Annotated in this window: 87 protein-coding genes, 1 tRNA gene and 5 pseudogenes (2 of these 93 cut by a window edge); 50 read left to right on the top strand and 43 right to left on the bottom strand. The window is 68.2% G+C overall.

Going from position 1 to position 115,343, the window contains the following annotated elements:
* Together ABGA98_RS24390 and ABGA98_RS24385 are read right to left on the bottom strand one after the other, a co-directional pair.
* Positions 1 to 660, bottom strand: the 5' portion of a protein-coding gene (locus ABGA98_RS24390; RefSeq protein WP_347620706.1) for an iron chelate uptake ABC transporter family permease subunit. Its footprint begins 348 nt before the window's first position; 660 of the gene's 1,008 nt are visible here — the first part of the coding sequence; its start codon is at positions 658 to 660; its stop codon lies off the left edge, out of view.
* Positions 657 to 1,730: an iron chelate uptake ABC transporter family permease subunit gene (locus tag ABGA98_RS24385; RefSeq protein ID WP_347620705.1), complete on the bottom strand. Its 1,074-nt coding sequence runs from the start codon at positions 1,728 to 1,730 to the stop codon at positions 657 to 659. Before ABGA98_RS24385 ends, ABGA98_RS24390 begins: the two co-directional genes overlap by 4 nt.
* An 87-nt stretch (positions 1,731 to 1,817) precedes the next feature.
* On the opposite strand from ABGA98_RS24385, the gene ABGA98_RS24380 reads away from it, so the two are divergent.
* Positions 1,818 to 2,822, top strand: coding sequence for an ABC transporter substrate-binding protein (locus tag ABGA98_RS24380; protein WP_347620704.1), 1,005 nt, complete (start codon positions 1,818 to 1,820; stop codon positions 2,820 to 2,822).
* A gap of 12 nt (positions 2,823 to 2,834) precedes the next feature.
* Here ABGA98_RS24380 and ABGA98_RS24375 read toward each other — a convergent pair whose 3' ends face one another.
* Both ABGA98_RS24375 and ABGA98_RS24370 read right to left on the bottom strand, forming a co-directional pair.
* Positions 2,835 to 4,088: an ArgE/DapE family deacylase gene (locus tag ABGA98_RS24375; protein ID WP_347620703.1), complete on the bottom strand. Its 1,254-nt coding sequence runs from the start codon at positions 4,086 to 4,088 to the stop codon at positions 2,835 to 2,837.
* A 60-nt stretch (positions 4,089 to 4,148) separates the two neighbouring features.
* Positions 4,149 to 4,712 carry a DUF1349 domain-containing protein gene (locus ABGA98_RS24370; RefSeq protein WP_347620702.1) on the bottom strand — a complete coding sequence of 188 codons (564 nt, stop codon included), beginning with the start codon at positions 4,710 to 4,712 and terminating at the stop codon, positions 4,149 to 4,151.
* A gap of 88 nt (positions 4,713 to 4,800) precedes the next feature.
* On the opposite strand from ABGA98_RS24370, the gene ABGA98_RS24365 reads away from it, so the two are divergent.
* Positions 4,801 to 5,121: a co-chaperone GroES gene (locus ABGA98_RS24365; protein WP_347620701.1), complete on the top strand. Its 321-nt coding sequence runs from the start codon at positions 4,801 to 4,803 to the stop codon at positions 5,119 to 5,121.
* Here ABGA98_RS24365 and ABGA98_RS24360 read toward each other — a convergent pair.
* The gene (locus ABGA98_RS24360) at positions 5,116 to 6,090 is read right to left on the bottom strand and encodes a hypothetical protein (RefSeq protein ID WP_347620700.1); all 975 of its coding nucleotides are present in this window, start codon (positions 6,088 to 6,090) and stop codon (positions 5,116 to 5,118) included. The two genes, ABGA98_RS24365 and ABGA98_RS24360, sit on opposite strands and share 6 nt — an antisense overlap.
* Positions 6,091 to 6,137: 47 nt before the next feature.
* Positions 6,138 to 6,599, bottom strand: a complete 462-nt coding sequence (locus tag ABGA98_RS24355) for a TIGR02611 family protein (protein WP_347620699.1) — start codon at positions 6,597 to 6,599, stop codon at positions 6,138 to 6,140.
* A gap of 148 nt (positions 6,600 to 6,747) precedes the next feature.
* Between ABGA98_RS24355 and ABGA98_RS24350 the strand changes: the two genes are divergently transcribed.
* The 3 genes from ABGA98_RS24350 to ABGA98_RS24340 are packed head-to-tail and all read left to right on the top strand — an operon-like array spanning position 6,748 to position 8,758.
* On the top strand, positions 6,748 to 7,668 hold the full coding sequence (locus ABGA98_RS24350) for an aryldialkylphosphatase (protein WP_347620698.1): 921 nt from the start codon (positions 6,748 to 6,750) through the stop codon (positions 7,666 to 7,668).
* Between the two features lie 34 nt (positions 7,669 to 7,702).
* Entirely contained in the window at positions 7,703 to 8,098 is a 396-nt protein-coding gene (locus tag ABGA98_RS24345) for a PPOX class F420-dependent oxidoreductase (RefSeq protein WP_347620697.1), read from the top strand.
* A gap of 9 nt (positions 8,099 to 8,107) precedes the next feature.
* The gene (locus ABGA98_RS24340; protein ID WP_347620696.1) at positions 8,108 to 8,758 is read left to right on the top strand and encodes an AAA family ATPase; all 651 of its coding nucleotides are present in this window, start codon (positions 8,108 to 8,110) and stop codon (positions 8,756 to 8,758) included.
* Here the strand turns inward: ABGA98_RS24340 and ABGA98_RS24335 are convergent.
* The 3 genes from ABGA98_RS24335 to ABGA98_RS24325 all read right to left on the bottom strand — a co-directional run bounded on the left by ABGA98_RS24335 (position 8,718) and on the right by ABGA98_RS24325 (position 10,116).
* The gene (locus ABGA98_RS24335) at positions 8,718 to 9,500 is read right to left on the bottom strand and encodes a putative hydro-lyase (protein WP_347620695.1); all 783 of its coding nucleotides are present in this window, start codon (positions 9,498 to 9,500) and stop codon (positions 8,718 to 8,720) included. The two genes, ABGA98_RS24340 and ABGA98_RS24335, sit on opposite strands and share 41 nt — an antisense overlap.
* A 155-nt stretch (positions 9,501 to 9,655) precedes the next feature.
* Complete coding sequence (locus ABGA98_RS24330) at positions 9,656 to 9,892, bottom strand: hypothetical protein (protein WP_347620694.1); 237 nt, start codon at positions 9,890 to 9,892, stop codon at positions 9,656 to 9,658.
* Positions 9,889 to 10,116 carry a DUF6158 family protein gene (locus tag ABGA98_RS24325; RefSeq protein WP_347620693.1) on the bottom strand — a complete coding sequence of 76 codons (228 nt, stop codon included), beginning with the start codon at positions 10,114 to 10,116 and terminating at the stop codon, positions 9,889 to 9,891. The genes ABGA98_RS24330 and ABGA98_RS24325 overlap by 4 nt, the downstream gene beginning before the upstream one ends.
* Positions 10,117 to 10,212: 96 nt before the next feature.
* Here ABGA98_RS24325 and ABGA98_RS24320 point away from each other — a divergent pair, with 96 nt between their 5' ends.
* A complete protein-coding gene (locus tag ABGA98_RS24320) occupies positions 10,213 to 11,145 on the top strand; it encodes a LysR family transcriptional regulator (RefSeq protein WP_347620692.1) in 933 nt (310 codons plus the stop codon).
* Positions 11,146 to 11,230: 85 nt separating this feature from the next.
* Positions 11,231 to 12,670: a S1 family peptidase gene (locus ABGA98_RS24315; protein ID WP_347620691.1), complete on the top strand. Its 1,440-nt coding sequence runs from the start codon at positions 11,231 to 11,233 to the stop codon at positions 12,668 to 12,670.
* 132 nt (positions 12,671 to 12,802) lie between these two features.
* Here the strand turns inward: ABGA98_RS24315 and ABGA98_RS24310 are convergent, their stop codons facing one another.
* On the bottom strand, positions 12,803 to 13,327 hold the full coding sequence (locus ABGA98_RS24310; RefSeq protein ID WP_347620690.1) for a histidine phosphatase family protein: 525 nt from the start codon (positions 13,325 to 13,327) through the stop codon (positions 12,803 to 12,805).
* 260 nt (positions 13,328 to 13,587) lie between these two features.
* On the opposite strand from ABGA98_RS24310, the gene ABGA98_RS24305 reads away from it, so the two are divergent.
* Positions 13,588 to 13,661, top strand: a tRNA-Ile gene (locus ABGA98_RS24305).
* Positions 13,662 to 14,089: 428 nt separating this feature from the next.
* Here ABGA98_RS24305 and ABGA98_RS24300 read toward each other — a convergent pair.
* Positions 14,090 to 14,269, bottom strand: coding sequence for a hypothetical protein (locus ABGA98_RS24300; protein WP_347620689.1), 180 nt, complete (start codon positions 14,267 to 14,269; stop codon positions 14,090 to 14,092).
* Positions 14,270 to 14,796: 527 nt separating this feature from the next.
* Here ABGA98_RS24300 and ABGA98_RS24295 point away from each other — a divergent pair.
* The 10 genes and pseudogenes from ABGA98_RS24295 to ABGA98_RS24250 all read left to right on the top strand — a co-directional run.
* Positions 14,797 to 15,024, top strand: a complete 228-nt coding sequence (locus ABGA98_RS24295; protein WP_347620688.1) for a hypothetical protein — start codon at positions 14,797 to 14,799, stop codon at positions 15,022 to 15,024.
* A gap of 329 nt (positions 15,025 to 15,353) precedes the next feature.
* Complete coding sequence (locus ABGA98_RS24290; protein WP_347620687.1) at positions 15,354 to 18,602, top strand: BTAD domain-containing putative transcriptional regulator; 3,249 nt, start codon at positions 15,354 to 15,356, stop codon at positions 18,600 to 18,602.
* A gap of 70 nt (positions 18,603 to 18,672) precedes the next feature.
* Entirely contained in the window at positions 18,673 to 19,920 is a 1,248-nt protein-coding gene (locus ABGA98_RS24285) for a hypothetical protein (RefSeq protein ID WP_347620686.1), read from the top strand.
* Positions 19,917 to 22,865: a type I polyketide synthase gene (locus ABGA98_RS24280; protein ID WP_347620685.1), complete on the top strand. Its 2,949-nt coding sequence runs from the start codon at positions 19,917 to 19,919 to the stop codon at positions 22,863 to 22,865. The genes ABGA98_RS24285 and ABGA98_RS24280 overlap by 4 nt, the downstream gene beginning before the upstream one ends.
* Positions 22,866 to 23,072: 207 nt before the next feature.
* A complete protein-coding gene (locus tag ABGA98_RS24275; protein WP_347620684.1) occupies positions 23,073 to 28,748 on the top strand; it encodes an amino acid adenylation domain-containing protein in 5,676 nt (1,891 codons plus the stop codon).
* Entirely contained in the window at positions 28,742 to 31,963 is a 3,222-nt protein-coding gene (locus tag ABGA98_RS24270; protein WP_347620683.1) for an amino acid adenylation domain-containing protein, read from the top strand. Before ABGA98_RS24275 ends, ABGA98_RS24270 begins: the two co-directional genes overlap by 7 nt.
* Positions 31,960 to 33,276, top strand: coding sequence for an MFS transporter (locus ABGA98_RS24265; RefSeq protein WP_347620682.1), 1,317 nt, complete (start codon positions 31,960 to 31,962; stop codon positions 33,274 to 33,276). Before ABGA98_RS24270 ends, ABGA98_RS24265 begins: the two co-directional genes overlap by 4 nt.
* The gene (locus tag ABGA98_RS24260) at positions 33,263 to 34,015 is read left to right on the top strand and encodes an alpha/beta fold hydrolase (RefSeq protein ID WP_347620681.1); all 753 of its coding nucleotides are present in this window, start codon (positions 33,263 to 33,265) and stop codon (positions 34,013 to 34,015) included. Before ABGA98_RS24265 ends, ABGA98_RS24260 begins: the two co-directional genes overlap by 14 nt.
* 19 nt (positions 34,016 to 34,034) lie before the next feature.
* Positions 34,035 to 38,972, top strand: coding sequence for an amino acid adenylation domain-containing protein (locus ABGA98_RS24255; protein ID WP_347620680.1), 4,938 nt, complete (start codon positions 34,035 to 34,037; stop codon positions 38,970 to 38,972).
* 530 nt (positions 38,973 to 39,502) lie between these two features.
* Positions 39,503 to 39,633: pseudogene (locus tag ABGA98_RS24250) on the top strand (IS256 family transposase); the annotation flags it as partial.
* A 456-nt stretch (positions 39,634 to 40,089) separates the two neighbouring features.
* On the opposite strand, the gene ABGA98_RS24245 reads toward ABGA98_RS24250, so the two are convergent.
* The 4 genes from ABGA98_RS24245 to ABGA98_RS24230 form a co-directional block, all read right to left on the bottom strand.
* Positions 40,090 to 41,187: an integrase core domain-containing protein gene (locus ABGA98_RS24245; protein WP_347620679.1), complete on the bottom strand. Its 1,098-nt coding sequence runs from the start codon at positions 41,185 to 41,187 to the stop codon at positions 40,090 to 40,092.
* 241 nt (positions 41,188 to 41,428) lie between these two features.
* Complete coding sequence (locus ABGA98_RS24240; protein ID WP_347620885.1) at positions 41,429 to 42,685, bottom strand: valine--pyruvate transaminase; 1,257 nt, start codon at positions 42,683 to 42,685, stop codon at positions 41,429 to 41,431.
* A gap of 521 nt (positions 42,686 to 43,206) precedes the next feature.
* The gene (locus tag ABGA98_RS24235) at positions 43,207 to 44,526 is read right to left on the bottom strand and encodes a transaminase (protein ID WP_347620884.1); all 1,320 of its coding nucleotides are present in this window, start codon (positions 44,524 to 44,526) and stop codon (positions 43,207 to 43,209) included.
* Positions 44,527 to 45,162: 636 nt separating this feature from the next.
* Complete coding sequence (locus tag ABGA98_RS24230) at positions 45,163 to 47,232, bottom strand: ABC transporter ATP-binding protein (protein ID WP_347620678.1); 2,070 nt, start codon at positions 47,230 to 47,232, stop codon at positions 45,163 to 45,165.
* An 839-nt stretch (positions 47,233 to 48,071) separates the two neighbouring features.
* On the opposite strand from ABGA98_RS24230, the pseudogene ABGA98_RS24225 reads away from it, so the two are divergent.
* Together ABGA98_RS24225 and ABGA98_RS24220 are read left to right on the top strand one after the other, a co-directional pair.
* A pseudogene (locus ABGA98_RS24225) lies at positions 48,072 to 48,221 on the top strand (IS5/IS1182 family transposase); the annotation flags it as partial.
* Between the two features lie 520 nt (positions 48,222 to 48,741).
* Positions 48,742 to 49,686 (top strand): 2OG-Fe(II) oxygenase family protein, encoded by a 945-nt coding sequence (locus tag ABGA98_RS24220; protein WP_347620677.1) that lies wholly within the window; start codon positions 48,742 to 48,744, stop codon positions 49,684 to 49,686.
* A gap of 124 nt (positions 49,687 to 49,810) precedes the next feature.
* Here ABGA98_RS24220 and ABGA98_RS24215 read toward each other — a convergent pair whose 3' ends face one another.
* The gene (locus ABGA98_RS24215; RefSeq protein WP_347620676.1) at positions 49,811 to 51,220 is read right to left on the bottom strand and encodes a pyridoxal phosphate-dependent aminotransferase; all 1,410 of its coding nucleotides are present in this window, start codon (positions 51,218 to 51,220) and stop codon (positions 49,811 to 49,813) included.
* Between the two features lie 311 nt (positions 51,221 to 51,531).
* Between ABGA98_RS24215 and ABGA98_RS24210 the strand changes: the two genes are divergently transcribed.
* The 3 genes from ABGA98_RS24210 (at position 51,532) to ABGA98_RS24200 (ending at position 55,894) form a co-directional block, all read left to right on the top strand.
* Complete coding sequence (locus tag ABGA98_RS24210; RefSeq protein ID WP_347620675.1) at positions 51,532 to 52,476, top strand: LLM class F420-dependent oxidoreductase; 945 nt, start codon at positions 51,532 to 51,534, stop codon at positions 52,474 to 52,476.
* 334 nt (positions 52,477 to 52,810) lie between these two features.
* Positions 52,811 to 54,502, top strand: a complete 1,692-nt coding sequence (locus tag ABGA98_RS24205; RefSeq protein ID WP_347620674.1) for a non-ribosomal peptide synthetase — start codon at positions 52,811 to 52,813, stop codon at positions 54,500 to 54,502.
* 132 nt (positions 54,503 to 54,634) lie between these two features.
* Positions 54,635 to 55,894 carry a condensation domain-containing protein gene (locus ABGA98_RS24200; RefSeq protein ID WP_347620673.1) on the top strand — a complete coding sequence of 420 codons (1,260 nt, stop codon included), beginning with the start codon at positions 54,635 to 54,637 and terminating at the stop codon, positions 55,892 to 55,894.
* Between the two features lie 32 nt (positions 55,895 to 55,926).
* On the opposite strand, the gene ABGA98_RS24195 is transcribed toward ABGA98_RS24200, so the two are convergent.
* Both ABGA98_RS24195 and ABGA98_RS24190 read right to left on the bottom strand, forming a co-directional pair.
* Complete coding sequence (locus ABGA98_RS24195; RefSeq protein WP_347620672.1) at positions 55,927 to 57,213, bottom strand: MFS transporter; 1,287 nt, start codon at positions 57,211 to 57,213, stop codon at positions 55,927 to 55,929.
* A 147-nt stretch (positions 57,214 to 57,360) separates the two neighbouring features.
* The gene (locus tag ABGA98_RS24190) at positions 57,361 to 58,572 is read right to left on the bottom strand and encodes a hypothetical protein (RefSeq protein ID WP_347620671.1); all 1,212 of its coding nucleotides are present in this window, start codon (positions 58,570 to 58,572) and stop codon (positions 57,361 to 57,363) included.
* Between the two features lie 110 nt (positions 58,573 to 58,682).
* Between ABGA98_RS24190 and ABGA98_RS24185 the strand changes: the two genes are divergently transcribed.
* The 4 genes from ABGA98_RS24185 to ABGA98_RS24170 all read left to right on the top strand — a co-directional run bounded on the left by ABGA98_RS24185 (position 58,683) and on the right by ABGA98_RS24170 (position 63,270).
* Positions 58,683 to 59,906 carry an ATP-grasp domain-containing protein gene (locus ABGA98_RS24185; RefSeq protein ID WP_347620883.1) on the top strand — a complete coding sequence of 408 codons (1,224 nt, stop codon included), beginning with the start codon at positions 58,683 to 58,685 and terminating at the stop codon, positions 59,904 to 59,906.
* Between the two features lie 243 nt (positions 59,907 to 60,149).
* On the top strand, positions 60,150 to 61,100 hold the full coding sequence (locus ABGA98_RS24180) for a 2-oxoglutarate and iron-dependent oxygenase domain-containing protein (RefSeq protein WP_347620670.1): 951 nt from the start codon (positions 60,150 to 60,152) through the stop codon (positions 61,098 to 61,100).
* Positions 61,101 to 61,182: 82 nt separating this feature from the next.
* Positions 61,183 to 62,154: a TauD/TfdA family dioxygenase gene (locus tag ABGA98_RS24175; protein ID WP_347620669.1), complete on the top strand. Its 972-nt coding sequence runs from the start codon at positions 61,183 to 61,185 to the stop codon at positions 62,152 to 62,154.
* 21 nt (positions 62,155 to 62,175) lie between these two features.
* On the top strand, positions 62,176 to 63,270 hold the full coding sequence (locus ABGA98_RS24170; RefSeq protein WP_347620668.1) for a hypothetical protein: 1,095 nt from the start codon (positions 62,176 to 62,178) through the stop codon (positions 63,268 to 63,270).
* Here ABGA98_RS24170 and ABGA98_RS24165 read toward each other — a convergent pair.
* The 4 genes from ABGA98_RS24165 to ABGA98_RS24150 form a co-directional block, all read right to left on the bottom strand.
* Positions 63,258 to 64,517 (bottom strand): condensation domain-containing protein, encoded by a 1,260-nt coding sequence (locus ABGA98_RS24165; protein ID WP_347620667.1) that lies wholly within the window; start codon positions 64,515 to 64,517, stop codon positions 63,258 to 63,260. The genes ABGA98_RS24170 and ABGA98_RS24165 overlap by 13 nt on opposite strands.
* A 74-nt stretch (positions 64,518 to 64,591) precedes the next feature.
* Entirely contained in the window at positions 64,592 to 65,506 is a 915-nt protein-coding gene (locus tag ABGA98_RS24160; protein ID WP_347620666.1) for an ABC transporter permease, read from the bottom strand.
* A gap of 25 nt (positions 65,507 to 65,531) precedes the next feature.
* Entirely contained in the window at positions 65,532 to 66,467 is a 936-nt protein-coding gene (locus tag ABGA98_RS24155) for an ABC transporter permease (protein WP_347620665.1), read from the bottom strand.
* A 76-nt stretch (positions 66,468 to 66,543) separates the two neighbouring features.
* Positions 66,544 to 68,505: an ABC transporter substrate-binding protein gene (locus tag ABGA98_RS24150; RefSeq protein WP_347620664.1), complete on the bottom strand. Its 1,962-nt coding sequence runs from the start codon at positions 68,503 to 68,505 to the stop codon at positions 66,544 to 66,546.
* 666 nt (positions 68,506 to 69,171) lie between these two features.
* On the opposite strand from ABGA98_RS24150, the gene ABGA98_RS24145 reads away from it, so the two are divergent.
* From ABGA98_RS24145 to ABGA98_RS24090, 12 genes and pseudogenes are all read left to right on the top strand, one after another.
* Positions 69,172 to 70,146 (top strand): TauD/TfdA family dioxygenase, encoded by a 975-nt coding sequence (locus tag ABGA98_RS24145; RefSeq protein ID WP_347620663.1) that lies wholly within the window; start codon positions 69,172 to 69,174, stop codon positions 70,144 to 70,146.
* Positions 70,147 to 70,443: 297 nt separating this feature from the next.
* A complete protein-coding gene (locus ABGA98_RS24140) occupies positions 70,444 to 71,445 on the top strand; it encodes an aldo/keto reductase family protein (RefSeq protein ID WP_347620662.1) in 1,002 nt (333 codons plus the stop codon).
* A gap of 981 nt (positions 71,446 to 72,426) precedes the next feature.
* A complete protein-coding gene (locus ABGA98_RS24135; protein WP_347620661.1) occupies positions 72,427 to 72,798 on the top strand; it encodes a TetR-like C-terminal domain-containing protein in 372 nt (123 codons plus the stop codon).
* 278 nt (positions 72,799 to 73,076) lie between these two features.
* Complete coding sequence (locus ABGA98_RS24130) at positions 73,077 to 73,691, top strand: TetR family transcriptional regulator (RefSeq protein WP_347620660.1); 615 nt, start codon at positions 73,077 to 73,079, stop codon at positions 73,689 to 73,691.
* Between the two features lie 37 nt (positions 73,692 to 73,728).
* Positions 73,729 to 75,330 (top strand): carboxylesterase family protein, encoded by a 1,602-nt coding sequence (locus ABGA98_RS24125; protein WP_347620659.1) that lies wholly within the window; start codon positions 73,729 to 73,731, stop codon positions 75,328 to 75,330.
* 131 nt (positions 75,331 to 75,461) lie between these two features.
* Positions 75,462 to 77,309: a serine hydrolase domain-containing protein gene (locus tag ABGA98_RS24120; RefSeq protein WP_347620658.1), complete on the top strand. Its 1,848-nt coding sequence runs from the start codon at positions 75,462 to 75,464 to the stop codon at positions 77,307 to 77,309.
* A 109-nt stretch (positions 77,310 to 77,418) separates the two neighbouring features.
* Positions 77,419 to 77,613: a hypothetical protein gene (locus tag ABGA98_RS24115; RefSeq protein WP_347620657.1), complete on the top strand. Its 195-nt coding sequence runs from the start codon at positions 77,419 to 77,421 to the stop codon at positions 77,611 to 77,613.
* A 15-nt stretch (positions 77,614 to 77,628) separates the two neighbouring features.
* Positions 77,629 to 77,838, top strand: coding sequence for a serine hydrolase (locus ABGA98_RS24110; RefSeq protein ID WP_347620656.1), 210 nt, complete (start codon positions 77,629 to 77,631; stop codon positions 77,836 to 77,838).
* A gap of 88 nt (positions 77,839 to 77,926) precedes the next feature.
* Positions 77,927 to 78,100 (top strand): annotated as a pseudogene (locus ABGA98_RS24105) (serine hydrolase domain-containing protein); the annotation flags it as partial.
* 89 nt (positions 78,101 to 78,189) lie between these two features.
* Complete coding sequence (locus ABGA98_RS24100; RefSeq protein WP_347620655.1) at positions 78,190 to 78,318, top strand: hypothetical protein; 129 nt, start codon at positions 78,190 to 78,192, stop codon at positions 78,316 to 78,318.
* Positions 78,319 to 78,441: 123 nt separating this feature from the next.
* A complete protein-coding gene (locus ABGA98_RS24095; RefSeq protein WP_347620654.1) occupies positions 78,442 to 79,932 on the top strand; it encodes an MFS transporter in 1,491 nt (496 codons plus the stop codon).
* Positions 79,932 to 82,193 (top strand): DPP IV N-terminal domain-containing protein, encoded by a 2,262-nt coding sequence (locus tag ABGA98_RS24090; RefSeq protein ID WP_347620653.1) that lies wholly within the window; start codon positions 79,932 to 79,934, stop codon positions 82,191 to 82,193. Before ABGA98_RS24095 ends, ABGA98_RS24090 begins: the two co-directional genes overlap by 1 nt.
* A gap of 3 nt (positions 82,194 to 82,196) precedes the next feature.
* On the opposite strand, the gene ABGA98_RS24085 is transcribed toward ABGA98_RS24090, so the two are convergent.
* Complete coding sequence (locus ABGA98_RS24085; protein WP_347620652.1) at positions 82,197 to 85,241, bottom strand: BTAD domain-containing putative transcriptional regulator; 3,045 nt, start codon at positions 85,239 to 85,241, stop codon at positions 82,197 to 82,199.
* A 403-nt stretch (positions 85,242 to 85,644) separates the two neighbouring features.
* On the opposite strand from ABGA98_RS24085, the pseudogene ABGA98_RS24080 reads away from it, so the two are divergent.
* Positions 85,645 to 86,047: pseudogene (locus tag ABGA98_RS24080) on the top strand (IS3 family transposase); the annotation flags it as partial.
* Positions 86,048 to 86,181: 134 nt separating this feature from the next.
* On the opposite strand, the gene ABGA98_RS24075 reads toward ABGA98_RS24080, so the two are convergent.
* Positions 86,182 to 86,448, bottom strand: coding sequence for a hypothetical protein (locus ABGA98_RS24075; protein WP_347620651.1), 267 nt, complete (start codon positions 86,446 to 86,448; stop codon positions 86,182 to 86,184).
* Between the two features lie 92 nt (positions 86,449 to 86,540).
* Here ABGA98_RS24075 and ABGA98_RS24070 point away from each other — a divergent pair.
* Together ABGA98_RS24070 and ABGA98_RS24065 are read left to right on the top strand one after the other, a co-directional pair.
* A pseudogene (locus tag ABGA98_RS24070) lies at positions 86,541 to 86,804 on the top strand (nitronate monooxygenase); the annotation flags it as partial.
* A 22-nt stretch (positions 86,805 to 86,826) separates the two neighbouring features.
* Positions 86,827 to 87,078: a hypothetical protein gene (locus ABGA98_RS24065; protein WP_347620650.1), complete on the top strand. Its 252-nt coding sequence runs from the start codon at positions 86,827 to 86,829 to the stop codon at positions 87,076 to 87,078.
* Between the two features lie 1,624 nt (positions 87,079 to 88,702).
* Here ABGA98_RS24065 and ABGA98_RS24060 read toward each other — a convergent pair.
* From ABGA98_RS24060 to ABGA98_RS24000, 13 genes are all read right to left on the bottom strand, one after another.
* Positions 88,703 to 89,539 carry a cytochrome c biogenesis protein CcdA gene (locus ABGA98_RS24060; protein WP_347620649.1) on the bottom strand — a complete coding sequence of 279 codons (837 nt, stop codon included), beginning with the start codon at positions 89,537 to 89,539 and terminating at the stop codon, positions 88,703 to 88,705.
* A 64-nt stretch (positions 89,540 to 89,603) separates the two neighbouring features.
* Positions 89,604 to 90,203, bottom strand: coding sequence for a redoxin domain-containing protein (locus ABGA98_RS24055; protein ID WP_347620648.1), 600 nt, complete (start codon positions 90,201 to 90,203; stop codon positions 89,604 to 89,606).
* A gap of 36 nt (positions 90,204 to 90,239) precedes the next feature.
* On the bottom strand, positions 90,240 to 90,374 hold the full coding sequence (locus ABGA98_RS24050; protein WP_347620647.1) for a hypothetical protein: 135 nt from the start codon (positions 90,372 to 90,374) through the stop codon (positions 90,240 to 90,242).
* A 126-nt stretch (positions 90,375 to 90,500) separates the two neighbouring features.
* Entirely contained in the window at positions 90,501 to 91,127 is a 627-nt protein-coding gene (locus ABGA98_RS24045) for a nuclear transport factor 2 family protein (RefSeq protein WP_347620646.1), read from the bottom strand.
* A 13-nt stretch (positions 91,128 to 91,140) separates the two neighbouring features.
* On the bottom strand, positions 91,141 to 92,568 hold the full coding sequence (locus tag ABGA98_RS24040; protein WP_347620645.1) for an aldehyde dehydrogenase family protein: 1,428 nt from the start codon (positions 92,566 to 92,568) through the stop codon (positions 91,141 to 91,143).
* A 29-nt stretch (positions 92,569 to 92,597) separates the two neighbouring features.
* A complete protein-coding gene (locus ABGA98_RS24035; RefSeq protein ID WP_347620644.1) occupies positions 92,598 to 93,281 on the bottom strand; it encodes a 3-oxoacid CoA-transferase subunit B in 684 nt (227 codons plus the stop codon).
* Positions 93,278 to 93,940 carry a 3-oxoacid CoA-transferase subunit A gene (locus ABGA98_RS24030; protein WP_347620643.1) on the bottom strand — a complete coding sequence of 221 codons (663 nt, stop codon included), beginning with the start codon at positions 93,938 to 93,940 and terminating at the stop codon, positions 93,278 to 93,280. Before ABGA98_RS24030 ends, ABGA98_RS24035 begins: the two co-directional genes overlap by 4 nt.
* Positions 93,937 to 95,130, bottom strand: a complete 1,194-nt coding sequence (locus ABGA98_RS24025; protein ID WP_347620642.1) for a thiolase family protein — start codon at positions 95,128 to 95,130, stop codon at positions 93,937 to 93,939. The genes ABGA98_RS24030 and ABGA98_RS24025 overlap by 4 nt, the downstream gene beginning before the upstream one ends.
* Before the next feature lie 27 nt (positions 95,131 to 95,157).
* Positions 95,158 to 96,240 carry an ABC transporter substrate-binding protein gene (locus ABGA98_RS24020; protein ID WP_347620641.1) on the bottom strand — a complete coding sequence of 361 codons (1,083 nt, stop codon included), beginning with the start codon at positions 96,238 to 96,240 and terminating at the stop codon, positions 95,158 to 95,160.
* 6 nt (positions 96,241 to 96,246) lie between these two features.
* Complete coding sequence (locus tag ABGA98_RS24015; RefSeq protein ID WP_347620640.1) at positions 96,247 to 97,224, bottom strand: LLM class flavin-dependent oxidoreductase; 978 nt, start codon at positions 97,222 to 97,224, stop codon at positions 96,247 to 96,249.
* On the bottom strand, positions 97,225 to 98,298 hold the full coding sequence (locus ABGA98_RS24010; RefSeq protein ID WP_347620639.1) for an ABC transporter substrate-binding protein: 1,074 nt from the start codon (positions 98,296 to 98,298) through the stop codon (positions 97,225 to 97,227).
* A 33-nt stretch (positions 98,299 to 98,331) separates the two neighbouring features.
* Complete coding sequence (locus ABGA98_RS24005; RefSeq protein ID WP_347620638.1) at positions 98,332 to 99,198, bottom strand: hypothetical protein; 867 nt, start codon at positions 99,196 to 99,198, stop codon at positions 98,332 to 98,334.
* 87 nt (positions 99,199 to 99,285) lie between these two features.
* On the bottom strand, positions 99,286 to 100,176 hold the full coding sequence (locus ABGA98_RS24000; protein ID WP_347620637.1) for a DUF6282 family protein: 891 nt from the start codon (positions 100,174 to 100,176) through the stop codon (positions 99,286 to 99,288).
* Positions 100,177 to 100,371: 195 nt separating this feature from the next.
* On the opposite strand from ABGA98_RS24000, the gene ABGA98_RS23995 reads away from it, so the two are divergent.
* From ABGA98_RS23995 to ABGA98_RS23970, 6 genes are all read left to right on the top strand, one after another.
* On the top strand, positions 100,372 to 101,151 hold the full coding sequence (locus tag ABGA98_RS23995; RefSeq protein ID WP_347620636.1) for a helix-turn-helix domain-containing protein: 780 nt from the start codon (positions 100,372 to 100,374) through the stop codon (positions 101,149 to 101,151).
* A 63-nt stretch (positions 101,152 to 101,214) separates the two neighbouring features.
* Positions 101,215 to 102,003 (top strand): ABC transporter ATP-binding protein, encoded by a 789-nt coding sequence (locus ABGA98_RS23990; RefSeq protein WP_347620635.1) that lies wholly within the window; start codon positions 101,215 to 101,217, stop codon positions 102,001 to 102,003.
* Positions 102,004 to 102,017: 14 nt separating this feature from the next.
* A complete protein-coding gene (locus ABGA98_RS23985) occupies positions 102,018 to 102,911 on the top strand; it encodes an ABC transporter permease (protein WP_347620634.1) in 894 nt (297 codons plus the stop codon).
* Positions 102,912 to 102,914: 3 nt separating this feature from the next.
* Positions 102,915 to 103,685 (top strand): aldolase/citrate lyase family protein, encoded by a 771-nt coding sequence (locus ABGA98_RS23980; RefSeq protein WP_347620633.1) that lies wholly within the window; start codon positions 102,915 to 102,917, stop codon positions 103,683 to 103,685.
* A complete protein-coding gene (locus ABGA98_RS23975) occupies positions 103,682 to 104,440 on the top strand; it encodes an SDR family oxidoreductase (protein WP_347620632.1) in 759 nt (252 codons plus the stop codon). Before ABGA98_RS23980 ends, ABGA98_RS23975 begins: the two co-directional genes overlap by 4 nt.
* Before the next feature lie 100 nt (positions 104,441 to 104,540).
* Entirely contained in the window at positions 104,541 to 105,575 is a 1,035-nt protein-coding gene (locus tag ABGA98_RS23970) for a hypothetical protein (RefSeq protein ID WP_347620631.1), read from the top strand.
* Positions 105,576 to 105,801: 226 nt separating this feature from the next.
* Here the strand turns inward: ABGA98_RS23970 and ABGA98_RS23965 are convergent, their stop codons facing one another.
* The 3 genes from ABGA98_RS23965 to ABGA98_RS23955 form a co-directional block, all read right to left on the bottom strand.
* Positions 105,802 to 107,058 (bottom strand): erythromycin esterase family protein, encoded by a 1,257-nt coding sequence (locus tag ABGA98_RS23965; protein ID WP_347620630.1) that lies wholly within the window; start codon positions 107,056 to 107,058, stop codon positions 105,802 to 105,804.
* Positions 107,059 to 107,109: 51 nt separating this feature from the next.
* Entirely contained in the window at positions 107,110 to 108,504 is a 1,395-nt protein-coding gene (locus ABGA98_RS23960; protein ID WP_347620629.1) for an FAD-binding protein, read from the bottom strand.
* A gap of 615 nt (positions 108,505 to 109,119) precedes the next feature.
* Positions 109,120 to 109,752, bottom strand: coding sequence for a helix-turn-helix domain-containing protein (locus ABGA98_RS23955; RefSeq protein ID WP_347620628.1), 633 nt, complete (start codon positions 109,750 to 109,752; stop codon positions 109,120 to 109,122).
* 707 nt (positions 109,753 to 110,459) lie between these two features.
* Between ABGA98_RS23955 and ABGA98_RS23950 the strand changes: the two genes are divergently transcribed.
* Positions 110,460 to 112,259: an alkyl sulfatase dimerization domain-containing protein gene (locus tag ABGA98_RS23950; RefSeq protein ID WP_347620627.1), complete on the top strand. Its 1,800-nt coding sequence runs from the start codon at positions 110,460 to 110,462 to the stop codon at positions 112,257 to 112,259.
* A gap of 222 nt (positions 112,260 to 112,481) precedes the next feature.
* Here the strand turns inward: ABGA98_RS23950 and ABGA98_RS23945 are convergent, their stop codons facing one another.
* Complete coding sequence (locus ABGA98_RS23945; RefSeq protein WP_347620626.1) at positions 112,482 to 113,234, bottom strand: TetR/AcrR family transcriptional regulator; 753 nt, start codon at positions 113,232 to 113,234, stop codon at positions 112,482 to 112,484.
* A gap of 130 nt (positions 113,235 to 113,364) precedes the next feature.
* Here ABGA98_RS23945 and ABGA98_RS23940 point away from each other — a divergent pair, with 130 nt between their 5' ends.
* On the top strand, positions 113,365 to 114,747 hold the full coding sequence (locus tag ABGA98_RS23940) for a serine hydrolase domain-containing protein (RefSeq protein WP_347620625.1): 1,383 nt from the start codon (positions 113,365 to 113,367) through the stop codon (positions 114,745 to 114,747).
* A 32-nt stretch (positions 114,748 to 114,779) separates the two neighbouring features.
* Here the strand turns inward: ABGA98_RS23940 and ABGA98_RS23935 are convergent, their stop codons facing one another.
* Entirely contained in the window at positions 114,780 to 115,253 is a 474-nt protein-coding gene (locus ABGA98_RS23935; protein ID WP_347620624.1) for an MFS transporter, read from the bottom strand.
* 26 nt (positions 115,254 to 115,279) lie between these two features.
* Positions 115,280 to 115,343 carry the final stretch of a winged helix-turn-helix transcriptional regulator gene (locus tag ABGA98_RS23930; RefSeq protein WP_347620623.1) on the bottom strand. 620 nt of this gene lie beyond the right edge of the window, so the window shows 64 of its 684 coding nt (coding positions 621–684); its start codon lies off the right edge, out of view; its stop codon occupies positions 115,280 to 115,282.

Below are 115,343 nucleotides of genomic sequence, written 5' to 3'. Positions count from 1 at the left end.
GGGCCGCGACACGTACGCGCTCACGGGCAGCAGCACGGCCAGCGCCAGCGCCACGGGCCCCGCGTGGTCCCAGCCGCGCCCGCTCAGGCTTCCCGTCAGCCAGGCGCCCGCGGTGGCGGCGTCGTTGATGTTCGCCCGGGTCAGCAGGTAGGAGTTGACCGCGAGCAGCAACGCGTTCGCCCCGATGCCGACCAGCACCAGCCGGTAGCCCCGCACGCCGCCCCGGTAGGCCAGCGCGTAGACCAGCACGGCGGTGACCACGCACCCCGCCAGGGCGCCGCCGGCGATCGTCATGGCCGAGCCGCCGGCGACCACCGCGATGATGCCGCCGGTCGACGCCCCGGCCGTGAAGCCGATGAAGTCGGGGCTGCCCAGCGGGTTCCTGGTGAGGCTCTGGAAGATCGCGCCGCTCAGCCCGAACGCCGCCCCCACCAGCAGCCCCGTCACGACCCGCGGGGCGCGGAGCCTGCCGACGATCAGCTCGGCGACCGGGGTGCCCTGGCCTAAGACCGCGGTGACGATGTCCGGCACGGGCACCGTGTACTCGCCCGTCGCCAGGGCCGCCACGCTCACCGCGCAGGCGAGCACGACCAGCGCGGCGCCGACGAGCAGGGCGCGAGGCGCGAGCCGTACGGACCAGGATCCGACGCGGATGGTCACAGCGCCGCCACCCGCCTCCGCCTGGCCAGCATGATGAAGATCGGCGCGCCGATCACGGCCCACACGATGCCCACCTGCACCTCTCCTGGCCGCGCGATGAGCCGGCCCGCCACGTCGGCCGCCAGCAGCAGCACCGGCGCGGCCAGCGCCGAGTACGGCAGCACCCACCGCTGGTCGGGCCCCACCACCGCGCGCACGGCGTGCGGCACGATCAGCCCGACGAACCACAGCGGCCCCGCGGCGGCGGTGGCCGCGCCGCACAGCAGCGTGACGGCGACCCCGGTGAGGATCCTGGTGCGGTTGACGGCGACGCCGAGCGCCCTGCCCGCGTCGTCGCCGAGGGCGAGCGTGTTGAGCGGGCGGGCCAGCATCAGGCCGAGCACCAGGCCGGCGGCCATGAACGGCGCCAGCCGCGCCAGCGTGTCGGCCGTCTGCCCGGCCAGCGAGCCGGTCAGCCAGAACCGCATGCGGTCGAAGGTCTGGGAGTCCATGCGCAGGATGGCCGAGGCGATCGCCGTGCACACCATGCCGAACGCGACGCCCGCGAGCGTCAGGCGTACCGGGCTGGAGCCGGAGCGGCCGGAGGAGGCGAGGGCGTAGACGGCGGCGGAGGCCAGCGCCGCCCCGCCGAACGCGAACCACACGTAGACGGCGGGGTCGGAGAGCCCGAACAGGCCGAGCGCCAGCGTGACACCGAGCGCGGCGCCTTCGTTGATGCCCAGCAGCCCGGGGTCGGCGAGCGGGTTGCGGGTCAGGCTCTGCATGAGCGCGCCCGCCAGCCCCAGGGTGGCGCCCACGCCGATGCCGAGCAGCGTGCGCGGGACGCGCAGCTCGCGGATGACCGTGTGGTCGTTGGAGCCGTCGGGGGCCAGGAAGGCGTCGATCACCGTGCCGAACGACACGCCGCGCGCGCCCAGCGCCACGCTGGCCATCGCCGTCAGCGCGAGCACCCCCACCGCGACGGCCAGCCCGGTGGCCAGGATCGCGGGGCGGCCCTTGCGGTCGCGGGCGGTGCTCGCGTCCCTGCCGGTCCCGGCGACCGGTACGGCCGTGTCCTCAGCCGGACGCACCCGGCCCCCTCTCGTAGCGGTCAAACTTAGGCAAGGCTAATCTAATGGCCTGTAAAGAAGGCAAGCCTAACCATTGAGGAGATGCAGATGTCGGGACCCGTACTGCCGCGCAGGGGTTTCCTGTCGGCCACGGCAGGCCTCGCGGCGGCCCTGACACTCGCGGCGTGCGGAGGCACGGAGACGGCGCCCACCGCGGCGGGCTCCTCCGCGCCGGCCGGCCAGGGCTGGTCGTTCACCGACGACCGCGGCAAGAAGCTGGAGCTGGCCCGGCCGCCCGCCAGGATCGTCGCCCAGGTGGGCTCGGCCGCGGCCCTGTGGGACTTCGGGGTGCGCCCCATCGCCGTCTTCGGCCCGCACAAGCTCAAGGACGGCGCCAAGGACCCGCAGGTCGGCAACGTCGACATCACCGAGGTCGAGGGCCTGGGCAACGTGTGGGACGAGTTCAACGTCGAGAAGTACATCTCCCTCCAGCCCGAACTCCTGGTCAGCAGCATGTACGTCAAGGGCACCCTCTGGTACGTGCCCGAGAAGTCCAAGGACACCATCGAGCAGGTCGCCCCGACCGCGGGCATCATGCTCACCGGCAGGAGCGCCACCGAGGTGATCGGCACATACGAGGAGCTGGCCACGTCGCTGGGCGCCGACATGTCGGGCGTGCCCGAGGCCAAGACCCGCATGGAGGCCGCCACCGAGGAGCTCGCGCGGTTCAAGGACCTCAAGATCCTCATGATGTCCGGCGGCCCCGACCAGATGTGGGTGGTCAACCCGCCCGAATATCCGGACATCGTGCACCTCACCGCGGCCGGGCTCGACGTCGTCACGCCGTCGAAGGTGGACGAGGGCGGCTTCTTCCAGACCTTGAGCTGGGAGAACGCCGACACCTACGACGCCGACGTGATCCTCTACGACACGCGCACCCAGTCGCTCAAGCCGGAGGAGATGCTGAAGAAGCCCACCTTCGCCAAGCTGCCCGCGGTCGAGGCCGGCCAGTTCTACCCGTGGCGCGCGGAGGTGCCCTTCAGCTACCAGGGCTATGCGGCGTTCCTCGAGGAGCTGGTGGCCAACCTGAAGAAGGCCCGGCCGCTCGGCTAGCCCAGCCTGGGGTCAGCGCGCTCCGCAGCGGCGCACCGCGAGCAGGGCCAGCGCGCGTGTGACGTCCAGCAGTTCGCCCAGCGCGACCTGCTCCCTGGGGGCGTGCGCGAACCGCACGTCTCCGGGGCCGTAGTGCAGCGTCGGGATGCCGCCCGCCGCGTAGAGACGCAGGTCGCTGCCGTACGGCGCCGCCGACTCCACCGGCACGGCGCCGGTCGTGTCGGCGACCGCCCGGCTCACCTCGCCGAGCAGTTCGTGCCCCGCGGGCAGCCGGCCGCTGGCGAACTGCCCGCCCGGCCACGTCACCACCGGCGGGTTGGCCCGCAGCCAGGGGTGTGCGACCTGCGCGACCGCCTCCTCGAACGCCGCCCGCGCCGCGGCCGGGTCCTCGTCCAGCCGCACCCCGAGCCGCCCCTCCGCGACCAGCAGGTCGGGCACGGTGCTGGCCCAGTCTCCTGCGCGCACGGTGCCGATCTCGATCGGGTACGGCAGTGCGGTGCCGCGGAACAGCTCGGGCACGTCGTTGTTGCGCGCCGCCTCCAGCCGCCTGATCGCCTCGAACACCGGCCAGAACACCTCGACCGCGTTGACGCCCTCCCGGCGGGTGGCGCCGTGGGCGGCCAGCCCGGCGATCTCCAGCCGGAACGTCAGCGCGCCCGCGTTGGCGGTGATGACCGCGCCGCTGGTGGGCTCGCTGATGACCGCGGCCTCGGCCGTGTGGCCCCTGGCCAGGGTGGCGAACGCGCCCAGCCCGCCGTCCTCCTCGCTGATCACGCAGTGCACGGCCAGCGGCCTGACCAGCCGGATCCCGGCCCGGTGGATCGCCCTGGCCACGGCCAGGTTGGCGACGAGCCCGGCCTTCATGTCGCACGCGCCCCTGCCGTGCAGCACGTCGCCGCTGATCCTGGCGGAGAACGGGTCGCTGCCCTCCCACTTGGCCAGGTCGCCGGTGGGGACCACGTCGACGTGACCTTGGAGCGCCAGCGCGGGGGCGCCCTCCCCCTCGGTCACGGCCACGACGCCGTACCCCTCGGTTCGCGGGGCCTCGGTGCCGGGGAAACCGGGGCGGTCGCCGAGCTCGGCGAGGTCCAGCTTCCACACGTCCACGTCCATGCCCAGGCCGGCGAGCAGGCGGGCGTAGTGGTGCTGCAGGTCGGACTCGGCGTCGGTGCCGGTGACGCTGGGAACCCTGACGGCTTCCGCCAGCAGGTCGACCGTCTCCGCCGTGTCGATGGCGTCGAGTACGCGGGCTTCTACGTCGTGCACGCTGCATTGTCGCATGCCGCCCGCATTGTCTCGTTCGGGGTGTTCTTCCGTGGGCGGCGTTCAGCAGGCCTCGGCCCGCACGTCGCTGAAGCGCACGGCGAAGCCCTGGCCGGCGGGGGCGGCGGCCATGGCGCCGGCCATCGCGGGCCGGCCGGGCGGGAAGTGGGCCAGGCGGAGCATGGTCTCCGGCGGGTCGCCGTCGAGGCCGTAGCGCACGGTGACCGCGTCGCCGGCGCGCTCGAGCGTGAACGTCACCCACTGCGCCGCGCGTCCGAGCGGGAGCACCGACCAGTCGGAGAACTCCCTGGTCACGACCGTGCTGAGGTGGAAGCCGCCGTCGACGTATTCCACGCCGGCCTTGATCCAGTGCTGCTCGTCGATCCGCAGCACGGCGCCCGCCTGGTCGTACTGCTCGGCGTAGTCACCCGTGAACGTGACGGAGAGCAGCAGGTCGCCGGGCAGGGTGCGGCCGAACATGTGGGCGCTGTCGTAGGTGTAGCCGTAGTGGGTACGGCGCCACATGTCGGTGGCGGGATCGCAGAAGAGGCTCAAGCCGTCGTCGGCGGTCCATTCGCGGGGAGCGTTGAGCCATTGCCAGCCGGTCTCACCGAAGGCCATGATCATGACGTAATCCTGCCACGATCCGGGCGTCCAGGTAAGCGCGGCGGCCGGCCTGGAATTCGGTCGCCCGGCGGCTCGTAAACTTGGGCCTGTGGAAGAGCCCAAGTTCGAGATTCAGATGCTGCACGACCGGGTCATGATCAGCATGGAGCAGGAGCCCGGGGAGCGGCGCAGCGGCTCCGGGATCGTCATCCCCGCGACGGTCAAGATGGCCAACCGCCTGGCCTGGGGCGAGGTCTGCGGCGTCGGCACGAACGTGCGCTCGGTCAAGGTCGGCGACAAGGTGCTGTTCAACCCGGAGGACCAGTCCGAGGTCGAGGTGCACGCGCGGGTTTATCTGGTGATGCGCGAGCGCGACCTGCACGCGGTGGCCACCCAGGAGACCGACCACGGCACCGGCCTCTATCTATGACGCCGGCGACGTCCTGACGAAGGAGAGCCAGAGGTCGGCGTCCCACGTCCTGGCGGGCACGTCGGCCAGCACGCGGGTGACCTTGCCCTTGAGGTCGAGCACCGCCAGGCGATAGGCGTCCGCGTGCGCGAGGACGGCGATGACATGCTCGTCGTCCCACCAGCCCCACACCGCGCGCGGCGCCGCGCCGACCCGTGCGGCGGTCTTTCCTCTGGCGGCGTCGATCAGGCAGAGCTGCTCCCGGAAACGTTCGGGGCACCACGTGGCCAGCCGCTCGCCGGACGGGGAGAAGGCGTCCTCGGGGCCGGTCGGCGGGCCCGCGTCCGCGTACGTGCGCATGACCGCCCCGTCGGACGCCCGATAGACGCGCAGGCCGGTGCCGTGCCTGGACACGAGCCGGCCGTCGGGGCTCCACCAGAAGCCGGCGTTCGCGCTCAGGCCCGCGATCCTGACCGTGCGGGCGGTCTTGGCGGCCACGTCCACGACCGCGAAGCCGAGCACCCGCCACGTGCCGCTCACCTTCTGCTCGACCGTGAGCGCGACCTTCTTGCCGTCGCGCGACCAGGAGGCGTAGGAGGCGGTCATGGGCCTCTTGACCGTGCGGATCGTGGTGGTCTCGCCGGTGGCGCGGTCGGTGACGAGGAGCGCGTCGTGGCCCGATAGGTACGCCCTGGGCACGCCCGCCGCCAGCCGTCCGCCGGGCGAGACCGACACCTCGGAGAGGGCCTTCTGCCGGGCGAAGGCGTCGCCGGTGGCGGATCGCAGATAGGTGTCCCGGGTGCCGAGGCCGTAGGCGGTGAGCCGTACGGGATCGCCTGCTTTTTCGCGATATTTCATGCCGCCGGTGCCGGGGAGCTCCAGATCTGCCCGTACGGCTGCCCGTGCGGGCAGGGACGCGGCCGGCGTGGGCGACGCCGCGATGGGGGTGGGAAACGTCAGGGACAACGCGATGGCGATGGTGGCGATCACGCCCGCAGAATAGGCACGAATCCGCGGGTTTTCCGGCGTGATGCCGACTAGGTATGTACGTAGCTCAGCGCGAACCCGATGACGTCGAAGCCGACCGTGCGCAGGCCGAGATAGACGATCAGCCCGGCTGCGGCCAGAGTCACGACGAGCACCACGATGCGCACCGTCCAGCCCTGCCGTTTGTACCACTCCGTCCAGGCGTGCAACACGCGCTTGCCGAACTCCAGCAGCTTGTGCGCCCAGTGGAACTCCGTGGCCAGCACCGCCAGCCCGGCGAACACGACCAGCCACCCCGGACCCGGGAACGGCACCATGATCAGCCCGCCGACCACCATGACCGTCCCGATCACGCCGATCACGATCTTCAGCGTCAGCGCGCCCGTACGGGTCGAGCGGATGCCGTCCAGCCAGCCGTGGATCCCCCTGCGCCGACCGGGCATGCTGGACCGATCGGCGGCCCGCCGCTTGATCACGTCGGCGTCGCCGGTGTCGGAGTTCTGAATCGTCACATTTCCCCCCGGCAGTCGGTGTGCCCCCCAGGATACGGTGCTGCCCTCAGCCACACTTGCAGACAGCTAGCAAAACACCAAACCCGCAAATGGGTAAAATCTCCTGCTAGAGCAGGCTCTTACCGGCAAATATCGGTTAATGTCTGCTATGCCCGACGTATTGCTCCGCACTGTCACCGGCCCTGTACGCGCGGCCTCCATCGAGGGCGCCGTGCTCCCCCACGAACACCTGCGCACCGACATGCGCTGGGCGGTCGGCATCGACTCCGACCCGCACCGGTGGCTGGACGAGGAGGCCACCGTCACCGCGGAGTTGCGCGAGCTGCGGCAGTCCGGCGGGCTCTCCCTGGCGGTCGATCTGACGTGCCTGGGCATGGGCCGCGACGCCGGCACCCTGGCCCGGGTCGCGGCGGGCAGCCGGGTGGCCGTGATCGCCTCGACCGGCCTGTTCGCCGAGCCGTACACGACCGTCGGCGACGCCGACGTGGACGCGCTCACCGGCCTGCTCATGGAGGAGATCTCCAACGGAGTGGACGGCACCGGCGTCTTCCCCGGCGTGATCGGCGAGGTCGGCTCCTGGGGCGCCGAACCCACCTCCCGAGAGGAACGGTTCCTGGTCGCCGCGGCCCGCGCCTCGCTCCGCTCACGCCTGCCGGTCGCCACGCACGGCAGGAACGCCCTGTCCCTGCTGGAGATCCTGCTCAGCCAGAACCTGCCCGGTTCCCGGGTCGCCGTCGGGTACGCGGGCGCCGAGCCGGCCACCGCCAGGAAGATCGCCGAAGCGGGCGCGTACGTAAGCCTCGGCACTCTCGGGCTCGCCCGGCGGCACGGCCCCGACCAGGCGGCCAGGATCGCGCTCGGCCTGATCGAGGACGGACTCGCGGACCGCCTCCTCCTCAGCACCGGGCTGAGCCGGGTGGCGCAGACGCGCAAGTACGGCGGGCCCGGCTACGCCCACCTCTTCCACGACCTGCTGCCGCGCCTGCGCGACGCGGGCACCGGCGAGGACACCCTCCGCCTGATCAACCACGACAACCCGCTGCGCTGGCTGACCTCCGGGCTGACTTGACCTCAACCGATGTCAAGGTTGCAGACTGCTGTGCATGGTCTTCACGCAAGCAGAACTCGACTACCTGTCCACCCAGCACATCGGCCGCCTGGCCACGGTCGCGCCCGGCGGGCAGGTGCAGAACAACCCGACCGGGTTCTTCGTCGACGCCACCACCGGCACGATCACCATCGGCGGGCACGCCCTCGGCACGTCGAAGAAGTTCAGGAACATCCAGGCGGGCAGCACGGTCGCGTTCGTCGTGGACGACCTGGCCACGGTGGACCCCTGGGTGCCCCGGGGCATCGAGATCCGCGGCACCGCCGAGGCCCTGACGGACCACGAGCCCCCCGTGGCGTTCTTCTCGAGGGAGATCATCCGGATCACCCCCACCAAGATCATCTCGTGGGGTGTGGACGGGGCACGGAAGAGCCGCACGGTGCGCCCCTAGGCTGATCGTATGGTTTCTGTGTGGGTGGTCAGCGGGCCGCCGGGCGCGGGCAAGTCCTCGGTGGCCGCCGCGCTGCTCGCCCGGCTCGACCCGGTGCCCGCCCTGCTCGACAAGGACACCGTCTACGGCGACTTCGTGGCGGGGGTCCTGCGCGGCCACGGCAGGCCCGACGGCGAGCGCGAGGGCCCCTGGTACGACAAGAACGTCAAGCGCTTCGAGTACGCCGGCCTCACCAGGACCGCGAGGCAGATCCGCGGTCACGGCTGCCCGGTGCTGCTCGACGGCCCGTTCACCACGCAGGTGCACGACGCGGCGCGGTGGGCGGAGTGGGTGACGGATCTGGGCGGGCCGCCGGTGCGGCTGCTGTGGGTCCGGTCCGACGGAGCGACGCTGCGCGGGCGCCTCACGGCCCGGGGGTTCGCGCGAGACGCGGGCAAGCTGGCGGCGTTCGACGCCTACCTGCGCGACATCCGGGTGGACGAGCCGCCCGTCGTGCCCCACCTGGAGATCGACAACCGCCGGGGCGCGCCGCCGATCGCCGAGCAGCTCGCGGCGGCGGGGATACCGGCGAGGGCGCGCCCCGGAGATCACGAGGTCACCCGCCAGCGGACGGAGGGGGTCACGAGGAGACCCGATAGTCGTCGTCCCGCGCGTCCATGATCGCCATGTGCCCCGGCAGGTGGCCGATCGCGTACTCGACGCCGCTGGCCATCACTGCCGCCTGGGGCGTCACGCCGCACGCCCAGAACACCGGCGTCTCCCCCGCCCGCACCTCCACGGGGTCGCCGAAGTCGGGCCTGGCCAGGTCGCCGATCCCGATCGCCGCGGGGTCGCCCACGTGCACGGGCGCGCCGTGCACCATCGGATAGCGGCCGCTCACCTCGACGGCGGTCCTCACCCGCTCCTCCGGCACCGGACGCATCGAGACGACCAGCGGCCCCGACAGGCTGCCGACGGCCTCGCAGGCGACGCCGGTGACGTACATCGGCACGTTCGTCCCCAGCTCCAGGTGCCGCACCGGCACCCCGGCGGCCAGCAACGCCCGTTCGAAGGTGAAGCTGCAGCCGATGAGGAACGGCACCAGGTCGTCGCGCCACTCGGCCACCACGTCGTCCAGGTCGGCGACCGCCACGCCGTCGCGGAAGAGCCGGTAGCCGGGCAGGTCGGTACGCAGGTCGCCGGGGAACAGGCGGGTGGACCAGGCCCCCGGCTCGCCCACGTCGAGGACCGGGCACGCCTGCGGGTTGAGGTGGGCGAACAGCAGCAGGTCGTAACCCAGCCGCTCAGGCACGGCGATGAGGTTGGCCTGCGTCCAGCCCCGGCACCAGCCCGCGGTGGGCACCCGCTCGCCGGCGCGGAAGCGCTCTCGCGCCTGCTCGGGACTCAGGTCGGCGACGTCCACCTCTTGACGTTATGACCCCCGCGCACCCCGGTCCATCACCGCGCCCGCCACGTGATGTTGTGCTTTTCCGAGGTGGCGGGTGGCGGTGCGGCCAGGTGTGAACCTCCTGGGGAACACCACGCGGTTCCCGGCCCGCCCGGTGCGGGCAGGACCCGTCAGTATTCGACCTCGAAGGTGTGCGGGCCCAGTGTGTACCCGTCGCCCCTGGGCACCACGTAGCCGTGCTCGATGAGCCTGGTCAGGCTCTCCCGCACGTCGCCCTCGTCCAGGCCCGCCGCCCGTACCAGCCTGGCGAGCCCCGCGCCGCCGTGCTCCACCGCCTCGGCGGCCACGGCCTCGTACACGTGGATGTCCACGTCAGACAGGGACTGGACATCGTGGCCTTCTGTCATGATCGCTGCCTCGCTCCCTCCCTCAGCCGCATCGGATCGATCTCGCGCTCGGGATAACGCCGGAGGTATTCGGTCTCCAGCTCGTCGGTACGCGACGTGTGCGTCGAGAGAGCATCGTCCGACCCGTGGAAGAACGTCTCACTCCGGGTGGCGTGCAGTCGCCGCAGCTCACGTACCAGATCGTGGTCGCTGAGTTCGCCCGCGTCTATTCCCATTATCGTCATGGGCTCCCACTACCCCAGAAGACAAGCAACAATATCTGTCACATTTCCTGACATTTAGCCATTGTTTGTAAGACATCGCCGCCTTACCTTCCCGTTATGGACCTCGAGCTCAGGCACCTCAGGATCGTCCGCGCGGTCGCGGACGCGGGAAGTGTGAGCAAGGCCGCGTCCCTGCTCGGGCTGGCACAACCGGCCCTCACCGCCCAGCTCAAGCGCATCGAGAGGGTGCTCGGCGGCGCCCTGTTCGAGCGCGACCGCCGTGGCGCCCGGCCCACCCGGCTCGGCGAGCTGGTGCTCGCCAGGGCGCGCGTGCTGCTACCCGCAGCCAAGGAACTCCAGGACGAAGCGCTGCGTTTCGCCCAGGCTCCCTCCCCCGGCTTCCGCATCGGCTCCACCAACGGCCCCATCCTCGGCGGCCTGGTCGACCGCCTCGCCGCGGAGCGCACGATCAGCACGTTCACCTCCTGGTCGGCGCACGAGCTGAACAGCATGGCCGAGCTCGGCCGCCTCGACTACGTGCTGACCGGCGCCTGCGGCGACTCCGGCACCCCCACCGGCTCGCTGCTGTGGGAGACGATCAGCGTCGACCCCGTCTTCTGCCTGGTGGCCGAGAACCATCCCGCCGCCAAGGAGAAGGAGATCGAGCTGGCCGACCTCGCCGAGGAGCAGTGGGCGGTCACGCCGGGAGACGGGTGCTTCGCCGACTGCTTCGCGATGGCCTGCGCCAGGGCCGGTTTCACGCCCGGCACGATCTACGAGACGGACGTGCCGACGTGCACGCACCTCGCGCAGGTCGGCCGCGCCGCGGTGTTGTGCCAGGCCACCCACCAGCCCGCCCAGGGCCTGGTCATGGTGCCGCTGGCCGGCGCGCCGCTGCGCTGGCGGCAACTCCTCGGCCGCCACCCCACCGCCCCCGACGCCGCCTGGGTCGTGGCGCAGGCGAAACAGGCCCACATGGACGCCGTACGCAAGAGCCCGGTCTACAACGACTGGCTGGTACGTAACCCCGGATATGGGACAGCTCCATAACGCTGCGATAGGGGCAAACTAGTACTCCTCCGCTTCTGCGTTCGCCGTTACCTTTACGGCACCCCCAGCAGCAAGGAGACCCCCCATGCTCCGAGCCCCCGCGCTGATCGCCGTCGCGATCGGCGCCTTGGTCGTGACCGCGACCCCAGCGGCAGCGGCGAAACCCCCCTCCGGCGTGGTCGACGCCATCCAGCGTGACCTCGGCATCACCAAGGAACAGGCGATCAACCGCCTCGCCAACGAGTCCCGCGGCAACGCCGCAGCGCCCACCCTGCGCAAGAGGCTCGGCGACGACTACGCCGGCGTCTGGTACGAAGGGGCCGAAAGCACCCTCGTCGTCGCCAGCGTCGACCCCTCCGACACCGCCGAAATAACCCGCGCGGGCGCGCGAGCACGCATCGTGACCCGTACGTTCGCCCAGCTCACCCAGACCAAGGAGAGCCTCGACAAGGCCGCACCACCCGCCACCGTGCACAGCTGGGCCGTCTCGCCCCAGGACAACGCGGTCGTCGTCCAGACCAGCGACGAAGCGACGGCGCGATCGTGGATCGCCTCCAGCGGCGTGGACGCGGAAGCCGTGAAGTTCGAACGGTCCGCCGAACGCCCGCGCCCGTTCTACGACATCCGCGGCGGCGACGCGTACTACACCTCGGAAGGCTACCGGTGCTCGATCGGCTTCGCGGCCAGCCGCGGCAGCCAGCTCGGCTTCACCACGGCCGGCCACTGCGGCGGCACCGGCGTCACCACCACCGGGTACAACCGGGTCGCGCAGGGAACCTTCCAGATCTCGTCGTTCCCGGGCAACGACTACGCCTGGGTGGCGACGAACTCCGACTGGACCGCGCCCGGCGTGGTCAACGGCTACAGTGCCGGCACCCTCCCCGTACGCGGCTCGACCGTCACCCAGCCCCAAGGCTCCGTGTGCCGCTCCGGCTCCACCACCCAGTGGCACTGCGGCACCGTCACCGCGCTCAACGCCACCGTCAACTACCCGGAGGGCACCGTGTCCGGCCTGACCAGGACGAACGTGTGCGCCGAAGGCGGCGACTCGGGCGGCTCGTTCATCTCCGGCGACCAGGCCCAGGGCATGACCTCCGGCGGCTCCGGCAACTGCAGCGTCGGCGGCACCACATACTTCCAGCCCCTCGGCGAACTCCTCTCCGTGGGCGGCCTCACCCTGATCACGTCCGGCGGCGACCCGGACCCGCCGGAGGGCTGCCAGAGCTACGAGGACACCTACACGGGATCGCTGAGCGGGAACCAGAGCGCGTACCAGCCGAACGGCTCCTACTACCAGGCCACGACCTCCGGCACCCACGCCGCCTGCCTGGACGCGCCCGACGGCACGGACTTCGACGTGTACCTGCAGAAGTGGAACGGCTTCTCCTGGACCGTGGTGGCCAGAGGCGACAGCCCGAACGCCGACGAGACCATCACCTACAACGGCACCGCGGGCTACTACCGGTACCGCGTGCACGCCTACAGCGGGTCCGGCGCGTACACGCTGGGCCTGAACCGGCCATGAGCACCACCCCCTGAGGCCCATGGGCCGGCGAGTGCCGAGCAGCAACACCTGAGACCCGAGGGCCGGCGAGTGCCGAGCAGCACCCGACATTCGCCGGCCCTCCCCCTCCCCCGGCGCCTGGGCGCGAACGTTCTAGACCAGCTCGAACTCCCACCCCGGCCGCCACTCGAACGCACCGACCAGGTCCTCCAGCGACGTGCCGTGCAGCAGGTTCCGCAACGCCCAAAGATTCGCGGTGTGCGCCACCACCAGCACCGTCCGCCCCTGCCACTCCCCCATCACGTCCCGCAGGAACGCCGCCGTCTCGGCGACCACCTGCCGGTAACTCTGCCCGCCCGGCCACGGGGTGTCGACGTGCCTGCTCCGCAACGCCGCGACCTCGCTCACCGGCCGCCCGTTGTAGATCCCGTAATCGCACTCCCGGAGCCGCCGGTCGAGCCTGATCTCCTTACCGTCCCCGAAGGCGATCTCCGCCGTCTGCACGGACCGCCGCAGGTCAGACGAGTAGACGACGTCGACCTTCCGCCGCCGCACCCCCAACTCCACCGCCTGAGCACGCCCCAGCGCCGACAGCTCACCCGGCAACCATCCGGTGGCGATGCCCGTCTCGTTGTCCACGGTGGTGGAGTGGGTCTCGTAGACCAGTCTGACAACCACGCCCAGACGGTACCGGGCTTACCTGCGTACCCGCTGGGAATGTCCGCCCGGCCCCTCGGTCGCGGTGCTGGAGGGCCCGGCCGAGACCCGATTATGATCGCCACAGGCTCCACCAACACGTCCGGGCGTGGAATGATGTGTACGGGGATGTCTTCCGTCCGGCCGGGCGCCACAAGCGGTTACCATGCTCTAGCCTTAGCTTGCGCGAGGCGGCGGCATGATCCTCTCGACGCCCACCGCACGTCACACAACTGAATCCAGGGGCGGTAGCTCAGCCGGTCAGAGCATCGGACTCATAATCCGTGGGTCGTGGGTTCAAGTCCCACCCGCCCTACTCACCAACACCACGTCCGACCTGGGCTTTCTCGGTTCTTGTCGGCCTCGGATCTCGTTTTTGATCATGGTCGGTTGCTCGGTGGTTGCTCTTGTGTCCGGACCGTGTATCGCGGTAGATCATTCCGACCGCCATCGTCAGTTAAGACCCCCGTGACGACCATCAGAAGATCAAGCCACAAGGTCTGCACAACGCCGCCGGTCAGCGATGGCCTCATGCGCGGTCAAGTCTCCTCCAAGCCGCCTCGTCGCGCTCACCAGGCGTTTCTGACCAGCAGATAAAAGATCCGCTACTTCTCGCGGCGATCCTCTCGGCCCAGTGTGCCAGGCAGGCTCGGGTCGATCGACTGCCTGCCATCTGCGCTGCGGCCGCTGCAGGCAAAGAGGCAGGCCCGCCGGAGGGTCGGCAGGCCTGCCTGGGTCGGTGGTTCAGGTGGTGGTGTCGCCGGTGTGGCTCTGCAGAGTGATCAGCCGGGCGGTCTGGGCGCGTGCGGCGGTGTTGATCAGGGCGGCCGTGGATTCCGCGGCGGCACGGGCCACCTCTGGATAGACGCTGGTGTAGTTGTCGCGGGTGAAGGTGGAGGAGACGTGGCCGAGGGTCTCCTGCACAACGTTCAGATTCCTGCGTACCCTCTGACGCCGCTCCCCCGTACTTCGGCGAAGGTCCATCTGGTGTCCCGCGCGCTCGCACCTCAACCGCCGAAACCGCCCCCAGGGGTTCGATCGGTGTCATCGCCGGCGGTGCGCTCACCCAGGACGTCGGCGGCATGCAGGAAGGCCAGAGCGGACCGGAGAATTCAGTCTGGTTCCGCGTCGTTCGGCGCAAGGGAGTTGGCGTCCCCAGCGACGATTCGCGTGCGTGCCGGGCGCAGCCAGCCCCGCCAACCAGCCGACCTCGGCAGTGCGCAGGGCAGGAGTCGAAGCCGGGCACACCGGACAGGTGCGGAACGTCGCGGACACGATGAGCCGGGACTTCGCGAACCTGCGCACCGCGGGCATCACGGCCACCGACGAGTGGGTCCGGGAGAACCCCCGCGCGCTGGCCGCCTTCCAGCGCGCACTGGCCGAGGCGCAGCGCCTGATCGCGAGCGACCCCCAGCAGGTACGCCACCGTCTCCACCGAGGGCAGCTACTGGGTGCCGCACTCCCGCTACGGCCTGGGCCTGTTCGAGCTCGGCAAGCAGGCGACCGGCGGCCGGACGCTGCGCGGGATCGGCGGCAGCTTCTGGGGCACCTATTTCTTCGCGATCGGCACCCACGACGGCCAGCACACCATCGCCGTCCACACCAACACCGAGTGGAAGGCCTGGGATCCCATGTTCAAGGTCATCGAAGCCGAGTTCGGCGTCTCTATCGGTGCGTAGGCACGCCACCGGCTCAGCGGGAGCCGGTGGCAACCTCTCCCCCTGAAAGAAGAACATCGAAAAAACACCCGCAGCGCCATGAAGAGCGATCATCCCTGTCAGCAACCGGAACTCCGAACCCCAGGTCAGCCCCAACGGCCGAGTTTCGGGCACCCACATATCTCATTAGCCGAGCGCGCTCGAGCCCTGGCATCACGAAGCAGCCAGTAGGCTGGCCGAGGGCGCTGCCCTGGCCACCCCTATACGGCGGCCACGCCCGAAGGCAACGGAATAGCGCCTCGGCCCACGCCAGCAACCGCTCGTTCAATTACGGTCATCCCATGGGATCAATGCACATCGAGCTACACCTGTTGGGATCCACGGAGCTCGTCGTGAACGGCGCCCCCGTTGCCCTGACCGGGAAGCAGCGTGCCCTGCTCTCCATCCTGTTACTCGAGGCGGGACGCATGGTACCTGCCGAGCAGATCGCAGACCGCCTTTGGGAGGGCAGGCCGCCGAGCAGTGCCAGGGCCCGCGTGCGCGCGCTGATCGCAGAGCTGCGCCGATCCTGCGGCGACGCCGGTCCCCGGCTGTTGATCACCCGGCAGCCCGGCTATCTCCTCCAGGTCGACGGTGTGACCGTGGATACCTCGCTCTTCGAGCATCAGGTGACCGAAGCGATCAGGGCGGCGGAGCTCGACCGGTACGACGAGGTGATCGAGCTCTGCGACCGGGCGTTGGGACTGTGGCGGGGAGAACCCTTTGCGGACGCGCCGGGACTCCTGGCCCTCCAGGAGGCGGCCCGGCTCGATGAGCTCAGACTGACCGCGTTCGAGACCAGGAACGACGCCAGGCTGGCACTGGGGCGCTACGAGGAGACCGTAGCCGAGCTACGCGGCCGCATGGACGGTTACGATCTCCGCGAGCGCCCCAGGGGCCAGCTCATGCGCGCTCTGCGTGCGACCGGCCGGATACCCGAGGCGCTGGAGGTGTTCCGCGGCTACCGGCGGCGACTCGTCGACGAGCTGGGCGTCGAGCCCACGCCCGAGCTGCAGCGTCTGCACCAGGAACTGCTGGACGGCGCTCCGACTCCCTCCGTCGGTCCGGCGCCGACGCCAGATGTCCCGAGGCAGTTGCCGGCCGGCATTCGGCGGTTCGTCGGCAGGGAGTCCGCGCTCTCCCAGATCGACGAACTCGACGCCCGTGCAGAACGGTTGATCGTTGTCGCCGGCCCCGCCGGCGTGGGCAAGTCCGCCCTGTCCCTCCACTGGGCCCATCGGGCCGCCCACCGGTTCCCCGACGGGCAGCTCTTCCTCGGGATGCGCGGCTTCGACACAGCCGAACCCATGGGACCGGACGAGGCCTTGCCGCTGCTGCTGCAGGCACTCGGCCAGTCGTCGCGGACCATCCCCGTCGGCGTCGACGCCCAGGCGGCACTGTACCGCTCGCTGCTCGCTGACCGGCGCTGCCTGCTGGTCTTCGACGACGTCTCCGAACCTGCCCAAGTGCGGCCGTTGCTGCCCGGCGGCTCCGGCTGTCTCGTCCTCATCACCAGCAGGGACCGGCTCGGCGGCTTGGTGGCCTTCGACGGTGCGCGCCGTCTGACTATCGATGTGATGCGGCGCGACGATGCGCTGGCCTTGCTGCAGCAGGTGGGCGGTCGCCAGATCTTGGACGAGGACGGCGCCGCCGAACGGCTGGCCGAGTTGTGCGGCTACCTGCCCCTGGCCCTGTGCATAGCCGGCGCTCGCATCGCCGAGCAGGGCGGTCGGCCAGTCCGCCACATAGTCGAGGAATTCTCCCGGCGCGGGAGACTGACGCGCCTGCAACTGGCGGGTGAGCCGCACACGGCAGTGCGGGCCGCTCTCGACCTGTCCTATCTGTCACTTCAGCCGGCGGACCGCCGGATGTTCCGGCTGCTCGGCCTCGTACCGGCCAGACGGATCTCCGTGGCGGCCGCGGCCGCACTGGCCGGCCTGCCGCTTCCGGAGGCCCAGGATCTGCTCGACTCCACAGCGCGGGTACACCTCGTCAGCGGCGGCACCGAGCTCGACTACGGCGTCCACGGCCTTGTCCTGGACTACGCCGCCGAGCGCGCCCGGGCGGAGGAGACCGCGGATGACCGGGCGAACGCCGTGCGGCGACTGCTCGACTACAGCCTCCACTCCGTGCGGGCAGTGGCGCGGGCACACGGGCTCCGCGACACGATCCTGCCCGATGAACCGCCGGCCCCCGGTGTGTACCCCGAGGAGTTCGACGGAGCCCCAGCCGCACAGGCCTGGCTGGACACCGAGTGGGACAACCTCGTCGGCCTGCTGGCCCATGTGGCCGAGCACGGTCCCCGGCGCTACGCGTGGCTGATCGTGGACGCGCTGCAGGATCTGCTCCACCACCGCCGGTCCCTGTCCGAATGGCTGCGGCTGGTGGGCCTCGCGCTGGGGGCCGCCGAGAAGGAGCAAGACGGGCAGGGCGAGGCGGCGATGCTCCTCTCCACGGGGCATGTCCGCTGGCGTCTGACTGATCTGCGCGGGGCGCTGGAAGCGTACGAGCGGGCGCTCCATCTGGCCCGCGGGGCGGGCTGGCGGCTGGGCGAGGCATACGCGCTGGTGGGTTGCGGAGTGGCCGTCAAGCAACTGGGCGACCCCGGGAAGGCGGTCGGACTGTACGCCACCGCAGCAGAGATCCACCAGGAGTTGGGCAGCGCGTACGGCCAGGCGCAATGCCTGAACAACGTCGCCTCCGCCGAGCTCACCCTCGCCCGGCTGCCCCGTGCCGAGAAGGCGCTCCAGCGGGCGATTCCGCTGGCGGTGTCGGCGAAGGCCAAACACCTGGAGGCTCTCGCGTGCAGCAACCTCGGCCTCATACGTCAGAAGCAGGGAAGACTCGGCAATGCCCGGCTTGTGCTGCGCCGGGCGGTCAGGTGCGCCGTGGAGGCAGGCTCCGCCTTCGCGGAGGGAATGTCACTCGAGTATCTCGGCCGCGTGCACTGCGACGCCGGCCGCTATACGGAGGCCATCGCGGTCCAGGAGCAGGCACTGAGCATCGCCGCCCGAGTCGAGCACCAGAACTGCCAGGTAGACGCCCTGGCGTGGCGCTCTCGCGCCGAACTCGGCCTCGGCCGGACCGCCGACGCCGCGGAGCACGTCCGGATCGCTGTAGAGATCGCCGAGCGTACGGGCTACGCGGAGGGACTGGTGGAGGCGCTGACCGCGAGAGCGGAGATCTCCTGCGCCGCAGAGAGGCTGTCGCACGCGCGTGCGGATGCGGAGCGCGCAGTGCTACTGGCGCAGGAGAAGGCACCGGTAGTGCTCGCCCGGGCGCACGGCGTACTGGCGGTCGCGCTGCTGGCCCTCGGGGAGCACGCCGCCTCCGAGACCGAGTGTGACCGTGCCCTGCTGCGCAGTGGGCAGTCGGGGGAGCGGTTGGTCCAGGCCAGGGTGCTCCTCACCCTCGGACGGCTCCGGGCGGCGACCATGGGCGGTTCCGCGGCTACTTGGCTGCTGCGGCGCGCCCATGGCCTGTTCGCTGAAATGGGAGTAGGCGCGGGCCAGGAGTCGGCATGCCCGCTTCTCGTCGCCCATGCGGATTCCATACGGTAGCCGAACGGGCCGGTGCCAGGCTTCAGGGCAGGCCGTCCGCGTTCGCTGACCACACTGCCAAGGGGGTCCGATGGACCATGCCGCCGAAACCCCGGCCCCGCTGCTTGCCGTCCTGCACGATGTGGGAAGCGCGTCCGCAATGCAGATCGCCGCGTCCGCCCGCGGGCTGTGCGAGCTGGTCTTCCTCGCGGACCGTTCGCTGCCGCACGTGGCGGAACAGCTGCCGCTGATGCGAGACCTGGCTGAGGTCGTGGACATCACCGGTCTGCCGTGGCAGCAGGTCTGCGAGGAAGTCGTCGCGCTCCGCCCTTCGGGTGTGATGACCTGCGCCGAGCACCAGATCGTCGGAGCGGCCGCCCTGGCTCGGGCCTGCGGAACGCCTGGGCACGATGAGGCGGTCGCCCGTGACCTCACCGACAAGTTCCGGCAGCGCGAGGTGCTGGCGGAGCGGGGAGTGCAGTCGACGGCCTGCGTGCCTCTGTACGGGCCGGAGGACGTGGCGGCGGCCGGCGAGCTGGTCGGCTTTCCTGCCGTGCTCAAGCCACGGCATGGCGCGGCGAGCGTCGACACTTGCAGGGTGGAGTCGGCCGGGGAGGGCATGGCGGTGGCGCGGCGCTTCGCGGTCGGGCCCGACCGTCCGTTCGTCCTGGAAGAGCTGCTGCTCGATGGGCCGGCACGACCGCCGCTCGGCGACTATGTGTCCGTCGAGTCGGTTGTCCAAGCCGGGGAGATCTCGACGTTCGGGATCACCGGGAGTTTCCCCCTGGCCGCACCGTTCCGGGAGACCGGCAAGGCGATTCCCGCCATGGTGACGCCCTCGGAGGCCGAGCAGATCACCGCTCTCGCCCATGCGGCCATCACGGCGCTGGGCGTGCGTGACTCCCTGTGCCATACGGAGGTCAAGCTGACCCCGCAGGGGCCGCGGATCATCGAGGTCAACGGGCGCCTGGGGGGTTGGGTCGGCGAGCTCACGTTGCGCGCCACGGGCGTCGACATGGTGCGCGCCGCGATGTCGGTGGCGCTGGGCCGGCCCGCGGAGTTACCTTCCGGCGCGGCACCGGAGCGCGTCGTGTTCCAGTACTTCGTGGTGTGTCCTCAGGACAGCAGCGAGATCGTGTCCATCGCTCCACTCGAGGCGCTCGCGGAGTTGCCCGCCGTGGAGTGGGTGGAGACGCGCGTGCGCGATGGACAGCGCATTAGCTGGCGGCTCGGCTCCCTCCAGCAGCTCGCGGTGCTGCGGGGGACCGTTGGCAGGCACGAAGAACTGGTGGAGCTGGTGGTCGCGGCCGCCCTGGCCGTGAAGCGGGCCTGCCGATGACTGATCAGGTCGCGATCGTGGGTATGTCCATCCGCACAGCCGGGGCGGCCGATCCGGCCGCGTTCTGGCGGCTGCTTGCCGAGGGCCGCAGCGGGCGGCGTGAGCTGGACCGGGCGGAGCTGGCCCGACGCGGCGTTCCGTATCGCACCTACACCCATCCCCAGTACGTTCCCGTCGCCTACCCGTTGGCCGATCCCCTCGCGTTCGACGCCGCCGCTTTCGGATTCAGCGCCGGCGAGGCCGCACTGACCGATCCGCAGCATCGGGCCATGCTGCAGGCGTGCTACCGCGCCGTGGAAAGCGCCGGTCACCACATCGCGGACCTGCGGGGGCAAGTGGGCCTGTACGTCGGCACGCGGATCGGTGACCACGGTCCGATGCTTCGCGGCCGGCTCAGGCACACCGACAGTGTGCTGGACGAGACGTGGCTGGTCACCGGGAACAACGCCGATTTCCTCGCCACGCGGATCGCGTACTGCTTCGGGCTCACCGGTCCTGCGATCAGCGTGCAGACCGCCTGCTCCACCTCAGGGGTTGCCATCCACCTCGCGAGCCAGGCCATCTTGGCAGGCGAATGCGATGCGGCGGTCGCCGGCGGGACCGCCATCGATCTGGAGGACGCCGGGTACTTCTACTCCGAGGGGGGCGTGTTCTCGCCGCGGGGACGCTGCGAGCCGTTCACCGTTGGAGCGGACGGCACCGTGGACGGGAACGGGATAGCGGCGCTGTTCTTGAAGCGGTTGGACGCCGCCGTCGATGACGGCGACCCGATCCTGGGCGTGATCGCGGCCACCGTCGTGAACAGCGACGGCAGGGACCGTGCCGGCTACACCGCGCCGAGCGTGAGCGGGCAGTCCGCCCTCATCGCCGAGGCACTCGATGTGGCCGGGCTGAGGGCCGATCGTATCGGCATGTTCGAGACGCACGGCACGGGGACGGCCGTGGGCGACCCCCTGGAGATCGAAGCCGCCACTCTGGCCTTCCGAGAGGCAGGCGCCACGCGCGGCGACATCCGGCTGTCCGCCATCAAGGCAAATGTCGGTCATCTGACGGCCGCTTCAGGCGCCGCAGGCGCCATCGCCTGCCTGCTGGCCCTGCGGCACGAGCGTATCCCGCCCAACCTGCCCATCGTGGAGGGCGCGGCAGCGATCGATCTGGGCGGATCACCGTTCAGGCTCTCCGCCGAGTGCCAGCCCTGGCCGCGGGGTGCGGAGCCGCGCTACGCCGCCGTCAGCAATTTCGGCCTGGGCGGCACCAACGCCCACCTGATCATCGGTGACCCTCCGGCCGGAGGATCTCCCGTCCGCGGGAAGCGCCGCGCCTGGCAGTTGCTGCCGTTGTCGGCGGACGACCCGGAGCGGCTCGCCGAGACCTCCACCGCATTCGCGGAGGCCGCAACCGCGGGAGGGCCCGAGCAGCGCCATGACCTGGGACACACCCTGCGCACGGGACGGCCCGCGCTCGCGGTCCGCGCTGTGGCCGTGGTGCCCACCGAGGGCGAGGTCCCCCAGTCGGCCTGGCCCGGCCCCGAGTCGTTCGCGACCGCGCCTGCCACCACGCCGGCCGTGGTCTATCTGCTGCCCGGGCAAGGCGTGCTGAAGGATGGAGCCGCCCGGCAGCTCTACGGGGCCGACCCCGCATTCACCGGGATCGTCGACGAGGGGATGGACGTCGTCGCGGAAGCGGCGGGCGGAAGGACGGCCGATCAGGTCCGGTCGGCGTTCACCGAGGGACGGCTCACGCCGGACACCCGCGTCGCGCAGCCGGTACTGCACTTGCTGGCCTCCGGCGTCCACGCCGCACTCGCGGCCGCCGGCGTGCACCCCGACGCGATCGCGGGGCACAGCGTCGGCGAGCTCACCGGGGCCTGCCTCGCGGGGGTACTCACCTTCGCCGATGCGACCGAGGCGATCTGCCGCCGGGCCGAGGCCATGGCCGCGATGCCCGCGGGCTCGATGCTCCTCGTGAGGGCGGGTCAGGAGCTGCTGCGCGATCTGCCGGAAGATGTGCGCGTGTCCGTCGTCAACTCGCCCACGTCCACCGCGATCTCGTACGGACCCGAGGCGGCAAGCCGTCTGCTGGCATGGCTCGACCACCGAGGGCTGACATACCGGCCCCTGGACACGTCCCACGCGTTCCACCACCCGGGCATGGCACCCGCCGCCGCCCACTTCGCCGCGCGACTGCCCGCGCGGGTGCTGCATGCTCCCCGCATCCCGCTGATCTCGTGCCGCAGCGGCGAGTGGCTGCGCCCAGAAGAGGCCACCGACCCGGGGTACTGGGGCGCCCAGTTGCGCGAACCCGTTGAGTTCGCGCGGGCCTTGCGCACTGTGGCGGGTGCGTATCCCGCGGCTCTCTATGTGCAGCTGAGCCTGGGCTCGGGGCTCCTGCGGGCGGCCCGGCAAGGCGGAGTTCCCGCCGAGAACTGCGTACCGGTGCTCCCGGAGGAGCCCGCGGACCACCCGGCGGCACTCGTACCGCGGGCCGTCGGCGAGTTGTGGCGGCGCGGATGCGCAGTCGACTGGACCGCCTACAGCGCTGCCGACCGCGGGCTGCGCATCGAGGCTCCGCCGCGGACGTTCCTCACCGCACCCGTGCTTCACCCGGCTCTGGAGGACCTGAGGCGCGGCATCGACCCGTACGGCACCAGGCCGCGGCCGCGAACGGAACCCGAGCCGGCCGCCGACGCACAGGACGGCGAGATCGCCGAGCTCCTGGAAGCCGTCCGCGACTGGTGGGAGCAGATTCTGGGCGCCCGACCGGAGCCGGACGAGGATTTCTTCACCGCGGGCGGTGACTCGATCGCCGCCGCCCAGCTCGTCGCGCGCCTGAGGCCCATGTTCGACGTCGACATCCCCGTCCACCTCCCGCTGACGGCGACAACCCCGCGCGCGCTCGCCCGGGCGGTCGACGAGCTACTCGTCGCGGTCGTCACCGGCCGCTGACCGGCACCGGGCCGGCATTCACACGATCAGGAACGAAGCGAACCGTCAATCGGCACATGAATGGAAAAGGTCCTCGGCATGTCCTACGAACACCACGCACGCTCGCTCACAGACGAGCAGCGAGAACGGCTGGCCGCACTGCGCCGGGGCCGTGGGGCAGGGCACTCCACGTCGGCGATCCCGCGGACGGGTCGAACCCACGCGCCGATGTCAGCAGGGCAACGGCGGATCTGGTTCCTCAGCTCGTTCCTTCCGGACAGCAGCGCCTACCACATCGCCGGCAGCTATCGCGTCACCGGAGACGTGTCCCCGTCGGCACTGCAGCGCACCGTTCACAGCCTGGTCGATCGGCATCCCGCGCTGCGCACCCGGTTCGAGAGCGTGGACGGCGAACCGGTCCAGATCATCGTCCCCACCTCCGAAGCCATCACGGACGTGCGCACCGAAACGGCTTCGGACACAGCCGTCGACGGGCTGCTGGCCGACTTCTTCCGCGAGCCGTTCGACCTTTCCTGCGGCCAACTGTTGCGGGTCCTGCTGATCCGCACCGGCCCGGCCGAGTCCGTGCTCGCGATCGTCATCCACCACATCGTCGCGGACGGCTGGTCGCTGAGCGTCTTCATACGCGAGTTCACCGCTCTGTACAGCGAGTTCGCCGCCGGGACGCCCGCCCAGCTTCCCCCGGTTCCGATCACGTACCTCGACTACTCGCTCTGGCAGCGGGACCAGGAGGACACCGAGGGGTACCGAGCGCACGCCCAATACTGGAAGGACGCCGTGTCGGGCAGCTCCGAGGTCCTTGAGCTACCCGCGGACCGGCCGCGCCCCGCAGTGCAGAGCTTCAGGGGCGGCCGGCGTAGGTTCGAGGTGCCTGCGGCCCTGCGCCGCGCGGTAGAAGGGCTGGCCCGCGAGCACGCCGCAACGCCGTACATGGTGCTGCTGGCCGCGTTCGACGTTCTGCTGCACAGGTGGAGCGGACGTTCCCGGTTCACCTGCGCCACCCCCGTGGCCAACCGGCCCCGGGTGGAGTGCGAATCGGTCGTCGGGTTCTTCGTGAACACGCTGGTGCTGCCGGCAGACCTCTCAAGCGATCCCACCTTCGCGGAAATGATCGATCGGGTGCGGCGAACCTGGCTCGACTCCCTTTCCCACCAGGAGTACCCGTTCGAGCGGCTGGTCGAAGAGCTGTCTCCGGAGCGTGTGCTGTCCCACAACCCGCTCGCCCAGGTGATGTTCATCCTGCAGAATGCGCCGGCCAGCGCCATGGAGCTGGCCGGCGCGCGGCTGGAGCCGCTTCCCGCGAGCACCGGCACCACCAAGTTCGACCTCACGCTGGAGCTCTTCCCCCGCGACGAGGGATACACCGGCTTCGTCGAGTACGCCGTCGACCTCTTCGACGACGAGACGGCCGCCCGCTTCGCCGATCACTACCTCCACCTCCTCGGGGCACTGGTCGCGGAACCCGGGCGGCGTATCGCGACCGCGCCGATGCTGACCGGGCCCGAACGACGGCAACTGGCCGAATGGAACGACACGGACAGCGACCTGCGGCCAGGAACCAGGGTCACGGATCGCATCGCCGCCGGGGCCGCAGCATATGGCGACCGGATCGCCGTGCAAGTGGCCGGCCTCGAATTGACCTATCAGGAGCTTTCCGACCGCGCGGGGCGCATTGCGCGACTGCTGCGTTCCCGGCACGGGGTGGGAACGGACCGGCTCGTCGGTCTCTGCCTGCGCCGCTCGCCGGAGCTGGTACCCGCCTTGGTCGGCGTCCTCGCCGCCGGCGGAGCATACGTCCCGTTCGACCCCGGCCAGCCCGCCGGGCGCATCGCGGAGCTGGTCCGTGGCAGCGGCGTGGAGGTCCTGCTGACCACGACAAGCTGCCGGTCGGCGTTGGCGGGCGTTGACCCCGGGATCGCCATCGTCTGCCTGGACGACCCCGCGACGCTGCGGCTGCTGGCAGAGCAGGACCCGTCCTGGCCACGGCTCGACGGCGGTTCCGACGACCTCGCCTACGTCATCTACACCTCCGGCTCCACCGGAGAGCCGAAAGGCGTGATGGTGGAGCACCGCTCCATCCTCAACCGCCTCGTGTGGATGCAGCGCGAGTACGGATTGCAGGCCGGTGACCGGGTGCTGCAGAAGACCACCTACACCTTCGACGTCTCTGTGTGGGAGTTCCTCTGGCCCCTGATGTACGGGGCAACGCTCGTGCTGGCCTCCCCCGACGCACATCGGGAGCCCCGGCAACTGGCCTTCGAGATCCGCGACTTCGGCATCACTCATCTCCACTTCGTGCCCACCGCGCTGTCGACCCTGCTGGCGTCCGAGACGCTGGCGGGCGGCGCGCTGCGCCGGATCTTCTGCAGCGGAGAGGCGTTGTCCTGGGAGCTGTGCGAGCGTGTCCACGCCGACTGCGGGATCGCTGTCGACAACCTCTACGGGCCGACCGAATGCGCGGTGGACGTCACGTACTGGCGATGGGATCCGGCTGCCGGGGTGCCGTCGATCGGAGGGCCGGTCGCCAACACCCGGGCGTACGTGGTGGACGAGTACGGCAATGAGGTCGGTGTCGGCCGGCCGGGCGAGCTGTGGATCGGCGGAGTGCAGGTCGCCCGCGGATACCTCGGCCGGCCGGATCTCACCGCGGAGCGCTTCCTGCCGGACCCCTTCTCGGGCAGTACCGGTGACCGCGTCTACCGCACCGGCGACCTGGTCCGCCGACGCCCGGACGGACTGCTGGACTTCCTCGGCCGCATTGACGATCAAGTGAAGGTGCGCGGCTTCCGGGTCGAACCCGGCGAGGTGGAGACCTGCCTGCGCCGGCAGCCGGAGGTCTCGGACGCGATCGTGCTGCTGCGCACGGATGCTGCCGGTGACGGTCAGCTTGTGGCTTACGTGGTGGCGGACACCGCCCGGCTGGGCGCCAGACGTGAGGCGGCCACCGTGGCCGACTGGTCCGACGTATTCGACCGGGCATACGAGGAGGGCGAACCGACGCACTCGCCGGGGCTGAACTTCAAGGGCTGGAACAGCAGTTACACCGGCGAGCCGATACCCGAGGCGCAAATGGTGGAGTGGCTCAACGCCACAGTCGACGCGATCAGCGCCACCGGGGCCCGCAGCTACCTGGAGGTCGGCTGCGGCACCGGGCTGCTCGCCTTGCGCCTGGCACCGGGTGCCGAGAGCTATCTCGGCGTCGACGTCTCCGCTGTCGGCCTGGAGCATCTGGCCGGCGAGACAGCACGGCTCGGCCTCACCGACCGGCTCGAACTGCGTCGGCTGGCGGCCCACGAGCTGTCCGTGCTGAAGGAGGAGGGCCGCTCCTTCGACTGCGTGGTGCTCAACTCGGTCGTGCAGTACTTCCCGGCCCAGGACTATCTGAGCGACGTACTGCGCTCCGCGGCCGGGCTGCTCAACCCCGGCGGCTGCGTCTTCGTCGGCGATGTCAGGAACCTTGCGCTCGCCGGGGCCTTCCACCGATCCGTACTCCGGCACCACGACCCCGCCGGCGACGCGGCGGGGCTGGCCGCGCAGGCGGGCCGCCGGGCGGCGGAGGAGACCGAACTGCTCATCGACCCCGGCTACTTCGCTGAGCTCGCCGACACGGTGCTGCCGCTGCGGCACGCGCGGGTCACGGTGAAGCCGGGGCGGGCCGGCAACGAGCTCACCACCTACCGCTACGACGTCCTGCTCTCCACTCACGAGGAGACGGCCGAGGCTGCGGAGTACATGGACTGGTCCACCGCCGTCGGCACGCTCGAGCGGCTGCGCGCGGCGCTGGAGGCGGCCGACGGCCGCGTGCTGGCAGTGGACGGCATCCCCAACGCCCGGATGGCGGTAAAGGGCGGAATCCACCCCGACGACTTGGCCGAACTGGCCAAGGAGCTGGGTCTGGAGGCCCAGGTCACATGGTCTCCGTCGGGCGTTCCCGGCAGCCTGGCGGCGCTGTTCCACCAGGCGAGCGCCCCCATCGTCGTCCGGCATCCGGTCAGCCCGCCGCACACCAATTCCCCGGCTGCGGGACAGGCGCTGCGTGCCCTGCCCCAGTTGCTGCGTCATCGGCTGCGCGACCTGCTTCCCGACTACCTGGTCCCCAGCACGGTAATCCCCGTCACCGCACTGCCCACGACCGAAAGCGGCAAGATCGACCGCGCCGCGGTGGCTCGCATACCTGCCACGCAGCCGGCCGCCACTGGCCGCACGGCGCCGCGAACCCCCACCGAGCGGCTGGTGGCGGACGCCTTCTGCGAGGTACTCGGCGTCGCAGAGGTCTACGCGCAGGACAACTTCTTCGAGCTCGGAGGCGACAGCATCAAGAGCACCCGGGTGGCCGCGCGGGTGCGCCAGGCGGGCCACAGCGTGCAGATCCGCTCGATATTCGCCCATCAGACGGTGGAGCGGCTGGCAGAGTTCCTGGACACGAAGGGCCGCTCACCTGATGAGGTTGACGGGTCTCGCCCAGCCACGCAGCATGCGGACGGCCTCGTCCCGGCGTCTCCGCTGCAGCAGCACATGCTGCGCCGGCTCCCGGGCCGCGGCACGGACGGCGTCTTCGTCGTACAGCGCGTACTGCGCTACCACGGCGCCGTGGACGCGAAGGCGGCCGCCGATGCCTGGTACGAGACGATCGCCGCCACCGCGATCCTGCGCACCGGGCTGGTGTCCACTGCCGACGGGCCGGTCCAGCGCCCTGGCATCGCGGAGGCCGGCTCCATCATCGAGCACGACTGGTCAGGCCGCGGCGACGCCGAGCGCATGCTGCGGGACTTCCTGGTGGCCGACTGCGAGCGGGGCTTCGACCCAGCCGATGAGATCCCGACCAGGTTCGCGTTCCTGCGGCTGGGACCGGAGCACGGGTGCTGGGTGATCACCATGGACTACCGCCGGCTGGACGGCTGGAGCTTCACCATCTACCTGGGCCGCTTCCTGGACGCCTACCACCGTCTGGCTGGGAGCACCGGCGGCGGGGCTCTCCCGCCGGCCACGGAGTTCGACTACCGCCGTTACGTGGCGTGGCGCACCGAGCAGATGCGAGCCGGTGGCGTGCGCGACTGGTGGCGCGCACGGGCTGACTCGCTGGAGCACTTCGAGGTGACACCCGTCGAGCGGCTGTCCAATCGCGACTTCCACGTCGTGCAGACCACCTTGGACTCTGCCACCATGCAGCCGTTCGCCGCGGCCTGCCGGGCGGCAGGCGTCACTTCCGCCGCAGGTGTCCAAGGGCTGTGGGGAGCGGTGCACACGCGTCTCGACGGGCGCGGACAGCCCCAGTTCGGGGTCACGACCTCCGGGCGCTCCGCAGAGGTGCCGGGCATCGAGCACGCCATGGGGATGTTCATGAACACGCTGCCGGTGGGCTGGTCGGCCGGCGAGGGCGACTCCGTACGGCACTGGCTGTGTGGAGCGTCGTCAGCACTCCTCGATCTGATGGAACACGACATGATCCCTCTGCCCGTCCTGGACGACCTGGCGGGCGTGCGGGAAGGTCGGGCGCTCTTCGACTCCTACGTCGTCTACCAGAACGCCCCGCCGGCCCATGTCGGCGAGAGCGATGCCGGGTTCCGGCTGGTGGACGAAGCCCCGGTCGCGTATGCACGACAGGACCACCGGCTGCGCTTGGACGCCTTCCCGAGCGACGACGCCCGGGTGGACCTCGTCCTCTCCGGCTACGAACCCGCCGCCCGGCTGGCGGAGTACCTGACGGCCCTGCGCGATGCCGCCCTCGGCCTTCATCCCGGTGCGCTCGACCTCCCGATGGGGCACCTGCTCGACCACCGCCCGCCCGCCTCCCCTCCGGTGGTGGACAACGACCTCCTGGTGGCCACGATGGCGCGCGGCGAAGCGTTTTCGGCGATCATGGACAGGGAGGAGCAATGGTGACCGGCGACAGCACGCTCCCAGAGGCCTATCCCGCCTCGTTCGCACAGCAGCGACTGTGGTTCGTCGAGCAACTGGTGCCCGGTACCCCACAGCACAACGTCGCCCGCTGCTACCGCGTGCAGGACGGGACGGTGGACGTCGAAGCCCTGCGTCAGGCCATCACGGCCGTTGTAGCGCGCCACGAGTCGTTGCGCACGTCGTTCGGCTCTGCTGACGGCGCACCCGTCCAGATCGTGGTGCCGGCCGCGGAGCCGACGGTCGAGGTCATCGACACCGAAGACGTCCGGCGCGCGCTCCACGCCTTCGAGTGCGAGCCATTCGACCTGTCCCGGCCGCCACTCGTCCGGGTCGCCCTGATCCGCGGGACCGAGGGGAGCGTGCTGGCGTTCGTCCTGCACCATCTCGTCGCGGACGGCTGGTCGATGGGCGTCCTCGTCACCGAGATCTCGGAGTTCTACCGGGCCGCCCTCGACGGCACCGTACCCGGGCTGGACCAGCCGCCCCTCCAATATGTCGACTTCACGATCTGGCAACGGGCTCAGGCCGAATCCGCAGATGCTGCCCGGCAGCTTCGCGCCTATGCGGACGAGCTGGCCGGAGTGCCGCATCTGCTGGAGCTCCCGTACGACCGGCCGCGTCCAGCGGTGCCGTCCTTCGTCGGCGCCGTGCACCGCTTCGACATCCCTGCCGAGACGGTGTCCGCACTGGAGCGGCTCGCCCAACGCTCTGGGGCGACGCTCTACATGGCCATGCTCGCCGCCTGGTTTCTCGTGCTCAGCCGGTGGTCCGGGGCATCGGACCTGCTGGTGGGCACGCCCGTGGCGGGTCGCACACGCAGCGAGACGGAAGAGCTCATCGGGTTCTTCGCCAACACGCTGGTACTGCGCGGGGACCTGACGGGCGACCCCTGCGCAGAGGAGTTGCTGGAGCGCGTACGGGACCGGTGCATCGCGGCGTTCTCCCGGCAGGACGTTCCGTTCGAGCGGCTGGTGGAGGAGCTCGCTCCTGAGCGCAGTCTCGGTCACAATCCCCTCGTCCAGGTCATGTTCGGCTGGCAGAACACCCCGGCCGGGCGACTGGAGCTGCCCGGCACGCGGTTGGTGGCGGAAGATCTGGAGACGGCTACGGCGCAGGTCGACCTCACCGTGAACCTGACTCCGGCCACCGACGGCAGGCTGACCGGAGAAATCTTCTACTCCACCGAGCTGTTCGAGGCCCGAACAGCGCACAGGTTGGCTGAGCACTTGCGGACCGCCGCGGCGGAGCTGGCGAGGGACCCCGGCCGCCGGGTGTCGGAGATCGACATCCTGGGTCCCGCCGAGCGGGCCGACTTGCTACGCCTCGGCGCCGGACGGGAGCCCGCCGGGCCGCCCGAGCCGCTCCCCCAGCGGATCCGCCGCTACGTGCGCACCCACCCCCACCGGGTGGCTGTCACGGATGCCGACGGCTCGTGGAGCTACCGTGAGCTGCTGCAGCACGCCGACGCCGTCGCAGCCGCCCTGCTGCGACTCGGTGCCGGTCGCGGGGACCAGGTCGCCGTGTGCCTGCCGCGCAGCAGGTTCATGGTTTCGACGCTGCTCGGAGTGTGGACGGCCGGGGCCGCGTATGTGCCGCTCGACCCGGGCTACCCGCAGGCCAGGCTGGCGTTCATGGTCAAGGACAGCGGGAGCCGCCTCCTGCTGACGACCAAGGAGCTCGCGGACACACTTCCGTTCGCCGACTGGACCGGACCCGGGCCCGACGCCGCGGTCGTCTTCGTCGAGGACCTCTCTCCATCCGGCTCCGCCTCCCCTGACCTGCCGCCCGCCCGGCTGGAGGACTTGGCGTACACGATGTACACCTCCGGGTCGACCGGGCAGCCCAAGGGCGTCCTGATCGAGCACGGAGGGCTGGCCAACCAGATCGAGTCATTCGCAGACGCGCTGGGCCTGAGCGAGGGCGACCGCATGCTCGCCCTGACGTCCATGTCGTTCGACCCGGCCTGGCTGGAGCTCTTCCTGCCGCTCGTGGTCGGCGGAGTCGTCGTGGTGACCGGCTCCGACACCGCCCGCGACCCCGAGCGGCTGCACGCGGTGCTCTGTGATCAGGAGGTGACCATCGCACAGGCCACCCCGACCACCTGGCGGCTCTACTGCGACCACGCCGATACCCGGCCGCCGCTACTGCGACAGGTACTGACAGGCGGCGAGGAGCTGTCTACGGCCCTGGCCGGCCGGCTGCTGCGGCTCGGAGTGCGCGTGCACAACGTGTACGGGCCCACCGAAACGACGGTCTGGGCGACACGCGCCGAGGTTACGGACCCTGCCACGGTGTCCATCGGCCGCCCCATCGACCGCACCCGGGTATTCGTCGTCGATGCGGCGGGGGGCCTCGCCCCGATCGGCGCAGTCGGCGAGCTGTGGATCGCGGGCGCGGGCGTCGCGCGCGGCTTCACCGATTCCTCCGCGACGGCTGCCAGCCGCTTCGCGACCGGACCGGACGGGACGCGAGCCTACCGTACCGGCGACCTGGCCCGCTGGAACCCCGACGGCACCTTGCGGTTCCTCGGCCGGGCCGACCACCAGGTCAAGATCCGGGGACATCGCATCGAGTTGGACGAGATAGACGCCGTGCTGCGTTCGCACGCGGGAATCGGGGACTCCCTCACCGCCGTGAGGACCGATGCCTCCGGTGAGCGGCTGCTCGTCACGGCCGTCGTCCCGGACCCGGCTGATGCACCGCCCGGCGACCTGACCCGCGAGGCCCGGGAGTGGGCCCGCAGCCGTTTGCCTGACCATATGGTCCCGCGTCGTGTGCTCACCTTGTCCAGCCTGCCGCGGACGCCCAGCGGTAAGAGCGACCGCCAGGCCGTGGCACGACTGGCGGAGCCGGACATGGTGGTCGGCGGGCACGCGCCGCTCGCTGACGGGCTGCAACGCGAGCTGCACGACGTGTGGTGCGACGTGCTCGGCGTCCCCTCGGTGAGCGTCACCGAGAACATCTTCGACCTCGGGGCCACCTCGTTGACGACGGTTCGGGTCAAGCAGGAGCTGTCCCACCGGTACGGCATCGACCTGCCGCTGACCGATTTCTTCGCATATCCCAGCATCGCCGCGCTCGCCGTCCGGGCGGGCGCAACCGGCGGCCCGCCGGCCCGCTCGCCCGCGGCACAGCGCCGCTCGATGCAGGAGACGGCAGCCAGGCGCCGTGGCGCACGTACCGGCGGACGGCCATGACGATGGCGAGGGCGCAGGGCGAATCCTTCAGGCTGCGTGACGAACCGGACTTCGCACGCTTCTGGACCGGACAGTCCATATCCCTGATCGGGAGTGAGATCACCTCGATGGCGATCCCGGTGATCGCCATCCTCAGCCTGGGAGCCGGCGCTCTGGACCAGGGTGTCCTGTTCTTCTGCCAGTTCCTTCCGGCACTGTTGTTCGGGCTGCACTTCGGCACCCTCATCGACCGCTTCGCGAAGCGCTCGCTCCTTGTCTACTGCGACCTCGCCCGCATGGTCCTTCTGCTGGCGATCGCGGTGCTGCACGTGCTCGACGCGCTCTCCATCGCGGCCCTGGTGGTGATCGCCTTCCTGGTCGGCACGTTCAGCGTGCTCTCGGCCATCTGCGGTCAGGCGTACGTCCCTGACCTGCTGCGTGACAACAGGCTGCTGGACGGCAACACCAAACTGCAGAAGGTCACCACCTTCGCCGAGGTCTCGGGGGGCTCGCTGGCCGGCGCGCTCGTACAAGCGCTGACCGCGCCCTTCGCGGTGATCGTCGATGCCGTCAGCTACGCGGTGTCGGCGTGCTTCATCTCCCGGGTGAGGCTGCCGGGAAGGGTGCCCGATACGGAGGTCCACGAGAAGCCGCAGATCTGGGAAGGGCTGAGGTTCGTTCTGCGCGGAGCAAAGTTGCGAGCCATCACCTTGTGCGCCGCGACCAGCAACTTCTTCAGCGCGATGATGGTGTCTCTGTACCTGTTGTTCGTCATGGATGGCCTGGGGCTCAGCCCGCTCCTGGCGGGGCTGCTGCTGAGCGCGGCCAGTTGCACAGCGCTGGCGACCGGCTTGCTCACCTCACGGGTCACCGCCCGGCTGGGCGTGTCCGGAGCTCTGGTGGCCGGCCAGGCCGTGATGGCCGCCGGCTGCTTGATACTGCCGTTCGCACAGGGCCCGCTCCCTCTGGTCAGCGTGTACCTGGTGGCGTCGCACGGCATCTTCGTGATCGGCATGATCGTGTTCTCCACGACGCAGCTTACCTACCGCCAGCAGGTTACGCCGGCGCGCATGCAGGGCCGGGTGCACGCGGGAAACTACGTGATCACGTACGGCGCATACGCGCTGGGGGCGATGGCCGGCGGACTCGCGGGCGAGTGGATCGGCATCAGGCCGACGCTGGTCATCGGCGCATTGGGGCACATCCTCGCGGCGGCCTGGCTGCTGCCGCGACGGGTCAGGATAACGGCCGAGGACGGCCCGGCGACTGGCCCCGAACGCCGCCCCGACGGCGGCGATGAGGACGAATCGCGAGGCGACTTTGTACATCCGTAGCCTCAAAGAGGCACTCGGCGCCCGGCTCCATGTGGTGGTGTTCCCGGGGGCGGGCGGCTCCTCCGCGCACTTCCGCGAGTGGGCCGGGCACCTCGGGCGGGACGTCCGGCTGAGTGTCGTCGACCCCTGGCCGCTGCACCTCGCCGTCGGCGACGGCGCGTTGGCGGATTCCGCGCGCTTGTTACTGCCCGAACTCTTCACCTTCCAGGGCCCATTGGTACTGGCCGGACACAGCCGCGGAGCCGTGCTGGCCTACGAGACGGCGCAGCACCTGGTGGCGGCCGGTGCCGCAGACCGGTTGGCGGCCCTCGTCGCCATGGCCTACCGGGCCCCATCCTCGCCGCCGCGACGCCGGTTCAGCCGGGAGGACGACGGCACCCTGCGCGAGCTGCTGCGCCAGTTGGGCGGCACTCCGCAGGAGGTCTTCGACGAACCGGAGTTGCTCGATGCCGTGCTGGACCGGCTGCGTACGGAGTTGCGCGCAGCCGAGGATTACACCGATGCGTGGGCCGTGCCGCTGCCCTGCCCGCTGCGGCTCTATCTGGGCCGGAGCGATGAGAGCGTGCCGGCGGCCGAAGCCGGCGCCTGGCAGCGGTCCGTGACCGGCGACTTCGCCGTCCGGATGCTGGACGGCGGCCATTTCTTCCCCTTCGGTACGGGCAGTTCGCGGACGGTCGCCGCGCTGCTCGACGACACCTTGCACCTTGCCCAGGGAGGCACCCATGACAGCGTCCGGTGAGCCTGAGACCGTACCTTCGATGGTCCGACGGGTGGCCGCCCGGCAGCCTGGCCAGGTCGCGATCAGCGCCGAGGACGGGCAGTTGACATACGCGGACCTCGTCACGCGGGCTGGTGGCCTGGCGGCGGCGCTGCGCGAGCGCGGCGTACGGCGCGGCGACCTGGTGGGCGTCTGTCTACCTCGTGGCAGCGACGGAATCGCCGCACTGCTTGCCGTGTGGGCGGCGGGCGCCGCGTATCTGCCGCTGGACCCGGGGTATCCGACACGGCGCCTCGAATTCCTCGCCACCGACAGCGGCTGCACAGCGCTGCTGACCACCAGCGCGCTGGCTCGACGCATCCCGGCGGGCAGAGCGGAGGTCGTCCGCACGGACCTGCTCGACAGTACGGGTTCCGCCGACTGGCCCGCACCGCCAGAGCTCGACGACCTTGCCTACGTCATCTACACCTCGGGCTCCACAGGGGCACCCAAGGGCGTGATGGTGGAGCACAGCCAGTTGGTCGGCCTGGTGCGCTGGCACCGCGACAGTTTCGGGATCGGCCCCACGGACCGCTGTTCCCACCTCGCGGCCGCCGGCTTCGACGCGGCCGTCTGGGAGGTGTGGTCGGCACTCGCGGCCGGGGCAAGCCTGCATGTCGCCCCAGACCAGGTGCGGAAGGCCTTCGACGAGACGCTTGACTGGTGCGCGACCGAGCGCCTCACCGTGGCGTTCATGCCTACCTTGCTGGCGGAGTACGCCATCCGGCACCCGGATCGGGGCCGCCTGCCGTTACGGCTGCTGCTCACCGGCGGCGACCGGCTGCGCACCCGGCCGGTGGACCTTCCCTACACCCTGGTCAACAACTACGGGCCCACAGAATGCACAGTCGTGGCCACGTCCGGCATCGTCGCGCCCGCCGGTTCGGACTCGAACGGGGAAACTCTTCCACCCTCCATCGGCAAGCCGATCGCGGGGACCAGCATCCACCTGGTGGGTGAGAACGGCCGGCTCGCCGCCCCTGGGCAGGCCGGCGAGATCTGGATCTCGGGCACCAGTGTCGCTCGCGGCTATCTGGGCAGACCCGAGCTGACGCGGGAGAAGTTCGTCTCGGCGCCCTTCGCCCGCCGTGCCTATCGGACCGGCGACCTGGCCCGCCTCAACCCGGACGGCACCCTGGACTTCCTCGGCCGCGTCGACGACCAGGTCAAGATCCGCGGCTATCGGGCCGAGCCGGCAGAGGTTGACGCGGTGCTACGGGTCCTGCCCGGCGTACGCGACGGGGTCACGGTGGCCCGGCCCGGCCCGGACGGGGAACTGCGCCTCGTCAGCTATGTCGTCCCCGGGCCGGGGCTGGGCGACGTGCCAGGGCTGCGAGAATCGCTGGCCGCGGCGCTCCCTCCGTACTTGGTGCCGGACACCCTGGTCGCGCTGGACGAGTTGCCGCTGACGCCCCACGGCAAGCTCGACCGGGAGGCGCTGCCGGAGCCGCCGCACGACCAAGCTCCGGCAGGGGCGGCGGACGAAGCAGCCGCCGTCGACGAACTGACCGCACTGTTCGCCGAGGTGCTGGGAGGTCTCCCGGTATCCGCCGACACGGACTTCTTCGCGGTCGGCGGGCATTCCCTGCAACTGACCATGCTGCTCGCGCGCATCCGCGACCGGTACGGGGCCGAGCTGAGATACCGCGACTTCTTCACCGCCGCAACGCCCCGCGCGCTCGCCACTCTGCTCTCGGACCGGGTAGCGGACACAGGCGCCGACTCTGCTGTCGCGACCGCGGACACCGGTGGTCCGGCCGAGGAGGAAGGGACCTGGGAACCGGCTCCGCTCTCGCCGAATCAAGAGCAACTCTGGCTGGCCGGCCAGTTGGCGCCCGGCACGGCCATCCACAACGTCAGCGACGTGTATCGGGTCCAGGGCCGGATCGACCTGAACGCGCTGGAGTGGGCACTCGGCGAGGTCGTTGCGCGGCATGAGATCCTTCGCACCCGCTTCGCCGTGGTCCACGGCAACCCGGTCCAGATCGTGGAGAAGCAGCTCCGGCCGCACGTGGAGCTGGTCGACGCCGAGGGTCCGGCGGCCGTCGAGGAAGCCGTCTCCGCCCTGGCGTCCCGGCCGTTCGACGTGTCCAGCGCGCCCCTGCTGCGCGTGGCCCTGGTGAACGCCGGGCCCGAGACCCGTCTCGTCTTCGTCCTCCACCATCTCGTCATAGACGCCTGGTCAATGGGCCTGCTCCTCAAAGAGGTCGCCACCCACTACCGCGCCCGGCTGGCTGGATCGCCGGAGCCGGCCGTGGCGGCGCCGGTGCAGTACGGCACGTACGCTCGCCGGCAGCACGAGCGCGCCGGCTCAGCGCAGGTGACCGCACTGCGCGACGAGTACGTCCACGACCTCGCCGGCTACCCGCACGTCCTGCAATTGCCGTTTGATCGCCCCCGTCCTGCCGTGCGCACCTTCGAGGGTGCGGCCTGGTCCTTCCACATACCCGCTGACCTCCTGCACCGTGTGGAACGGCTGGGACGTGAGCATGACGCAACGCTGTTCATGACCCTGCTCGCGGCCTACCACATCGTCCTGAACCGGTGGATCGGCCAGGAGCGGTTCCTGGTCGGCTCGCCGGTCGCCAATCGCACCACGGTGCAGTCCGAAGGTCTTCTCGGCTTTCTCGTGAACACGCTGGTGTTGCGTGCCGACCTCGCTGGCGACCCCTCCTTCGCAGAGCTGCTGCGGCGGGTCAAGGACGACTCTCTGGCTGCGCTGGCGCGCCAGGAGGTCTCCTTCGGGCAGTTGGTGGAGGAGCTGAAGCCGGAGCGCTCGTCGGTCTCGACCTCGCTGGTTCAGGCGCTGTTCGTGCTGGAGAACGTGCCGGCCGTCGCGCTCGACCTGCCGGGTGCCAAGCTTTTGCGGCAGCCGGAACCGGTTACGTCCTCCCACTTCGACCTGACCGTACGCTTCGTGCCCACAACAAGCGGACTGGCCGGTCAGGTGGAGTACGCCACCGAGCTGTTCGACGCGGCCACCGTGGAGCGGTTCGCGGACCAGCTGTGCCGCGTGCTGGAGGAGGCCTGCGATGCCCCCCGGCAGCCTGTGGCCGAGTTCGACGTGATCGGTCCCGACGAGCGCGCCGCGCTGGCCGCCTTGGGCACCGGACCGATCCGGCACCACGATCCGACCGTACTGCCCCGGAAGATCCGCACCGTGGCCGAGCGGAATCCGGGCAGCGTTGCCGTGGAGGATGCGGAGGGTAGCTGGACGTACGCCGAACTGTCCGACCATTCCCGCAGGCTGGCCGCCGTCCTGAGCGACCGCGGGGTGACCCGGGGCTCGCTGGTCGGCGTGTGCATGCCGCGCAACCGCCTCATGCTGGCCGGCCTGCTCGCGGTCTGGGAAGCAGGCGGCGCGTACGTGCCGCTAGACCCTGGATATCCGGCGCAGCGGCTGGAGTTCATGATTGCCGACAGCGGAATGACTCATCTGCTGACGGCAGGTGACGCGGCAGGCCACATCAAGCCCGGCGACCAGGTGGACGTGATCCACGCGGACCGCTGCACCCAGGCAGCCGACGAGGAGTGGCCCGACGTGCAGCTCGACGGCGGCGACCTCGCCTATGTCATCTACACGTCCGGCTCGACCGGCCGCCCCAAGGGCGCCATGATCGAGCATTCCTCCCTGCTCAACAATATGGATGCGTACGCCGCAAGCCACGGCTTCGGTGCCGACGACTGCTTCCTCGCCCTCACGTCTCTGTCCTTCGACCCGGCGGGGCGCGAGCTCATGCTGCCGTTGACCGTGGGAGGGCGGACGGCCATCGCCCCGGAGGCGACAGCGGATCCGGCGGTCCTGCACGAGCTGATCCGCCGCCACGGCGCTACCGTGATCGACGTCACCCCGGCCGCCCTGCGGCTTTATACGACCCACACGTCGGCGCCGCCCTCGACCCTGCGGCAGATCTGGTGCGGTGGCGAGGAGATGCCGCAGTCGCTCGCCGAAGCACTTCTCGCCCTGAACGTCAGGGTGTTCAACGGCTACGGTCCCACGGAGACGACGGTTTCGGTCTCGTACGCCGAGATCGCTCCGGGCCAGTCGGTGACCATCGGCCGGCCGATCGCGAACACCCGGATGAGCGTGGTGGACACCTGCGGCCGGCTCGTCCCCCGGGGCACCCCAGGAGAGCTGTTGATCTTCGGAGCGGGCGTGGGCCGCGGCTACCTCAACCGCCCTGAACTGACCGAAGCACGATTCATGACGGCGCCCGACGGATCGCGCGGCTATCGCACAGGCGATCTGGTGCGCTGGACGAACGACGGCCGCCTGCAATTCCTCGGCCGTATGGACGGTCAGGTCAAGATCCGCGGGACCCGGATAGAGCTGGGCGAGGTCGACCACGCGATCCGTGCCTACCCGCAGGTGGCAGACGCCTTGACGATCGCGGATGCCGACCCGGCAGGTGGCAGGCGGCTGGTGGCCTACGTCATTCCGAGGCCTGGAGCATCTGTCAACCCTGCGGCCCTGCGGACGGCGCTTACGGAGACGCTGCCCGTTCCGATGCTGCCGTCCGTCTGGATGATCATGGACGGCGTGGAGGCGTTCCCATTGACGCCCAACGGCAAGATCGATCGCAGCGCACTGCCACGCCCGACAGCAGCCGACGGCAGTGAGGGCGGCGAGCCCGCGACGCCTGCCGAGAAGGCCCTGGCCGCTATCTGGAGCGAGGTTCTGGGCCATTCCGACGTAAGCCGGGACGCGGAGTTCTTCGCTGTCGGAGGGCATTCACTGGCGGCGTTGCGGGTCGTCACCCGGATCCGGGAACGGCTCAACGCGGGCATCTCCTTGACGGACTTGTTCGCGCTCCCCCGCCTCCGTGATCTAGCGGCGCGCATCGACACGCTCCAGCAGTCCCCGGAGGTCGGCACCGTCGAGGCCATCGGCCGCATCGACCGCTCCCAGCACCGAGCAACGGGGACGATTCGCCGCTGACGAGCGCATGCTTGGTAGCAACGCACCGACAGGCTGGCGGACACCCGCCGGCCTCGTCGGCTGCCAAATGGCACCAGCCGTTTGCGGTCCAGAGAGCGTCCGTTCCACCAGTTTCCGCACCCCACAAGCTCGGCCTTGCGCTGAGCGGGCCGGCGAAGGCCGTAGGTTGGATCGTCGCCAGGAGTAGACGACCCGGCCGACGGGCTGATGAGAGATCGCGATGGCCCACCATGATGCCCGCCCACGCCCCTGAACGCGCAGTGCTGTCAGCCGGTCGGTGGCCTCATGGGGTGTCAGGGCAGCGTCCCTCTGGTAGGCGGTGTCGTAGTCAGAGCGGCCGAGCCGTTCCGCGAGCACCTCAGCAAGGGAACGCCGTTCGGTGTCGCCATGGTCGAAGGTGCCACAGATGGCCTGGCTCAGGCCGAGCATGGCGGGGACCAATCCCCCGTCGTGACGGCGAGGTGCCCCTGCGGGACCTGATCGGCGATCAGGTACTGGATCTGCTGCTGGAGCGCTCGCGCGACGGGGCGGGCGGGCCGCGGCTGACAGGTGAGGGCTCGATGCTCGGCGAGCTAGTCAAGGCGCAGTGCTGGAACGCGCTCTGGAGGCCGAGCTGTCGTCGCATCTGGGCTATGGCAAGCACGAGGTGGCCGGCCACGGCTGAGCAACGGCTGCTCGATGGCCGCTCGTACGGGGTTCGGTCAGCCGTAAGCTCGAGCCTCCCCGTCGAAGCCGGATCTATTCAGCCACGCCGAGGAAAGGGATTTAACGGCATATGTTACCGATGGTCAAAAACGCATGGTTGCTCTGTGGTTGCTCGCGTGTATGCGCTACGACATGGTACGCAACCACACCGACCGACACGGCGACGGGAGGAATCCCGGCCACGACGATACAAAACAACACTCGGCGGCACAGAGCGACACAGCTCAAGGATTCTCATAATCCGTGGGTCGTGGGTTCAAGTCCCACCCGCCCTACTCACCAAAACCGCGTCCGACCTGGGGTTTCTCGGTTTTCGCTGGCCTCTGCGCTCGCTGTTGATCATGGCTGGTTGCTCGATGGTTGCTCTTGTGTACGGACCGTGTATCGCGGTAGATCGTTTAGGCGGTCACCGTCAACTCAGACCCCAGTGATGGCCATCAGAAGACCAAGATAGAAGGTCTGCACAGCGTCGCTGGCGAGTCGTCGTCGGATCCGTGATCGGCTCCGGGACGGTGCGTAGCGGGGCCGCTTGATCCAGGGCTTGATGGGCGCGGTGCCGGTTGTAGAACCGCTCGTACTCACGCAGGGCGTGACGCAGGTGGCGCTCATTCCACACCAGGCAGCGGTCGAGCAGTTCGCGGCGGCAGGACTGCACCCACCGCTCCATGGCCGCGTTCATCCGCGGTATCCGGATCCCGGTGAGCACGGTCCGGATGCCGGCCTCGGTGAGGATCTCGTCCATGAGGGCGGGGAACTTCCCGTCTCGGTCGCGGATCAGATAGCGGGCCCGGCAGCCGGCCTCTTCCAGGTCCATCACGAGGTTCTTCATCGCCTGGATGGTCCAGGCCGCGGTCGGGTGGGCGGTGGTGCCCAGTACCCGGACGTGCCTGCTGGCGTGCTCGATGACGGCCAGCATGTACTGGCGCCGCCCGGTGAGGGTGACGGTCTCGATGAAGTCGCAGGCCAGTAGCGCGTCGGCTTGCGAACGCAGGAAATCTGCCCAGGTGGTGGACGCCCGTTCGGGGGCCGGATCAACGCCTTCCTGCTTGAGGATCTCCCACACGGTGGAGGGAGCGACCGTGATACCGAGCATGGCGAGTTCGCCGTGCACGCGACGATATACCCAGGACGGGTTCGCCCGGGCCAGGCACAGGATCAGAGCTCGGATGGAACGGACCGTGGGCGGGCGCCCCGGCCGCTTCGGCCGACACGTGCGGGCATGACGCCGCCTCATCAGATCGCGGTGCCAGCGCAGGACAGTGTCTGGGCGGACGATAAGCCGCAGCCGGTGCAGGACCTCGCGGGGCAGTGATGTCAGCAGTGCGGCGAGGAAGGCACGGTCCGCAGGAGCGAATCTCACCCTGGTATCGGCACCGAGTTGGCGTTCGAGAACGGTGATCCGGTGGCGGAGGACGAGGATCTCGGCGTCCTTCTCTCGATCGCCCATCGGCAGCGACCGCAGCGCGGCGAAGGTATTCGTGACGGCGAGATAGGCCAGACGAAAGAGCACGAACGATCATCATGCCGCACTCCGAGCGGCTGGAGATCCTACGCGTCAGGCGCTCCCCCAGCAGGGCCATGACCTGGCCGGATGACATTATCGGCAGGTGCACAGTACGTACGTTCCTGCGCTCCTCACCATTCAGGAGCGGCGATGCGATCATGCGCGGTCTCGCATCTTGCCTTCCGGCACGAACACCGGCCAGCACGTCCCGCAACGCGAAGTTGCCTGAGGCCACGAGATCCTGAACTCAACTGCGACGCAGTTCCATGAGGCCCTCCGCGATCCTCGCCAGGCCTTCGCTAATCACGCGCTCCTCGGCACTGAGGCTGATCCGGAAACACCGAGTGGCGTACGCAGACTTCATGGACAGTGGATTCACGAAGAAGTGACGACCGGGAACGACAAATACCTCCTTGCTTTTCATCAGACGATACAGAGCCATGTCGTCAAACCAGTCATGATCGACCCACAGCCAGCAGAACATCCCGCCTTCACTTGCGTGTAGTCGCCAGTTGACCGATTCGGGCAGGAGATCAGCGAGCAGGCGCTCGGCAAAGAGGCGACGAGCTCGATAGAACGGGGAGATCACCGATGAAGCGAGTCGATCCAACAGCCCGGTGGTGAGCGCCCTGGCTCCCACCATTTGCATGAGCTGTGGAGCATGCAAGACGGAATTAGCCATGAAAGAGACCATCGAATAAATATATCTACGTGGCCCGATCGCAAACCCGATACGTTCGGCCGGCAGACCCGCCTTGGACAACGTGAAGCAATTGATCAGGTGTTCATCCCACCGCGGCGTTACTTGAGAAGTGGCGATGCGAGGGAATGGGGTGCCGTAGGCATGGTCCACAACCAGCGGTACGTCGCGCCGGCGCGCCACGCCGATCAGCCGGGTCAGCTCATCGCCATCAATACTGCGGCCAGTCGGGTTGCTCGGGCTGGACAGGAGAAGCATGCCGATCTCCGAGCAACGATCCAGTGCGTCGAAGTCGAATGCATAACGAAAGGATCGGTCGCCGAAAAGCTCAATTTTGGGAGCTATGCCGGCGATACCATCGCGGTCCATTGACAGCCCTAGATACCCGGCATAGTCCGGGGTCATGGGCAGAACTACACGTTGGAGCGAGCCCTCCGCCGCTGGACCTGCGAACATGGCGGCGGCGATGAAGAGAAGCATCTGGCTGCCTGGGCCCACCACGACGTTGTCCGACGTGATACCCCAGCCGTAGCGAGCGTTGAAGTAGTCGACGATCGCCTTCACCAGGGTCGGCGTACCTCGCGAAGGTCCGTACCGGCAGCTCGTCGCGGCAAAGTCCTCTGCGGTGATCGTCACAGTAAGATCTCTCCAGGCGTCTATGACCTCCTTGATCGGGGCAGGGTTACCGATGCTCAAGTTCAACCAGTTGGAGGAACCCGAGGCGGTCGACGTCGCAACATCCTCCATAATGGAGCGCAGACCTGACATGCCAGACATCTTCTCGCCGGTCCGCGATAACTTCACCTGTCCGCGCCCTTTCTCAAAGGTATCCGGAAATCTACTGCGCCTGCGATCTCCAAAGAAAATCTTCTTGCGAAGAGCCAAAGAGACAATAGAGTCTGTCCGTCGAATGACCTGCCACCCACGGCCCCTATCGAAACCTAGCGACACCAGGGAAGCGCGGGTCGCACTCAGTCACATCTGGTAGCCAGTCATAATACCGCTCTCGAAGATTTCCATCATCAAGTGCCCGGCCCATACGGCTTCCGGAAGAGGTTCTGCTGATCACCCGTTCCAGGTAGTTTGATTGCCTGCCCGGCAGGACCAGTTACTCAAATAGAGAACTGTGGCAGTCCAACTGCCCGACTGCTCCCTCATGCTGAATCCCGGATCACGGCAGGGGCACCGGTCAGCTTCGCGGTCTATGACCACACACCATCCGCGCCGACCAGAAGATATGCCTGCTCTGCAACCTCCGCACCGTTCGTTGCGCGAAGTCGTGCTCCCACAGCTGTCATGGTCCCGGACGGCTCCGGCCCGGCCGATCATCTGAGCTGGGTCAGTAGCTCACCATAGGCCTCCACATACCGCGCCACATCCGCGCTGGTAGAGGGAACACAGACGGCAGGCCCCGCGTCCGGCAGCGCTTCCCATACGCCCCGGTTGGCCAGCCAGATTCGCATGAGGCGGGTCAGCTCGCCGTCGGTCAGCGCGTACGCCTCGGCTCCGGTGCGGGGCATCGGCCCGAACCACTGCCCGGACCGGGGGCCGAACCGGATCGCCGTCCAGGGCAGGCCCGCCGACCGGATGGCCTGCTCGATCCCGTCGGCGAGTTCACCGCCCAGGGCGGCGGTGTGCGCATATGCTTCGGGGGTCAGCACCTCGGTCAGCGCCGCCTTCGCCGCAGCCGACGACAGCGGGTTTCCGGACAGCGTGCCACCGGTCGCGACGTTACGCGCCCCGTCCAGCTGCTCGCCCAGCTCGGCGACGACCCCGTAGGCGCCCATCGGCAGGCCGCCGGCCACCGCCTTGCCGAGCGTGACCATGTCGGGCTCCAGCCCCCACAGCGCGGTCGCCCCGCCGGGCCCGATGACATTGGTGTGCGTTTCGTCGAAGGCCAGCAAGGTGCCGTACTGGCGGGTCAGGCTGCGAAGTTCCTCGTGCCAGCCGGGCTCGGGCAGCAGCAGGGGGGCGTTGGTCATGGTCGGCTCGGTCAGCACCAGGGCGACGTCGCCGGGCTCGAGCGCCTGACGCAGCGTGGCGGCGTCGTTGAACTGAGCGATCCGCACGCGGCCAGTGACACCTTTGGCCAAGCCGCGCTGCACCGCGGTGACCTGGCCGTCCTCCAGATCCACCCGGCCCTCATCGAAGGTGCCGTGGTAGTGGCCCTGGAACAACACGATCACGTCGCGTCCGGTAGCAGCCCGGGCCAGCCTGATGGCTTCAGTGTTGGCCTGCGTCGCCGACAGCGTGAACTGCCACTGCGGCAGGGAATAGCGGCGGGCCAGTTCCTCAGCCACCTCGACCGTGTTCTGAGTCGGCAGCAGGAATTGGGTGGACCGGGCAGCCTGCGCCTGGACCGCAGCCACGATCTGCGGATTCGCGTGCCCGCAGAACATCGCCATACCCGAGACATTGAAATCCGTGTAGGTGAATCCGTCTAGGTCGGTGAAACTCGCGCCCTGGCCATGCTCGACATAGATCGGCAGATCGTTGTCGAAGTCCATCCAGACCATCGGCACCCCGCCCGGCATGTATTTCCGCGCGCGGTCGATCATGGCCACCGACCTGGGCCGTTCCTCTCGGAACCGCGCCAACTCGCGTGCGTGTAGGGCTAGAATCCGCTTTCGGTCAAGGTCACCCATCGCCGTCACGAATCGGATAGTACCACGCACATAACCGTCTCGATCATCCTTTCTCCGGCGAATAGATTTGTCACCCCGCATCGGCGCAGATCTCTGCGCAGGAGGATCGGGCAACGTCCAGCGAACCCTTGGCTGATGTGCCGGCCTTCCCCACCAGGAACCTGGTAAGGCGGGCGGATGTTTGCGCCACGAGTCACCCTCGCATTCTTGGTCACCCGGTCAGGAACAGCGCGAGTCGGCGCCGTTGCACGCACGGGCCTCACCGGGAAACGGTCCTTTCATCGGGCTGCTCGCCCTACTGAACGGAACGACCGTCCTGCGACGCCGCCTCACCCACCGCGACGTGCCGACTGCCGGCAACCCGCATCCCGTGCCCGGCCCTGCCCCTGCACAATCGAGTCCGCGACCCGGCAGTACAACCTGCGCGGCAGTTTGCCCTCGGACAGGCGCATAGCAAGAGTTAATACCGGGCAAGAGGTTCATTACGGTCGGGGCATTTCTCTCGGCCGAAAGTGAGACGATTTCCCTGGTAGTCGCCGTTGGCGTCGTCCACTGTAAGCATGAATCGTCAAGGTGCGTAGCCGGGGCTACCATCTATCTCGGCCGTACGAGAAGCCGGCGGACGCGCACCCCGGCTCAGCCGGCGACCGGCTCGCCGGACAGCGGGAAATGACAGGCGGCGATGTGGCCGGGACCGAACGAGCGCAACTGCGGCTCCTGCTCGGCACACAACTCCTGGGCGAACGGGCAACGGGTCCGGAACCGGCAGCCTGACGGCGGGTTGATCGTGCTGGGCAGTTCGCCCTTGATTCCCGAGTCCTTCCGCGCCCGCGCCTGCGCCGGATCGGGAACCGGGATGGCCTCGATGAGACTGGCTGTGTAGGGGTGCGCCGGGCGCTGGTAGATGTCCTGTGGCGGGCCGATCTCGAGCAGCTTGCCCAGGTAGACAACACCGATCCGGTCGGCCATGTACCGGACCACCGCGAGGTCATGGGAGATGACGATGTAGGTGAGACCGTGGTCTGCCTGGAGCCGTTTCATCAGATTGAGTACCTGAGCCCGGATGGATACGTCCAGCGCGCTGACTGGCTCGTCGGCGACGATGACCTTGGGGCTGAGGGTGAGTGCTCTGGCCAGCCCGATTCTCTGGCGCTGTCCACCGGAGAACTCGTGCGGGTAGCGCTCCACGGCGCTTCGCGGCAGGCCCACCTCGTCGAGCAGTTCGAAGACGCGCTGCTGCTGTTGCCGACGGGTCCCGATGTTCTGGATGCTCAGCGGCTCGCGGATGAGCGAGCCGACCCGCATGGTCGGGTCGAGCGAGGAGTAGGGGTCCTGGAACACCATCTGTAGGTCATGCCGCCGCCTGCGCAGCGCACGACCGCTGAGCGCGGTCAAGTCCTGGCCGTCCACCAGCACCGACCCGGTGTTCGGGCGCTCCATCGCCGCGATCAGGCGCCCGATCGTGGTCTTGCCGCAGCCCGACTCGCCGACCAGGCCGAACGTCTCCCCCGCGGCCACCGTGAAGGAGACACTGGAGACGGCGTGCACGAACGCGGCCTTGCGCTGCGGGATCGCTCCCCCGGCGACCGGGAACGTCTTGACCAGGTCCCGTACCTCCAGCAGAGGCGGGTTGGACGGCGCCGAGGTCTCGCCGTCGGACCCGGACTGGCGGGCGACCGCATGCAGGCGGGGCATGACACCGAGCCCCGTCGCGGTATCGGCGGGCCCTTCGATCGGGCGCCAGCACGAGAACAGGTGTCCGTCGGTCTCCCTCGTCAGTGGCGGCTCCTGATCCTCGCACTCTCCGACGGCCCGGTCGCAACGCGGAGCGAACCGGCAACCTACCGGCGGTCGGGACAGGTCCGGTGGCAGCCCACCGATCGTATGCAGCCGCTCGCCGTTGTCCTGGCTCAGCCGCGGGATGGATGCAAGCAGCGCCTGGGTGTAGGGGTGCCGCATTTCGGCGAACAGCTCCGGCGTCTCGGCGATCTCCACCATCCGCCCCGCGTACATCACCTGGACCCGGTCGGCATGCCCAGCGATCACCCCCATGTCATGCGTGATCAGCAACATCGCCATGCCCAGGCGGTCTTTGAGATCATGCAGCAGGTCAAGGATCTGCGCCTGAATGGTGACGTCAAGCGCGGTCGTGGGTTCGTCGGCGATCAGAAGCCTGGGCTCACAACTCAGCGCCATCGCGATCATCACGCGCTGCCGCATGCCGCCGGAAAGCTGGTGCGGGTAGTCCCCCAGCCGCTCGGCCGGCCGGGGCAGGCCGACCAGGCCGAGCACCTCGGTGGCCCGGGCCATGGCAGCCGCACGGCTCACACCCTTGTGCAGCCGCACCGGCTCCGCCACCTGATAGCCGATCGTCTTCGTCGGGTCGAGTGACGTGAGCGGGTCCTGAAAGATCATTCCGATCTCGTTGCCGCGAATCCTGCGCAGCTCATGGTCGGCCAGGCCGACCAGTTCCCTGCCGTCCAGCTTGATCGAGCCACCGACGATCGCTCCGCCCGGCGGCAGCAGCCCGATGATGGACAGGGCCGTCATCGACTTGCCGCATGCCGACTCACCCACCAGCCCCAGCGTCTCGCCGGGTGCGATGCTCAGATTCACATTCTCGACCGCGCGCACGACCGACCTGGTCAGGTGAATGTGTGTCGATAGATTGCTGACTTGCAGAACAGGCGCCGTCCCTTGTCGCATCTTCGCAGCCCAGCCCCCATCATGATTTGCTGCCTGTGGAAGACGGCCATCTAGGGGTCACCATAACAGATGCATTGAGGTGATCTCAGGCAAATAATTCGGACGATGAGGGATGTTCCCGGCGCTGGTGGTGGCGTTTCGGGCCTTTCGGGGGGAGTTGTCGAAGGCCGGAGATGGACGTGGAGCCTCCGGTAGATGAGTTCTCACCACAAAGAAAGCACAACCGCCGATAGGCTCCACGTGATTGCTCATCGTGCCACGCTCGACGTCTCCCGCGCACTGATTCACCACGTTGCCCGGTCACTCCGAGACGAACGACGCCGCCTCGGCACCCCCAAAGGACAGTCGCGCCCTGCCCCGTTCTGGCAGGCAGTGCTGATCCTGCGCTGCTTCCGCGGCGAGCACGACATCCCCAAACTCGGCCGCGACCACCGCGTCTCCCGCGCCACGGCCTACCGCTACATCGCCGAAGGGATCAACATCTTCGCAGCTCAAGCCCCTGATCTGCACGAGACGCTAGACCGTGCTCGGGCAGACGGGCTGGCCTATGTGATCCTGGACGGCACCCTGATTCCCATCGATCGCTGCGCCGAGCAGGCCATCAGCGTCAAGGGCGAACCCATCGACGCCTGGTACTCCGGCAAAGCCCACCGGCAAGCCGCCAACCTCCAGGCGCTGTCAGCGCCCGACGACCTGCCGTTGTGGATCGCCCAGGTCGAGCCGACAGCGGCTACGACGGCGCCGGAATCGGCATTCACACCCCCATCAGGTAACCCGAGGAAAACCAGGTCCTCGGCCCGGACAACCGCACCTACAACCGGCTCCTACGAGCCCTATGCTGCCTCGGCGAACGCGGAATCGCCCTGCTCAAAGGCCGCTGGCGGATCTTCCAGCACAGCACCGCCTGCCCCAGCAGAATCGGCCACATCGCCCGCGCCGCGCTTGTCCTCACCCATTTCGAGCACAACTACCTACCGGCGATTGGCTGAGATCACGTCATTGTCGGCTTCGAAGGCTTGTTCATTTTCCATGACCACGAATCCGTTCATATCCTGGAAGGACTCGCTGCATCGCTATACAATGCCGACGAGCCATCGGTTAACGCACTCGTCGCCGAGCCCCACGCGGAGCCGACGAGACACGGGAGGTGCGGTCGGTGCCCTCAGGCTGGAGGATCCGCGGCGAGAGCCCGGCACCGCGGACGCGGCGTCTGCGGCGCCACCGGCGGTCAGCGCCTCGCCTCAGCTCATTCACTCCCGGTTCGCACACCTGGGAGAGGCCTGCGGGGTGACACTTGCTGAATACGGAGACATCGGCCAGGTCATTGTTGGTGTGCCGTTCTGCAACGGGATGAATCGCGAGCAGCGTTCCCTGCCCTTGCCGGGTTTGTCGCCAAGATGCCGCCCATGGCCATGACCGGCATCGGCCGCCGAGGCGCGGATCACGGTCGCCTGATGAGGAAACCCACACACTGCTCAGGCCGACCTTCTCAAGGAAAGGACACGCACGATGGACACCACTGTCCCCGTACTCGACCTGACCGTGACGAATCCCGACGAGCTGACCCAGACCCTTGCCGACTGGTCATGCGTGTTGATCAGCGGTCACGGGGTCTCGGACGAGCTCCAGCAGGAGCTGGCCGACGTCTCAGCCCAGTTCTTCGACCTGCCCGAGCACGAGAAGGACAAGGTTCATACGCGAGCAAACGGCATGTGGCAGGGATGGGCACCGGTATACCGCGGCGACCGCGAGTTCGTCGAACCTGGCCAGGCCCCCGACCTGGTCGAGTGGTTCCAGGTCCAGGACCTCGAGTCCTTCGACCTGTGGCCAGAGCGGCCAGAGCGGATGCGGCCGGTGTGGGTGGCCGCCTTCCAGGCGTTCCGTGACCTGTCCAGCAGGGTGATCGACATGGTCGCGACCTCACTGGACCTTCCTCCGACAGACGTCCCGGCCTGGACGGAGCGGCCGTTCTGCGACATGGCGGTGAACAACTACCCGTCGAGACACGAAGCGCCCCTGCCCGGCCAGGTGCGCCTGAGCCCTCACACGGACGAGGGCGGCATCACGCTGCTCATGTCCAGGAATGACCCTGGCGGACTGGAGATCCGGCGTCCGCATACACCCGAAGACGACTGGAGGCCTGTCCGTATACCGCCGGGCGCCGTGTTCATTCAGGCGGGGGACGTGCTGGCGAGATGGACAAATAGGGTAATCCATGCCAATCACCATCGCGTGGTGAACCCTCCCGGACTGGGCACGCCAACCCCGCGACGCCAGTCGATCGTCTTCTTCCACTACCCCGCATGGGACACGATCGTGACACCGGCTCCGAGCTGCGTCGCCCGGACCAGCGAGGTCCTGCCTCCGCTGCACGTCGGGAGCCACATCCTGAGGAATCAGCAGGTTTACTCGGCCGGGGACGAGCGGGCGCTGCTGGATGACATGAAAGACTGAGGGCTCGCCCGACCTGAAGGCATCCCCCGTCACCCGCAAGCCCGGCGCGGCCGGCACGGCACCAGCCGGCCGCGGCCGTCGTCATCCTCTTCACCTGGCGACACCGGGCGCGTCCCAGATCCCACTACATTCGGTTGCCCTGCCATGCATCGCAGGCATGACGCAGGCGTTGCAGTCCTTCCGCCCATTCTTCTTCTGGCAGGGCGAATGACAGCCGAGTGAAGTAGCCTCGCTTCGTCCACCATGCGGCATCGCGGCCGAACGCCGGAGCAGGCAGCGTCTGCAGCCCGTAGTCGCGAAAGAGCTGATAGGTCGTCGCGAGATAGTCGAATCCGTGTAGTGCCGGCAACCGCACAAAGGTATTGAAGTCGCCGCGCCATTGAGGCACCTGGCAGGCCAGGTCTGAGAACTCCGCCGCCAGCAGGGCGACGTTAGCGGCGAGGGTTTCCCGCAGGGAGCGTCTCCAGAGCAACAAGGAACCAAGGATTCGGCTCGTCGCCATGCTTGCCATCGAATCGTTTACGAAGGCTTCCAGCCCTGGGAACGCCCCGTAGTGGGGCTCGATCATCTGGCGAATCAAGCCGGCCGCGTCGCCATCTGCAGAACCGGCCTCCCGTGGCTGGCCCTCAGGCGACCTCCCGTCATCAGCCATGTCCGACTGGGAGCAGGTGGCAATCCGGTCCACCAGTAACGCCGGGGAGGCGATCGCGGGCGACGATGGCGCGACAAGGTCGTTGAGCCGGGCGAATTGGCGCACCAGACCGGTACTCGCGATCAGCCAGCCGACGCGGAAACCGGGAATGGCACGCGCCTTTGACATGCTGCCGACCGTTACCACCCCGTCCAGATAGTGTTCGGCGTCGGCGATCGACAGCAGATGAGGGATGGGGTCCGCGCAGGAGATGTCCGACGAAACAGTATCGTGCAGAATGATGATGCCCCGGTCCCTGGCGCAGATCACCAACTGGCGCAACTCTGTCGCATCGTAGAGCTCACCGCTTGGATTGTTGAAGGTGTTGATGTACAGCACGCGGGTGGCCGGCGTCAGGGCCGCGATGACTTCATCGACGGAGGGCAGCCATCGGTCGGCTTCGGCCGACGCCAGTTCAATGATCTCGAATCCGGCCTGGGTCAGGCACCCGCCGGCCATGGAGAATGTGGGAACCGGGATGATGGCCTCCGGCGTTTCGGAGGTACCTTCCACGGCCATCACGCGACGCAGTCCGTGGGCGACTATGGTCAGCGCAGCACTGGCACCGGCGGTGACGATCACATTGTCGATCCCCAGTGGGAGTCGCCGGTCGCCTCGCAGCGACTCGCAGGCGGCAACGGCGGCCCGGCCGACCACATGTCCTCGGGGGCCGTCGTAGTCATCCCAGAACAACGGGTGACCCGCCGCATGCACGACGAAGGAAACAAGCTGCCCAGGCGGACGGCAGGAGTTGATGCCAGACGAGAGGTTTATTACCGATGAGGCCTTTCTCTCGGCTGAAAGAGAAACGATTTCATGGGAGTTATAGTTGACGTCGTCCACCGTAAGCATGAATCGCCAAGGTGCGTAGTCAGGGCTTACGAGATCGGTCCAAACCAGGGTTACCACCCCATAACGGCCGAGCGAGAAGGCTCCTCGATTATTGCCATGGTGACTCAGATCCGCAACGCCTGAGATCAAGGACGATGTGCGCCAGGCGTACGCGAACGTGACTCCGGCCCACTGGCGGGATTGCCGCTACTCCTATCACGTGCACGTGAACGCCTTCCAAATCCTCCGATCGCCGAACGGCCGGGCGATGCGTTCGGTTTCGCGCCCTGGACGTGCAAGCGGTGGCCGCTACTCTGTTGGCTATGGAGCTTCGGATCCTCACCGAACCGCAGCAGGGAGCAACTTACGCCCAGCAGTCAGCAGTGGCGCAGCTTGCCGAGGAGTGCGGCTTCACCGGCTATTTCTGCACTGATCATCTGCAACGGGAGGGCGATGCCGACGGCCTGCCAGGGCCGGCCGATGCGTGGACCACACTCTCCGGACTTGCCAGGGAAACCTCCCGGCTCCGCCTGGGCACGCTCATGACTTGCTCGACATTCCGCAACCCAGGGCACCTGGCGATCATCGTCGCCCAGGTCGACCAAATGAGCCGTGGGCGGGTGGAGCTCGGGCTCGGCGCGGGTTCGTTCGCCGGCGAACACCATGCGCTCGGCATTCCGCTGGCCCCGGCCAGAGAACGGTTCGAACGCCTGGAAGAGCAGCTCGCCCTGATCACAGGGCTATGGACCGCCCGACCCGGCGAGCCGTACTCGTTCGAGGGGCAGCACCATTCGGTCCGCGATTACCCGGCTCTGGTACGGCCGGTGCAGTCACCCCACCCGCCGATCGTGGTCGGCGGCCAGGGGCCGAAGCGCACGCCGGCCCTGGCCGCGAAGTTCGCCGACGAGTACAACACCGACGGAGTGTCACCCGCGAAAAGCGCCGAGGCGTATGACCGAGTCCGCGCCGCCTGCGAGAATGTCGGGCGTGACCCGTCAGAGATAACCTTCTCGGCCGTGGTCACGCTCTGCTGCGGCACCCGTGCAGCGGAGATCGAGCAGCGGAGAGACCTTATCTCGGCCAAAAGCGGTGGTGACTTCGCTGACCATCTCGAAAATGCCGCGATCGGGAGTCCGGACCAAGTCGCCGACCGCCTTCGCGAGTTCAAGAAGGCAGGCGCGAGCCGCGTTTACCTACAGCTCTTCGACCTGACCGACCTGGACCACCTCCGGCTTGTCGCCGAGGAGGTGCTTCCGCAGCTTCAGTGAACCGACCCATCGCTGCGGCGTACCTGGCGGCGGGGTCGTGGAGGCCTCAGCGTCGCCCATCGGATGTTCCACGAAACTCAGAACATCGACTGTTGGCTTTAATATTGTGTCTTATATTAAAGGGACCGCTGCGTCTGGCGAGGGAGCAGCGGCACCAGCTGAGGTGCCAACACCCTCGCATCGCCGGAAGAACACGAAGCAGACGGACACCACGGGAGGTCGGCTGGTGCCTTTGGGGTCGGACGAGCCGCGGGGAGAGCTCGGTGCCGGGGACGCAGCGACCGCTCCGTCACGTGCGTCCAGCACTTCTCCCCTGCTCATTCATTCGCGATTCGTGCACCTCGCCGAGGCCGATCCCGACCGCCCGGCGCTGTTTTCCGCGGACCAGTGCCTGTCCTATGGCGAGCTTCTCGAGTCAGGTCGACGTGTTGCCACGGCGCTGACGGAACAGGGACTGGCGCCCGGCTCCCGGGTGGCGATCGTCGCCAGGAGAAATCCCCGCCTTGTCATCCAGCTCCTCGGGGTGCTGCTGGCCGGGTGCCAGTTCGCGATACTGGACCGAACCTACCCGCGGGCCCGGATGCGGGCCATGGAGGACGCGTGCCGGCCCCATGCCGTGCTGGACGACGACCGCCTGGACAAGCGGGACCCGGTGACTCCTGCGGCGGGGGCGGTCAGCCAGGACGACGCGGGCCCTGACACGGCGCGTGCTGGACAGCCCGCCTATCTGGCGTTCACCTCCGGCACGACCGGAACGCCGAGGTGCGTGCAGGGCGGGCACGCAGCCGTCGTCCACTACCTCACGTGGTCTCCGGAGGAGTTCGACCTGCATGCCGGTGACCGCTTCGGCATGCTCTCCGGCCTGTCCCACGACCCGCTCATCCGGGACGTCTTCACCCCCCTGTCCCTGGGCGCTCAGTTGTTCATCCCGGACCTGCGCACGTGGGCGCGCCCGGAGGCACTGGCGACGTGGATGCGCGAGCACCGGCTCACCGTCACGCACCTGACCCCCACGATGGCGCGCCGCATCTTCATCCCGGGGCAAGTGTCGCTGCACGACCTGCGACGCGTGCTCCTTGGCGGCGAAGTGGTCCGGTTCGGTGATCTTCACTCCTTCGCCCAGGTCGCACCGGAGGCCAGGTTCACCGTGGTCTACGGCTGTACCGAGACCCCCCAGGTCGCCATGCACTTCACGGCCGCCGACGATGAGCTTGCCGGTGACGCGGCCGCGGTGGTGCCCCTCGGTGAGCCGGCGCCGGCGGCGGAGGTCGAGATCATCTCGGCGACCGGACTGGCGGTGCCCACCGGGGAGCGCGGGGAGCTGGTGGTACGAACTCCGCATCTCGCGCTGGGCTACCTGCGGCAGGAGGGCGCGGCACTGCGGCTCGAACCGTTCGGGTCTCAGTACGCCACCGGGGACCTGGCCTATCGTGACACAGACGGGCGGCTGCTGTTCGCGGGCAGGTCGGACCGTCAGGTCAAGATCCGTGGTGCTCGCGTCGAGCTCGATGAGATCGAGCACCACTTCCGGTCTTTCCCCGGAGTCGTCCTGGCTGCCGCGACGGTGGCGCAAACCCATGACGGGCCGTCCCTTCAGGCTACGGTGGTGGTGCGGCCCGGCAGCGGGGTCACGGAACAGGAACTCAGGAAGCACATCGTGGCACTGCTGCCCGCTCCGGCGGTGCCGTCGGCCATTACCGTCCTCGACACAATACCTATGACCCCGAATGGAAAATCGACATTGAGCAGTGACCAGACCTTCCAGTCCGCCGATGCCGTAGCCCGCCGAGTCAGCGAAATCCTCGGCGCCGTCCTCGGCCGGGCGCCCCTTGCTCCGGATGAGGACTTCTTCGAGCAGGGCGGCGACTCGCTGGCGGCCATCGAGGCAGCGGCGACGATCGAGAGCGAGTTCGGATACGAGCTCTCCATCGAGGACATCTTCATGCAGTCGGGGGCGGCGGAACTGTCCAAGCTGGTCTGGAATGGCCTGCGCCCCGGATCTGGACCCTCATCCGACGCCGTTTAGTGCCGCAACGGCCTTTCGTGATATCTACGACCTGATCTTGGAAACCGGTTGGGACGGGCGGAGCCACGTCGTCAGGCGTTGGCATACGTGCGTGCCCTGCCGACGCAGATCCGAGCAAGATGAAGGGCTGGCATGACAGAGCGTGAAGTGCCGATGGCGCCGGGACAACTGGAGATGTGGCATGCCGAGCGGACCACGCAGTCCGTACCCGACAATCTCTACGGCGCCATCAGGCTGCACGGCCGCCTCGACGTCAAGGCCATGGAGCGGGCATTGGCCGCCGTGGTGGCTCGGCACGAGCCGCTGCGTACAAGGATGGTCTTCGACTCGGAGCCGGCGCAGCTGATCTCCGACGCCATTCCTTGCAGCATGAGCCTGATCGAGGCGGCCGACGAGGAAGAGGTTGTCAAGCTCACCAGGCCCGATGCGGGCACTCAGATCCACATGGATGCGCCTCAACTATGGCGCATCAAACTCATGCGGCTCCCCGACGGCGACCACGTCCTCGGATTCGTGTTCCATCACGTCATCATGGACGGCTGGTCGCTCAGCGTCTTTTTCGCCGACCTCAGCCAGGCATACGGACAAGCAATGGCCGGGCAGGATCCCTCGCTCGCCCCGCTGCAGTACACCTACAGTGACTACTGCCGCGAACAGCGGCGCCTGACAGGTGCCGAGGAATTCAAGGATCTCCTGGCGCACTGGCGAAAGCTCCTGCCTCCAGCCTTGCCGGAGCTTCGCCTGCCCAGGGACGGGGAGCGAACCAGCGGTACCGAGGCGCATGGCGAAGCGCTGGACGCATTCCTCGATGCATCCGCGACAGAGCAGATGGAGCGGCGCGCTCGCGCGGCGCGCTGCACCCTCTTCACACTGATGCTCGACGCCTCGGGGGCGACCCTCAGCGAGCTCGGCTCCACGGATGACGTCATTATCGGCGTCCCGTTCCACAACCGGACCAAGCGCCATCTGCATCCCTTGATCGGATGCTTGGCCAACGATGTGCCCATGGCGTTGACCGGCATTAGCCACCGGGGCACGGATCGCGATCGGCTGGACTACGCGAAGTCGGTCACCGCCGCCGCCCTGCGCTACCCGACCGTTCCTTGGCAACTGCTCAGGCGGGAGATCTACGGGTTGACCGACGTGGCACAGTACACCTTCTGCCTCAACGTCCAGAGCCCGCCTGACACCGCCTATGACCTCGTCGGTATCGAGATGATCGATATCCCCATGCTCAACGAGGGAACCATGTTCGACTTCGACCTGACACTGTCGAGGGTTTCTGATCACATCGAAGGGGATCTGGTGTACGCCTCGGACTTGTACTCGCGGTCGCGCGCCGAGGTGCTCTGGAGCGGCATCACAAGCAGATTGCTGAAGCCGGCGTCCTGAGAGCTTCGACCATTCCGATCATCCCGGAACGGTTATGCAGTGGATTCCTGGCTGATGTCGCCGCGTAGACGGACGGCGGCCGACCAAATGAAGGCGACGGCTCCGAGAACGAGTCCCGTGCCGGCCAGGGCCAGAGCCAGGCGAAACCCAAGCAGGCCGCCGGCAGCGCCGCCGGCCAGCGCGCCGAGCGCGATCACCCCGAAGGTGATCGTGCGGTAGCCGGCGTTCACACGCCCGAGCATGGTCGACTCCACGCGCAGCTGGCGGACCGTGATCGTATGGATGTTGAAGACCGTCAGGCCGAGGCCGTAGAACGCGAACATCGCACTGAACGCGATCGACGCCCATAAACCGGAGTTGGCGACCGCGGGCAGCAGTGCCAGCGACACAGACCCGACGACCATCCCGCCGCCGAGGGCGCGCCCGAAGCCGAGTCGTCGGCTTATCCAGCTCGAGGACAGGGCACCGACGACTGATCCCACACCCGCCGCAGCCATGACAAGGCCGATCGCGCCAACGTTCAGGTGCAGCTCTCTCGTTGCGTAAAGCAGGAAAAGGGTGAGCACCGCCTGCTCGAAGAAGTTGAAAGACGCGCTGACCGCGACCAGCCCGCGCAGGACCGGATCCTGGACCATGCGTCGCGCACCGTCGCCGATGTCGCGCGCTGTGCCCCGAGCCACTGCCCTCAACTCGTCCCGGGCCGATGCGTCGGGTGTGGCCTTGGCCTGCTCTCTGGAGCGAACGGCCCACAGTGTCCCTCCCGCGATCAGATAGGACAGCGCGTCGAAGAGAATGGCCACGGGCGCGGTGACGATCTGGATGAGCACGCCGGCCACGCCCGGGCCGACCATGGAGGCGCCCGAGAGGCTCGCTTCGATCGCGCTGTTCGCGCCGACGAGGTCGTCGCGCTTGACCAGGGTTGGCACGTACGAGAGGTAGGCGACATCGAAGGCGGCGGTACAGCCGCCGACCAGCAGCGCGATGACCGCCAGCGTCGGCAGATCGAGCATCGACGCCCACACGAGCAGCGGGACCGTCGCGAGCGTCACCGCGCGCGCGATGTGAGCGACCAGCATCAGTGATCGCGAGCCGCGCCGATCAACCCATACGCCCGTGAGCGGACTCACCACCAGGATGGGCAGCGTGGTGCATGCCGTGATGAAGCCGACCCAAGCCGGCGTGGCGTCGAGCGTCAAGATCGCTGTCATGGGCAGCGCAAGCAAGGTGATCTGATTGCCGAGTTCGGACACGGTATCGCCGGTCCAGAACAGCAGGAAATCCCTCGTCAGCCATTGCGGCCGCCGCAACCTCATGCGCATAGACCTCATTCCACTTTTGCGGTTGATTCGTCAGCATGACGGCGCAGCGACCGACGCTGTCTTCCGCGCTCCCGCCTGAGAGCCGCTGCAGCACAAGATTGACTCGGCACTCCAGCATGGTGCCACGCACCGCCCCTGGCAATACCGTCAATCGCCGATCCTGCTCACAGGATCGGGCCGCAGCTCCGGCAGCAAGGGGTCGGACGCGTCGGTGAAGTACCGCGCCACCTGCGGGCCGATCTCGGCTCGTAATGCGTCAGTGACCCGCCGGACCGCTCCGGAGGCGACGCCTTCTGGCCACTCCCATCCGATCGGCAGGGCCCACAGCGAAGTCAGCCGAGCGCCTCGCAGCACCTTGGCGTGCAAGGAATCGACACCGAGATGCAGGGCCCGCGCGCTGGTCTCGTAGGCGTGCGCGATTGGCGCGTAGTACACGACGTTGAAATACGCGTATGCGGCCTCGGGCTCGAGATCGTAGTCGAACCCGGTCGCCCGCACCTGGAGGCCGTGGCCGTGCCGGTACACGAGCGCGAACGCGCCGAGCCGGCCGTGTCGTCGGCCGGCGAACACGATCGCGTCCTCGCCGAAGACCTGCTCTTGACGGGCAAGCAGCCGCGCCAGCGCGCGTGGCTCCGCCAGTGCGCCATGCTTGCGCTGAAGCGCCGCCAGCAACGGCACTACCTCATCGATGACTGCGCCCAGGGAAACAATCTCTGTGCGCCATCCGGCCGCGTCGTACACCTTGAGCTCATGCCGAATCCTCCGGCGGCGCCTCGGGGCGAACTCGCCCAGCCAGTCGGCGAACGAGCAGCCAGGAAGCGACATCGTCGCGTCGGCGCCGATGGGCACGCCGACACCGACGTCCGCCGCAAGCTGGAGGCAGGCATCCGCGGGCACATACAGCAGCACCGCCTGTCTGCCGTCACGAGCGGCCAGCGCCGCGACCTCGCGCAGGAGACTCGTGCGCACCACGCTCGCGTCGGCGGGGGAAAGGCGGTCGCTCACGGGGACGTCGCTGCGATAACCGGATCTCCCGCCTGCGAGGACGAGCTCACGTGAGCTGGGAACATCGTCACGCCCGAAGAGCACCCGCAGCCTGTATCGCTCGCTGCCGGCCACCCGTGGCCTGTAGCACGGGAGCCCGCCCACAAGTGATCTGTTGTTGTCGCGAGCGAGTAGATACGATACATCCGCTGATGGATCGGCCTCATCACCGAGCAACCACGTGTGCGAGGTGAAAAGGCCGGCAGCGGACGTGAGACTGTCCCACTCGACTGGATCAACCGATCGAAGTGAGGAGGCAACATTGACATGGATGCCGCCAATCATGCCGACCATGCTAGCGATGCCGATGCCCACAAAGGAATCTTCGTAGCCGACGGCGCGACCACTCCCGCGTTCTCGATCAGAAGGCTCTTCGAGCACGCGACCGCCGCCGTGACCCCGCGATCCACACAAGTCAGGTGATCATGTCGGTGGAGCGGAGCGGCCCGACGCTGCTGGTCATCGGAGCCGACGTACTTCGCGCGGGCGCATTCCTGACCTGGGCCAGACAGGGCTGGCGGATCGTGCTGGCCGATGGCAGCTCGCAGGCCCGGTATGAGCACGCCGTCGATGAGTTCCACGGGGTCGATGCCCGCGATGAGCACAGCGACGTCGAGGCGCTCGTCCGTCTCGGTGCCGGCGCGGACGCGGTACTGACGCTCTCGGACGGCTCGCAGATCACCGCGGCGATGGTGGCCCACGAGCTCGGGCTGCCCAACGCCGGCGTCAGCGCAGCCAGGACCGCGAGGTCCAAGACCCGCCAGCGAGCTGCCGCAGCCGCGGCCGGCCTGGTCGTTCCGGCCTGGCAGGAGGTACGCGGCCCGGACGACATCCGCGCGTTTTACGCGGGAGGCCCTCGCCCCGCCGTGCTCAAGCCCGTTGACGCGGCTGCGAGCACGGCCGTGTACCGGGTGGACGACGAGGCGTCGGCGCTGGCGCGCTGGAGTGAGGTCCGCTTGTTCTCCCCGTCCGCGACCGGCATCGTCGAGGAATACGTGCCGGGGCCCGAGCTCAGTGTCGAAGCCGTGTTCGCACAGAAGCGTCTGGTGTTCTCGTCTGTCACGCGAAAGGTGACCGGAGGCCCGCAGGGCTTTCTCGAGCTGGGGCACATCGTCCGGCCGATCGCGGCCGAACCCGATGCCGGCCGCGCCGCGGCGGAGGTCGAGCGGGTCGCCCGGGCTTGGGGGCTTGAGAGCGGGGTCATGCACGCCGAGTTCAAGATTGGGAAAGATCGGTGGACGCTGGTCGAGGCGGCCGTACGCCCGGCCGGCGACCTGGTCCCCCAGCTCATCCTCCGCACGCACGGCGTTGACCTGTACGCCCTGATGTCCGCGGTGGCCAGCGGCGCTCAGGCATCCCCGGCTGCTCATGCCGCGGACGGCGTCACATCGGCGGTCCGCTTCGCTCTTGGCACCGGGATGGTCCGGCGCTTCGTCCGCCCCGCCGAGGTGCTCGCCGGCCTTTCCGAGGTTCAGGTCGCCAACCAGCTGATCGAAGCCGGACGGCGGGCTGGCCGGATCCACGGCAACTGGGGACGAGTGGCTTACGCGCTCGGCGCGTCGACGGATGCCGACCGGCTCGACGCGGAGCTGACGACGGCGCTCGATCGGCTGATTGCGGCGTTGGGGCTAGTGGCCGACGACGGGTGAAGAGGATCGGCTGGGCTGCGGAAGTCGACGCGCCCGTTCCGGGACAGGGTGGCCATCTGGTGGGCGCGCTCGGTCACGCTACCTTTCCTGTGGCAATTCGGGGCTGCTTGACGACTTCTGCCCCTTTTATAAGACTGATTGCAGGTTTGTCGGCTTAAGTGAGTCCGGAATCCTCGGAAAGCCGCCAGGCCGGTTGCTCGGTACCGTTCATGCTTCGCTACCGGTAAGGATAGGACCAGCAAGATGACAACTGCGACCGTCCCCGTCCTTGACCTGGCCACGACAAGCGCCGGCGAATTGACCCAGGCCCTGATCGACTGGTCGTGCGTTCTGGTCACCGGGCATGGGATCCCCGATGACCTGCAACAGGAGATGGCTGATGTCTCGGAGGAGTTCTTCGACCTGCCTGAGCAGGAGAAGGGAATGGTTCGCTCGCCGGGGCAGGGCCTGTGGCAGGGGTGGGTGCCGATCTATCGTGGCGACTCGGACCTCGTGGAGCCCGGGGTGGTTCCCGACTTGGTCGAATGGTTCCAGGCGCATGAGTTCGAGTCCTTCCGTCTGTGGCCGGAACGGCCGGCCCGGATGCGGTCGGTGTGGCTTGCGGCCTTCCAGTCGTACCGTGACCTGTCCACACGGGTGATCGACATGGTCGCGACAGAACTGGACCTGCCCCGGGAGGATGTCCCGGCCTGGACGGAACGGCCCTACTGCGGCCTGGCGGCGAACAACTACCCGGCAAGGAACCATTCGCCTTTGCCCGGCCAGGTGCGCTTCAGCCCGCACACCGACGAGGACGGCATCACCTTGGTCATGGCCGCCAGGGAAGACCCCGGTGGGCTGCAGATTCGGCGCCCGCACACACCTGAGGACGACTGGAGGCCTGTCTTCCTTCCCCCGGGGGCGGTGTTCATCCAGCCTGGAGACCTGTTAGCAAGGTGGACCAACCGGGTGATTCACGCCAATGAGCACCGCGTGGTGTACCCACCCGGCACCGGCACGGCCATCCCACGCCGCCAGTCGATCATCTTCTACCTCGACCCCGCTCGGGAGACGATCGTGACGCCCGCTCCGAATTGCGTTGCGCGGACCGGCGAGGCACTTCCTCCGCTGCACGTAGCGGAGTACATCTTGAGAGGCCAGAAGGTTCTTTCATCCGGGGACGAGCAGGCACGGTTGCAAGACACCAAGGACTGAGCACTCGGGCAAGCCAGGGCAAGAAGATTTTGGCCGCAATAAAGGGGGGACTTATTGCCTTCTACCGGATATATTCGGGTATGTGATACTCGCAGATGGTCTGGGCGAAGTCGTCTGTATACAAGAGCCGGAGTCCCAGCAATTGTGGCGGTTCGTCGAGCAACTTGCCGCTGACGAGCAGGTCGAAAGGCTGGACGCCGAGCAACTGGCTGAAGTCGGCACCGTGTTAGGGGCGAAGCTGCCGGAACCTGTACTCCGGTCCGGCCATCGATTCCGTAATCACGGCAACAGAAATGACGTTCTGCTGCTGCGCGGTGTCCTGCCCTCCAGCTACGGCCTCGGGCCAACTCCCGAATCAGCCACCTCGCCACGGGACGAGACGGCGAACTTGTGCGCTCTGTACCTAATAGCCGTGATGAGCATGTTCGGTGAACCGTTCACGTTCAGCGACCTTTACGAGGGACGCCTTGTCCAGGATGTCGTTGCCGCACCGGGTAAAGAGCACGCGCAGACCAGTGAGGGCAGTGACTCTTTCCTGGAGTGGCATGTCGAAGATGCGTTCAGCAGCGATCGGTGCGACTACTTCGGCCTGCTGTGCCTGCGCGGGGATCCGGCCGCGGCGACGATTCTCGCACCAGCCCGTGCACTGGTGATTCCCGATGAGGCACGGAAGGTGCTGATGCTGCCGCGTTACACCGTTCTTCCGGACGTCGCTCATGGCGAGAACCCGGAACCCCGGACGGACGTGGCGGTTCTGACCGGCACCCATGAGGCCCCCGAGATCCGATTCGACCCCGTCTATATGACTCCCACCGATCCGGCGGACGATGAGGCTCGGATGGCCTTCGAATGCCTTACCGAGGCAGTCAAGGCGGCTGCGATCAGCTACGTCCTCCAGCCCGGCGATTTGCTCGTCATCGACAATCGCCGGGTCGTGCATGCCCGCACACCGTTCCCGCCGCGGTTCGATGGCTCTGGCAGGTGGCTGTTGAGGGCGATGGTGTGCTCGTCACTGCCACGCCATCGCCGCCGAAACTCGCGGCGCGCTATTTGATTGGATGCCACAAGAACAATGATGACCGATGACTTTGGCTTTCCAATGCCCTCACCCAGTATTCATGCAGCTTACTCGTGCGATGAATTCTCCCCCCTCCGCGAGGTGATCGTCGGGAACCCGTCCGGTGCCCGGATCCCTCGGCAGGACGTATCGGCCTGGCTGAACCTGTACGGCGACCTATCGCGCAGCGAGATGGAACGCGTGCATACGGGAGAGTTTCCGGTCCGGGTGATCGAAGAGACAAAGGAGGACCTGGAAGTCCTGATCAGCACGCTGCGCAGCCTGGGCGTGGTGGTCCACCAAGCCTGGGCCGGTGATCACTCGCAGGAGTTCGGCACACCGCAGTGGCAAACCGACGGGTTCTACAACTATTGTCCCCGCGACCTGGTCCTGATCGTCGAATCGACGATCATCGAGACAGCGAGCCCGATGCGTGCCCGCTACTTCGAGCTGTTCGGCATGCGGCATCTCCTTCAGCGTTACATGCTGAACGGATCGGCGTGGATCGCCGCCCCCAGACCGCAGCTGGTTGACGAGCTGTTCCAGGTCGATGAACAGGGACGCCCGGCCCTGGGCGATCATGAGCCCGTCTTCGAGGCGGCCAACGTGCTGCGCTGCGGCAAGGACCTCTTCTACCAGGTGTCGGCCAGCGGCAACGAGCTCGGCCGGATATGGCTCGAGCAGACGCTTCGCGCCTATGGACAATTCACCATCCACCCGCTACGGAAAATCTACGAGTTCACGCACATCGACAGCACGATCGCGCTCCTGCGACCAGGGTTGACACTCCTCAATCCCGAGCGGATCAACGATGAGAACCTGCCCAGTGCCCTGCGGAAATGGGATGCCATCTGGTGCCCACCGATGAATACGACTTCTGCGAGCTCGCCGTATCCGCTCAGCTCGCGCTGGATCGGGATGAATCTCCTGATGGTCAACCCGGAGCTGGCCATCATAGACGCGACACAGCATGCGCTCATCCGGGAGCTTGAACGGAACGGCATCGACACACTGCCGCTCACCCTGCGGCACGCGCGAACTCTCGGTGGCGGGTTCCACTGCGTCACCCTGGACGTAGTCCGCGACGGACCCATGGAGAGCTATTTCGACTGAACGAGCAACCTGCTCTTTATTCCGGCCCAGAGAGCATTGGCCTGTGACCGTGAGTACAGGTCGGCGTCATACAGGAGATTTCCGGTTATCTCATCAGCTGATTTTTCCAGCATCAGCTCGAAGTCGTGGACGAAGGTCCCGTTGTGCACAGGGAACTCCTCGGTCATGTCGATGCCGGCCAGGCCGTAGGAGATGCGGGGCGGGCCTTGGATGTTGAGCATGAAGGTGTACGGCTCCACGTCCGTCGATCCGTTGAGCTCCCGCATCAGCATCTGCCGAGTTCTGGGATAGCGTAGGGCGGCGGCAGTGACCGACTTCGCGTAGTCCAGCCGATCGCGATCTGTGCCTCGGCTGCTCATGTCGGTCAGCACCATGGGCACGTCGGTGACGATGTATCCGATCAGCGGATGCAGCCGGCGCTTGGTCCGGTTATGGAACGGCACGCCGATGATGACATCGTCGGTCGCCGCATGCTCGCTGAGAGTCCTTGCGACTGCGTCGAGCATGAGCGTGAACATGGTGCAGCGCGACGCGCGAGCGCGCCGACCCAGCTGTGCCGTCGTGGACGCGTCGAGAAAGGTATCCACAGTGGCCCCGCGCACCTCGGCCTCGTCGATGCGTCCTCCGTCCTGGGGCAGGCGCAGTTTGGGCAGGGCGGCGGGCAGCAGCTTTCGCCAATGCGCCAGGACGTCACTGAACTCGCTGGTACTCGGCAGGCGCCGCTCTTCGCGACAGTAGTCGCTGTAGTTGTACGGCAGCGGGGCCAGCGAGGGATCGTGACCGGATATCGCTCGCCCGTAGGCCTCTCCCAGGTCCGCCAGGAAGACGTACAGGGACCAGCCGTCCACGACAATGTGATGGAACACAAATCCCAGGATGTGATCGCCGTCGGGCAGCCGCATCAGGCTGATACGCCACAGCGGCCGCGCATCCAGCGGAATCCGCCTGGCCGCCATCGCCCCGAACAGATCGACAGCCTCATCATCGCCGGCCACCTCGATCAGCTCTAAGCTGCAGGGCATGACATCGGAGACGAGCTGGACCGGTTCCTTATCAAAGATCATCGTGGTGCGGAGCGGCTCGTGTCTGGTCACCACGGCGGCCAGTGCCCGGCTGAAGGCATCCACGTCCAGGCGGCCGCGCAGCTTGATGGCGCCGTAGACGTTCTCGCGCGCGGACGTTGTGGCCTGCTCGGCGTGCCACATCTCCAGTTGTACCGGTGCCATCGGAACCTTGCGTTCTGTCATGCCAGGCTGTTCCCCTTCCTGGGCGCACGACCCCGCGGGTTCACCGGCGGGACCTGGTGACACTTGAACAGGCCCTAACGGCGGCGAAGGCGCACGTCGAACGAGTCACGCAGTGCGTCTCCGACGAGATTCAGGGCCATGACGGTCAGCACGATGCAGGTGGCGACCGGGAAGACCAGCCACCAATAGCCGTTTTGTACGTCCTGGATGCCGTCAGAAAGCTGATTGCCCCAGTCGACACTTGGATAGTGCAGGCCGAAGCCAAGGAAACCGACGTACGAGACGAGCAGGATCGATTCCGCCACTTGGAGGGTGACGCTGACGATAATCACCCCTAGTGAGTTCGGCAGCAGGTGGCGGAAGATCAGGCGCCAGTTTCCGGAACCTGCGCCACGCGCCGCCAACACGAAGTCCATGGATCTCAGCGACAGCACTTCACTGCGTATGAGCCTCGCTGAAAACAGCCACGAAAAGGCGCCTATCACCAGGCTCAGAGATAGAACGCTCGCGCCGAACTTAACCGACAGGATGAGCACCACGAAAACGACGGGCACGGAGAGAAAGACATCCACCACGCGCATCATGATCGAATCTATGATGCCTCCTAGAAGTCCGGACACCATACCCCAGAGGGTGCCGACGGTGGTGGCGATGAAAGCTGCCAGAAAACTGATCTGGAGTGCAGTCTGACCGCCCTTCATGATGCGGCCGAGCTCATCGAAGCCGTGGCTGTCCGTCCCCAGAGGATGTGCCGGGCTCGGCGGTTCGTAGGCACCGGCCAAGTTGGGCGTGATCTGATCCGTGCGATACACCCATGGTCCGATGAAACAGAAGGCCACGACGAAGACCAGGATGGCCACGCCGATGACCGCCCGCCTGTTCTTCGCGAAGTCGCGTAGCGCAAGTCGCCAGCCGCTCTGAAAGACGCCGACCTCGCCGCCCTCGGGGGCCAGACCGCGGTCGTGCATCGCCTGGATCTGTCCGGTCATGTCACGCCTTCCCGCTCGGCCGGTGTCAGGTTAGCTGGATTCGAGGATCGGTAACAACGAGGCCGATGTCCGCGAGGAAATTCCCGGCAACGACCAGGATGGCACCGAGCATGGAGAAGGCGAGTAGCACGGGATAGTCCGCCCTCTGCAGGCTGTTGAAAAAGAGCAGACCCAGGCCGGGATAGTTGAATAGATATTCAGTTATCAGGTCGCCGGTCAGCAATGTCGGGATGAACAGACCGATCAGGGTGATTATCGGCGCCGCGGCATTCCGCATGAGATGCCGCGCGAGCACCAAGCGCTCCGGCAGCCCTTTGGCCCGCACCACCCTGATGTAGTCCTGGGCGAGTACGTCCAGCGACGACGACCTCATATAGCGCGAGAAAATGGCGACCGAAAGGCCGGTAAGAGTTGCTATCGGCAGTGTCATCTCGTGCCACGCAGTCATCACGTCCAGCATGGAAGCGGATTGACTGGCCTCGAATGAGAAGATGGGCAGCCAGAGCGCGAACACCTGTATTAGGAGCAGGCCGAGCAAGAATAACGGCATCGAGTAGGTGATCAACGCCAGACCGGTCACCACATTGTCGCCGATGCTGTTCCGTCTCGCCGCCTGATAGACGCCGACCGGCAGCGCGATCAGCACAGAGAGGAGCAGTGAGATGCCGGCAAGGTAGGCGCTCCGCGGAGCCCGCTGCAGGAGCAAATCGGCAACAGTCTGATTGTTCACGTACGAATATCCCAGGTCACCGCGCAGGACATCGCCGACATAGCGAAGATACTGAATGGCGACCGGATCGTAATAGCCGTTCGCCTTGTTCCATGCATCGACTGCCGCCACGCTCGCGCGCATGCCCAGCACCTCCCTCGCGGGCGAGGGGTAGGTCGCGTGCAGCAGGCCGAACATGACGATCGAGATGCCGAAGATGACGACGATCGAGGCCATCAGCCGGCGAGTCAAGTAAGAATTCAATGCCGCCCCCGAGCGAGCAGATGACGGACCCGGTCCAGGGGAGCGGGCCAACCGGGCGCCTTATTCATTTCTGGGGATTGGTGAGATACCAGAATTCCGGCGTCACATAGTTCTGAGTCAAGTTCTCGAACGCGGCGCGGGGTCCTGAAACACTGGTCTTCCAGGCCCAGATGACATTGGGGATCGGTTGCCACAGGACCGGCAGGTCCGTGGTCAGGAAGGCAGCCTCCTTCCGCACGGCCTCAGGATCGCTCCCCGAGATCGAGGCGTTGATCAGCTTGTCCGCCGTAGGGTTGCTGTAACTGCCGGCCTGGAAGACCCCGCCTGTGTTCAGAAACCCGAACTGTGTGGGGTAGGGCAGGTTCAGCTGTCCTGGACTTCCCCAGATCTGCATGGCCCATTTGTTGATGTTGGCCGGCGCGTACGGGTTGGCGTAGTGGCTCACGATGTAGGGGGTGCTGGCGCTCTCCAGGCTGATGGTGATGCCCGCCTGCTTGGCCGTGGCGGCAAGGTCGGCGGAGATCTGGCCGTACAGGGCTGGGCTGTTGGCGTAGACCAGGTTGAAGGCGAGCCGGGTGCCTGCCGGGATGCCGGCGCCGCAGGCGTCCGGACCGGTGCCGGGCCGGGTGCAGGTGCTGGTGCCGCCCGGCTGGACGGTCCAGCCGTGCGCTTCGAGCAGTTGGACGGCCCTGGCCACGCTGAAGGGGTAGGGGTTCGTCTTGGCGACGTCAGGCACCCAGCGGTTCGGGGGCACGGTGGCGATGGGACCGTAGGAGGGGACGCCTGCGCCGTGCATGAAGGCCTTGATCCAGCCTTCCTGGTTTTGCAGGTGGGCCATGGCCTGGCGAAAGTACAGTTGCTTGGCGATGGCGCCGAAGTGGCCGGTGGTGTTCTCGAAATTGAAGGCGGCCAACGCGCTGCCGAAGGTCGGCATGCCGAAGACGTGGTAGCCGTTACGACGGATCGAGGGGATCTGGGGGACTGCCGTGGGGTCGACGTAGCCGACGTCGATGCTGCGGGTCTTGAGCGCGTTCTGCTCGGCGGTGTTGGAGGTGAACGGCACGCCCTGGAAGTTGGACATGTTGGCGGTGCGCGGACCACCGTAGGACCGGTTGGGGACCATCGTGAAGGCGCCGCTCGTGGGGTTGTAGTCGGTCAGCTGGTAGGGACCGTTAACGATTTTCCACAGCGGGTTGGTGGCATACGTGGCAAGCGACTTGTTCTGTGCAATCAGGAAGTTGTAGATCTTCCTCGCGTTGGCCGGCTTGGTGAAGTCGAGGACGGGGCCATCGATCGACTCCTTCGCCCACGCGTGGCTCGGGAGGGGGGTACCCGCGATGGCGAGGATGTTCTGCACGAACCAGCTCGGATTGACCGGCTTGGAGAGCTTGAGTACCAGCGTCGACGGGTTCGGCGTGCTGGCACTTGCCAGGTCGTCCGGAAAATGGCCGGGGGTGTAGTAAACCCAGTTTGCCGGGTTCACCTTGATCCCAGCCTTGATCAGTTCGATGCCGAACAGGACGTCCCTGGACGTGACCGGCTGCCCGTCGGACCACTTGTAAGCGCTGTTCATGGTGATGGTCAGCGTCTTGTTGTCATCTGACCACACTGGCAACTGCGCCAGGCTCATCGCTGGGACGATCTCTGGGGTAGCGCCATTTTGCGTCCAGTACAGCGGCCGCCACATCTGCCACTGAAATCCCTGGACATTGCTGGGTGAGCTGCTGAGTGAGCTGTTGAGGGGGAAGATCCACGTCGGCACAGAATTAGGAGGCATGGCCCAGGTGATCGTGCCGGTGTACTGCTTTCCCGTCGCAGGCGCGGGCACAGAGCCAATCACGCCGTTCGTCGTTGAATCCTTCTTGGCCGCAGGGGCATTGCTGCCGGTGCAGGCCGGGAGGATTAAGAGCCCAATGGTCGCCAGGACGAGCGCGGGTATTCCGCCTCCCTTACGTTGCCGCGCCCTACGAGCCGGATCTCTGAGGTGGACCATCGGGCATATCCCTTCATCCAGCCGTTTCTCCATGGTATATACACTTCGTATTCATCTCCCGGATCAGGCGACGGCAACGCATCGCCGGCCAGGTCGGCGAATCAGGAGCTCGATCCGCCGCCGTCCACTCGGCATCTCACGGGGACGCCTGGCTCTATTGGGTCCGATCATGCACCGTCCATGCGCGGATGTGTAGTCCCCCGCCCGATCCGGGGCCCGTCTGCGTACTCGTCGTGGCGCTCGCCAATGGCCGGTGGACACGGCGATCGGGAAGGGCCGGGCCAGGGTCGCAGAACATCTGCCGGCCGGGAGACGACGACTACGCCACGCACGAGCACCCGACCCTCCAACGGTAGCCGGTCGCCCACGCCAGACGCTGGAAGCTGACAGCGCGCATTATCAAGTCAAGGCTGGAATGACAAGCCCATCTATCTATCTGGATCACGACCGCCGACAAGATCAACCAGTCCTCACACCACTTATCCAGCAATTTCATACGCGAAGCCCTAACTGTGGCTCGCATGCTCGGCTCCACAACACCGGCGGTGTCACAGCCGAACCTCCCCCGGCGACCGAGCCGCCCACGGCGTCGCACCCTGATCTTTTTCGGGCATGCCGTTGCGGGCTCCGCCTTAGCATAGTAATAATTGGATCGTTCATGGGAGATCATGACCCAATGACTCGATTGGTCGGTCAATCGTGGAAGATTACGTGGTCACAGCCACCGACGCAGCACTCCTGGTGGACTCGCTCAAGCAGCTAGAACGCGAATACAAGCAGTTCGACAATCCCGCCTATCTGAACGCTATTCCCAGCTTGGCGCATCTCCTGCCGTCCGACCTCGCTGACCGTCTCGCACGATTGCGAAATCGAAGTGCACCGTCAGCCTTGCGGATTCGCGGCATGTCGCTCGAACTGACCACGCCCACGCCAGCGCACTGGCGGGAATGGCAGCCCGAGACCACGACCCTTCACGACTTCTGGCTGACCCTGACGTGTGGGCAACTGGGCGATCTCTTCTCCTACGCGTCCCTGCAGGACGGGCGCCTGGTCGAGGACCTCCTTCCCATCGCGGGCCTGGAAGACGCCCAGCTTGGGCTCAGCAGTCTCGGAGGCTTCGCCCTGCACGTCGATGACCCCTTCGACGATGACCGTTGTGACTTCTTCGGCCTGCTCGCCATGCGCAACCCAGACCGGACCGAAACCATGCTCGCCTCCATCGAGGAGGCCGACCTCTCGGGCTTGGACATGGACGTGCTCTTCGAGCCTCGCTTCACCATCCAGGTCGACTCCGAGCATCTGGAGGGCATGGGCGCCACCGAGGAGGTGACCCTGCAGCGCCCGGTGCTGAGCGGAAGCCGGTCCGCACCGACTCTGTGCCTGGATTGGGCCTACACCGACGCGGTACCCGGCGATGACCGAGCGCAGACCGCACTGGCCGACTTGCGCTCGCGGATGGAGGCCGTGATGACCACCGTCGCGCTGGAACCCGGGGACCTGCTGATCATCGACAACTATCGGTCGGTGCATGGCAGACGGCCGTTCCGGGCACGGTACGACGGTGCCGACAGGTGGCTTCGCCACGTCATGGTCACGCTTGACCTCGGACGCTCACGAGCTCGCCGGTCCAGCGACGAAGACCGAGTGGTCGGCTTTTTGCCCTTGGGGAGCTAGCGTCCTGCACCGGCAGTTCACCGCTGGTCTGGTATGACTGTTCCTTCTGATGGGGCCGCTGCGGCGTCCGGAGCCGAAGCTTCCTGCGCTGACCTTGTCCGAGCAGGAACGCACGACGCCGCAGCGGTGTACGCGACGCGCCCGAGACTCGCAGGCTCGGGCGCCGCGGTCACAGATGGTGTTGGCATGCGCCGGACACTGAGCCTCCCGCGGTCGGGCCGTGGCCAGACAGAGGGGATCATGCCGGGCAGGGCCAGCCATCAAGGGGCGAACTGATTACCAGAAAGGTGCACTCCCATGGAGTATCGTCGCCTCGGCCGAAGTGGCTTGAAAGTTAGCGAAATCATTTACGGGAACTTTCTCACGCACGGCTCACAAATCGACGATGATGCTGCGCTGACCTGTGTCGCGACAGCGCTCGACGAGGGCATCACTACCTTCGACACCGCGGACGAATATGCGGCGACCAAGGCAGAGGAGGTGCTCGGCAAAGCGTTGAGTGGCGTACGCCGCGAGTCCATCGAGATCTGTACCAAAGTCTACTGGCCGACCGGCTCGGGGGTTAACGATCGCGGGCTGTCCCGCAAGCACATCATGGAATCCGCGAACGCATCGCTCAGGCGGCTGCAAACCGACTATGTGGACCTGTATCAGGCTCATGCGTTTGACCACGAGACACCGCTTGAAGAGACGCTCCGGGCCTTCGATGACCTGATCAGGCAGGGCAAGGTGCTCTATATAGGCGTCTCGGAGTGGCGGGCTGAGGAGATCGCGGCGGCACTCAAGATCGCTGGAGAGCTGGGGCTGGATCGGATCGTCTCCAACCAGCCGGAGTACAACATGATCTGGCGCGTCATCGAGTCCGAGGTCGTCCCGCTGTGCGAGAAGGAAGGAATCAGCCAGATCGTCTGGGCGCCGCTCGCGCAAGGCACGCTCACTGGCAAGTACCTCCCCGATGCCGCACCGCTCGCCGGGTCACGGGCTGCCGACAGCGGCGAGGGCTCAGAGTGCATCGCACAGTACATGACCCACGACATCCTCAGCCGGGTACAGCAGCTGAGACCGATCGCCGACGAGGCGGGCCTCACTCTCGCCCAACTTGCCGTGGCGTGGACGCTGCAGAATCCGAACGTTGCCGCGGCGATAGTGGGTGCCAGTCGGCCCGAGCAAATCCGGGAGAACGTGCAGGGCGCCGGATGCCGGCTGGATCAGGCAGTGCTGCGGCAAATAGACGAAATCTTTGCAGAGCAGATAGTTACTGATCCATCGAAGACTGCCAGTCCGGCGATGCGGCCCTGACCGGTCACAACCCGGCTCTGGACTCCGCCCCAGCCGGCCAGGAGGTGACGGCGGCGCGGTCGCGATTCAAGGTGGCCGGCGCGCATTTGCCCCGCAGCTCGGCGAGCGCGGTACCGATCTCGGTGCCGGCGATCTCCGCCAGTAGGCCGTGCGCAGGGCGGCCGCGTTCTGGGCGTTGCGGGGCCTGCACGTACGCAGCATCCCGCGCCCGCCGATCTGGACACCGCGCACTCCATGGGAATGGACACATGCCCGCATAACGCCGACGGTAAAGGATGCATGATTGCTCGGCGGTTGCTCGCGTGTACACCATGCGACCCGGCACGCATGGTCACTACCCCGCACGACGCGGACGCTGATCCCGACCAGAACGATACAAAGCGGCACTACGCAGCACCCAGCGACATTGACGAGGATTCTCATAATCCGTGGGTCGTGGGTTCAAGTCCCACCCGCCCTACTCACCACTACCGCGTTCTACCTGGGCTTTCTCGGTTCTCGCCAGCCTTCGATCTCGTTGTTGATCATGGTTGGTTGCTCGGTGGTTGCTCTTGTGTGCGGACCGTGTAGCGCCGTAGATCGTTTAGAGCGCCACCGTCAGCTCAGACCCCAGAGACGACCATCCGAAGATCAAGCCAGAAGACCCGCACGATGTCACTGGTCAGCAGTGGCCTGATGAGCGGTCGCGTCTTGTTCAAGTCGGCTGGCCTCCTCCGCCAGGCCGCTGGTGACCAGCAGATAAAAGATCCGCTGCGTCTCGCAGCGAGCGCACCCGCAGGCTCATCCGCCAGGCCCTCATTGAGCTGGTGGAGGAAAAGGGCTTCGGTGATGTCACCGTAGGCGACATCGCCAGACGGGCGCTGATCAACCGGGCGACGTTCTACCGTTACTACCAGGACAAGTACGCGCTGGTCGAGGAGATCTTCCGGGAGGTCATCTCCGAGTTGCCCGCCGAACTCGACCCCACCGGCCCGCATATCGGTGCCGGACCGGATTGCCGGCTGGGAGCGGCTGTTCGATCATGTGGATCGGCATCACCGGTTGTATGCGGCGCTGCTGGGGCGGCGTGGAGACCCCTCATTTTCGGCGCGGTTGCGAGAACACTGTGTGGAGCTGGCCCGCGACCGGCTCCGCAACGTCCGCGACCATAACGCCTCGGACACCGGGCAGGAGATGCCACCAGGAGAACTGGAGCTCGTGTTCGCCGCCAACCTGACCCTCACAGCGATCATCTGGTGGCTGGAGCAGCACCGCCCTCTGCCCGCTCGCCAGATGGCCGAGGCGGTCGTCCGTTTCGCGACCCAGGGCTACTTCGGCGCCCTGAGCCTCGATGTACTCCCTCCTCGCCCGTAGCCATCAGCCACCTTCAGTCTGGCTGTGCTCTCGCCTGCGAACGTGGCCCGTCACGCTTGCTGCGACCTGCCGCTGCTGCTGGCCACCGCGCACGCCGCCAGCGACGCGACGGCGGACAGCGCCGCCTTACTGGCGGAGATCTACACCTTGAGCACGCGAGGCCGAACGCCTGGGCGCGACCCCAGAGGAGCTCCAGGAGCTGACCGGCCAGTCCTGTTCTCCGCAGGGGAGCGGTGTAGCCCTGGCGAGGATTTGCTTACATGAGCTACGGTTTGCTTATGCGAGCAAATCAGCCATCGTCCAGCGAGGGTGGCCGGACGTTCACGGAGATCGGGCGGCGGGCGCAGATCGTGGCCGCCGCGATCGAGACGATCGCCGACCTGGGTTACGCCCGTGCGTCGTTCGCTCAGATCGCCAAGCGCGCGGGTCTGTCCAGCACCGGCCTGATCTCGTACCACTTCGCGAGCAAGAGCGAACTGGTCGAGCAGGCGGTGGTCCAGATCTACGGCGAGATCGTCGCGTTCATGACCCGGCGGCTGGAAGGGCAGCCGACGGCCTCAGCCGCTCTTCGGGCCTACATCGAGGGGAACGTCGAGTTCTCCGGTGCGCATCCGGTCGAGATGAAGGCGCTGCTCGACATCTTCACCAACGGCGGCATCGACTATGACGAGTCCAAGGAACGCACGGCGGTGTCGCCGTTGGAGCAGATTCTGCGCTGGGGGCAGGAGTCCGGCGAGTTTCGTGACTTCAACGTTCGGGTGATGGCGACGAGTCTGCAGCGTTCCGTCGAGGGGCCGAACTTCCTGCTGGCCGGCGACGCGGCCCTCGACCTGCCGGCCTACGCGCGGGAGTTGGTGACGCTGTTCGAGCGTGCCACTCGCGCGGACCCGTGACCGCGTACTCCGCACCATCGATAGGGAGACCTTCTTCATGAGAATCGTGCACCGACTGGTGTACTTCGCCGTCGTCCTGCTCACGCTCGGCGCGGCGGCACCCCCGCAGACGACCGGCCCGCCCACACCCGCGCCGCAGCCCGGCTCGCCGATCGTGCGCCTGCACTCCGGGCAGGTTCGCGGCGTCGACAAGGGCGGGGTCCGGACGTTCTCCGGAATCCGTTACGCCGAGCCACCGATAGGCCGCCTGCGCTGGGAATCTCCCAAGGCCGTGCGGGCTTGGCGCGGGGTGGCCGACGCCACGAAGCCCGGCGCAGCGTGCCCCCAGGCCAAGATCCCCGGGCTGCCCCCCACCGACGAGGATTGCCTGTTCCTCAACGTCACCATGCCGCGCAACGCCGACGGCAAGCGGCTTGCGGTGATGGTCTGGTTCCACGGTGGCGGCTTCACCAGCGGAGCCGGCAGCCAGTACGACGCCCAGCGCCTGGCCACTCAGGGCAACGTGGTGGTCGTGACGGTGAACTACCGGCTCGGCGTGCTCGGCTACTTCGGGCACGAAGGGCTGGCGGGCTCGGGCACGTTCGGGATGGCGGACCAACTCGCCGCGCTGCGCTGGACGCGGCGCAACGCCGCCGTGCTCGGTGGTGACCCGCGTAACGTCACCGTCTTCGGCCAGTCCGCCGGCGGCATGAGTACGTGCGCCCTGCTGACCAGCCCCGCCTCGGCCGGCCTGTTCGACAAGGCGATCGTCTCATCCGGCTCGTGCCTGATCGACTGGCCGGACGGAGGGCTTTATCCCAGCTCTCCCGGGCACACTCCGTACACCTCCCTGGCGACCGCGCGCAAGGACGGCGCTGCGCTCGCCGCCGGCCTGAAGTGCGACAAGGGCTCGGCCAGGGAAACCCTCGACTGCCTGCGTGACCGGCCCGTAGCCGATCTGCTGCCGCACATGGCCGCGTTCAGCGATCACCTCACGTACGGCACTCCTCTGCTGCCGGCGAACCCGGCCGAGGCGCTGCGCAAGGGGACGTTCCATCGGGTGCCGGTGATCTCCGGCGGCAACCGCGACGAGATGCGGCCCTTCATCGGCGGCGCCATCATGGCCGGTCAGAAGTTCACCGCCGAGCGCTACCCCGAACTGCTGAGCAAGGCGTTCGGCGACAAGGCCGACGAGGTGCAAGCCCGCTACCCGCTGTCCGCCTATGACTCCCCGGCGCTGGCGTGGGCCACGGTGATCACCGACCGATCCTGGGCCTGCGCCACGTTGGAGGCCGACCGGCTGCTCGCCCGCCGCACCAATGTCCACGCCTACGAGTTCGGCGACCGTAACGCCCCGAACGTCAACGGCATCGAGGTGCCCGGATTCCCCATGGGCGCGGCCCACGCCGGCGACCTGCCGTCGCTGTTCGACCTGAACGGGGTGAACCTCCTGCCAACGCCGCCACAGCAGCGGCTGGGCGCGCTGATGGTCGACTATTGGACCACCTTCGCCCGAACCGGCGACCCCAACGGAAAGGGTTCGCCGCGCTGGTCCCGCTTCACCGGGCAGGAGCCCGTTCTGGGCTTGGTGCCGGACCGGGTCCAGCCCATCGACTACGGCGCCAACCACCAGTGTTCCTTCTGGAAGAAGCTCGGGTGAGGCTCATCTCGTGGCGCCCGCGCGCCTGCTGCGGGCGCCACCCCATGGTCGTGGGAGTCAATGCCGGCGCGCGCAATGCTGCTGACCGTGGCTCTTGTCGTCGGCATGTCCGGTTGCGGGGTGTTGAACGCATGAAGCAAGCAGCGCTCCTCGCCGCCATGATCGTGCTTGCCATCCTCTCCGGCACGGGCCAGGCGCACGCCGTCGGCCAGGCGTCCGCAGACGGTCCGGCGGACGTGGGCCGGCTGATCGACAGCGTCGTGCCGGGACAGCTCGAGAAGTATGGGCTGCCCGGCGCGGCCGTATCGGTGGTCTCGGGTGGGCGGCAGGTGTTCGCCAAGGGGTACGGCTACGCCGACCTTGCCAGGAGGACGCCGGTGGACGCTGAACACACCCCGTTCTTCACCGCCTCGGTGGCCAAAGGGTTCACCGCAATGGCCGTGCTCCAACTCGTCGGACAGCACAAGCTCGACCTGGACGCGGACGTCAACCGTTATCTGCGCACCTTCACCATCGACAACACCTTCCCCGGCCGTCCGGTCACCCTGCGCCACCTCCTGACCCACACCGCGGGCTTCGAGGAGAACGTCATCGGCACGTCCACGGCCGACCCCGCGGCTACGAGATCGTTGGCGCGTACGGTCGAGGAGGATCAGCCGGAGCGGGTACGACCGCCCGGCACCCTGCTCGCCTACAACAACTACGGATACGACCTCGCCGGATACCTGGTCGAGGTGGCCTCAGGGCTGCCGTTCGACCGGTACCTGCGCGAGCGCGTCCTGCAGCCGCTGGGCATGACCGGCACCTCGTTCGCCGCACCTCTCCCTGACAGGCTGGAGCAGGCGCTGGCCACCGGATACGACGGGGACAAGCCGTATCGGCCCTACTACGGCCACCCTGCCTCAGGGACCGGCGCCGTCACCACGGCCGCGGACATGAGCCGGCTGATGATCGCGCTGCTGGACGACGATCCCCGGCTCGGCCACGGCATCGGCGAGCTCATGATGCGGCGCCACTACACGCAGGACAAGCGGCTGACCGGCATGGGCTACGGCGTCGAGGAGATGCTGCGCAACGGCCATCGGATCTTCTTCAAGGGCGGCGACATCAACGGCTTCCACCACCTTCTGGCGATGCTGCCCGACCAGAGAACCGGGATCTACGTCGTGTCCAACGGTGAAGGTGCCCAGCCGGCGCTCTACGACCTCGTCAACCGCATCGTCGACCACCAATTTCCCGGCCGGACCGAGGCGCCCCGGCCCATGGGCGGCGACACCTCGGCCTACGCCGGCACGTACATCACGAGCCGGTCCTTCGGCGACCTCCTGCGCTTCGGCAGCCTGATCAACCACGTCACCGTGACCTCCAGCGGCGACGGGAGGATCACCACCACCGGGCTGTCTCGTGATCCCGCCGTTGCGGCCCAGGAGTGGATCCGGATCGGGCCCGGGCTCTTCGCCGAGCAGGGCGGCCAGGAACGCATCGCCTTAAGCCCTGACGGTGTGCTCGCCGGTGGCCATCAGGAGGAGGCCACGACGTTCGAACGCGCGCCGGCCACGCTGTATCTGTCGCTCCTCTACTCCGGGCTGGCGGCCTTCGTGATCGGCGTCGTCGCCATCCCGGCCGTCGCCCTTCTTCGCCGGATCCGGCACAGGCCCGCCGAACACCCGGCCGCCTGGTGGCTGGCCTGGGTCACCGGCGTCCTCATCCTGCCGTTCCTGTACGGGCTGGCCGTCACGATCGTCATCGCCCCGAGCGACGCCATCTTCCTGGGTTCGCCGACGCTCACGGGGGCGCTGCTGGCCTCCTCGACCGCGTTCGTCCTCACCGCAGGAGTTGTGGTGTGCACAGCGGGCGCGTGGTGGAAGGGCTGGTGGCGACTGCCGGGGAGGATCTCCTACACGGTCTACATGCTTGCCGCGGTGTCCTTCATGACAGTCGCCTACCTTTTCAACCTGGTCGGGGGGGTCTTCGCCTGACTTGTCCGGATCGTGAATTCTGCACCGGTCGCCGGTGCGGGCGGGCGGCAGTGGTCGCCCCGCGGGCCGGGTCGGGATCGTGGCGGGCATGTTCGGAATGACACGATCGATGCTGGCCGCCGTGGCGCTCCTGGCTGGCCTGAGCGCCCCGGCGGCGGCGCACGCCGATACGCCCGAGTTGAACCGGCTGATCGACGAGACCATGAACGCTCAGCTCGCCAAGGAGAAGGTTCCGGGAGCGACCGTCGTGGTCGTCTCCGGTGGCGAACAGATCTTCGCCAAGGGCACGGCGCCGCCGACCTGACGACGGGCCAGGCCGGTGGGCGCCGCGAGCACCGGCTTCCAGATCGGCTCGGTGGCGAAGACGTTCACCACGACGGCCGTCATGCAACTCGTCCGGCAGGGCAAGCTCGACCTCGACGCCGACGTCAACCGCTATCTCACGACCTTCAAGATCGAGGACACCTATCCTGGCCGGCCGATCCGGCTGCGGCACCTGCTGACCCCCATACCGCCGGGTTCGACATGAACGAGATCGGCCAGTTCACCACCGATCCGAAGCACGTCGCTTTCCTCGGCGACGACCTGGCCGCCAGGCGACCTTCCCGGGTACGCCCGCCCGGGAGGTGGTCGCCTACGACAACTACTGCACCGCGCTGGCCGGTTACCTGGTCGAGGTGGCCTCGCACCGGCCGTACGAGAGGTATGTGGAAGAGCACATCCTGCGCCCGCTCGGCATGAACCGCACCACGATCGGGCCGCGCTCCCGCACCCCGCTGGCGACGGCGTAAGGCCTGACCGGAGGGCGGCAGGTGGCCGTCGGCCCCTGTACGGCGCCTGGACGCCGGGTGGCGACGGTCCTGTCTCCACCGCCGCCGACATGGGCAAGTTCGTGATCGAGCTTCTCGGGTCCGACCTGGAGGGCGGGGGGACGTCAACTGCCGGCCAGAGCGCGGAACGCGTCGCGAAACCGCGCGATCGGCTCTGGATGGCCGATGAGAATGGCTGATCTCGCCTGACAGTGCCTCCGAAGGCGCTGTCAGGCCGCTATCAGCGCGAATGCGCATGATCTGGGTCGTCACAGAACGGACCGCGATGGCGGTCCTGTCTCGAACGATGCAGGAGAAGTCTCATGGCTCATCCACGCCGATGGTGGATCCTCGGCGTTCTCTGTCTGGCGCTGCTGGTGCTCAGTGTCGACAATATGATCCTCACGCTGGCCATCCCCGCCCTCATGCGCGAGCTGGGGGCCGGTCCGGCCGACGTGCAGTGGATCCTCGACGCCTACATCCTGGTGTTCGCGGGGCTGCTGATCACAGCGGGGAGTCTGTCGGACCGGTACGGCCGCCGCCGGCTCTTGATCTTCGGATTGGTCATACTCGGCGGGGCGTCCCTGCTGGCGGCGTTCGCCGATCAGGCATGGCAGCTCGTCGTGTGCCGTGCGCTGATGGGGGTGGGCGCGGCCCTGGCCATGCCCAGCACCATGTCGATCCTCATCGTCGTTTTCGACGAGACCGAGCGGCGCAAGGCGATGTCGATCTGGGGCATGGTCAGCATGGTCGGCATTGTGGCCGGGCCCACTCTCGGCGGGCTGCTGCTGCAGCATTTCTGGTGGGGGTCGGTCTTCCTGGTCAACGTGCCCCTCGCCGTGCTCGGGATCATCGGCGCCTTTGCCGTCGTACCGGAGTCGCGGGGGCCGGCACGACGGGCCGACCCGCTGGGGGTGCTGTTGTCCATCGCCGGGATGGCCGCGCTGGTCTGGGCGATCATCTCCCTGCCGCACGAGGGCTGGTCGGCAACGGTCATGATCGCCATAGGTGTGGCCGTCTTCGCGCTCGTCGCCTTCGTGCGGTGGGAGTCACGGACGCGACATCCGATGCTGCCGTTGGCGATGTTCCGCCACCGCGATTTCACCGGGGCCGCCGCGTCGGTGGTGCTGCTGGTGTTTTCCACCGCGGCGGTGCAGCTGGCGTTGACCCAGTTCCTTCAGCTGGTCCTCGGATATGGCGCGATGACGGCCGCGCTCGCCTTTGTGCCGTTGGCCGTGGCCGTGGCGGTCTTCAACCTGGTCGGCGCCACGTTGGCCAAGCGTGTCAGCAACAAGGCGCTGATCGTGGCCGGCATGCTGGTGATCGCCGCTTCGCAGGGCGTCTTCGCGCTGATCGGCCCGGGTGACGGATATCCGCTCCTGGCCGTGGGGCTGGTGGTGATGGGAGTCGGCACCGGCCTGGCCACTCCCAGCGTCTACGCCACGCTCATGGGCGCCATCCCGCCGCAGCATGCCGGGGTGGGTTCGGCGGTCAGCGACACCATTCAGCAAGGCGGCATGGCGCTGGGCGTGGCGGCGCTGGGGAGCCTGCTGTCGGCCGCCTATTCCGCCGCCCTGCCCGTGGGCGTACCGGATGCGGCCAGGACGTCGCTGACGGACGGGCTGGGCACGGCGGCCGAGACGGGCTCTGCCGACCTGGCGCAGGTGGCGCGGGAGGCGTTCGTGTCGTCCATGTCGCTCGTGAGCACCGCCGCCGCTCTGCTGTCGGTGGCCGGAGCCGTGCTGGCCTTCGCCGTGCTGCGCAGCCGTGCCCCTCGTACACGCGTAAACCCCTTGATCGAAAGGAAGATCTGATGAGACACCTTGATGTGACGGCCTATCAGACGGCGGAGCAACTGCTGCCGCACCACCGCTCCACGCTGGTGTCCGGGGGAAGGGTCAGGCCGGTGTGGATCGACGACGGTGCCCGCTTTTGGTACCGCTCGGACAAGCGGTTCGTCCTCGTAGACCCGGCCGCGGGCACCCGTGTTCCGGCCTTTGACCATGAGCGGCTCGCCGCGGCGCTGGCGAAGGCATCCGGGCAGGACGTGGATGCGGCGGCGCTGCCGTTCACCGCCATCCATGTGACCGGCCGGTATGTCGAGTTCACCGCCTTCGGCACGTACTGGCGCTGTGCGCTGGATGTGTACGTGGTGGAAAAGAGCGAGCCACGCCCTGCCGCCGCCTTCGTCGAGGCCGCCTCGCCTGATCAGCGGCACGCGGTCTTCCGCCGCGAACACAACCTGTGGGTCCGCCGGTTGAGCGACGGCAAGGAATGGGCGCTGACTTCTGACGGCCGGCCGGATCACGACTACGCCACCGCGCCGGACTGGTGGCAGAACTCCGTCCTGGTCCGCAAGCTCGGATTTGCGACCATGCCCCCGGCGGCGACGTGGTCGCCGGACGGGACACGCGTGCTGACCCATCGCACCGATCAGCGGGGCGTACGCGAGAACCACCGAATCGAAGCCCTGCCCCCGGACGGAGGCGCGCCCCGCCTGCACACGCAGCGCTACGCCCACCCGGGCGACGAACGGGTGCCACTGGCCGAGCTGGTGGTGCTCGACATCACCACCGGCGCCGTGGCACGGGCCTCGGGCGAACCCCTGCCCATGTCCGTGGTCTCGCCGATAATGACGCGATGGGCGTGGTGGGCGGCCGACGGCACGGCGGTGTACTACCTGAGCCAGCCCCGCGACGGACGCAGCCTGTCGCTGCACCGGCTCGACCCGGCCTCCGGTCGCGTGACGACGCTGCTGACCGAGACCGGCGAGACCCGGGTGGAGCCCAACCAGTGGGCGGAGGGACAGCCGCCGATGGTCGAGGTGCTCGGCGACGGGTCCGAGGTGGTCTGGTACTCCCAGCGCGACGGCTGGGGACACCTGTACCTCTACGACGGGCGCACCGGCGAACCGCGCGGGCAAGTGACGTGCGGTGACTGGGCGGTCCGGCAGATCCTGCACGTCGATGAGATCCGCCGGGTGGTGTACTTCACCGCCGCCGGTCTCATCCCCGGGGACCCCTATCGCCGCTCGCTGTGCCGGGTCGGGCTGGACGGTCACGGGTTCGCCCGCCTCACCGACGACGATCTCGACCACGACGTGATGCCGGCGCCGAACGGGGCGTACTTCGTCGACTCGGTCTCGACCACCGCCACCGCGCCGGTGACGACCGTGCGAGGCCTGGACGGACGAATGATCGTCGAGTTGGAGCGCGCGGACATCACCCGCCTTCTCGCGACGGGCTGGACGCCTCCGGAACGCTTCCACGTCAAGGCCGACGACGGTGTCACCGACATCTACGGTGTGCTGTACCGGCCGCACGGGTTCGATCCCACGCGGCGCTACCCGGTCATCGACACGCCTTATCCGGGCCCGCAGACCAACCGCGTGCATCCCACCTTCGACCCCGGCATCCTCGGCCATGAGGCCGAGGCGCTGGCCGCACTCGGCTTCGTCGTGGTCGCCGTCGACGGACGGGGTTCACCGGGCCGCGGCAAGGCCTTCTCCGACGCCTCCCTCGGCAACCTCGGCGACGCCTGCGACCAGGTCGCCGCGCTGCGGCAACTGGCGCGGACCCATCCGTGGATGGACCTCGACCGGGTGGGCGTCGTCGGCATCTCCGCCGGCGGCCACCAGGCCGTACGGGCCATGCTCGACCACCCCGGCCTGTACAGGGTCGGGATCTCCAGCTGCGGAACCCACGAAATGAGGCATTTGCATGCCGGGCACGCCGAGCTGTACCACGGTATGCCGGGCGAGGCCGACTACGACCGGGTGTCCAACGTGGACAGGGCCGACCGGCTGGCGGGCAAGCTGCTGCTGATCCACGGCGGCATGGACCCCAACGTTCTGCCCGACCACACGATGCGCCTGGCCGAGCGGCTCATCATGCTGGACAAGGACGTCGAGATGCTGATCATCCCCGGCGCCGAGCACCTCTTCCTCGGCTATGAGCACCATCTGTACCGGCGCAGGTGGGACTTCCTGGTGCGACATCTCATGGGCGCGGAGCCTCCCGGCCACCGCATCACACCGCTCGTCTTCGACGCCGACTTCCTGGCAGCCTGGTTCTGACACTCACGCCGCCAGCCGCCTGAGCGCCTCATCCCTGGGCAATCGCGCGCCCCGGTGGTACGCCTGGTCGTACCCCGGGGCGCCGAGCCGCTCGACCAGGGCGGCGACGAGGCCCTGCAGTTCCGGATCGCCCCGGTCGAACGCCCCCCGGATGGCCTGGCTCATCCCCAGAGCGGTCGCCGCACCGGCCGGGTCGCCCTCCACCAGCAGCAGCCGGGCCAGCAGTTCCGCCGCCGAAGCGGTGTTCCGGGCGGTGACCGCGGACCTGACCGCGCGCGGAAACAGGCGCCGCGCCTCGGCCACCGCTCCTACTGACAGCAGGTTCGCCACCCGTGCCGGCGCCACCAGCACCTCGATCGTCTCCTCCTGGACCGACAGCTCCCCGGCCAACTCCTCCAGCCGATCGAGCGCCTGCTCCGCCTGCTCATACGCGCCACAGCGCCGGTGCAACTCGGCGACGCAGCGCTGCAGTTCAAGCTCGGCGTGCCGCTGGCCCCGGCCGCTCACCAGCTGTCGCGCCCGCGCGACGTCCCGCCAGGCGCCTTCCAGGTCACCGGCGCGCATGCGCTCGGTCGCCAGCCAGGTGCGGTGGCCGATCTCCTCCTCCGAGCCCAGCTCGGAGACCAAGGCGACACTTCGCTCGGCGGTGATGAGCGCCCGATCGTGCTCGCCCTGGACGGAATGGGCGTGAGCCGAGCCGATCAGTGCCATCGCCAGCCCATGGCGCTCGCCCACCTCCTCATAGCGCCGCAGGGCCTGCGCCCGCGCCGCCGCGCCGCCCTGCCAGTCGCCATGATCGGTCCGCACGTACGCCTCCACCCAGCACGCGCACGCCCGCGCCCATGGGTCCCGATGGCCACGCGCCCGGCGCAGCTCGCGTTCCGCCAGATCGTCGAGGCCGAGGAAGAACGCCGCTGGCAGGACCACCGGCACCAGGATCGGATAGTGCTCCATCGCCGCGGTGCGGACACAGTCCTCGACCAGCGCACGAGCCGACTCGCCATCGGGCAGGAACCCGCTGTTGTTGGCCAGCACGCGCACTGCGGTGAAGGCCGCCCGCACGTCGCCGGGTAGCGCCTCGCCGAAGCCGAGCACCTCATCCAGCAGCGACTCGGATCTGGCGTCGAACCGTGCCATGTTCCAGTACCAGGTCAGCGCGGGCAGGAACCGCCACGCCGAGTCTGCGTCCCCGGCTGCGACGGCCGTCCGTAGCGCGAGCACCAGGTTGTCGTACTCGGCATCGAAGATCGCCATCGAGCGCACCTGCTCACGCGAGCGCAGCAGCGGCTCGTGCTCTTCGGCGAGCTGCCGGAAGTGCCGCACGAAACGGGCCGCAACCACCTCCTGCTCACCGGCTTGGAGCAGTTCGTCCGCCGCATACGCGCGCATCGTCTCCAACATGCGATACCTGCGACGGCCCTCACCGCCCGCCTCCACGATGGACTTCTCCACCAGCGCATCCAGGACGTACGCGATACCCTCACCGGGACACACCGCCTGCACCGCAGCCTCCTCCGCCCCGCCGGGGAACACCGACAGCCGCCGCGCCAGCACCCGCTCGTCCTCCGTCAAAAGATCCCAGCTCCACTCGACCACCGCGCGCAGCGTGCGCTGATGCGCAGGCGCCGTCCTGTTCCCCGAGGCGAGCAACCGGAACCGATCATCCAGCCGCCGCGCGATCTGCGCCACACTCATCGAACGCAGCCGGGCGGCGGCCAGCTCCAGCGCCAACGGCAGCCCGTCCAGCCGCCTGCAGACCTCCACCACGGGACCAGCCGTCGACTCATCCAGCACGAACCCGGGCCGCACCCTGGCAGCCCTGTCCAGGAACAGCCGCACCGACGCCGCCCCGGCGGCCTCCTGCGCCCCCGTGGGCACCTCCAAAGGCCCGAGCTGACACAGCGCCTCACCCACGATGGCCAGCGACTCCCTGCTCGTGGCGAGGATGGTCAGATACGGCAGGCGGTCCAGCAACTGCTGGGCCAGCTCCGCGACGTCCGACACCAGGCGCTCACAGTTGTCCAGCACCAGCACCGCTTCACCGCCGGCGAGCAGACCGGCCACCACGTCGACCGGCTCCGGCGGCATGTCCCGCCCCCGCTCCGCAGGCCGCAGACCCGCGGCGCTCAGCGCGCCCAGCACCGCGTCGAACAGCCGGCCGGGCTCGTCCACCCCGACCAGGGGGACAAACCACAGCCGCCCGCTCCGATAGGTCCGGTGCCGGGTCAACGCCTGCACCGCCAGCCGGGTCTTGCCGACCCCGCCCGGACCGACGACGGTGACCAGCCGGGAGCTCTCCGCCAACTCCAGGACCAGCTTCAGCTCCTCCTGCCTGCCGACGAAGCTGGTCAGCCACCGGGGCATCCTGGGCTCGGCGCGTCCCGCGGGCCTATCGAACTCTCCCCGGAGCACCGCGAGATGCGCCTCCCGCAAGTCCCGCGAGGGATCGACGCCGAGCTGCTCGGCCAGCCCGGCGCGCATCTCCTCGTACACGGCCAGCGCCTCGGACTGCCGTCCGGTCGCATACAGAGCCCGCATACGCAGGACAGCCAGCCGTTCCCGCAACGGGTGCCGCACACCGGCCGCCTCCAAATCGGCCAGCACCTCCTCATGCCTGCCGAGCCGCACCTCCGCCTCAAACCGGTCCTCCACCGCCGCCACCCGCAGTTCCTCCAGCCGCGAGGCGGCCGCCTCGGCGAACGGCACATCGCTCAGCTCAGCCAGCGCGGCGCCCTGCCACAACCCGAGAGCCTCGCCAAGCGTGACGGACGCCGCCTGGGGCCGGTCGGCGGCCAGCTCCCTCCTGCCCCGACCCGCCAGTTCCTCGAACCTGTGCGCGTCCACGTCCCGCCCACCGGCCACGAGCCGATAACCGCCCGCCCGCGACTCCAGGCCCCCCACCCCGCGCAGGGCCTTGCGCAGCCGCGACACCAGCGCCTGCAACGCGTTGGCCGCCTCCCCCGGCGGGTCGGCGCCCCACAACCCGTCGATCAACGTCTCGGCCGGCACCACCCGCCCCGGCTCAAGGGCGAGCCGGGCCAGCACCATGCGTACACGAGGACCCCCGACCTCAATCGGCGTCCCATCGTCGGCATAGACCCGGATCCGCCCCAGCAACTCAACCCGCACTGCCCCAGCCTCTCAAACCCCACCGACCATGGCCGGATCGACATGAACCGCTGAGACATCGGACAACACAGACCAGGACGGGCTGGGTCAGGCTTCCTCCCCGTCATCGTGGCCGCTGTGGATGAGCGCAACGACCGCAATCCCTGGCTGGGGCCGGAGGCGGCGATGGCACAGCGGCCCAAGACGTAGCGATGACCGTCGTCAATCGCGCGCAGATGACCGGATCCCAAGGGTTCGTGTACGTTCGTTTTGGCCATGTGTGATGAGGCTATGTGACCCGATTGTTGCCTCCGGGCCCGCCCGAAAGGCAGCCCTGGGCAAGAGGCCGGCGAGCGGCCCGCTATCGTCCGACGACGTGCTGGAAGAGGAGAACAAGCAGCTCAAGGCCCGGATTCGGGAGCTGGAGCTGGAGCGCGACATTCTGCGCCGGGCGGCCAAGTATTTCGCGGGCGAGACGAACTGGTGAGCCGCTTCGAGTTCGTCGCCGACCACCGCGGCGCCTTCGGCGTGAAGCGGCTGTGCCGAGTACTGGAGGTCTCTCGCTCCGGCTTCTATCGGCGGCTCAAGGCCGCATCCGCCCGGGTGGCCCGCGCCGCGGCCGATGCCGCCCGGCCGCGGAGATCGAGCAGATCCACGAGGAGTTCGACGGCACCTACGGCAGCCCGCGCGTCACCGCCGAACTGCGCGAGAAGGGCCGCACGATCAACCACAAGCGCGTCCTGCGCCACGGGCCGCCGTGGACCGTGCATCCTCGGCCGGGGATGGCGATGCCGGTACACGGTCGACCGGGATTTCCCGAGCGTGTCACACGCGAACTTGGTGCTACTGATCGGCTCTAGCTCGTCGAACGCCGCGTCGATTACTTCTTGCGCTTCTCGTCGGAGTCCGCACTCTCGGAGAGCATTTCCAAGAGTGCGTGTGCTTTTCCCACAATTTCCAAGGCGGCCTTCGTCTGTGCGAGCTCCTTGGCGAGTTTCTCTTTCTCCTTGCGTAGTTTGTCGTTCTCGATTTCGGCCGGGCTGCGCCCGGGCGTGCGGGTTCGAGGCTCCAGCGCCTTGAGGGCTCCGCCCTTGCGGGCTCTGCGCCATTCAGAGATATGGGAGGTCAGCAGGCGTTCGCGGCGCAACAGCGCGCCTCTGCCCGCGGCGTCGGCCTGGTCGTACTCCTCCAGGATCGCCAGCTTGTACTCGGCGGTGAAGGTGCTTCGCCGACGCGGCCAGGCTCGCCGCGGACGACAGCGCCGAGGCCGTCATCGCCCAGGACTGGGAGGCCAGCGGTCACAACTACGGCGGCCTGCCCACCATGGTCGACGTGCCCGCCATCGCGGACGCCGTGGGCGAGCGCGCGATGGTCCTGCCTGCGGGCGGGATCATCGACGGACGGCAAGTCGCCGCCGCCCTGTGCCTGGGCGCGGACAGGGTGTGGGCCGGTACCCGGATAGTCCGAGGCCCGCGTACATCCCGAGCACCACCGGCGGCTGATCGCCGCCACCGGAGACAGCCCGGTGCTCACCTCAATCTTCGGACCGGAGTTCCCACAGCTCAACCCGATGCGCCTCCAGCGCAACCGCGTGGTGACAGAGTGGCACGACCGGCTGGCGGAGATCCCCGCCGATCTCGACTCCCTGGAACAGATCGGCACTACGGTCCTCCAGGGGCAGGAGACGGCGATGCCCAAGTTCGGCCTGCTACTGCCTGTCCCGGAGACGGAGGCCGACTGGGAGGAGATGGCCTGGCTGATGGGACAGGGCGGGTGATCCACGACATCCAAACCGCCGCACAGATCGCAGGGACATGATGGAGCGGGCCGAGTGGGTACTGACCGGCTTCGGAGCCGGACCCGGCCGGCGGGCTGACCCGGTTGAGGGGTGGACCCAGAGCCGAGCGGCCCATGGCCTCGCCCTCATCGCGACCTGACCATCGCCCCGGGCCGCCTTTTCCATGTCACTTCCGAGGACCTGCATGTCGAGCTCATCCCCGACCGCGCGCCGTACCCGATCGGTTTTCAAGCGCGGTCGGAAGTGATTGCAGTAGCGCCGACCACGGCAGGACAGGCCCGACCAACACCAACCAAGGACCTGTGCCCTTGCCGTCTGCCGTCGTCGACGCCGTGGTACGCCAAGAGGCCCTGACCAGGACGAGCGCAGCACTCCATGTTGCCTCGGGTCAGCGACGAAGGTCAGAACGTGATCAGCGTTCTCGATCTCTCAGCGTCATTGCAGTCGAGGGGGACTGCTTCGATCTCACCGATTCCGTCTTGCGACACGCGGATTCCGGTGTCCTCGAACCGCCTGATCGTAGGACTGAACCGGCGGTCACCGTTCGGTGGCACGACAAGGAAGCGATGCCCCTCAGGACGCCCTTCGTGTGCCCGGAACACGGTCCTGTTGTTCACCCGCGCATCGAAGATCACATTGAAGTAGAACGAGGCAGGGAAGTCGCTGCCACGCTGTTCGGCAACGATGGCCTCCTTCTGTCGCTACGGCGCGGAGTGCGGCGAAGGCGATGCCGACCGGTGCATCCGACGGAGCCCACGATGGTGTCGGTCCGCTGGAGAGGTGCGCGATCAGAGGCAGGCTTCTCCCCGGAGGCAGGACTCGAGAGACGGCATGGGCGAACTCTTCGCCACCCAGATCGCGACGACCCGGGACCTTTGCCCCTCGCCACCCAGATAGTCCTCAGTTAGCAAGGTTGAAACCATACGGTTGATGAAGTGGAAGATCAACGCAGTGCCGATGTACTCATGTGCGAGGTGGCCGGGGAACGGAGGCGCCGATAGTTCTGGAGCGCCAGGTCTGCGGCCAGCTTTGGCCCAGTCGATCAGTCGGGAGTTCTCACCATCCGCTGGGCTCTCACCGCAGTAAATGGCGCTGGCAAGTTGGGATGCGCCGACTGCATCCAGGATCGCGGTATGCGCGTCGACGCAGAAAGGGCATCGGTTACTCCAGGATACGGCGGCTGCGACAATTTCCTTACAGGGCCTGGGCACCGCTCCCGCGACGAGCGACTCCCTCAAAGCGGCCCACGTGGCCGCCAGCACATCGGGGGCCGGCGACAATGTGAGAAAAAACGGGAGCCGTGGGTATTCTGAGGTCGGCGGCCACTTGGGCGTACACGTCAGCGACCAGCCCAGTGGCCACTTTCCTCGCCACTGGGGTAACGTAACGGAACGGCGTAGGCATCTGCCGATCTCCCTCCTGGTAGAAACCGGGCGGAACCCGCCGGGCGACGTACCGTTCTCGGGCCCGAGAAACGTTTCCTGCCTCGTGCGAGACGCGATACCTTGTCTTCACACGCGCGTGCTACGCCTATTCGGCGGGCGGCACCAGCTTTAGCACCGGCGCGGGATGTTCGGGCGTCGGGTTGCCCTTGGTCGGCATCTCATCCCAGCGCCTTGTGCAGCGCGAGAGCCCCGACGGTGAGCAGGGCGAGTGCGACAATGATCCAGCCGGTGCCGAGTCCTCCCAGCCAGTTGGCGATGGTGGCTTGTACGGCTGTCGCGGTGTTCACGATCGGGTCATCGGCGTCGGCTCCGGCGAAGACGCGCAGCTCGTACCAGCCGTAGTAGACGACGTACAGGCCGGCGAGGGTGAGCAGGCCGCCGCTGGCTCTGGACACGTACGGCAGCAGGCCCCGCAGCCTGGCGACCACGGCGGCGCGGGCGAACGCCACCGCCAGCGACAGCACGGCGATGACCATGCCCATGCCGAGCCCATAGGCCGCGAAGGCAGCCACGCCGCCGAGCAGCCCGCCGCCGGACAGGGAGGCCGAGGTGACCGCGAGGAACGGCCCGACCGTGCAGGACAGGGAGGCCACCGCGTACGACAGCCCGTAGCCGTACAGGGACAGCGGCGAGGTGGTGGGGCGGCCGGTGGCCAGCCCCGGCAGGCGCAGCAGCAGTTCGCGACCGGACAGCAACCACAGGCCCAGCCCGACCAGGACCACTCCGATGACCAGGCTCGCCCACGGCAGGTAGCCGCCCACCGACACCGCCAGCGCGGTCACCGCGAGCCCGAACAGGCCGAAGACAGTGACGAATCCGGCGGTCATGGCCGCCGAAAGCATCAGCGCCCGTCCGACGGGCCCGCGGCGTGTGGTCTCCTCATCGTTGATCAGCAGAGTGAGGTAGGCGGGCAACATGGCGAAGCCGCACGGGTTGAACGCGGCCACGGTGCCGGCCGTGAGCGCCAGGGCGAGCGGGAGGTCGGCGGAACTCACGCGGGCGCTCCCCCGCCGCGGGGTCCGGGCGTCGCGGCCCTGTCGAAAGGTCCGGGCACCGCCGTCACCCGTCACGCAGCGCGCGGACGAGCTCGTCCAGCTGCTCCTTGCCGAGCGGCCCGGACGCCTTCGCGGTGGTGCCGTCAGGCTTCATGAACACGAACGTGGACTGCTGGCTGACTCCCAGCTTCGTCCACACTGCTCCCTGCTCGTCCGAGAGATGCGGGAAGTTCTCCGTCTTGGTGCGCTGGACGAACTCCTTCATCGCCGCCTCGGTGTCCAGCCCGGCCACTCCGACGAAGGCGACGTCGCCGTACCGGGCGGCGGCTGCCTTGACGTGCGGCGCCTCGGACATGCACTTGGGACACCACGGCGCCCAGAACCAGAAGACCACGGGCTTGCCGGCCAGGCTCGCCCCCTGGAAGGTCTCACCATCCAGCGTCCGGGCGGAGAACTCCAGCGCGGCGGGCACGGAAGCTTTGCTTGCCGTCTCCTGCGACGCGGCCGGCTCGGGCGTTATGGAGGTCGAGGGGGCCGCCGCTGGTGTGGAGGTCACAGAGGCCGACGTGGTGCCGCTCTCCGCCCCGTCTTGCCCTGGCCCGCCGCACCCGGCCGCCAGCAGCGCTGCTGTCGCTATCGCGGTCGCGGTTCGTACTGGGATCATGCGCTTCATCATAGAAGTGCTGCTCCGCGTCACTTCTTACAACCCGATGACGGCCACCTGCGGCCATACCCCGACACGCTGATCGACGAACTCGACCCCGCACTGCTCGCCGAGCGGCGCGAGGAGGTGGCGCGCGCTCGCCGACGGGAGGGAGGCGAGGACCTTGGACACAGGGAGAATGTGCAAGGTAATGCATGGCTATGCACACCTACGGCTCGACTCGCCCAGGACTCGTGCACGCCCGGGCCCGTCGCAGCGGACGCCGAGCGGCTCAGCCAGGGCCCGCGGCGCTGACCGCTATCCCGTGCCGGCGAGCCAGGCGGTCTCACCCTGGTGGAACGCGTCGAGCTCGGCCGGCCGGTCGTCGCCGAGCAGGTCCTGACTCACCGTCACGCCGCGGGTCGACTGGATCCAGGTGAGGAACCGGTAGGACGGCCGAAGCCCGGCGAGCTGGGCCACGTCCACCGGGAGCACCTCACCCGCGTGGACGGGGCGCAGCTCGTCGCGCTCCAGCAGGACCTCGAAGCTCATCAGCCTCCACCGTCCTTCGTCCCGAACGGCACGTGAGAAAAACCGGCAGTAGACGTGGAAGTCGACCTCCACTCCCTCCACCGTGGTCCGGTTGAAGATCTTCGCCGGGCTCTCGACGGTCGCCCGGTCGCCCTCGACCCGCGCGTAGGCGGGGAAGACCCAGTGCTTGCTGTTCCCGGTCCGCCCCATCCACGTCTTCGTCGCCTCGACGTAGGCCTCGCCGCCGCGTCCGTCGTACCACGTGGTCCGGACATAGGCGTCGTCGTGGAAGCAGTCACGCATCACGTCGAAGAGTCGCTGGTCGCGGGCGAAACGTTCCCGCCTCACCAGGTCGAAGAGCTCCTCCCGCTCCAGGAGGACTGCCAGCCGCTCGCTGGGGTCAGGGTTCACCATGTCGTCCTCTCGTTCACTGCGGATAGCCGAGCACGGCCTTCACCTCGAGGTACTCCTCGAAGCCGAACCGCCCGAACTCTCGTCCGTTCCCGGACTGCTTGTAGCCGCCGAACGGCAGGCTGCGGTCGAACGGAGCGCCGTTGAGGTAGACGCGGCCCGCACGGATGCGGTTGGCGACCCTGCGGGCGCGGTCGGGGTCCTTCGACTGCACGAAGCCCGCCAGCCCGAACGGCGTGTCGTTCGCGATCTCGACGGCCTCGTCCTCGGTCTCGTAGAGCAGGATCGAGAGCACGGGGCCGAAGATCTCCTCGCGCGCGATCCGCATCCGCGGCGTGACGTCGCCGAACACGGTCGGGCGGACGTAGAACCCCTTGTCGAGCCCGTCGGGGCGCCCCGGGCCGCCGACCACGAGCGTCGCGCCCTCGTCGATCCCCGACTGCACGAGCGCGGTGATCTTCTCCAGCTGAGCCTGGCTCACCACGGGCCCCATCGTGGTCGACGGATCGAGCGGCTCCCCGAGACGGACCTCCTCGACCGCCCGTCGCGCAGCGGCGTACGCCTCGTCGCGCTGCGAGCGGTGCACGAGCATTCGCGTGGGCGACTGACAGTTCTGGCCGGCGTTGGTGAAGCACGAGTGCACCCCGGCGACGACCGCGGAATCCAGGTCCGCGTCGGGCAGGATGATGTTGGCCGACTTGCCACCGAGCTCGAGCGCGACGCGCTTCACCGTGTCGGCCGCGAGCTTGGAGACCCTGATGCCGGCACCGGTCGAGCCGGTGAGCGAGACCATGTCGATGTCGGGGTGCGCCGCGATGGCCTCACCGACCGTGGGACCGTCACCGTTGACGAGGTTGAACACGCCGGGCGGCACCCCGGCGTCGTTGATGACCTCGGCGAGCACCATGGCGCTGAGCGGCGCGATCTCGCTCGGCTTGAGCACCACGGTGCATCCCGTGGCGAGGGCCGGGGCCACCTTCGACGCGACCTGGTTCAGCGGCCAGTTCCACGGCGTGATGAGACCGCAGACGCCGATCGGCTCGCGCCGCACGATCCCGGCTCCCATCTCCTCCTCGAAGCAGTAGTCCGCGAGCACGCGGGCCGCCTCCTCGAAGTGGAACAGCGCCACCGTGGCCTGGCGTTCCGTCGAGAACGTGATCGGCGACCCCATCTCGCGCGTCATCGTCCGGGCGATCTCGGGCAGCCGAGCCCGGAAGCCGGAGATGATCCGCTCGAGGTACTCCAGCCGTTGCTCCACACTGACCTGCGGGTACGCGGCGAAGGCCGCGCGCGCCGCCACCACCGCGCGGTCGACGTCCTCGGCCGTCCCGAGGCTGATCTCCGCGAACGTCTCCTCGGTCGCGGGGTCGAGGACGCCCAAGGTCCGCGGCGCGGCCGGATCGACCCACGCACCCCCGATGTAGAACTGGTGCCTGGTGGACATGTCGCTCTCCAACCTCCTGACGAGCGTGGTCACGGTGTCGCCACGGTGAGCGGGACGTCGACGCGCGAGCGGAGCTCGTGGAACGAGATCCCCCACGTCTCCCGGACGAGGACCTGGTCCCCCCCGGTGATTTCGAACGTGGCGAAGTCGGTATAGACCCGGTCCACGCATCGCAGCGCGGTGAGCGGATACGTGCATTCCCTGACGAGCTTCGGCTCGCCGGTCCTGGTGAACAGCGACATCAGCACGAAGACCTGCTTGGCGCCCACGGCGAGGTCCATCGCCCCGCCGACCGCCGGGATCGCGCCGGGCTCGCCGGTGTGCCAGTTGGCGAGATCCCCCGATGCCGAGACCTGGTAGGCGCCGAGGACGCACAGGTCGAGGTGGCCGCCTCGCATCATGGCGAACGAGTCGGCGTGGTGGAAGTACGAGGCGCCGGGCAGCTCGGTCACCGGGAACTTGCCGGCATTGATCAGGTCGGGATCGATCGCGTCGCCCGTCGCCGCCGGCCCCATGCCGAGCATGCCGTTCTCGGTGTGGAGGATGACCCCCGACTCCGGGGGGAGGTGGTCGCCGACGGTCGTGGGCTGACCTATGCCGAGGTTGACGTACGCCCCGCGGGGAATGTCGCCCGCGAGCACCCGGGCCATCTCGTCCCGTCCGAGCGGGCCCCGGTCGGTGTGCTCGACGATGCTCGGGGACACCACGTTCATGACGACACCTGCACGATCCGGTCGACGTAGATGCCTGGGGTGACCACGGCCTCAGGATCCAGCACTCCCGGCTCGACGACGTGCCGCACCTGCACGACGGTGGTCGTCGCGGCCGTCGCCATGACGGGAGCGAAGTTGCGTGCCGTCTTGCGGTAGACGAGGTTCCCGAGGGTGTCCGCGGTGTGGGCGCTGATGAGCGCGACGTCGGCGGCGATGGGCAGCTCGAGGACGTACGTCCGGCCGTCGATCTCGCGGGTCTCCTTTCCCTCCGCGAGGAGGGTCCCGACTCCGGTGCGGGTGTAGAACCCGCCGATCCCGGCTCCGGCGGCGCGCATGCGCTCGGCCAGGTTCCCCTGCGGCACGACCTCGAGCTCGATCTTCCCGCTGCGGTACAGCTCGTCGAAGACCCAGGAGTCCGTCTGCCGGGGGAACGAGCACACGATCTTGCTCACCCGCCCGGCCGCGAGCAGCGCCGCGAGCCCGGTGTCCGCCTTGCCCGCGTTGTTCGACACGACGGTGAGGTCTCGCGCTCCCTGCCGGATCAACGCGTCGATCAGGTCGAACGGCATGCCGGCCGTGCCGAAGCCGCCGACCAGCACCGTCGAGCCGTCGGCGATGCCGCTGACCGCCTCGTCGACAGAGGTGCAGAGCAGCGTCATGCGACGTTCTCCAGCACGACCGCCAAGCCTTGACCCACACCGATGCAGATGGCTGCCACGCCCCATCGTTCACCGGACTCCACGAGCCGCGCCGCGAGGGTCCCGAGAATGCGCCCGCCCGAGGCACCCAGTGGGTGCCCGATGGCGATCGCCCCGCCCTTGGCGTTGACGACCTCGGCGTCCCGCAGCCCGAGCTCGAGCCAGGCGTCGACACAGGCGATCGACTGGACGGCGAACGCCTCGTTCAGCTCGACGGCGCCGATGTCGTCCCAGGTGATGCCCGCCCGCTCGAGCGCGCCGTTGGCGGCCTCGACCGGGGCGTAGCCGAACTGCTGCGGCTCCAGCGCCGCCCAGCCGCGACCGGCGATCCGCGCGACCGGGTCACGACCGATGGTCGCGGCCGCGCTCGCCGAGCCCAGCAGGACCGCGCTCGCGCCGTCGTTCAACGGTGAGCAGTTGCCGGCGGTAATCGTCCCGTCGGGCCGGAACGCCGGCTTCAGCGCTGCCAGCGCCTCGAGCGAGGTGCCGGCACGGATGCTCTCGTCCTGGACCAGGTCGGTGCCGGGGACGGGCACCACGAGGTCGTCGTAGAAGCCCTTCGCCCACGCCTCCGCCGCGAGGCGGTGCGAGCGAGCGCCGAACTCGTCCTGCCGCTCGCGCGAGATCGAGAACTTCTCCTGCAGTTGCTCGTTGCACTCGCCCAGCGAGGCCGTCCACTCGGCGGGCATCCGCTCGTTCACCAGACGCCAGCCCAGCGTCGTGGAGACGGCGGTGACGTCGCCTGCCGGGAACCGACGCGACGGCTTCGGCAGGACCCACGGCGCCCGCGTCATCGACTCCACGCCTCCGGCGATCGCGATCTCCGCGTCGTCGACCTCGATCATGCGTGAGGCCATCATGGCGGCGTCCAGCGACGAGCCGCAGAGCCGGTTCACCGTGGTGGCGGTCACCGAGACGGGCATGCCCGCCAGCAGCACGGCCATCCGGCCGACGTTGCGATTGTCCTCGCCGGCGCCGTTGGCGTTGCCCCAGAACACGTCGTCGACCAGGCCGGGATCCAGGCCCGGCGAGCGGTCGAGAAGTCCCTTCAGCGCAGTCGCGGCCAGATCGTCGGTCCTCGTGTCGGCCAAGGCTCCGTTGAACCGGCCGAACGCGGTCCGGACCGACGCGTACACGAATGAGCTGCTCATCGGAGCGTCTCCACTTCCTGCCCCATCTCAGGAGGCGTCCTTCGCTTGCTTGCGGATGTCGTCGTAGGAGAAGTCGTTGATGGCGTCGAGAAGGTCGGTCGTGTAGATCTCCGTGGCCGGGAACGCCTTGCCCACGAGCCCGGCGGACGCCATGAACTCGACCATCCCGGTTGCCGCCTTCGGATCGATCCGGCCCCAGTCGTCGTCCTCGACCCCCTGGTCGGCCAGCCGGACCTGGAGGATCTTGACCTGGGACGCCATCGCGTCCTTCTCCGGTCCGGTGCCCCGGGTCTCCGGGTGGAGCTTCCACAGGTCGCGGATCGCGGCCTCAGGGTTGGCCTGGGCGAAGGCGAAGCCCTTCGCGATGGCGCGGCCGAACCGCTCCAGGACGTCCTTCCTCTCGTCGACCGTCTTCTGCGTCGCCGCGAACCCGCCGCCCCAGATGCCGGCGGTCTGGGGCACCGGCAACGGGGTGAGCTCGATCCCGGAGTCCTCGACGATCGCGTACTGGGTGTCCCAGAGGGCCAGCGCATCGACCTGGCCGCTCTTGATGGCGTTGATCTGCTGGGCGCCGGCACCGATCGGCACCAGGCGGGCAGCGTTCTGGCTCATCCCGTTGAGCTCCATCGCGGTCCGGGCGAACGTCCCGCCCGAGCTGGCCACCGCGGTCACCCCGATCTTCTTGCCCTCCAGGTCCGCGATGCTCCTCACACCCGAGCCCTGGGGCAGCTGCAGGCTGTAGATCCAGTGCGGGTAGTACGACGCGAAGTAGACCAGGCCCAGGTTCTTGGCGTGACCGATCGCGACCGGCTCACCGGTCATCAGTGCGATGTCGGCGCCGCCGGCGGCCAGCTGCTGCGCCGACTGCGTGCCGGAGGGGAACAGCTGGACCTTGACGTCGAGCCCCTCGTCCTTGAAGTAGCCCTCGGCCTCGGGGACCACCAAGGTGGTGTACCCGGCGTTCCAGCTGGGCGCGCTCAGGGCGAACGTGACGGTGTCGAGGTCGCCGCCGCCCGCCGGGTCGCCCCCCTCCGAACCGCACGCGCTCAGCGTGGTCACCATGAGGATGCCCGCGAACAGGGCGGTCAGGCTCTTGAGTGGTCTCGTCATCGTCGGTCATTCCCCATCAAAGCTCGTGATCGCGTCGGAAGTCGTCGTGTCGTGCCAGTGCGGGAGGACGTGCCGCCCGACCAGGTCGAGCGTGTGGCGGGCGACCTCCGGCGGCGTGCCGAACGGGGCGACCCGCAGCTGGACGGACGTGACCCCCGCCCGGACGTACCGGGCGATCGTCGCGTCGATCTCGTCGGGCGTGCCCACCATGGGGAGCTCGAGCTCGGCGGGGCCGTCCGCACCCATCCACAAGCCCCGCTCGGTGTAGTAGCCGGTCGCGGCTTTCAGGTGGCGCGCGGCGAGCTCGCGGGCGGTGGCGGCGTCCTCGTGGACGACGCAGAACCTGGTGGTGGCGACCACTCCGCCCGTCCCACCGCGATATGACCAGTAGGCGGCCGACTGCTTGATCAACAGGTCGTCGCTGTAGTTCGTCGCGCCGTAGAATCCGTCGGCGAGCGTCGCGGCACGACGGGCCGAGGCAGCCACCTTGCCGCCCACCAGGATCCGCGGCCCGCCGCGCTGCACCGGGGGTGGGATCGCCACCGGCGAATCGGCACTCGCGTCGGCGGACCAGGCGTCGCGCAGCAGCTTCAGCGTGGCGTCGAAGGCCGCGCCGGCCGGACCTGACGCGGGCAGCCCGACCCGTTGGGCGACCTCCGGGCTGCCGAGCCCGAGGCCGAGGGTGAGCTTCCCGCCGCACAGCTGGTCGAGCAGCGCGGCCTCGTAGGCCAGCTTCTCCGGACTGTACGCGCGCAGGAGCAGCACCGCTGATCCCAGCGCCAGGGACGTCCGTCCGGCCAGATGTCCCAGGACCATCAGGGCGGACGGGAGGTGGAACGGCTGAGCGGCCGCGTGATAGCTCTCCCCCGCCCACGCGGAGTCGAAACCGTGCTGCTCCGCGCGGGCGAGCATCGTGACCGCGCGATCCACCTGTGGGCGGACCGGCTCCTGGGAGCTCAGGTCGAGCGCGATCCCCAGCCGCATTCAGCCGGCGCTCTCTGCTTGCTTGACGACGTCGTCGTAGGAGAAGTCGTTGAACGCCTTGAACATCTCGTCGGTGTAGATCTCCTTCGCGGGGAACTTCTTGATCAGTCCGGCCGAGGCCATGAAGTCGAGCGAACGGGTGAACGCCGCCTCGTCGATCCTGCCCAGGGTTTTGTCGTCGAAGCCCTGTCCGTCCAGGCGGACCTCGAGGACCTTGACCCCGTCAGCCAGCGCCTTCTCCTCCGGGTCGGACCCGCGGGTCTCCGGGTGGAGCTTCCACAGGTCGCGGATCGCGGCCTCGGGGTCGGCCTTGGCGAAGACGAACGCCTTCGCCACCGCACGACCGAACCGTTCGAGGACGTCCTTCTTGGCCTCGAGGTTCTCCCGGGTCGTCGCGAAGCCGCCGCCCCACGCGTCCGCCGTCTCCTTGACCGGAAGCGGCGTCAGGGTGACGCCGGCGTTCTTGACGCTCTGGTACTGGATGTCCCAGAGCGCCAGCGCATCGACCTGGCCGCTCTTGATGGCGTTGATCTGCTGGGCGCCGGCACCGATCGGCACCAGGCCGGCAGCGTTCTCGCTCATCCCGTTGAGCTTCATCGCGGTCCGGGCGAACGTCGCGCCGGAGCTCGCGACGGCGGAGACTCCGATCTTCTTGCCCTTCAGGTCGGCGATGCTCTTCACGTCCGAACCGTCCGGCACCTGCAGGCTATAGATCCATTTCGCCCAGTAGGAGCTGAAGTAGGCCAGGTCCAGGTCCTTGTCGTGCCCGATGGCCACGGGCTCGACCGTCATGAGGCCGAGGTCGGCCCCGCCGCCGGCGACCTGCTGCGCTGCCTGGGTGGCCGACGGGAACAGGTTGGTCGTGACCTTCAGACCCTCTTCCTCGTAGAAGCCCTCGGCCTCCACGACGGCCATGACCGCGTAACCGGCGTTCCAGCTCGGGGACGCCATCGCGAACGTCACGGGCGTCAGCCCGCCGGACTTGGCCGAGGCCTCGGGTTCGCTGTCGGAACCGCACGCACTCAGCATTGCTGTCGCGCACAGGACGGTGAGCGCACCACTCACGACTTTCATGGCTCGTCTGGTCTTCACGACGGAACCGCCCTCTTACTGGTTGGGGAGTGGGTAGGTGTCCTCGTTGAGCACCCGGCCCGGCGTCAGGGAGAAGTCCAGACGCGGCGGACAGAAGATGTCGATCAGCTGGTTGGTCGCCGAGCCCACGGCCTCGCTGGTGTGGATCATGGGCGGAGGGATCACGGCCACCGAAGGACTGCCGCACCGCAGGTGCCGGTCCTCACGCCACTCGGTGCGACGCTTGGACCACGGGGTCCGCAGGTGGTGGACGTACTCCCCCTCCACGGCGAGCGAGCACTGCTCGAAGTCGTCGTGGTCGTGCGGCGAGAGGGTGTTCGGATCACGCGGACCGATCCTGGGCGCCAGGAAGTTGACCATGAAGGTGCTGCACCGCACGATCTGGCCAGGGCGGACGGCGTCCTGCGTCACCTTCAGGTCGGCCAGCCGGTAGGGCCGGATGCGATACCCCTCCGGCGGGTCCGGCCACGGCTCGAACGGCCTGACGTTCGGGTGCGGCTCTGCGTACGAATTCCGGTTGCGCGCCTTGTCCAGCAGGTCGGTGGACCGAGAGCTGAACAGCCGCACGACGGTGCAGTCGTCGACGCCGGCGATCGCGCTGCTGCCCGGCGGGACCATCACCACCGCCTTGCCCGAGACCGACGCGACCTCCTGCGACGCACGGACCTCGACGCTGCACTCCTCGTAGGGGAGGATCACGACGTACTCGTCCGGCTGATCATCCCGCTCCAGCACGTCGCCGGCGACCAGCGTCGTGTAAGCGAGCACGAAGTTGTGTCCGCGGAAGTACCACGTCGACGATCCGCCAGGGGTCGTCTCGTCGGGATCGCCCGTACCGAGGTCGGAGAACTCCACGTCGGGCGGGGTGGCCAAGGTGGTCATCGTCTGTCCTCATCAGTGTTGGCGGGTCGCCTTGCGGCAGACTCGGTGGTTGGTAGCCGTCTTTCGGGTCAGCAGCAAGATGCCGGTTCAGTCGTCCAGGCCGAGCAGGAAGGCCGGGTTGTCGCAGAAGATCTGCCGCAGCGACCTCTCGTCCAGGCCGAGGTCCAGCAGCGCGGTCGCGACGCGGATGTAGGAGTCCACCGGCAGCGGCCGATCCTTCTGGCCGAGGTCGGAGGCCATCACGGTGTGCTCCGGGCCGATCTTCTCGATCCAGTCCAGGAGGAGCCTCGGGTCCCACTTCTTGGTCCCCTCGGGGTCGTAGAAACCGGTCTCGTGCTCGATGAACGCTCCGTAGCCGACCAGCTCACGGCATTTCGCCTCGTCCGCGCCGATGACGTAGTCGGGATGGTTGAGCAGCATCCGGGTGACGCCCTTGTCCTTGGCCGCGGCGAACAGCTGGGTGATCGACTCGGTCTCCATGTGCCCGCCGGTCACCATCGCGCCGGTCTCCTTGACCAGGTCGAGCACCTCGTATACCTCGGGGATGAGCTCGCCGTTCTGTTGGTGGACGTCGACCCGGGACGACGGCACCTCGACGCTCGCCGTGGGGAAGCCGACGCCCTCCGGATGGCAGTCGATGTGCCGGCCGGCCGAGAACGTCGGAAACCACACGGCCTTGCCCCCCATGCGCAGTGACATGGCCACCGCGTGCGGGTTGATGCCGCCGACCATGCTGTTCAGGGTGATGCCGCCGAAGACCGGGGTGCTGATCTTCGCCAGCCGGTCGCTCATCGCGAGCAGGTCCATGACGGTGTTGTGGTGGTGGGACTTCACCAGCACGCCCCGCATGCCGAGCCGCTCGCCGTCCTTGCCGGCCTCGGCATGGTCGATCCGTCGGGGGAACGGGTTCGGGCCGGAATGGCAGTGCAGGTCAACGCAGCCGTTCAGCAGCTTGATGATGGCGGGTGTGTCGGTCATGAAGTCTCCAGGCGTCGGCGGTGTTCGCATCACAGACTGTGAGTTCGCTATCCGGTCTGTCAATAGGGCGCGTTCGGAAAACGCTGCTGCGAATCCCCAGCAAAACCTTGCAGCGAGACGCAGGGCACACTTACTCTCTGTCCGTACTACGAACTATGAGAACTCTTTGTGGACACTTAACGAGACGGGGGGCCGATGACGGAGTACGAGGTCGACAAGCCGGTGACTGCTCGCGAGCAGGACATCCAGGCGGTGAGCCGGACCGCGCAGATCCTCGGACTGTTCGATCCGGAGACTCCGGAGCTCTCCGTCGCGGAGACCACCCGCCGGCTCGGTCTGAACCGGACCACGGTGCACCGCTACTTCAGCTCGATGATCAGCTCCGGCCTGCTCGAGCGTGTGGAGGACTCCGCACTCGTCCGTCCTGGACGGTCGATCCTGCAGCTCGGCAGCTTCATGCTGGGACAGCAGCGCATCATGCAGATGGCGCCGGCCTACATGCGCGAGCTCGCGCTCGAGATCAAGGTCAGCACCGTGCTGTCGCTGTGGGGCACCTCCGGCCCGGTGGTCTCGCTGGTGGAGGAGGCCGACCATCCCACCCTGGTGACGGTGCGCGTGGGCTCGCAGCTCGCCCTGGACTCCTCGCAGGCCAAGGTCTTCCTGGCCTTCCTCCCCGACCAGTTCCACGCCGACCGGCTCACCGGCAGCCTCCCCGAGCCCCAGCGCACCGAGACTCGCCGTCGTATCGAGGCGATCCGGCAGGCCGGCATGAGCAGCCACGTCAACCACCGCGGCATCTGCATCGTCGCGGCGCCGGTGTTCGCGGCGACCGGGATCTGCGCCACGATCGCGGCCGTCGGCACCGAGCGGATGCTGCCGGAGGCGCTGGACTCCCGAGAGGCCACGGCGTTGAAGGCCGCCTGCAAGCGGCTGACCAAGGAGATGGGCGGCACGTGGCCCGAGGCGGCCGACTGACTGCTGCCAGCACGACAACCGGGGCGCGGGCAGCGCGCTCGAATCAGGTGAGGAATGACAGACATGCCGACCAGCACCGACACCGACTGCGTGATCCGCCTGGACTCGCTGTCCATGCTCTACCCGACGAAGTCCGGCGGGACCGTCCAGGCTCTCGACGACGTCTCCCTCAGCGTCCGAGCCGGTGAGTTCATCTCCATCGTCGGCCCCAGCGGCTGCGGCAAGAGCACGCTGCTGCGGATCATCGTGGGCCTCTCCCGCCAGACCTCCGGACAGGTCACCTTCGGGCCGTCGGAGGACACCCACCGCAACCAGCTCGGGATGGTCTTCCAGCAGCCGCTGCTGCTGCCATGGCGCACCGTGCGGACGAACCTGCTGACGTCGCCGGACCTTCACCACGCCCGGGACGCCGCGACCCACGCGAAGGCCGACGAGCTACTGGTGATGCTCGGCCTGGAGGAGTTCGGCGACCGGTACCCCAACGAGCTGTCCGGCGGGATGCAGCAGCGGGTCGGGATCGGCCGCGCCCTGATGCACGACCCGCGCATCCTGCTCATGGACGAGCCGTTCGGCGCCCTCGACGCGATGACCCGCGACCAGATGGGACTGGACCTGCTGAAGATCTGGGACCAGGACCGCAAGACCGTGCTGTTCGTGACGCACAGCATCCCCGAAGCGGTGCTCCTCGCCGACCGCGTCGTGGTCATGACACCGCGACCCGGCCGGTTGGCGGACGTCGTCGAGGTCGCGCTCCCTCGACCGCGGCGGCTCGAGAACATCAACACGCCCGAGTTCGGCGAGATCGTCCTGAAGATCCGCAAGCTGCTCGACTCCGAGCACAGCGCCCACTAGGCCTAGGAGACCTGATGTCCACCCACACCAAGCGCCATGCAGCCGACCGAGAGGCACTCGCCGTCCCGGACGGCGAGACCGTGCCGGTGGAGGCGCCCACGAACTCGGACACCCCGGCCCGACGCCGACGCCGCCGAGTACCGGAGATCACCTACAGCGTGCTGGTGTTCATCGGGCTGTTGGTGGTCTGGCAGGTCGTCGTGGAGATGTTCGACGTCTCCAACATCCTCGTCCCCGCGCCCACGGCCGTCGCCGCCTCCCTGGTCGACGGCTTCCAGGACGGCAGCCTGATGACCCACTCGATCGTCACCCTGAAGGAGATCCTGATCGGGTTCGGCATCGCGGTCGGCTCGGCACTGGTCTCCGCGGTGCTCATCACCCAGTTCCGGACGGTGGAGCGCGTGCTCTTCCCGCTGCTCATCCTGACCCAGACCATCCCGAAGGTCGCCATGGCGCCTCTGCTGATCGTCTGGTTCGGCATCGGGATCAGCTCGAAGGTGTTGACCGTGGCCCTGATCGCGTTCTTCCCCCTCCTCATCAACGCCATCTTGGGATTCCGGTCCGCCGCCTACGAGCAGGTCGAGATGCTCCGGTCCTTCGGCGCGTCCCGCATGCAGGTCATGCGGCACCTGCAGATCCCGTCGGCGCTTCCGCACATCTTCGCGGGACTGGAGGTCGCCGTCATCCTGTCCGTGACCGGCGCCGTGGTCGCGGAGTTCGTGGGCAGCTCCGAAGGTCTGGGCTACCTGATCCAGGCGAGCAACTTCACCCTGGACGTGGCCAGGACCTTCGCGGTGATCGTCGTGCTGTCGGCCGTCGGCATCGCACTGCACGCGGTCGTCGTGCAGCTCGGCAAGTGGCTGGTCTTCTGGACCGCCACCCCCACCGACACCGCCAGCGAGGTCTGAGCCATGGCACGGGTGCGCAACGGGATCAACGGCGGCACGCTCGGGACCTGGATCAAGCTCTCCAGCCCCGAGAGTGTCGAGATCATGGCCCACGCGGGCTTCGACTTCGTGGTCATCGACCTCGAGCACACGACACTGGACCTGGGCGCCGCCTCGACCCACATCGCGATGGCCCGCGCCCTCGGGGTGGACCCGCTCGTCAGGGTGCCTGACCACGGCCTCAGCGTGATCCAGCGGGTCCTGGACGCCGGCGCGGCCGGTGTGGTCGTGCCACACGTCGACACGGTTCAGCAGGCCGGGGCGGTCGTGCGGGCCACCCGCTTCCCGCCACGCGGCGACCGCGGGTCCGGCGGCACCAGCCGAGCGGGTCGCTGGGGGCTGCTGCCACGGGCGGACTACCTCGAGTACGGCAACGAGCAGGCCCTGTGCGTCGTCCAGCTCGAGAGCGAGGTGGCGATCAGGAACACGAGGGAGATCCTGGCCCTCGACGGCATCGGTGCCGCGTTCGTCGGGACGGCCGACCTCGCGATGTCGATGGACGTCGCGGCGGGAAGCGACGAGGTGAACCGGCTCGCCACGTCCGCGCTGGCGGCCGCCGCCGCCGCAGGTGTTCCGATCGGCACCGCGTCCGCCACGAGTGACCAGGCCCGGGCCGCGCTGGCCCGGGGCTACGACTACGTGGTGGTCAGCAACGACACCTCGATCCTCGCCGGCGGAGGCCGGGCGATCGTGAACGCGCTGAAAGCGCCCGTCGCCGAGCGAGTCGCCCGGTGAGCGCGCCACGTGTCGCCATCGTGACGGGCTCGAGCTCCGGGGTCGGAGAAGGGATCGCCCGCGCGCTCGCGGCCGACGGCTTCACCGTCGTGGTGAACTCGGCCACCTCAGTCGACGCCGGTGAGCGGCTCGCGGCCCAGCTCCCGGGGGCGAGCTACGTCCAGGCCGACATCGCCGACCCCTCCGACGCCGTGCGCCTGGTGGAGACGGCCGTGGAGCGACACGGCCGGCTCGACCTGCTGGTGAACAACGCCGGGGTGTCGCGACCCGTCCCCCACGCCGACCTTGATGCGATCACCGCTGACGACTGGCACCGGATCCTCGGCGTCAACGTCGTCGGGACGTGGCAGGTCTCCGTCGCCGCCGTGAAGGTCATGGAGCCCGGCGGCCAGATCATCAACATCACCTCGGTGGGCGGCTCGCGCCCCCTCGGCAGCTCGATCCCCTACTCCGTCAGCAAGGCCGCGCTCGACCACCTGACGAGGCTGCTGGCCAAGGCCGTGGGTCCGGACGTCCGGGTGAACGCGATCGCCCCGGGGCCGCTCCAGACCCGACTGACCTCGGACAGCCTCGCCACGCGGGCGGCGCGCACCGCGGCAATGACACCGCTGGGCCGGCTCGGGCAACCATCCGACGTCGCAGCGATGGTCCTGGCGCTCATCAAGGCCCCCTTCGTCACCGGTGAGGTGATCCACGTCGACGGCGGCATCAACCTCGTCACCCACCTCGACGTGCCTCGCAACGACGACGCGTGATCCGTCCCGGCCCTTCAGGTCAACCGGGGCGCTGCGCTGCGCCGATAGCACGCGCGACACCTTCAATCCGGCCGGAATCCTCGAAGCGCTCGGCGCAGCCGTGCCCAAGGCCGCCTCCGGCGGTGCCCCTGACCGGTTCAACGCGGCCAGCCCGTTCAACATCATCCGCAAATCGCTGCGCCTGGGCGACTTCACCGCCGATCAAATTGCCGAACTGTACGGCCAGCACACCCAGGCGACCGGCCAGGAGTTCACCAAGGACGCGGTGGACCGGGTCTTCGAGCTGACCCAGGGACAACCCTGGCTGGTCAACGCCCTCGCTGATGAGATCATCACCGAGATGAGGGTGACCGGGACGATCGGCGACAGGCAGGTAGAGGACGCGAAGGAGCGGCTGATCCGGGCGCGCGCCACCCACCTGGACTCCCTCGTGGCCCGGCTGCACGACCCCCAGGTCAAGCAAGTGATCGAACCGATCGTGGCCGGCACGTCGCCGGGCACGGACATCGCCTTCGACCATGCCGCCTCCTACGTACACGACCTCGGCCTCATCCGGGGGACCAGAGACCTGGAGATCGCCAACCCCATCTACCGGGAGGCCCTGCTCCGGGTGCTGGGCGACCGCACCGAGCGGTTCGTACGCGCCGACCCGCACAGCTTCGTGCTCCCCGACGGCCGGTTCGACCTGCCACGCCTGCTGGAGGAGTTCGTCGTGTTCTGGCGCGAACACGGCGAGGTCCTCATCCAGCAGGAGGGCTACCACGAAGCCGCCTGCCAGATCATCCTCATGGCCTTCCTGCACCGCCTGGTCAACGGCGGCGGCCACCTCGACCACGAATACGCCGCCGGCACCGAACGCCTCGACGTACTCGTACGCTGGCCCTACCCCGGCCCCGACGGCGAACATCTGATGCAACGCGAAGCCATGGAACTCAAGGTCTGGCGACCCGGCGCGGACGACCCCGAGCCCGAGGGCCTGGCCCAGCTCGACCGCTACCTCGACCGCCTCACCCTGCCCACCGGCGTCCTGGTCATCTTCGACCGCCGCCCCGAAGCCCCACCCTGGAAGGAACGAGGCGGCTTCGAGCAGACCACCACCCCGTCCGGCCGCCAGGTCACCGTCCTGCACGTGTGAGGTCCGCAACCCGGTCGCCGACCCGTACCTGCTGGGCCTGTCCCACGGCGCGTCTGTCGGCGGACGATCAGCTTCCTCGGCAGGTTCACCTGGGGCTGCTCGTAGCAGGAGAAACAGCCCGCTGGAGCCACTCCGGGCGGCCGGCCCGGACGGAGTCCCCGAAGGCTCGTCAGGCGAGCACTGTTCCTTGACGGCGAAGCCAGGCACCGACGATCACGCCGGCTCGTCAGAGGCCGAGGCCTTGTTGCATCGTGACCGTGGGCGTGATGAGTACGCCGTCGAAGGCGTCGGCTACAGGCATGGTCATGGTCGCACTCTGTGTACGGATGTGGGTGAGGTCGCGGAACCGGTCGTCGTGCCGGGCACGACGCAGGTCGACCAGGCCCAGGTCGATGCCGGCACCCAGGGCGGCCGCCTCGACGCTTCCCTGCCCGGGCGGGCCGAGCCGGGCCTCACCGATCGTGAAGCCGAGGGCGGCGTCCGCATCGGGATACATCTCGACGGTGTGCTCGGCCGTGCTGGTGAGCGCCAGCGCGAAATAGTCCTCCCCCAGCATCCGGTGCAGGTGCTGCCCCATGGGCAGGCTCACGACCGGGCCACCGAAGGCCACCGGGTGCTTCTGGATGTGGTTGTTGTGCGCGGCCAGCACGACGCGGGTGCCCGCTTCGGCGTGCGCGAGGTACCATTGCACCGATTCAGCCATGTACAGGTCCCTGATCGACAGGTCCGCGGGCAGGGCCGCCCCCGCGAACAAGGCCGCCCCGGCCCGGAGTATGTAGTCGGTGCGGACCGCACTTTCCAACTGCCACAGGGCGGTGTCGTAGCCGCGCTGGTCGCTGCGTGAGACGTAGACGGGTTCCAGCGCGCGGAACCGCAACCGCAGCCTCGCCAGCGCGGCGGTCAACTCGTCCTGCCGAGCGCTGCCGAGCTTCTCCCACGCCGGAGCGGCCGACGCCCCGGACCCGCCCGCGATCCGCTCGGCGATTCCGGCCGCCGACTCCGCCAGGGGCACGATGTCCGCGTCCACAGTCCGCAGGTATGCGATCACGGGGACCAACGCGGGTAGCAACGACCCGCCGGCCTCGGGGACGTCGATGCCGACGAAGCGCACCGGATGGTGCGAAGTGCCGTTGTGCCGGCGGATGAACCTGAACAGGTCACCGGTGCCCCAGGTGTCGGCCGTCGCGCTGATCGTGGCGAGATCGGCGTCGCCGCCCGCGCCCTGGATCCACGGGGCCAGCGCGAGACCTTCGCTGAAACCGAACTCGTAGGCGAAGACCGTGAACCCGCATCGTTCGGCGAGGAAGCGCAGGATGCGTTTCCTGGCCAGGTTGTACTCGTCGACGAAGTGTGCGCTCTCCCCGATCGCGACGACCCGGGCGTCGCCGATGATGTCACGTAGTGGCTCCAGATCGTCAAGCGGAGCGTCCGGATCGAGGGTCGTCAGGGGGACCACGCCGGCGAGCGGTCGGGTATCAGGCATTGCGGGTTGCTCGTTTCACGGGTTGACGGTGCGGGGAGTACGTGCGGATCCTCATCGAGAGAACATGCCCTGCCCGGGCGACAGGAGGTGGCCAGGGTCGAAGGAGGCCTTCGCCTGCTCGATCGTGGGCCACAAGGGACCGAAGTGCTCCTTCCAGTCAGCCTGCGTGAGCGCGACGGCGCTGACGGGATAGCCGTAACCGCCGGCGGCGCGGACCCGGTCGTACACCGCTCGGTTGGCTTTGACCAGCCTGTCCACCAGAGCAGGATCGTTGGCCGGGAAGCGGATGAGATTGCAGACGAAGGCGATCCCCCCTTCCGGCAGCCGCAACAACGGCGTGTCCGCGCGACCCGGCGCTATGGGATATAGCAGAACACGGCCGAACTCACCCAGGTCCTCCGGCCTCAAGGCGGTGAGCAGGTCCGCGACGACCTCGTCCGTGACCGGGTCAGGAAGGAAGGAGTTGTGCCAGGGGTGCGGATCGTGCCATGCCCCCACCGCGCGCAAGTGCACCTCCAGCTTGCTCAACCGCTGGTAGAGCTCGACGTACGACATGTCGGCGCTTTCCGCCCGGGCACGGTCGTCGGAGAGGCCGGCGAGCGTCGCGTCGTCGTCGGGAAGCGAGTCGGCGGCATACCCGACCGCCGTCTCGATCACGAACTCCCAGCCCGACGGATGGGGTCGGATCGCGCCCTCCAGGTAGTCGACCTGCCCCGTGGCGAGCAGGCGGCGCTGGTCGGCCGTCATGGCCCGGGCGTCGGGGTAGAAGAGGGTGTGCAGCCGGACGCGTTCCGGGGCGGGCTGGAGCCGTAGCACAGCCCTGGTGATGATCCCGAACTGGCCCAGCCCGGCGCGTACGGCGTGAAAGAGCTCGGGATGCCGGTTCGGCGAGCATGTGACGATGTCCCCCCGGCCTGTCACCACCTCGAGCTCGATGACGTTGCAGCTCTGGAACCCGGAGCGGAACGTCGTACCCCCGAGTCCGCCCACGGACACCGTCCCTCCCACCGACAGGGCCAGATAGTCGGTGAGCACGGGAGGGGTGAGTCCGTGGGGAAGCGTGGCTTCCAACACGTGCTGCCAGGTCGCGCCGGCGTCCACGATCACGCGGTCAGGCTCGACGGCGTGCACGGCGTCGAGCCCTGTCATGTCGATGACCAGGCCGTTCTCCGCCTGCGCTCGACCATAAACCGAATGGCCCTGGCCTCGGGCCGCCAGCGGCATCCGCCGCTGGACCGCCCAGCGCACCGCTCTGGCGACATCCTGGGTGGATGCCGGCCGGTGTACGGCAGCGGGTCGCCGCCTCACCAGATGGCCGAAATCCTCAGCCGCGGCCTCGACGGTTTCCGGATCGAAGTCGAACTCCACGGTCCCGACAGTGGCGTCCGGCCACTGCTCCTTGTCCATATCAGCCCCCGAATACAGCCGGTCGTACGTGTGCCGCATCACCGTAGGCTCAACGGTTCCAGCCTGTCTTGAACGTAATTAACCACTCCCGCGCGTCCGTGCTGTGCATGGGTGACGCATCCGGCTCCTGGCTCCGCTGGCGGTCTTGTCCACCGTGCCGCTGATCGTATGTGCGGATCATCCCCGAATCCCAGCGCGGCCAGGCCGTGGGGCTGCTGTCCAGCGACTCATCGCCGCCCAAGGCGCCGGAATTCTGGCAGGCGGCCTGCTCGCGGACCACCTCGGTCCAGCCACGGCCATCGCCACATGTGCGCTGGCCGGCCTGGCCGCGGGCGCAGGATCTATCGGCGGGCTTCGTGCCCATTCCGCCGAACTGTCGACGCGGAAAGAAGCGTCACCATAACGCAGGCCGAACTTCGTGGCCGCGATAATCTCGCCATGGTCCGGCGATAGCCTTTCTCACCCCTGCTCTGTGTCGCATCAATCGATTCTCGTGGCCTGGGGGTCGGCCTTACGACGCCGCGACGGAGAGGGTGTGCGATATCTGTGTACGTATTTCGGCGATGACTGGACGGCTGCAGGCGAAGCGCCGACGGTGAGGTCAGAAATCCGTCGCATGCCCGCACCACCGACCGGCGCTCCGTGGCTACGGCGTCAGGGGCCGTGGGTGCCCTGGTAGGCGACCGGCACGAGGTGGTCCTGGATGTCGTGGACACGATCGGCTGGGCGCGCGTCGTCGAAGAAACCGCCGGGGGTGGTTCCGGTGAATTCGCGGAAGTCGCGAGCAAGATGCGCTTGGTCGGCGTAGCCACATTCGGCCGCGAGCTGACGCCAGCTCGGCATTGTCGAGTCGTTCAGGCAGGACAGCAGCCGATTGAACCTCACCAGCCGCGCGATCGTCTTGGGCGTCAGCCCTACCTGCTGCTTGCACATGGTGATCAGGTGTTTGTGGCTCCACCCGACCTCGGCGGCGATGGCCTTGATGGGCGCGGTGCCGTTGCTGGCCAGCAGCCGCTGCCAGGCGAAAGCCACTTCGGGAGCCGCATGCGGCCCGGCCTGCGCCCTCCGCAGCAGATGATCGTCCATGAGCCGGAAACGAAGATCCCAGGTGGGCGCCGCACGCACCTGCTCCAGCAGCCGTTCGCTGTCCTCCCCGCCGAACACTTCACGCAGATCCACGATGCCGGCACTCAGTTCGCTCAGAGGGATGCCCAGCATGGTGTACGCCCCCAAGGGCGCCAACCGCACCTCCAGATACGCCGGGGCACAGGCCCCTTCGATGATCACGCACCGACCGTGACCGCCGTTGACGAATGCCGGAGGCCGGTGGGCGGAGTCACGGATCTTGACAATCAAAGAGACAGAGGCGGTCGCGGGGCGCACCATGTGGTCACCCCGGGAGGGCCCGTCATAGCCGGCGTACGCGCGAGCGAGGAAAGGGCCGAGCCTCGGGTGCGGCGTGCCAACGGCTCGAGGGAATCGCGCTTGCTCGAAGTCCGCTGCTACATGTGCTGGCATTGCTCCTCGTCGATCAAACATCACGCCACGTAGGATTTATCACCTCTTTGTAGTCGATTATCTGAACGGACCGCAACCGTATTTCCGGTTGTCACGTGACAGGTCACGGGAAACGCGACTCGGCCCAGTTCGCACAGTACGTACTTTCGGCTTCCGACATCCCCGGAAAACGGTTGAAGGGCCATTCCACATCCAGAGCAGAGACCAGACTGGTCACCATCCTGCTGCTGGCCTTCTACCTTTCCGCCGACGGCCCTCGCCTGCGCCGCTGGATCGCGCGCCTGTTGCCATGCTGCTGGGCGCGGCGTTGTTCGGCCCGGTGGGCGCGCTGCTGTCCATACCGGTGGTGGCCAAGCTGTTCTCGCTTGCCGACACCTACGCGGCCACCCGGCCGGAGGTAAAAAGAGATGTTCACGGGCGGGTGAAGGTAGCGGCCGTGGCCGTGCGGCGGCCTCACCGAAGGGAAGGTCGTTGTCATGGCAGACCTTCCCTTCGGTGACCGGGCGGACTTCGAGGCCGCCGACCGTGGTTTCCTGGCCGCGCTCGACCTCGGAGTGATCAGAACGGCCGATGGCCGCGTCGTGTGGGACACCGCCTCCTACGGCTTCCTGAACGAGACGTGCCCGGACACCGCGCACCCCAGCCTGTGGCGGCAGGGTCAGTTGTGCGTCAAGCAGGGCCTGTACGAGGTCACGGACGGCATCTACCAGGTCCGCGGCCTGGATCTGTCGAACATGACGCTGATCGAGGGCGAACGTGGCGTCGTCGTGATCGATCCGCTGCTGTCGGTCGAGTGCGCCGCGGCCGGCCTGAAGCTCTACCGGGAGCAGCGCGGAGACCGTCCGGTCACCGCGGTCGTCTACACCCATTCGCACGCCGACCACTTCGGCGGCGTGCGCGGCGTCACCGACGGCGACGTGCCGATCGTGGCGCCGGCCGGGTTCATGGAGCACGCGGTGTCGGAGAACGTCTACGCCGGCACCGCGATGAATCGCCGCGCCACCTACATGTACGGGCCGGGCCTGCCACGCTCACCGGAAGGACAGATCGGCGCCGGCCTGGGCATGACCACCTCCACCGGGACCATCTCCCTGATCCCGCCCACCAAGGACGTCACGCACACCGGTCAGGAGGAAACCCTCGACGGCGTCCGGATCGTCTTCCAGCTCACCCCCGGCACCGAGGCGCCCGCGGAGATGAACTTCCTCATCCCCGACCGGCGGGCGTTGTGCATGGCCGAGAACGCCACCCACAACCTGCACAACATCCTCACGCTGCGGGGCGCGGTGGTGCGCGACGCCCGCACCTGGGCGCGCTACCTGACCGAGGCGATCGCCCTGTTCGCCGACCGGGCCGACGTGGTGTTCGCCTCCCATCACTGGCCCACCTGGGGCGGGCGGAACATCGTGGCGTTCCTGTCCCAGCAGCGCGACATGTACGCCTACCTGCACGACCAGACGCTGCGCCTGCTCAACAGGGGCCTGACCGGAGCCGAGATCGCCGAGCAGCTGCGGATGCCGCCCGCCCTGGAGCGGGCCTGGCACACCCACGGCTACTACGGCTCGGTCAGCCACAACGTCAAGGCCATCTACCAGCGCTACCTGGGCTGGTTCGACGGCAACCCGGCCCACCTGTGGGAGCACCCGCCCGTCGAGCAGGCCCGCCGCTACGTCGAGTGCATGGGCGGTAGGGAGGGCGTCCTGTCTTATGCCCGCCGCTATCTCGACGACGGTGACCTGCGGTTCGCCGCCTCTCTGCTCAACCACGCCGTCTTCGCCGACGCCGGCGACCAGCGGGCGCGCACGATGCTCGCCGAGGTCTACACCCGGCTCGGGCACGGCGCCGAAAACGGCACCTGGCGTAACTTCTACCTGGTCGGCGCGCTGGAGTTGACCGGCGATGTGGTACCCGCGGATCTGGACACCACCTCGCCGGAGATGCTCGGCGCCCTGTCCATGGAGCAGATCTTCGACTCCCTGGCCATCCGCGTCGACGGGCCCCGGGCCTGGCAGGAGAGCCTGGCCATCGACTGGCACCTGACGGACCTGGACCGGCGCTATCGCACCACCCTGTCCAACGGCGCACTCATCCAGCAGGCCGATCCGCCACCGGGGCAGGTGGACCTGACGCTCACGCTCACCAAGCAGCGGCTCCTCGGGCTGCTCACCGACCGGGCGGCCGACGATATTCAGCACGAAGGCGACATGAACGCCTGGAACCGCCTGCTGGCGGTGCTGGACGACCCGGCTCCCCCGTTCGCGATCGTCACCCCGTAAGCCGCAGGAGAACACCGACAGTCGCCATCGGGCTGACCCTCACCGACAACGCACGAAGTCGAACAGGAGAGCTCACCGGTGCACGGACCGCTTCCGCCTGCTGGTGAGGCAGCGGTTGATAGATGCCACCGGCTGGGCCGTGAGACGCCGGTGCTCCGGCATCACCTGAAGAACGAGCCACCGCGCCGCGCTCGTCGGCTGGGTTTCCGCATGGTGGCGAACTCAGTCGTCGCCGCGAACGGCGGTGGGAGCGAAGCGGGTGACCAAACCATGCAGGACGCAGTCCAGCCCGGTATCGAAGTCGTCGTCGCGGATGCCGCCATGGTTCTGGAGGCGCTGGGCGGCGTAGAGTTTTCGCAGCCGCGGGTAGTCCTTGACGGCTTGTTCGGCGACCGGCCACAGGCGGTCAGCCCACTCCTGCTCGCTTTGACCACTGCGGGCGAGCATGGTCAGCCACGCGGCCTCGCTGGTCGAGATCCCGATGACGTAGGCCACGACGGTGTTCAGGGCCTGGTCTGCCGCTTCGAGTGAGAAGCCCGCCTCTTCGAACACCGCGAGCATGGCCTCGGTCAGCCGCAGCATGTTCGGCCCTAGGTAGGCGAGGCCTGACTCCCCGAGCACGGAGACGATCCAGGAGTGGCGCAGAAGCGTTGAGCGCATGCTGCGGGCGCAACCGGTGATGGCCGCCCGCCAGCCCGCCGCGTCGCCGGTGCTCGGCACCTGGACCTCGCCGTAGACCTTGTCCACGACGAGTTCGATCAGCTCGTTCTTGTTGGTCACATGGGTGTACATCGAGGTGGCCCCGGCGTTCAGGAGGGCGCCGAGTTTACGCATGCTCAGGGCGTCGATGCCCTCGGCGTCCAGCAACTGAAGCGCCGCGGACACGATCTGCTCCCGGCTCAGGGCCGGCTGCTCCCGCCGTTGCTGCTGCACACGAGTCCACACCGATGGGAACACCTGCTTGCCGGCTGGCATGCGCTCTCCTCGTATCTCACGGCCACCCTCCCCGCACAGTGTACGGCTTTGCCACCATCGTTCGATACCCGTACAGTGTACGGCGAGCAGAACGCTGTGCGGCAAGTGAGTCTTTGGAGGGAACCTCTTCATGTCTTCACCACGATTCGATGGTGACCGTTGGCAGGCCAGGCTCGATGAGCTGCGCGCGTCCCATCACGTGCCGGGAGCTTCCCTGGCCGTGCTGACCGGTGGAAACATTCACGAACTGGCCAGCGGTGTGTTGCACCGGGGCACAGGGGTGGAAGTGACGACCGACTCGGTGTTTCTGGCCGGCTCGCTGGCCAAGGCCTACACCGCAACGCTGGTGATGCAGCTGGTCGACTCCGGCGCCCTGGATCTGGACGCGCCGGTCGTCAGCGTGCTGCCGGAGTTCGCCACCCCCGATCCACGGGCCACCAAGACGATCACCATCCGGCAGCTGCTGTCGCACACCGGCGGGGTAACCAACGACTTCAACTACGACAGTGGGCGTGGTGACGACTGCCTGGCCAAGTACGTTCAGGCGGCCAGGCAGGTGGCACTGGACTGCCCGCCCGGAACGGCGATCTCCTACGGCGGTCTCGGCTACGTCGTGCTGGGCCGCGTTATCGAGGTGCTGACCGGCAAGACCTGGGATCAGGCGCTCAAAGACCTGCTCTTCACCCCGCTCGGGCTTGAGCACTCGATAACGCTGCCGGAGGAGGCGCTGCGCTTCCGCGTGGCGATGGGCCACCAGGGCGAACCCGGACAGGACCCCGAGCCGGCACCGGTCTGGGACCTGATGCCGCGCTCGGCTGGGCCGTACGGCAGGGTCATCGTCTCGGCCGGCGATGTCGCCCGGTTCGCCAAGATGCACCTGGACGGCGGCCTCGCCGCCGACGGAACCCGCGTCCTGTCCGCCGACACCGTCGCCGCGATGCAGCGCCGCGAGGTTGACAGCCCGGACAAGTGGTCGATGTCGGCCGACGGCTGGGGCCTGGGGTGGACCCTGCACGACTGGAACGGCATTCCTGGCTACGGCCACGACGGCAGCGCCGTCACCCAGCACTCCTACCTGCGTGTCATCCCGCACGCGGGCGTGGCCGTCGTCCTGCTGGCCAACGGCGGTGACTTCAGCCGACTGTACGTCGATCTGGTCGCCGACCTACTGGACGAGCTGGCCGGGGTGCGCATTCCGCCTCCCTTCGCCCCGGCGGCGACCCCGCCCAAGGTGGACATGACGGAGCTGGTGGGCGCCTACAGGCGCGAGGGCGTCCTCACCACCATCACCCAAGAAGACGACGGAGCCGCACGCATCCGGTATGAGTTCGTGGACGGTATGAAGGGCTTCTCCGCACCGCTGGAGGCGAACCTGACGCCGGTGTCGCAGACGGTGTTCGCCGCCTCCGGCGGGCCTTTCGGCGAGACCTACATCCCGGTGGTGTTCTCCACTCTGACCAACGGCACTCCCTGCGTGTACGTCAGCATGCGCTGCACGCCCAAGATCGCCTGACGTCGACCGCCCCAGCATCGCCCCGGCTCCGATCAGCTCCTGCCCGGAGAGCCGGGGTGCTGCGTCGAGAGCCGCGGCACGACGGCGAGCCCGGCCCGCAGGTCGGACAGGACACCTGCTTTCCGCACAGCACGCGGCCGCAGCGGGAGCAACAGCGCCAGCAGGCCGGCCAGCGCGAGCATCCCCGCGATGAACAGGACGACGGCGGTGGCGGAAAGCAGGGTGGCCAAGGTCGCGGCGGCCGGCGGCCCGGCCAGTTCCGCGACGTTGTAGCTCGCCGAGTCCAGAGCACGGGCGCGCATCTGCGTTCCCGGAGCGACGAGGTCGTCGAGCCCGCTGGACAGGCCGCCGGTCACGAGCGGGCCGCAGCATCCGCCGACCGCGGCCAGCGGGACGAACAGCGGCGCGTTGCCCAGCGTCAGCACCACCCCGGCCAGGCACACGCCGAACAGCAGCATGGCCGCCGAGTAGACCAGCCAGGGTCTGGCGCTCTGATCGGCCAGCATGGCCGGAGGGTGAATCGCCTGGTGAACTACTCCGCTCTCGTCGCCTCGGGGCTAGTGGGCGGGACGGCCCGGCGGAAGAGGGCAAGAAAC

The organism is Nonomuraea sp. B1E8 (genome assembly GCF_039871515.1).
Classification (GTDB): Bacteria; Actinomycetota; Actinomycetes; order Streptosporangiales; family Streptosporangiaceae; genus Nonomuraea.
This window is presented reverse-complemented; position numbering and strand designations above follow the sequence as displayed.

Excerpts from the sequence above, each read along its gene's own strand:
- ABGA98_RS24380 (WP_347620704.1), top strand. The coding sequence starts at position 1,818 with ATGTCGGGACCCGTACTGCCGCGCAGGGGTTTCCTGTCGGCCACGGCA.
- ABGA98_RS24370 (WP_347620702.1), bottom strand. The coding sequence starts at position 4,712 with ATGATCATGGCCTTCGGTGAGACCGGCTGGCAATGGCTCAACGCTCCC.
- ABGA98_RS24350 (WP_347620698.1), top strand. The coding sequence starts at position 6,748 with ATGCCCGACGTATTGCTCCGCACTGTCACCGGCCCTGTACGCGCGGCC.
- ABGA98_RS24345 (WP_347620697.1), top strand. The coding sequence starts at position 7,703 with ATGGTCTTCACGCAAGCAGAACTCGACTACCTGTCCACCCAGCACATC.
- ABGA98_RS24340 (WP_347620696.1), top strand. The coding sequence starts at position 8,108 with ATGGTTTCTGTGTGGGTGGTCAGCGGGCCGCCGGGCGCGGGCAAGTCC.
- ABGA98_RS24330 (WP_347620694.1), bottom strand. The coding sequence starts at position 9,892 with ATGACAGAAGGCCACGATGTCCAGTCCCTGTCTGACGTGGACATCCAC.
- ABGA98_RS24325 (WP_347620693.1), bottom strand. The coding sequence starts at position 10,116 with ATGACGATAATGGGAATAGACGCGGGCGAACTCAGCGACCACGATCTG.
- ABGA98_RS24320 (WP_347620692.1), top strand. The coding sequence starts at position 10,213 with ATGGACCTCGAGCTCAGGCACCTCAGGATCGTCCGCGCGGTCGCGGAC.
- ABGA98_RS24315 (WP_347620691.1), top strand. The coding sequence starts at position 11,231 with ATGCTCCGAGCCCCCGCGCTGATCGCCGTCGCGATCGGCGCCTTGGTC.
- ABGA98_RS24290 (WP_347620687.1), top strand. The coding sequence starts at position 15,354 with ATGCACATCGAGCTACACCTGTTGGGATCCACGGAGCTCGTCGTGAAC.
- ABGA98_RS24285 (WP_347620686.1), top strand. The coding sequence starts at position 18,673 with ATGGACCATGCCGCCGAAACCCCGGCCCCGCTGCTTGCCGTCCTGCAC.
- ABGA98_RS24280 (WP_347620685.1), top strand. The coding sequence starts at position 19,917 with ATGACTGATCAGGTCGCGATCGTGGGTATGTCCATCCGCACAGCCGGG.
- ABGA98_RS24275 (WP_347620684.1), top strand. The coding sequence starts at position 23,073 with ATGTCAGCAGGGCAACGGCGGATCTGGTTCCTCAGCTCGTTCCTTCCG.
- ABGA98_RS24270 (WP_347620683.1), top strand. The coding sequence starts at position 28,742 with ATGGTGACCGGCGACAGCACGCTCCCAGAGGCCTATCCCGCCTCGTTC.
- ABGA98_RS24265 (WP_347620682.1), top strand. The coding sequence starts at position 31,960 with ATGACGATGGCGAGGGCGCAGGGCGAATCCTTCAGGCTGCGTGACGAA.
- ABGA98_RS24255 (WP_347620680.1), top strand. The coding sequence starts at position 34,035 with ATGGTCCGACGGGTGGCCGCCCGGCAGCCTGGCCAGGTCGCGATCAGC.
- ABGA98_RS24235 (WP_347620884.1), bottom strand. The coding sequence starts at position 44,526 with ATGGGTGACCTTGACCGAAAGCGGATTCTAGCCCTACACGCACGCGAG.
- ABGA98_RS24230 (WP_347620678.1), bottom strand. The coding sequence starts at position 47,232 with ATGCGACAAGGGACGGCGCCTGTTCTGCAAGTCAGCAATCTATCGACA.
- ABGA98_RS24220 (WP_347620677.1), top strand. The coding sequence starts at position 48,742 with ATGGACACCACTGTCCCCGTACTCGACCTGACCGTGACGAATCCCGAC.
- ABGA98_RS24210 (WP_347620675.1), top strand. The coding sequence starts at position 51,532 with ATGGAGCTTCGGATCCTCACCGAACCGCAGCAGGGAGCAACTTACGCC.
- ABGA98_RS24200 (WP_347620673.1), top strand. The coding sequence starts at position 54,635 with ATGACAGAGCGTGAAGTGCCGATGGCGCCGGGACAACTGGAGATGTGG.
- ABGA98_RS24195 (WP_347620672.1), bottom strand. The coding sequence starts at position 57,213 with ATGCGCATGAGGTTGCGGCGGCCGCAATGGCTGACGAGGGATTTCCTG.
- ABGA98_RS24185 (WP_347620883.1), top strand. The coding sequence starts at position 58,683 with ATGTCGGTGGAGCGGAGCGGCCCGACGCTGCTGGTCATCGGAGCCGAC.
- ABGA98_RS24180 (WP_347620670.1), top strand. The coding sequence starts at position 60,150 with ATGACAACTGCGACCGTCCCCGTCCTTGACCTGGCCACGACAAGCGCC.
- ABGA98_RS24170 (WP_347620668.1), top strand. The coding sequence starts at position 62,176 with ATGACCGATGACTTTGGCTTTCCAATGCCCTCACCCAGTATTCATGCA.
- ABGA98_RS24165 (WP_347620667.1), bottom strand. The coding sequence starts at position 64,517 with ATGACAGAACGCAAGGTTCCGATGGCACCGGTACAACTGGAGATGTGG.
- ABGA98_RS24160 (WP_347620666.1), bottom strand. The coding sequence starts at position 65,506 with ATGACCGGACAGATCCAGGCGATGCACGACCGCGGTCTGGCCCCCGAG.
- ABGA98_RS24150 (WP_347620664.1), bottom strand. The coding sequence starts at position 68,505 with ATGGAGAAACGGCTGGATGAAGGGATATGCCCGATGGTCCACCTCAGA.
- ABGA98_RS24140 (WP_347620662.1), top strand. The coding sequence starts at position 70,444 with ATGGAGTATCGTCGCCTCGGCCGAAGTGGCTTGAAAGTTAGCGAAATC.
- ABGA98_RS24130 (WP_347620660.1), top strand. The coding sequence starts at position 73,077 with ATGCGAGCAAATCAGCCATCGTCCAGCGAGGGTGGCCGGACGTTCACG.
- ABGA98_RS24125 (WP_347620659.1), top strand. The coding sequence starts at position 73,729 with ATGAGAATCGTGCACCGACTGGTGTACTTCGCCGTCGTCCTGCTCACG.
- ABGA98_RS24120 (WP_347620658.1), top strand. The coding sequence starts at position 75,462 with ATGAAGCAAGCAGCGCTCCTCGCCGCCATGATCGTGCTTGCCATCCTC.
- ABGA98_RS24115 (WP_347620657.1), top strand. The coding sequence starts at position 77,419 with ATGCTGGCCGCCGTGGCGCTCCTGGCTGGCCTGAGCGCCCCGGCGGCG.
- ABGA98_RS24100 (WP_347620655.1), top strand. The coding sequence starts at position 78,190 with ATGGGCAAGTTCGTGATCGAGCTTCTCGGGTCCGACCTGGAGGGCGGG.
- ABGA98_RS24095 (WP_347620654.1), top strand. The coding sequence starts at position 78,442 with ATGGCTCATCCACGCCGATGGTGGATCCTCGGCGTTCTCTGTCTGGCG.
- ABGA98_RS24090 (WP_347620653.1), top strand. The coding sequence starts at position 79,932 with ATGAGACACCTTGATGTGACGGCCTATCAGACGGCGGAGCAACTGCTG.
- ABGA98_RS24085 (WP_347620652.1), bottom strand. The coding sequence starts at position 85,241 with ATGGTGCTGGCCCGGCTCGCCCTTGAGCCGGGGCGGGTGGTGCCGGCC.
- ABGA98_RS24055 (WP_347620648.1), bottom strand. The coding sequence starts at position 90,203 with ATGATCCCAGTACGAACCGCGACCGCGATAGCGACAGCAGCGCTGCTG.
- ABGA98_RS24045 (WP_347620646.1), bottom strand. The coding sequence starts at position 91,127 with ATGGTGAACCCTGACCCCAGCGAGCGGCTGGCAGTCCTCCTGGAGCGG.
- ABGA98_RS24040 (WP_347620645.1), bottom strand. The coding sequence starts at position 92,568 with ATGTCCACCAGGCACCAGTTCTACATCGGGGGTGCGTGGGTCGATCCG.
- ABGA98_RS24035 (WP_347620644.1), bottom strand. The coding sequence starts at position 93,281 with ATGAACGTGGTGTCCCCGAGCATCGTCGAGCACACCGACCGGGGCCCG.
- ABGA98_RS24030 (WP_347620643.1), bottom strand. The coding sequence starts at position 93,940 with ATGACGCTGCTCTGCACCTCTGTCGACGAGGCGGTCAGCGGCATCGCC.
- ABGA98_RS24025 (WP_347620642.1), bottom strand. The coding sequence starts at position 95,130 with ATGAGCAGCTCATTCGTGTACGCGTCGGTCCGGACCGCGTTCGGCCGG.
- ABGA98_RS24020 (WP_347620641.1), bottom strand. The coding sequence starts at position 96,240 with ATGACGAGACCACTCAAGAGCCTGACCGCCCTGTTCGCGGGCATCCTC.
- ABGA98_RS24015 (WP_347620640.1), bottom strand. The coding sequence starts at position 97,224 with ATGCGGCTGGGGATCGCGCTCGACCTGAGCTCCCAGGAGCCGGTCCGC.
- ABGA98_RS24010 (WP_347620639.1), bottom strand. The coding sequence starts at position 98,298 with ATGAAAGTCGTGAGTGGTGCGCTCACCGTCCTGTGCGCGACAGCAATG.
- ABGA98_RS24005 (WP_347620638.1), bottom strand. The coding sequence starts at position 99,198 with ATGACCACCTTGGCCACCCCGCCCGACGTGGAGTTCTCCGACCTCGGT.
- ABGA98_RS24000 (WP_347620637.1), bottom strand. The coding sequence starts at position 100,176 with ATGACCGACACACCCGCCATCATCAAGCTGCTGAACGGCTGCGTTGAC.
- ABGA98_RS23995 (WP_347620636.1), top strand. The coding sequence starts at position 100,372 with ATGACGGAGTACGAGGTCGACAAGCCGGTGACTGCTCGCGAGCAGGAC.
- ABGA98_RS23990 (WP_347620635.1), top strand. The coding sequence starts at position 101,215 with ATGCCGACCAGCACCGACACCGACTGCGTGATCCGCCTGGACTCGCTG.
- ABGA98_RS23985 (WP_347620634.1), top strand. The coding sequence starts at position 102,018 with ATGTCCACCCACACCAAGCGCCATGCAGCCGACCGAGAGGCACTCGCC.
- ABGA98_RS23980 (WP_347620633.1), top strand. The coding sequence starts at position 102,915 with ATGGCACGGGTGCGCAACGGGATCAACGGCGGCACGCTCGGGACCTGG.
- ABGA98_RS23965 (WP_347620630.1), bottom strand. The coding sequence starts at position 107,058 with ATGCCTGATACCCGACCGCTCGCCGGCGTGGTCCCCCTGACGACCCTC.
- ABGA98_RS23960 (WP_347620629.1), bottom strand. The coding sequence starts at position 108,504 with ATGCGGCACACGTACGACCGGCTGTATTCGGGGGCTGATATGGACAAG.
- ABGA98_RS23950 (WP_347620627.1), top strand. The coding sequence starts at position 110,460 with ATGGCAGACCTTCCCTTCGGTGACCGGGCGGACTTCGAGGCCGCCGAC.
- ABGA98_RS23945 (WP_347620626.1), bottom strand. The coding sequence starts at position 113,234 with ATGCCAGCCGGCAAGCAGGTGTTCCCATCGGTGTGGACTCGTGTGCAG.
- ABGA98_RS23940 (WP_347620625.1), top strand. The coding sequence starts at position 113,365 with ATGTCTTCACCACGATTCGATGGTGACCGTTGGCAGGCCAGGCTCGAT.
- ABGA98_RS23935 (WP_347620624.1), bottom strand. The coding sequence starts at position 115,253 with ATGCTGGCCGATCAGAGCGCCAGACCCTGGCTGGTCTACTCGGCGGCC.